Below are 111,333 nucleotides of genomic sequence, written 5' to 3'. Positions count from 1 at the left end.
TTTTGGGGTGCAGATCATATCAACCCTTTTGCTTTTTATTAAATTAGAGTAAACCGCCTTGGCCTAAAGCCGGATCAGTATCACGGGCTTTTAACGCATCTTCTACGGTTAAACCTAATGCTTTCGCCACACCTTCACCGTATGCCGGATCACACCAGTGGCAGTTACGGATATGACGATATTTGATGAAATCAGGCGCATCACCCATTGCACCCGCAGTATTGTTAAATAACGCTTGTTTTTGTTCAGCGCTCATTAAGTTAAACAAGGCACGCGGTTGGCTGAAGTAGTCGTTATCATCTTGACGATAATCCCAGAATGCCGCATCACCGTTAATGCGAAGTGGTGGCTCTGCAAAATCCGGTTGTTGTTGCCATTGATTAAAGCTGTTTGGCTCATAATGCGGTAAGCTACCGTAGTTACCATCGACACGGCCTTGACCATCACGTTGGTTGCTGTGAACCGGGCAACGAGGACGGTTTACCGGAATTTGACGGAAATTCACGCCTAAACGGTAACGTTGTGCATCGGCATAGTTGAATAAACGAGCTTGCAACATTCTATCCGGGCTTGCACCGATTCCCGGTACTAAATTGCTTGGTGCAAAAGCAGATTGCTCAACATCGGCAAAGAAGTTTTCAGAGTTACGGTTAAGCTCAAATTCACCCACTTCAATTAATGGGTAGTCTTTTTTCGGCCATACTTTGGTTAAATCGAAAGGATGATAAGGCACTTTTTCTGCATCGGCTTCCGGCATCACTTGGATAAACATTTTCCATTTCGGGAAATCGCCACGCTCAATGGCTTCATATAAATCACGTTGATGACTTTCACGATCGTTGGCAATAATCGCAGCAGCTTCTGCCTCGGTTAAATTTTTAATGCCTTGTTGTGTATGGAAATGGAATTTCACCCAGAAACGCTCGCCGGCTTCATTCCAGAAGCTATAAGTATGTGAACCGTAACCGTGCATATGACGATAACTTGCCGGAATACCACGATCACTCATTACGATAGTGACTTGGTGTAACGCTTCCGGTAATAATGTCCAGAAATCCCAGTTATTGGTTGCTGAACGCATATTAGTGCGTGGATCACGTTTTACCGCTTTGTTAAGATCAGGGAATTTACGAGGATCACGCAAGAAGAAAACCGGTGTATTGTTACCAACCATATCCCAGTTACCTTCTTCGGTGTAGAATTTTAATGCAAAACCACGAATATCACGCTCTGCATCCGCTGCACCACGTTCACCGGCTACGGTAGTAAAACGTGCGAACATTTCTGTTTTTTTACCCACTTCACTGAAGATTTTAGCACGGGTATATTTGGTGATATCATTGGTCACGGTGAAAGTACCAAATGCACCTGAACCTTTTGCGTGCATACGGCGCTCAGGAATCACTTCACGCACGAAATCTGCTAATTTTTCATTAAGCCATAAATCTTGTGCAAGTAATGGACCACGAGGACCTGCGGTTAAGCTGTTTTGATTGTCAACAACAGGTGCACCATTTCCCATTGTTAAAGGGGTGGTGATATGAGAAAACGGACATTTTGATGTCATAATATTTTCCTTCTTGAGTTTGATTGAAATTCGTGCTGATCATACTAAAAGATTGTAACGATTAAAAACTATCAAATTAATCAAAAAAACCATTCAAAAAGTACATCTATTGGGTTAGCTGATTTAAAGTGCGGTTGTTTTTTTCGGCGTTTTCAAAAGAAAGGATAAAAAAATCCCCTGATTACTCAGGGGAAAATATCAAAAGGAATTTATGAATAAAATCTCTAAAGTTTAGCTTTATCGAAAAGGCTCTCAATAAAACTGCGGTAAGTATATTTACATTTCTTTACAAAAGCAAGAGGAAATTTACGTTTCTTTACAAAAAATTTACATTTTCTTAAATTTTACAATTTCCGTGATGACTTCCACCGCTTTTTCCATGCCTTCTAGAGAGATTAATTCGTGTTTACTATGGAAATTGTACCCGCCGGTAAAAATATTCGGGCAAGGCAGGCCCTTTTCTGATAGAAATGCACCATCAGTTCCCCCACGAATGGGTTTATGGATCACATTGATCCCGCATAAATCCATGGCTTTTTCTGCAATTGAAATAGATTGAGGAGCTTGTTGAACCGCTTCATACATATTTTTATAGCTCTCATGAATGACACACTCAACAGGCATTTTTAAGCCTCTTTCTGCATTAAATTTTGCTGTCCAATCCAAAATAAATTGTTTGCGTTGTTCAAAAGCTGATAAATCAAAATCACGAATTAAATAATGTAATTCGGCTTTTTCAATACTACCCTCAAAATGCTCCAAGTGGAAAAAGCCTTCTTTACCTTCGGTTTTCTCCGGCACTTCATCTTTGGGAAAGCCTTGGTGAAAATCACAGGCAAGCGCAAGGGCGTTAACCATTTTATCTTTCGCATAGCCGGTGTGAATACTTCTTCCCGAGAAATAAATTTTTGCTGTCGCCGCATTGAAGTTTTCGTATTCTAATTCTCCCACTTCCCCACCATCAATGGTGTAAGCCCAATCACAAGGAAAATCAGCCAAAGGGAAATACTGCATCCCTAAACCGATTTCTTCATCCGGTGTAAAGGCAATTCTTATATTGCAATGAGGCAATTTTTCTTGTTGGATGATCTCAAGTGCGGTCATAATTTCAGCAATTCCGGCTTTATTATCTGCCCCCAGTAAAGTATTACCATCGGTCACAATCAAAGTTTTCCCAATAAGTTGATGCATAAAAGGGTAATAAACCGGCGTAATAAATTCTTCGCCAATCCCTAAAGCAATGTCCCCTCCCCGATAGTTTTCAATCACTTCGGGTTTCACATGCTTCCCACTACATTCAGGTGAAGTATCTAAATGGGCGATAAAACCAATGGTATGCGAAAGTGCCTCTCTGTTTGAAGGAAGAAAAGCCGTTACTACTGCATGTTTGCTGACTTCCACCTCTTCTAATCCAAGTTCAATCAGTTCTTTTTGTAGATGCTTTGCAAGTTTCATTTGCCCAATAGAACTGGGTGACGATTTTGCATGGGGTTTGGCTTGTGTATCAAAAGAAACATAATGCAAAAAACGATTTAATAAATTGTTTTTATAATGATTGGTATCCATTTTATTGATGATCCTTTATAACTGACGTGAATAAGTCTACCTCAAATTAAACAAAAGATTATTGATATATAGCAAACATTCAGTCATTCGCCCCAATATCCCCAGAAAAGGGAAAGTGCGGTCATAAAAAACAATGTTTTTGAACCTTGGTTTTACCAAGGAGAGCGTTAGAGATGAATAAACAAGTGGACGAGTTTGTGAATAATTTTAGGGTGTTTTTACGGTCGGAAATTTTTTTGTTTCCTCAAGCATTAAGTCCTTTTCATTATTGAAAATTCACTATATCATAAGCACCTATTTTTATGTCGCCCCTGCATTCTTGCAGGTTCTTGTTTCTACTCAGTACCAGTTTATTGGTGAAATTAGGGAGAAAACCAAAGCTAGTGGAAAATCAGGTTCAAAACAAGCCGATTATTGAGCTTCGTTCAATCAAAAAATCCTACGGTTCTAACACCATTATTAACGACTTTAACCTAACCATTAATAATGGTGAATTTGTCACTATTCTTGGCCCTTCAGGTTGTGGAAAAACAACGATATTACGCTTGTTAGCCGGCCTCGAAGAATTAGACGAGGGTCATATTATTTTGGACGGTGAGGATATCACCGATGTGCCCGCTGAAAAACGCCACATCAACACCGTTTTCCAAAGTTATGCGCTCTTTCCGCATATGACGATTTTTGAGAACGTGGCTTTTGGTTTGCGTATGCAAAAAGTACCTGAGGCTGAAATCAAACCTCGTGTACTCGAAGCCTTACGCATGGTGCAATTAGAAGAAATGGCAGATCGTAAGCCAACCCAATTGTCAGGCGGTCAGCAACAACGTATTGCCATTGCCCGTGCGGTTGTCAACAAACCGAAAGTGTTGTTGCTCGATGAATCCTTATCGGCATTGGACTATAAATTGCGTAAACAAATGCAATACGAACTTAAAGTATTGCAACGTCAGTTAGGCATCACCTTTATTTTCGTCACCCACGATCAAGAAGAAGCCATTACCATGTCTGATCGCATTGTGCTAATGCGTAAAGGTAAAATTGCACAAGATGGTTCACCACGAGAAATTTATGAAGAACCGGCCAACTTGTTTGTGGCACGCTTTATCGGTGAAATCAATGTGTTTGATGCCACTGTTATTGAACGTAAATCCGACAATGTCGTATTAGCCAATGTAGAAGGGCGGGTTTGTGATATTTATACGGATATGCCGGTCAGAAAAGATCAAAAACTTCAAGTCCTTCTCCGCCCTGAAGATATCGTGATTGAAGAGCTTGATGAAAATGAGCAGTCTAATGCCATTATCGGCCACATTATTGACCGTACCTATAAAGGAATGACATTAGAATCTACCGTAGAATTCGACCATAACGGTATGCGTGTGCTTGTCAGCGAATTCTTTAACGAAGACGATCCGCACATGGATCACAGTGTTGGACAACGTGTTGGCATTACATGGCACGAAGGTTGGGAGGTAGTACTCAACGATGAAGATAATCAATAATAAATTTCAAAAAATTGCTGTTGCTATTATCTTCAGTTGGCTTATTTTCTTTGTGCTAATTCCAAACCTGTTGGTATTAGTCGTAAGTTTTTTAACTCGAGATGGTAGCAACTTCTATGCCCTGCCGTTTAACCTAGATAACTACATCAACCTGTTTAATCCGCTTTATGCACAGGTGGTGTGGAATTCTTTGTATATGTCAGGGATTGCCACGATCATTTGCTTACTCATCGGCTACCCTTTTGCCTTTATGATCAGCAAAATTCACCCGAAATATCGACCGCTCTTGTTATTCCTTGTGGTTTTGCCGTTTTGGACAAACTCGCTCATTCGTATCTATGGAATGAAAATCTTCCTTGGAGTGAAAGGCGTGTTAAACACCATGCTTATGGATATGGGCATTTTGAGTGAACCTATCCGTATTTTAAATACAGAAGTGGCGGTGATTATCGGTTTGGTCTATTTATTGTTGCCATTTATGATTTTACCCCTCTACTCTGCTATTGAAAAATTAGACGGACGCTTACTGGAAGCGGCGAAAGATTTAGGCGCTAACGCATTCCAACGCTTTTTCCGTGTTATTTTGCCATTAACCATGCCCGGCATTATTGCAGGTTGCCTATTAGTTTTACTCCCGGCAATGGGTATGTTCTATGTGGCAGATTTACTGGGTGGAGCAAAAGTGCTTCTCGTGGGTAATGTGATTAAGAGCGAATTCTTAATTTCCCGCAACTGGCCGTTTGGTTCAGCAATCAGCATCGGGTTAACCATCCTTATGGCGTTGTTGATTTTCGTCTATTACCGTGCAAATAAACTATTGAATAAAAAAGTGGAGTTAGAATAATGAGCCGTTTACTGCGTAATGTATTTATGTTTGTGGTATACGCTTATTTGTATATCCCAATTATTATCTTAGTCACCAACTCCTTCAATGCCGACCGTTACGGATTGAGCTGGAAAGGTTTTAGTTGGAATTGGTACGAACGTTTATTTAATAACGATACCTTAATTCAGGCTGCCATTCATTCCGTTACCATCGCCTTTTTTGCGGCAACCTTAGCCACCATTATTGGCGGACTCACCGCTATTGCCTTATATCGCTATCGTTTCCGTGGCAAACAAGCGGTGAGCGGAATGTTATTTATCGTGATGATGTCACCAGATATTGTTATGGCCGTTTCCTTATTGGCACTGTTTATGGTTGTTGGTATTTCATTAGGTTTCTGGTCATTGCTTCTAGCCCATGTTACCTTCTGTTTGCCTTATGTGACGGTCACCATTTTCTCACGTTTAAATGGCTTTGATGCCAGAATGTTAGAAGCGGCAAAAGATTTAGGCGCAAGTGAAGTCACTATTTTACGCAAGATTATTGTTCCCCTTGCATTGCCGGCAATCGTATCAGGTTGGTTATTAAGCTTTACCATCTCATTAGATGACGTGGTGGTCTCCTCCTTTGTGAGTGGCGTAAGCTACGAGATCCTGCCACTACGCATCTTCTCTTTGGTGAAAACAGGGGTAACACCGGAAGTGAATGCCTTAGCCACCATTATGATCGTACTTTCCTTGCTGTTAGTGGTTTCAAGCCAATTAATCACGCGTAAAAATAACCACTAAGACACGATAAAAGGTTTCACAAACCCTTTAATATCAAATAGAATACGCCTTGACGCACAATCAAGGCGTTTTTTTATACCTACGGTTTACGGTAGGTGGTTTTTTTACCCCTCTTTTACGGAGAACAAACAAAAATGAAAAAATTTGCAGGTTTAATGACTGCCGGTTTAGTGGCTGCCACCCTAACAGCTTGTAATGACAAAGAAAACAAGCCTGAGAATGCCAATGCACCGGCAACTGCTAATGATACGGTGTACCTCTATACTTGGACTGAATATGTGCCGGATGGTCTTTTAGATGACTTCACCAAAGAAACCGGTATCAAAGTGATTGTTTCAAGTCTTGAGTCCAATGAAACCATGTATGCAAAACTCAAAACCCAAGGTGAAGCCGGCGGTTATGATGTGATTGCCCCTTCGAACTATTTTGTGTCTAAAATGGCACGCGAAGGCATGTTAAAAGAACTTGATCATAGCAAATTGCCTGTCATTAAAGAATTAGACCCTGATTGGCTCAATAAACCTTATGATAAAGGCAACAAATATTCCCTTCCTCAATTACTGGGTGCGCCGGGTATCGCATTTAATACCAATGCCTATAAAGGTTCGGATTTCACCTCTTGGGGCGATTTATGGAAACCTGAGTTTGCCAACAAAGTCCAATTATTAGATGATGCCCGTGAAGTATTTAATATTGCCTTGTTAAAACTCGGTCAAGATCCGAATACTCAAGACCCGGCAATCATCAAACAAGCCTACGAAGAATTATTAAAATTACGTCCAAATGTCCTTTCTTTCAATTCAGACAACCCGGCTAACTCTTTCATTTCCGGTGAAGTTGAAGTGGGTCAATTATGGAACGGTTCCGTACGCATTGCGAAAAAAGAACAAGCGCCTTTAGATATGGTGTTCCCGAAAGAGGGCCCTGTACTTTGGGTGGATACCTTGGCGATTCCTAGCACCTCTAAAAACCCGGATGGTGCACATAAGCTTATCAACTATATGCTTGGTGCCAAAGCTGCTGAGAAACTCACCTTAGCTATTGGTTACCCAACGGCAAACGTTGAAGCGAAAAAAGTATTGCCAAAAGAAATCACTGAAGATCCATCTATCTATCCAACTGCTGAAGTCTTGAAAAACAGCTACTGGCAAGATGATGTGGGTGATGCCATTCAATACTACGAACAATACTACCAAGAATTAAAAGCAGCGAAATAATCTGACTTAATTCCAATACTAAAAGTGCGGTTAAAATCTCTCATGTTTTTAACCGCACTTTTATTTATGTGAAAAACTACTCTGCCAATTCCGTTTGCTCGTGTGCCATTAATTCCTGTCCAATGTCATCAAGTAGGCTTAAGTAACGTTCATATTGTTTTAATATATCGGCAATCAATTCCGCTTGATCCATATATTGCACATCGTAACCTACTCGGCCGTCAAAGAAATAAGTATAGGGTTCGTAAGTGGTGTGGTGCTGAATATGTGGCAGATTTTCATCATTGATGAGTTGTTCAGACACTTCACGCCCCACCGATTTAATGCCATACATAAAATCACGCAGGGACTCTTTTTGTATCACCAACTCCACCGCCGGCTCTTCTTGCTCAAGCAAAGCATGGATTTCCACACTCAGATTATATTTGCCGATAAGTTCTTGACGTAATTCACGCATTGCCGGCAATGCAGTGTGTTTTAAGAAACGTAAAATATCTTTTTCTTGGGTTTGATTCATCATCTGCCCTAAGCGTTCTTTCCATTTTTCGCCTGTCCAGAAAATACTGGTTGGATTGACTTTCGTCGCAAAATATTTTTTATCGGCATTTAACCCTTTCCATAGGCTAAAACACATGATTAACATCAGCACCGCAAAGGGTAAGGCGACCATTAACGTCATTGTCTGCAAATTGGCTAAACCGCCCGATTGCATTAATACTATTGCGACTATCGACATTAATAGCCCCCACATCACCGTCTGCCAGTTCGGTGAGGTAAGACTTTTATCACGAGAGGCGATATTATTTAAAACATAAATTCCCGAATCGGCCGAGGTGATAAAAAATAATGAGATCACAATCAAACTCACCAACCCACTCACAGTAGGTAGGGGTAAATAATCCAGAAATTTAAATAATAAGGTTTCCGGCGATGAAATCATTTGTCCTAGCACGCCGGCCGCTTCCCCTTCATTTAACCAAATCGCCGTGTTACCAAATACGGTGAACCAAAGGATGCCAAATACACTCGGAATAACCAATACACCAAAAATAAATTCACGAATAGTACGACCTTTAGAAATGCGGGCAATAAACAATCCAACAAAGGGCGCCCATGAACACCACCATGCCCAATAAAGCACCGTCCAACCACTAAACCACGCCGTATGTTCTTGCTCATAAACGTAGGTTTTGAAACTCAGTTGCACTAAATTGCTGAGATAATTCCCGATATTGTCGCTAAATGCGGAAAGCAAATAGAGGGTCGGGCCGGTGAGTAAAACAAAAACAAGTAATAAAAATGCTAACGTTAAATTTAATTCACTGAGTATTTTTACCCCTTTACCCACACCTGAAATAGCTGAGAAGACCGCTAAGCTCATCACCACAGCAATGACGATCACTTGTAAACCAAAACTATTTTCACTCACCCAGCCCATTTGGTGCAAACCTGCACCTAACTGAGCCGCACCAAAACCTAAGGTCGTGATGATCCCAAATAAAGTGGCAAGTAATGCCATAATATCGATGAGATCACCCATTTTTCCATTGATGCGATCTTTCAATAGCGGGTAAAAACAAGAGCGTAGGGCTAAAGGGAGCTTATAGCGAAAGCCAAAATAAGCTAAAGCCAAGGCAATGGTGCCATATACTGCCCAAGCATGAATTCCCCAGTGAAATAACGTATGTAATAATGCCTCTTGTTGGCGGTGCTCTGGCGCACCGCTGGTGATTTCGGAAAGATAATGGGTTAAGGGTTCAGCTACCCCAAAGAACATTAACCCCACCCCCATACCGGCGGCAAATAACATAGCAAGCCATGAGAGAAAACTAAATTCAGGCTCTTCTTCATCGCTTCCCAGTTTAATATTTCCTAAACTACTCACAGATAAAGTCAACAAAAAGCCCAAGAAGATCGAAAATGCTAAGATGTAAAACCAACTAAAATTGGCAAAAATCCCTACTTTTGCTTGGTTTAATAATGATTGAGTTTGCTCCGGTGCGATTAAAATCATTGTCACCAGCAACAAAATAAAAAAGAGTGTCAATCCAATCACAAAAGGATTAAATGACGTTCGCTTTTCCATAAATTGAGATAAAGACAAACCTTTCCCCTTAAAATGAAGTCGATAAATTAAAAATTCGATTTATTTAAAACATTGCCATGAGGCAAAAAAGTGTGTAGTGGAACCACTACGATGACAGCACATAGAAGTGCGATTTTGACAGAAACACTCAGTAGACATTGAGAGATTGTTTCTAAAAAACAGAATAATTCTATCAAAAATTGATAATTATTTCAAATTGGTAGATTATTCCCTTAAACCTACGGCAAAAAATAGGCTATTTTTCTTATTCCAACTTTGAGAGATAATTCTCCACTTAACTAATTTGCAAGATTAAGCGTTTAAGGGCTGTATATCCTATCTATACACGATTTCACCGTTCAACCAAATAGCTTCCAAAACGGCACGATATTAATATTTTTTCCCTCTACTATCATCTTATCTTCTTGATCAAAAGTGACTATCGTTCCTTGTTCAAAATGAAAAAAGTTCATTGCATCAATTAATCCGTCACGTTCACGAGGGAGATTTTCCGCAGTCAGTTGCCAACAGACTTGGATAAGTTGTAATGGAGAATTATTTTTACATACAACAAAATCACATTCTTTATTGTTCTCATTGTAATAATACAATTCTGAAAACTCTCTTCTTAATGCCCAAAATACCGCATTTTCTAACTTTCTTCTCCGATCTTGACTAAAAGATGGGCTTATCACTCTCTGTAATCCATTATCTATAAAGTAAACTTTTCTTGGATTAACAAGTTGTATTTTGTAGGAATAGGAAAACTTAGGTAGTAAGCTAATCACATAGGCTTGTTCCAAATGAGAAAGATATTCTTGCACAGTAGCCGTGCTTTTAACATTAAGGATTTGTTTGAGTTTACCTGCAGTAATCAAATTCCCTACATTACCCGCTAAAAAAAGCAACAAACCTTTCATTGACCGCTCATCACGAATACCAAAACGCACAATAATATCTCGATAGATAATATCATTAATGAGCGCATTTAAAATTTCATCTTCATTCAATTGCAAATATTGCGGGAAACCACCCAAATGAAGATAATCTGCCACTGTATCAGCATTCTTTTCTTTTCCAAGAAACTCACAAAACTCTAAAAAAGAAAAAGGGAAAAGTTCACGACTAATATGTCGACCAGTAAGTTTTGTGCCGAGCTCACGGCTTAATAACGAGGCATTTGAGCCGGTTACAACAACTTGATAGCCTTGATCAAGTTTTCCTCGTACATAGAGCTCCCACCCCTCTATAATCTGGATTTCATCAAAATATAATGTCTGGATTTCGGGGCATTCAGCAATAATTTCATCTAATAAAGCAAAATCGCTAAATTCAAAATTAAATAATTGAGGTGTATCAAAATTGAGAAAAAGATAGTGATTTTTATCCTGTTTTTCAATAAGTTGAGACAATAAAGTACTTTTCCCACTACGGCGGATACCTGATACGACCAAAGCAAAATTAGGTAACAGCTTAATATGATTGAGAATTTGACGTGAATATGTTTTTTGTCTTAATAACCTACTCTGCTGAGTATCAATGGTTTGCTTTATTTCTGCTTTTAATAACATTTTATCTCCACGCAAAACTGTTTGATATTAGTGAATAAAACTATTCAATAATAATAAACAAAACTATTTGATAATAATGAACACTATTTTAATCTTAAAAAAGATTTATCTCAAATAGAAAACAGAGGAATGCTATACCTCTATCTAATGGGCGGATGGGGAATACAGCGTCAACGTCATGGGGAGCAATCCCATTGGATGTTAGTTACCTTAGCTTCTATGCTGGGACAAATCGGTTTACCGGGCGGGGGCTTTGGTTTTAGCTATCATTATGCAAACGGTGGTGTGCCAACCGCTACGGGGGGAAGAATTGGTTCAATCAGTGCCACTCCATCAGGCGGAAGCGGTGAAAAAACTTGGTTAGATGACTCGGCAAAATTTTCTTTCCCTGTGGCACGCATTGCTGATGCCTTACTCAATCCGGGCAAAACCATTGATTACAATGGCGAAAAAATTACCTATCCGGACATTAAAGTCGTCTATTGGGCGGGCGGAAATCCTTTCACCCAACACCAAAATACGAATTTATTAGTTAAAGCGTTCCAAAAACCGGAAACCGTTATCGTCAATGAAGTGAACTGGACGCCAACAGCCCGCATGGCCGATATTGTTTTGCCGGCAACCACAAGTTATGAACGCAATGACTTAACCATGGGCGGGGATTATTCTATGTTTGCGGTGTACCCAATGAAACAAGTGGTACCACCACAATTTGAAGCGAAAAACGATTTCGATATTTTTGCTGAACTGGCTAAACGTGCCGGTAAAGAGGAGGAATTTACCGAAGGCAAAACAGAAATGGAATGGCTGGAGGGCTTTTATCAAACCGCTTTCACAAGCGCTCGTCAAAACCGTGTTGCGATGCCTCGCTTTGAACGCTTCTGGGAAGAAAACAAACCTTTCCTATTTGAAGCCAATGAAGCGGCAAAAAAATGGGTACGCTATGCTGAATTCCGTGAAGATCCGTTACTCAACCCGCTTGGCACACCATCAGGCAAAATTGAGATTTACTCCGATGTGGTGGCGAAGATGAATTATGATGATTGCAAAGGCCACCCAACCTGGATGGAGCCGGAAGAATTTGCCGGTAATCGTACGGAAGAACACCCTCTTGCCTTAGTCACACCTCATGCCTACTATCGTTTACACAGCCAATTGGCTCATACGTCATTGCGTCAAAAATATGCGGTGAATGATCGTGAACCGGTCTTAATTCATCCAGAAGATGCCAAAGCCCGAGGTATTGCAGATGGTGATATTGTGCGTATCCATAATGCACGAGGTCAGGTGTTAGCGGGAGCGGTTGTCACGGAAGGGATCATTCAAGGAACCTTAGGGCTTCATGAGGGGGCTTGGTACGATCCTGCCGATCTCGGCGAAAGTGAGAAACCACTGTGTAAAAACGGTAGCCCAAATGTGCTGACCCGTGATGAAGGCACGTCTAAATTAGCCCAAGGTAACTCACCGAATACTTGTCTTGTACAAGTCGAGAAATTCACAGGCGTGGCACCGGAAGTCACCGTGTTTAAACAGCCTAAATATTCGGTATAATCTCCTTTCCTTTTGAGGGCAGATCAAAGTGCGGCCAATTTTGGCCGCACTTTTTATGGAGGAATAAGAAAGAATAAAAAAGATAAAAATGGCAATTAGCCTGATAGCGCCTCTTTTAACACTTGTGCAATACCACTCTCATTATTTGATGTGGTGACTAATTTGGCCTGTGATTTTACTTCTTCTTCCGCATTGCCCATGGCAACGCCTAATCCCACTACCGTTAACATACTGATGTCATTATGATTATCACCAAATGCGATCACCTCTTTCGGATCGATCCCCCAGTTTTTCAATAAAGCCAACAATCTTCCGCCTTTTGTATTCCCGGCATTAGCAATATCAACACGATCCACCCACGACCACTCACAACTAAACTGAGAAACCGGCAGCTCTTTCACTACATCATTCATGATCGCTTTATTCTCTGCACTAATAACACATTTCCAAATAGGATTATGATGATCAATCACCTCTTGGATACACGCCACTTTGCGTACATCAGGGCGAACCTCTGCCGGGCAAGTTTCCACCCATTGAAGAAATTTTTCCATATGGGGATTAAGCTTCGCATAGTTCATTGAATCTCGGGAATACATCAGCAAATGGCAATGATGCTTTTCTGCCACCTCATAAATGAATTGAGCCTGCTGTTTGGAAAGCGGATTAGCAAAAGGTGTGGTATCGGTCAGCACATCATAAACATAAGTACCGTTACAACAGATAATCGGTGTATCTAAACCTAATTCACGATAATAAGGTTTAACGGCAGTATGATGTCTACCTGTCACCAACAACACCTTAATCCCCTGATTGATGGCAGATTGAATGGCCAATTTATTTTCCGGCAAAATCTGCCCTTCGGCATTTAATAACGTTCCATCAAGATCAAATGCGACCACTTTATAATTCATAGTATCCTCTCATTATGAATGAAAAAGGCGGTTAACAACCGCCCCAATATTATATTCATTATTGTCCGTAATAGGCATTTTTGCCATGTTTACGAAGATAATGTTTATCCAACAATTCTTGTTGCATTGAGCCGATATTCGGGCGAATTTGATGGGTTACAAAGTTCATATACGCCACTTCTTCCAGCACCACAGAATTATGCACGGCATCAAAGCCATCTTTTCCCCAAGTGAAAGGGCCATGAGAATGAACTAATACCCCGGGCACGGATTTCGGTTCAATATTGCGTTTACGGAAAGTTTCAACAATCACTTTACCGGTTTCCAATTCATATTCACCGGCAATTTCTTCCGGTGTCATTTTCCGGGTGCAAGGCACTGAGCCATAGAAATAATCACCTTGCGTTGTCCCTAAAGCGAGAATATCTTCACCGGCTTGCGCCCAAGCTGTCGCATGGCGGGAGTGAGTATGAACCACACCGCCAATCTCTTTAAATTGACGATAAAGCTCTAAATGGGTCGGGGTATCGGAAGACGGTTTTTTCTCTCCCCAAACACGATTGCCATTCAGATCCACAATGACAATATCATCAACCGTCATCAAATCATATTCAACACCGGAAGGTTTGATCGCCACCAAACCACTTTCACGATCAATTTCACTCACATTTCCCCAAGTGAAGGTGACTAATTGATATTTAGGTAGCTCAAGGTTTGCTTTTAATACTCTCTCTCTTAATTCTCTTAACATTGGAAACCTCCTTCTTTCATTTTTTGTTCGATCCAACGGCGAGCATTGATAATTTCTGCAATAGGTTCATCGGCTTTTTCCGTCCACATTTCAATTAAAAATGCACCACGATAATTCAATGCCGCAAGGGTTTTAAAACAAGCCACAAAATCAACACAGCCCTCGCCAAATGGTACATCACGGAACTGACCGGCACAGGTTTCGGTAACCTTATAAGTATCTTTTAAATGAATGGCGGAAATTTTATCTATACCCAGTTTAAGCTCTTCGGCAACATTATCATTCCATGCAGAAAGGTTGCCTAAATCGGGATAGACGGTAAACCAAGGGGATTTAATCAGATCGTCCCATTTTTTCCAACGGGAAATGGAACTCATAAATTGGGTATCCATAATCTCGACTGAAAGGGTCACTTGGTTACTGGCGGCAAGTTCTACAGCCCATTCTAAGCCTTGCTGAAAACGTTGAATTGTCCCTTCATCTTGTTCTTCATAATAAACATCATAACCCGCCAATTGGATAGTGCGAATGCCGGTATCAACCGCAAATTGAATCGCTTTTTCCATAATTTCATAGGCTTTTTGGCGGGTGGCTTCATCATGGCTACCAAAAGGAAAACGACGATGCCCAGATAAGCACATAGAGGGAATCGTCACCCCGGTATTAACAATGGCTTTTACTAATTTTAACCGCTCTTTTTTGCTCCAGTCCAAACGAGCCAAACGCTCATCTGTTTCATCAATAGACATTTCAACAAAATCAAAGCCACAGGCTTTCGCAATAGACAAACGATCTTGCCAGCTGATATTTTTAGGCAGCGCTTTTTCATAGATGCCGAGTTTGTGTTTTCTCACTGAATACTCCTTTCAGTAATTGGGATAGATACGATGTTCGATTTTAAAAAACGAACAGGTTGGATAGTTTATTTTAATCGCTTTTTTAACTCACTAAACAAGCATTACCGATAAACCTTTTTCTTTTAGCGCTTGGATAAACGCCGGTTCTGCATTTTTGCCGGTAATTAATAAATCAATATCTTTCAATTGAGTAAATAGCATACCGACTTGTTGTCCTAATTTTGTGCTATCCAGCAAAACCACATATTTCCCCGCCTTGGCAGACAATCTTTGCTCGGAATTAGCAATAATCATATCGGTTTTATACAACCCTTCGGTCGTAAAGCCTTTACCGCTGGTAAACATGATATTAGCGGCATAAGGACTTTCATTTTGATTGAGGGAAAGGGTAATCGCTTTGTTACGATTATACTGCCCCCCCATAATCACAATATCTTCGTGATTGTTTTCGATAAGTTTATGGGCAAGTGGGATAAAGTTAGTAATGATCTGTAATTTTCTTCCACACAAATAATCGCCCAACATTTGCATTGTTGAGCCACAAGTTAAAATGATTGAATCCCCATCTTGGCATAATTGACTTGCCGCTTGCGCGATACGCTGTTTTTCATCAATATTATGAATAACCGAACGAGCTTGATAATCCGAAGAAAACGAGGCAATTGCCTCCGCTCCATTGCGTACTTTTTTTAATCGCCCTTGTTGGGCTAATTTATTAATATCCCGTCTTGCCGTAGCGGGTGAAATGCCGAGTTCTTCAATAATTTCTGAGGTAGAAAGCGCTTCCTTTTCAGCCAACAACTGTAAAAGTCGCCGATGGCGATAATTTTCGTTCATTATACTTTCCTTGCACTGATATTTCTTCGATTATGACGCTAATAATGAACAAAAAATCAGCCACCTTCAAGTGAAAAGGTGGCTTTTTTTGTTATAACATGGATTTAAATTGAATATTTGGTTCATGCTCAAAACAATCATCAAAACCACGAGGGTGATGATATTCAATTAAATCTTTATCGCGTGGGTAAACATACTTCCCGCCCACTTCCCAAATAAATGGATGGAATTGATATTGCAAGCGATCCTTACGCATTTTCCATAATTGGATAATTTCATCAGTGCTTGCCATAAAGTTTGTCCAAATATCATGATGAACCGGAATAATGACTTTACAACGTAAGCTTTCCGCCATGCGTAATAAATCAATAGATGTCATCTTATCGGCAATACCAACCGGGTTTTCACCGTAGTTGTTAAGCGCAACATCAATATCAAATTGTTTACCGTGTTTCGCAAATTGAATAGAGAAATGAGAATCCGCCCCATGATAAATATTGCCACCCGGTGTTTTAAATACATAGTTCACCGCTTTGCGTCCCATTTCTTCATCTGATGGGCAAAGCCCTGCTAGTTCACCACCCTGTTCTTCTGCTCCTTCCACCGGTAAAGTCACCAAACAAGTGCGGTCGAAAGAATCAAGCGCATGGATTTCTACATCTTTTAATTTCACCACATCGCCCGGTTTCACAACAATAATACGCTCCTCTGGCACGCCCCATTTTTTCCATAATTCTGCGCAGTGCCAAGGACCAACAAATTTCACATGATCCAATTTAGGATTATTTACAATCGCTGCCGCCACATTCACATCAATATGATCGCTGTGGTAGTGGGAAGCCAAAATAAAATCCACCTCATTAATAGCAAAGGGGTCTAACACCATTGGGGCTGCCCGTAAATTAGGTTGTAATTTACGCACCCCCGCCATATTGGCCATTTGGTGTCCACGAACCATATCTTTAACTTGCTTTGTGCTTTTTCCACGGCCACACCATAAATCCATACAAAGATTAGCGCCCCCCGGCGTTTTGATCCAAACCCCGACACAACCCAGCCACCACATGGCAAAATTGCCTTCCGGCACGACCTCTTGCTCAATTTCTTCATTTAACCACGTTCCCCATTCAGGAAATGTCGAAAGAATCCAACTTTCACGGGTAATTTCTTGAATTTTGCTCATACTTAACTCCTTTCGGTCATCAAAATAATCAAAAGAAATCATATCAAATCATTTTAAGTTGTAAAATATTTTTTATGAAATTTGTGATCAAGATCCCAATTTATTTTGGAAACTAAAGAAAACACTGATTTCACCGTAAATAACTGCAAATCCAACCCCATCACATTGAAGTCTACAAGACGGATAGGAAGAATAAAAATAAAGTGTGACACCGCTCACAAAAAATCAAATCCACTCTTTTTTATTCAAAAATAATTGTTATTATTTGCAAGATTTCTTTTCCGAGGATGTTCGGAATGAATTCAGAGGCTAAGTATTTTCCATTTTAATCAATGTCAACAGAGGTTCTGTTATGGAAACATTATTAGATTTATTTATTGTCTTTAGGGATCAAGTTCTTAACAAAGCCCCTTTACTCCTCGGTATCGTTGCCTGTATTGGCTATATTCTTCTACGCAAAGACACAACAACCGTGATTAAAGGGACAATTAAAACCATTGTCGGTTTTATGCTCGTTCAAGTCGGAGCCGGCGAATTAGTGAAAGGTTTTAAACCGATCATTGCCAAACTATCGGAATATCATGGCTTAACCGGGGCCGTCATTGACCCCTACACCAGTATGCAAGCCACCATTGAAACCATGGCAGATAATTATGCCTGGGTGGGATATGCGGTTTTACTGGCACTGGCATTAAACATTTTACTTGTGGTATTCAGACGTTTCACCGGTATTCGTACCATCATGCTCACCGGGCATATTATGTTCCAACAAGCCGGTTTGGTCGCGGTATTCTATATGCTCATTGGCGCATCCATGATGGAAACCATTATTTATACGGCGATTATCATGGCATTATACTGGGGAATTTCCTCCAACATTATGTATAAGCCAACTCAAGCCGTAACCGGTGGTGCGGGTTTCTCTATCGGACACCAACAACAAATTGCTTCTTGGATTGCCGTTCAACTTGCACCGAAACTCGGTAATAAAGAAGACAGTGTCGATAATATGAAATTGCCAAAATGGCTTCATATTTTCCACGATAGTATCTCTGCCACCGTATTAGTTATGACCGTATTCTTTGGGATTATCCTCATTTCTTTTGGTTTGGATAATTTACAAACTATGGCAGGCAAAACCCACTGGACAATTTATATTTTTGAAACAGGGCTGAAATTTGCCGTTGCCATTCAAGTGATTGTCATTGGGGTTCGGATGTTTGTTGCCGAGTTATCAGAAGCTTTCAAAGGTATTTCCGAACGTGTCATTCCTAATGCCGTGTTAGCCATTGACTGTGCGGCGATTTATGCTTTCTCACCCAATGCAATGGTCTTTGGTTTTATGTGGGGGGCAATTGGTCAATTCGTTGCAGTCGGTTTATTACTTGGTTTTGATGCTTCCGTGTTAATCATTCCTGGTTTTATCCCAATGTTCTTCTCTAATGCCACCATTGGTGTTTTTGCTAACCACTTCGGTGGCTGGCGTGCCGTGATGAAAATCTGTTTTGTAATGGGGATCATTGAAGTCTTAGGCTCTGCTTGGGTCATTCATTTACTCTCTACCCAAGGTGCAACCTTCAATGGCTGGATGGGAATGGCTGACTGGGCATTATTCTTCCCACCGGTATTGCAAGGGATTGTCAGTATTCCATTCTTCTTCTTTGTGATCTTAGCCGCCTCTTTCACCTACATGGCATTTGCCGCTAAAAAATTGCGTGCGGCTGAAGCGGCCGCTGCTGCTGCCGGTAAAACCCTTGAGCAAATGGATGGCTATAATTTTGATGGCAACGAAGAAGTCACCGTTTCTCAAGAAAACCAAAGTGAAAGTGCGGTCAAAACCGATGAACTTTCTGGCGAAAGCGTAAAACCTGTGCGTATTCTTGCCGTCTGTGGTTCCGGTCAAGGATCTTCGATGATGATGAAAATGAAGATTAAGGGCTATTTAGACAAACGTGGTATTCCAAATATTATGGATTCTTGCGCAGTCACCGATTATAAAGGAAAATTGGACAGCACCGATATTATCGTTTCGTCTAAACATTTATCCGATGAAATCCAAGTGGGTGAAGGTAAATTTGTATTGGGTGTACAAAATATGCTTAACCCGAACTCTTTTGGTGATGAATTAATCGAATTAATTCGTAAATTCCAAAATAACAACTAATTACCTACGAAAGTGCGGTCAATTTTCACGGGGAATTCACCGCACACCTTTTACACCATCGTTGAGGATATCAATATGTTAAAAGAATCACTTATCGCAAACCATTCTATAAAACTCAACCAAACGGCAACGGATTGGAAAAGCGCAATAAAAATCGGTACAGATTTACTAGAAGCCTCCGGTGCCATTGAACCTCGTTATTATGATACGATTATCAGCAATATCGAAAAAATGGGGCCTTATATCATTTTAGCACCGGGTCTTGCCATGCCGCATGCCCGTCCTGAAGAGGGGGTGATTAAAACCGCATTTGCTTTAGTAACCTTAAAAGAACCCATTTACTTTGAAGGCGAAGATGATCCGGTTTATGTTTTGATTACCCTTGCAGGAAGCGATTCCGATCAGCATATGCAAGGCTTAATGGAAATTACACAAGTGCTTGATGATCCAGATAGTGATGATGGCGTAGATTTAAATCGTTTCCGCCACTGCAACAGTGCCGATGAAGTTTATGCGGCAATTGATAAAGCATTAAATGGCTGATCTTATTTAAAAGTGCGGTTAAAATTGACCGCACTTTTCCCGATTTCAATTCAACAGAAGGAATAATCACGATGTCTAAACCCTTATTACAAATTGCACTGGACTCCCTTTCTTTAGAAAAAGCAGTCGCTGATGCTAAACAAGCAGAAGATTTAGTCGAAATCATCGAAGTGGGCACTATTCTCGCTTGTGCAGAAGGAATGAAAGCGGTTAGCACACTGCGGGCTTTACATCCAAACCATATTATTGTGTGCGATTTAAAAACTACTGACGGTGGCGCTATTTTGGCTAAAATGGCATTTGAAGCCGGCGCTGACTGGCTCACGGTTTCTGCTGCTGCACACCCTGCTACAAAAGCAGCCTGTAAAAAAGTGGCAGATGACTTCAATGCGGCTCACCCTGAATTAAAAGTGAAAAAAGAAATTCAAATTGAGATCTACGGTAACTGGACTGTGGAAAAAGATGCCAAAGAATGGGTGGATTTAGGCGTAACACAGGCAATTTATCATCGCTCTCGTGATGCTGAATTAGCGGGTAAAGGTTGGACACCCGAAGATGTCGAGTTAATGAAAAAATTATCAGACATCGGATTAGCCCTTTCCATTACAGGCGGAATTGTGCCTGAAGATATTCATCTGTTCAAAGCGATCAAAAATGCGAAAGCCTTTATTGCCGGTCGTGCATTAGTGGGAGAAAAAGGCAAAGCAACGGCAGAAGCTATCCGTGCTGAAATCGACAAATATTGGGCATAATCGCTTAGCATTGCCTTTTAAATGGCGTTAAATCTGTTAAAAAATCGAATAAATCAATCTTTATTCGATTTTTTATTTGCTCATTTTCCCTCTCCCAATGGATCTTAACGGCTATCCTTTAAGCATTTAAGGTGACAACTAACGAAAACACCAAGCCACACTTTATCCCCCAAAAGTGCGGTCCGTTTTTTAGAAGATTTTAAAAGATAAAAAGCGAACACAGGGTTCGCTTTTTAAAGATAAAATAAGATTAATGTTTAGTTAATAACAGAAACATTTAATGATGAGCCACCAACAATTTGAACACGTTTACCTGCGACAAATTTAGGATCCGCTTTTTGGACAACAACAATTGTCTTACCATCATCTTTTTTAATCACAAGTTCCGCACCGTTAACTTGGCTGGCGTTTTCTTCAATTTTGCTACCAACCACAGCGCCTGCAATAGCCCCCACTGCCGTTGCGATGGCTTTCCCTGTACCGCCGCCTACGGCGCTACCGGCAACACCACCAAGCACACCACCGCCCACTGTACCGATTACACCTTGGTTATCCGCTTGAATTTTTACCGGACGAACGGAAACCAATGTACCGTAACTAATTGAACGTGCTTCTTTTGCTTGATCGGCAGAATAAACATCGCCACTAAAAATATCAGTATTCGCACAACCTGTTACACCGAGGGCAACAATAAGTGCTAATGCTACTGTCATTTTTTTCATCATTAACCAACCTTATCGATTAAATTGGGTTTCTTGGAGACCAAGTTGAAATATTTTTTAAACCATTGCCGTTGTCTGATACTTTCACACAAGCACCCACAACAAGGGTTGAATCATAGGCATGAGTGACAGTTTCAACTTCGCCTTCTTGCTTGTATGAGCAGTTATTTTTACGGATAGTTAATTGAAGGTTTTCACCTTGCATTTGGCTAAAAATAACCTGGCCTTTATATGCGCTTTCATCTTTTTGGTTATTTGATGAACAAGCGGCTAAACCTAAACTCAGTAGAACAGTTAATGCAAGAGTCATCTTTTTCATTATGCTAAACCTCGAGTATTTTTTTAATTGAGTAAGGGTGAACTTTTATGCAGAAAGGGTTAGTGCTTTTATCGCGAAAACTCACTGCAATGGAAGGGTTCGGTAAACGTTCGCCTTCAACTTTAGGTTCACTGACTTTTATTGTTAATTGATTTAAATGTTGCCATAAAAATTGTTGTTGGATTCTTGCTATCCACGCCTCTGTGGATTCATTTGCAAGAAAAGGCATTACAACTTCAATATGTTCCCAACTTTCTTGGGGATATTGTTTATTTTTAGGAAACGGTAATTCAATAACATCAACAAACTGCCCGGCAAAGGCAAGCGGTCTTTCTAACTGAATTAAATAGATAGGCCGCCCATTGACGATATTATCGGACAAAATTCTACCGTACTTTAATAATGCTGTCAGCCAAATTTTTGCATTTTGCTCATGATTTACCCTCAAGGCAATATGGTCAATCTCATAATCGCTTAAATTGAGTGTCATGACAGAAGCAAGTTGTTGAATTTTTTCCTCAAAATGCGTTAATTCATGCCAAAGTACGGTCAAATTTTCATTGAAATTTGTCATATTCTCCCTTTGAGAAATACATAAAGAACGCTATCATAGCCGAATATTTTTACTATTCAAATTTAACGTAGGAAAAACTGTGAATATTCAATCTATTTTATCCGACAAGATTAAACAGGCGATGATCCAAGCCGGGGCCGATGAATCCTCTGATGCCCTAGTGCGTCAATCAACTAAACCTCAATTTGGTGATTATCAGGCCAATGGTATTATGGCGGTCGCCAAAAAATTAGGCTTAAATCCCCGTGAATTTGCCGAAAAAGTACTAGAGAATGCGGATTTATCCGATATTGCAGAAAAATTAGAAATTGCCGGCCCAGGTTTTATCAATATTTTCCTTAATCCGGATTGGCTTGCCAAAGCGATCTCCGCCTCTCTTGCCCAACCTCATTTAGGTGTTCAAGCCAAGGAAAAACAAACTATTGTTATTGATTATTCCTCACCCAACGTGGCAAAAGAAATGCATGTGGGCCATCTTCGCTCTACGATTATCGGCGATGCCGTTGCCCGTACTCTCGAATTTTTAGGGCATCATGTTATTCGGGCAAACCATGTGGGGGATTGGGGAACGCAATTTGGTATGCTCATTGCTTATCTTGAAAAAATGCAAAATGAGCAGGCCAATGAGATGGCATTGCAAGATTTAGAAGCCTTCTATCGTGAAGCCAAAAAATGTTATGACGAGGATGAAGCATTTGCCGAGAAAGCACGTCATTATGTGGTGAAATTACAAGGTGGCGACCCTTACTGTCTTTCCATGTGGAAACGTTTAGTGGATATCACCATGCAGCAAAACCAACATAATTATGATCGCTTAAATGTCACCTTAACAGAAAAAGATGTGATGGGTGAAAGCCTGTACAATCCTATGTTGCCAAGCATTGTTGAAGATTTGAAAAAACAAGGGTTAGCCGTTGAAGATGAGGGAGCCTTTGTGGTGTATTTAGAAGAATTCAAAAATAAAGAAGGCGAACCCATGGGTGTCATTGTGCAGAAAAAAGACGGGGGCTTTCTATACACCACAACCGATATTGCTGCCGCAAAATACCGTTACGAAACCTTAAAAGCCGATCGAGCCCTTGTCTTCTCAGATACCCGTCAAAGCCAACATATGCAACAGGCTTGGCTTATTACCCGTAAGGCAGGCTATGTTCCAGATAGTTTCTCCTTGGAACACAAAAACTTCGGAATGATGCTGGGTAAAGATGGCAAACCCTTTAAAACCCGTACCGGCGGCACGGTAAAATTGGCGGATTTATTAGATGAAGCCATTGAGCGGGCAACCACACTAATCAATGAAAAAAATAGTTCACTCTCTGAAGCTGAAAAAGCAGCCGTGATTGAAGCGGTGGGAATTGGCTCAGTAAAATATGCCGATCTTTCTAAAAATCGTACTACCGATTATGTGTTTGATTGGGACAATATGCTCAGCTTTGAAGGCAATACCGCCCCTTATATGCAATATGCCTACACCCGTATTCGTTCAATTTTCAATAAAACGGATGTAGATATGAGCGCACTTTCTGATGCAGAAATCATTCTCGACAATGAAAAAGAACGGGCGCTTGCCATTAAATTACTGCAATTTGAAGAAGCCGTACAAACCGTCGGTAAAGAAGGCACGCCTCATGTACTCTGTGCCTATTTATATGAATTGGCCGGCGTATTTTCTTCTTTTTATGAACATTGCCCAATTTTAAATGCACAAGAAGAAAAGGTGAAATTAAGCCGTTTGAAATTAGCTCTATTAACCGAAAAAACCTTAAAACAAGGCTTAACATTATTAGGTATTAAAACCGTTGAAAAAATGTAATCCTATCGAAAAAGGCGCTTAATGCGCCTTTATTTTTTACTTTAAAAAAGGATTATCGACTTTTTCTCGTCCAATCGTTGTATAAGGCCCATGACCGGCAATAATGATCATATCATCATTGAGTGTAAATAATTTCTCACGAATTGAAGAAATCAGCTGTTCATAGTTTCCACGGGGAAAATCCGTTCGTCCAATGCCCCCCTGAAATAAGACATCTCCGGTAAATGCCACTTTCTTCTCTTGTTCAATAAAGCCGATATGGCCCGGAGTGTGACCCGGTAAATGCAAAATATCAAATTGAAAATCACCTATATTGATCACTTCCCCTTCGTGTAGCCAACGATCAGGCAAAAAAGCGCTAATGTGGGGCAAGCCAAAACGCTCGGCTTGTTCCGGCAAACTTTCAAACAAAAAGCGATCCTCTTCCTGCGATCCCCAAATTTCTACCTTAAAATAGGCTTTCAATTGTTTTGCTGCACCTACATGATCAAGATGAGCATGAGTGAGCAAAATCACCTTTAAATTCAACCCCAATTCTTCAATTCGCTGGATCAGTTTTTCTGCCTCACCACCGGGATCGATAATGGCTGCATTTTTTTCATCATCCCAAATCAACGAACAATTTTGTTGAAATGCCGTTACCAGAATTATCTCAATATTCATTTTTCTCTCCTTAATAAACAAAAAACCGCACCAAAGTGCGGTTAATTTTTTCAGCGTTTTACACGCCCCGCCAAGTTCTTACCGGGCCGGTATCCACATGAACAAAATTACTACGAGGATAAAACCCTACCCCGCCATTATTCAAAGCTTCTGCCGATTGTTTCACTTTGGCAAGTGGCACACCCTCTATGCGGAAATCAATGGCCTGACCTTTCACATGGTAACTATTGCTTGCCACACCACGACTTTGACGATGACGCATTGCATTGGTTGCTGGAGAACGATAACCACAAATAATTTGGATCTCCGCGGTTTGCAAGCCTAACTGATTTTGAATACGGTAAAATTTTATAAACAAATTCGGATCCATACGATGAACCTGATTCGTTCGTTTATCACGCATGAAATAATCCAATTTCTTCAACATTGATGAGGCAATTCCCCCATTGGGTGAAAATGCTGCACTTAAACGCTCGCCGGTATTGATATTACGAAATGCCAAAATACGGGGTTTAGGCGTAGAGACCATAGCAAAAACCTGATTAGGCACCAGCGTTGCGCCCAGTACAATTCCGCCTAAAGACAGCCACTTTCGGCGGCTTTGGTTAATTTCGCTCATGATTTCTTCTCCTTTTATTTTTGTTTTTTGACTTAAAAATATTCGTATCGTTCTCCAATACCGTCAATATTACAAATATTTTTTCACTGTATGCCAATTGATGTCTTGATGACCAAATGCACCATCATATTTATAAATATCTGGTAACACTTTCACCTGACCATTATCCACCCAGGCTGTCACATAATATAAAAACACCGGATTGTCAGAACGAACATTAGCCGAAGTGGTTTTCTTACTCGCCAACACATTTTTCTTACGCTCATCCGACCAGCCCGCTTCTTTTAACAAAATACCCGCCAGTTGAGAGGACTTTTCCACCCTTACACAACCGGAGCTTAAGGCTCGATCCTTGCGTGAGAAAAGCCCATGATTTGGGGTATCATGCAGATAAATCGCATCTGAACTTGGCATATTAAATTTATAATTCCCTAAAGCGCTGTCTCCCGGTGCTTGACGAATTCGGTAAGGAAAGTGCTTGCCAATCGCATTCCAATTGATGGAATAAGGATCGATCGCATTGCCTTTACTGTCTAAAATGCTATAGCCATGTGCTGCCGCATAACCCGGATCACGTTTCAGTTTCGGTACAATATCTTCATTAACTAAACGCGTTGGTGCATTCCAAGGCGGGTTCACCACAACATTGCTTAATTTACTGTACATCACCGGTGTACGGCGCTCGTTTTTCCCTACAATCACTCGGGATTCCAGCACTAACCTACCATCACGATAATATTGTAGCTGATAGCTAGGAATATTGACGAAAATACCGTTATTAAAATCCGGGATCACACGCAAACGTTGTGCATTCACCGCCAATTTTTTACCCGTTGGCGACATACCTGAAGCAGAAATCATTGATGATAGCGCTTGAACCGTTTGCTGATAATGACTGTTCTGCGTGGATAATCCCTTAACATAACTCAAAAGTTGCTGATTTTTAACCGCACTTAGCCATTGTTGGATTTGTTCATCTGCAGGTTGTTGCGCTTTATAACTATTTGATGAATACAACCAACGCTGTGCTTGCTGGTTAATATTGGTACTGTAATAAAGGTAATCTAAAAAAGCATCACTGAGTAATACATCATAGGTTAAACCGCCTGCCTGCTCTGCTTGGCTTAACTGTTCCAAAGATTGCGCCGAGCGTTTAGAAACACCACTTGCCACCATCGCCGCATATTCACGCAAAAATTGCTTTTGAGCAGCTTTATCCTGCCATAATAAATCATATTTATTTTCCGCATAGAGTTTGGCAAGGGCCGGTTTAAACTGTAAATGTTGTTCACCGATTTCATGAATAAGTGACATTTCAAGCATTGCTTGTTTTTCTGCCGCTAAACGAGCCTGATCCTCTTTGATTTCAGCCTCTAACTTCGCTCGTTCTTCCGGTGAAAGTTTTGACATATCCACCGTTGACACAGGATTTGAGGTTGAGTTTTTTGCCCAATCCGCCAAAGCACAGCCCGATGTCATCATGGATAAAGATAATGCGACTACACCTGATTTTAATGTTCCTTTCAACATAGATGTTCCTTTAAAGATTTTATGCAATAGACCGCACTTTTCAAAAGTGCGGTCAAAATTTAATGATTTTTTACTTCTACTTTTTTATTTCTTACTGCATCTCAGCATTTATTTTTGTTGATTTCCAATTAATTTTACTAAGTCTGCCATCATTTTTTCTGCTTCTTTCAAGAAAAAGTCCGGCGCTTCGTAATCTTTTGGTAAAGCATCAATATCTTTTAACGGTTTCTTACCTTCACGTTTAAAACGTTCATTAATGTCTTTTAAACGTCTGGCATCATCCGCATCATTTTCCGCTTTACGCACTTGATAATTTAATGACATAAATTTGCGGTCACGGCGTTCATCACGAATTTTGAGATCTTCATTTAATGCAATAAATTCAGGATCTTTTGCTATACGCGCCTGATGGTTTTTCTCTAATGCCGAAATATATTGACGAACATTGCCGACTTCAGAATAAGTGGCTGCGGGGATTTTATCCCACGGAAGCGCATTATCTTCTTTTTCCTCACCATGTTCTTTCGCATCAATAATTTCCGGGAAACGGATATCTGCCGCCACGCCTTTTAACTGCGTTGAGCCTCCGTTAATACGATAAAATTTTTGAATTGTATATTGTAAAATGCCCAACGGAGTCTGATCTAAATCATAAACAAAATTCAGTGAACGACTTTGCTGTACCGTGCCTTTACCAAAGGTATTTTGCCCGATCACAATACCTCTATTGTAATCTTGCATGGCGGCGGCAAAAATTTCCGATGCCGATGCACTAAAACGGTTAATCATCACAATTAATGGGCCTTTGTATTGCTCCGCACGATCCACATCGTCATGGATCCGAATACGCTGATAAGCATCACGCACTTGCACAACAGGGCCGTCTGTAATAAATAAGCCACTTAATGCAACGGCCTCTGTCAACGCCCCACCACCGTTTTCACGCAAGTCTACAATTAAACCCTTGACTTGTTTTTTCTCAGCATTGGCTAATAATTTCTTCACATCTTCCGTTAAGCCGATATAGAAACTTGGAATTTTTATCACCCCAATGTTTTCCCCATCCACTTTCTCAACGGTTAATTTAGCCGCTTGATCTTCAATGCGAACTTTATCACGCACTAAGGTCACAATTCGTGATTTCCCACCTTTAACCGGTTCAATTTCCAAACGAACCTTCGTGCCCTTTTTACCTTTTATTTTGTCAACAATATCTTCTAAACGCCAACCAACGACATCTTCAATTTCCCCTTTTTCTTGCCCAACCCCGACAATTTTATCGCCGGCTTGCAATTTTTTACTGCGTTCAGCCGGTGCGCCCGGCACAAGGGATTTAATTGTGGTTTCGTCATCTTCTGCTTGTAGCGTTGCCCCAATGCCCTCCAAAGAGAGGTTCATACTTTCATTAAAACTTTTTGCCGTGCGGGGCGCAAGATAACTGGTATGAGGATCGATTTCACGAGCAAAGGCATTCAAATAAGTTTGAACAATATCATCTGCTTTTGTTTGCGTTAAACGGCGAATGGCTAAATTATAGCGTTTGGTAAGTTTATCTTTAATTTCTGACCATTTTTTATCTTTCAATTTTAAATTGATTACATCATTTTTTACCCGATCTTCCCAAAGACGGTTCGCCTCTTCTTCCGTTTTAGGAAAAGCTGCTTTTTCACGATCAATTTCAATTTGATCTTGGCCATTGAGGTTCGGTTCTTTGTCTAATAATGAAAGCGCATAAGCATAACGTTCATAACGGCGTTTCATCATTAAATCATAAATGGCAAAAGCCGCTGAAAGATCGCCTTGATTGAGCTGATCATCAAGTTGTGCGCCATATTTTTGACGTAATTCATCAATATCTGATTGTAAAAAAGTGTTGCGACTGTAATCTAAATTTTTAATATAGCGATCAAAAATTTTTTCAGAAAAAGCATCATCAAGCTGAAATTTACGATAATGAGATTGTGTTAAACGTGTTGTTGCACGCTTTGTCGCTAATTGATTTTCTTCTGTTGCAGAAGGAATTTGAATATCGCTTAACTTCAATTTAGGCGCAACAGCCAATCCCATACCGGAATGAAAAAGCAATGCACCTAACACTGCACCGGCTAAAATACTTTTGGACATTGTAAATTTCATTTCACCTTTCCCGATAACAAACCTATTACCATTATGCAAATAAATGCTCTGCATTAATGCTCATCACCAAGCCATTTTCAAGCTCAACACGTGCTGCATCTTTCAATACTTCAACCACAATTCCTTTCTTCGCCTGATTTCCCACTTTTACCTTCACTGATGAACCTTTAGAAAGTGAAGAAAAATCAACCGCACTTAATTCAGTTTTAGGTTTGCGTGGCGCTTTTGCCGAATGTTGACGACGTGGCGGGCGTTTTTGCTGGGCTTTTTTAGCGGCAAGTTCTGCTTTGCGTTTTTCTGCAAATTTTGCTTTCGCTTCAGCAAGCTGTGCTGCCGCATGGGCCACATGTTCCGCCTCTAAAATACCGGCAGGGTTGCCATCTAAATCAACACGCTCTGCACCCTCACGGCAACCATGCAAATAACGCCAGTTTGAGGTATATTGACGAAGCGCATGACGCAATTGTGTTTTGCTCACACGTTCATCATCTTTTAATGCTTCCGCTAAATCTTGAAACAAACCAATTTTAAGCGGTTTTGCTTCACCTTCTAAAATAAAGCAACGTGGAAATTTTTCAGCCAAATAGGCAATAATTTCCTTATTGTTTGTCAATTTTTGACTATCTGATGAAGTTTCTTCGATTTGAACTTCTTGTTGAGAATCTGTCATTTTTCTTCCTAGTACTAAAAATAAAAAACCCACATAGTGTATCGCACTTCTATAAGATTTGACAATGGTTCAGCCACCACTCTTTGGGGATTTTAATGAATAAAAAATAAACGCCTTGTAACACCCTATTTTCAACCTTTTCCTCTCCGAATATTCAGCTGATTAGGAAACGATATCATCACCAAAGGCTCATTTGTTCTTGGTTATTCTCTTCGGGTAAAGCAACCTGTAAACCAATTAAACGCACCGATTTTCCTTTACCCCGTTGCCAAACTTGTGTTAACAACTGCTGAAATCCCGCCAAAGAAAGCGGCAAGCCTGTTTTTTCTAAGGTCGTCACTTGAAAATCCTCAAACTTCAATTTCACCCCTATCTTGCGAAAAGCAGATAACGGCATATTGGGTAAGCTTCGCTCAAGACGCCGAATCAGTTCTTCGTAAAGCTTATCCAACAAGGCAATCCCTTGTGCTAAATCATGAATATTTTCCCTTAGTGTACGTTCTACTCCAACAGACTTACGCTCACGATGAGGCTGTACTTCTCGTTTATCAATTCCATGACTAAAATCCCAAATTCGTTTGCCGATTTTGCCAAATTGATTGAGTAATATTGTTTGATCTAATTTTTGCACATCACCACAATGCACCAATCCCATCTCGGATAAACGTTGCGATGTGACCTTTCCTACCCCAGGAATTTTCTTTAAGGGTAAAGCTTTGACAAAGGCTGCCACCTCATCAGGTTTGATAACAAATTGTCCATTGGGTTTATTCATATCGGAAGCCACTTTGGCAAGAAATTTGAGCGGAGCAATGCCCGCCGAAGCGGTGAGTTGCAATTCATCAAAAATCGCTTGGCGTATTGCTTTCGCAATCCAAGTCGCTGATCCCGAACACTTTTCACAATCGGTCACATCTAAATAAGCTTCATCAAGAGAAAGCGGTTCGATAATATCAGTATAGCGGTGAAAAATCTGATGAATTTGCTCGGAAACCTGCTTATACAAAGGCATGTTCACCGGCACAAGAATAAGATTAGGGCATTTTTTTACCGCTTGTGCCGTAGGCATCGCACTATGTAAACCAAATTTTCGAGCCTCATAATTGCATGTAGTTAACACACCACGCTGACGAGAACTTCCCCCTACAGCAACAGGTTTCCCCTGTAGAGAGGGATTATCACGAATCTCGACCGAAGCATAAAAACAATCCATATCAATATGAATAATTTTGCGGCTGAAAGGCATAAGTCAAAGTGCGGTTAAAAAAACGGATATTTAGTATAACGAGAACAAAACCACTGTTCAAGCATACAGATAAAAACCTGCACATTGGCAGGTTTTGTTAAGAGAGGCTATTGACGTTCGTACATGACTTTTTTATCACTAAAACGAACCACCCGATCGATAGAATAAACATCAATTTTAGATTGGGAATCCATAAAAATCGGTCTAAATTTTTCTTCTATCTGAACAAATGGAATTTGTAAATTAATCGACAGGGATTTGCCCGGCATCAGTGGAGAGGTTAACTCAAGGTTCATATCTTGGCTATGCACCACCTCTCGTTGATTTACATAGACATTCAGCCATTGAACGGTTGAAATCGGTTTATTACCGGTATTGGCAATATTATATTTAAATACCGCTAACGCCTGCCCCGTGTTATCCACTGTCAATTGATTGCTCTCAACATCAATCGAAACCACCTGTGAAACGGATTTGACATCAACCGCATTTTCTTTTTTTGAAACCGCTTTTGTCCCCTCTTTTTTGACCGATTCTGCTGAAACATTCATCGCTAACAATAATGCCGACATCGAAACCATAGCAAGAGATTTTAAATTTTTCATTTTATTTTCCTCTGATAAAATTTGCGCAAATTCTAACCTAATCCAATAGGTTTATAAATAGGTTCTTTTACTTCACATTTTTTTTTGCTAAACTTGCGCCCAATTTGGGGCTGATTCTGGATTCGACGGGATTGGCGAAGCCCAAGGTGCACGTCGAGGTGCGGTAGGCCTCGTAAATAAACCGCAAAAAAATAGTCGCAAACGACGAACAATACGCTTTAGCAGCTTAATAACCTGCATTTAGCCTTCGCGCCCCAGCTTCCGCTCGTAAGACGGGGAGTACGCGGAGTCAAACCAAAACGAGATCGTGTGGAAGCCGCCGTTTGAGGATCGAAGCATTAAATAAAATCAAACTAATTTAAGTTTAGCGTGTCCGTCCGCATGCTTAAGTGAAACGAAAGGCTGACTAAACGTGTAGTGCTGAAGGTAGAGTAATTTCGGACGCGGGTTCAACTCCCGCCAGCTCCACCAGATTTAATATAACCGCAATACAACTACAACCATAAAATCAAAGGTTTAGATTGTTTTGCGGTTTTTTAATACCACTCAAATATAACTAGAAATGATCCGTATGTGATCCGCAATCTATCGCTGGATAAATTCTTTATCATGGGTTCAATTACAATTAAATGATTTCTAAAATTATTGCCCTTTCGAGAAGAGAAAATTCATATCTTCCATTCCGAAAATAAAAAATCCACTAAAACTTTTCAGATAATCTTGATATTAAAAAGCCCCGTTATAACAGGGCTAGATTTTAAGTTTTAAGCAAGGGTTAAGTCTTTAACTTCTGTCTGCTCATTGATTGTTTTAATCACGTTGATGGCATGTTGACAACTTTGCTTTGTTGTGTAGCCTTTACCGCTTGTTGCGATAGATTGGTGATTACCTGCTTTCAATCTCCAACGAAATTCACCTTTCGCATCTTTATAAATTTCAAAATACATAGCAACTCCTCGTGCTCCAAATAAAAAATTGACCTTTACTTCTCCATTTTGAGGGGCAAAGCTTAGGCTGTTTATGTCTTTGCCCGCTCCACCTAAACCGATCAAAGAAAAACTAAAGGGGCTTTCCCAAAGCAACCTACGAAAGAGAAATGCTCGATCAAATGAACATCTGAGCAAAAATCTTTGTAATTAGCAAAGGTGATGGAAAGAATAGCACAGCGATTTTCATCTTCAACAACATCATTTTAATTTTGAGGACTATTTCACATTTTTACCTGTGAATTTAATTTAAGAAAATTAAGGGAAGTAGAAAAACAAAAGACTGCACTTGATCATATCAAATACAGTCTTCAAAGCGATTATTGACTTTTTAAGGTCAAATTAAAAATTAGCGACGTAAACCTAAACGAGCGATGGTGCTTTGGTATAACGCAAGATCAGTACGTTTTAAGTAGTCTAAAAGTTTACGACGACGAGAAACCATACGCAATAAACCACGACGACCATGGTGGTCTTTTTTGTGCTCAGCGAAGTGAGCTTGTAAGTGGTTGATTTGTGCAGTTAATAATGCGATTTGCACTTCGGAAGAACCGGTATCTTTCGCATCACGACCAAATTCAGCAACGATTGCCGCTTTTTTTTCAGTACTTAGAGACATGTTTTACTCCTAGAAGGTAGTGTTGTTGATACATCATTCGCCGATCTCTAACCCAGCGATGACAAGGAGCGTGCATTCTATAAGTAGAATAAAGCAAAATCAAGTCATAGATTTTATTTTCCGAAAGATAACTTTAATTTTCCTAAAGATAACTTTAATTTTCCTAAAAGTATATTGAAGTAAAGGTTGGGAAATCCCAACCTTTCATTTTTATTCTTTCAATGCTTTAATTTTCTCAATCACATTGGTGGTGGAACAACCGTTTTCGAAGTTGAGCACTTTCACTTCTCCACCATTTGCCCACACTTCTTGGCTGCCGGCTATCTCTTCTGGTTTATAATCCCCGCCTTTCACCAATAAATCCGGTAGGACTTCAGCAATTAAGCGTTGTGGCGTATCTTCGGTAAAAGGTACGAGCCAATCCACCGAGGATAGCCCAGCTAATACCGCCATTCGGGTATCAAGATGATTGATTGGGCGGGTTTCACCTTTTAAGCGTTTGACGGAATCATCGCTATTTACCGCAACAATTAAACGATCGCCTAATTTGCGGGCGTTTTCAAGATAAGACACATGGCCCGGATGTAAAATATCAAAACAGCCGTTCGTCATCACAATTTTTTCACCACGGGCTTTTGCTTGTTTGACCACCTCTTTGAGTTGCGCTTCGCTCATAATACCAAAACCGGTATCCGGACGGGCATGGATAGCATTTTCAAGCTCAACATTAGAAACCGTTGATGTTCCCAATTTGCCTACTACAATACCTGCAGCGACATTGGCTAAATAACAGGCTTCTTCAAAAGAACGCCCGTCTGCCAGTGCGGTGGCTAATACACTGATCACCGTATCACCTGCACCGGTCACATCAAACACTTCTTTCGCCACCGTTGGCAGATGATAAGGCGTTTGATTTGGACGAAGCAAAGTCATCCCTTTTTCTGAACGGGTCACCAAAAGTGCGGTTAATTCTATGTCAGAAATTAATTTTAAGCCTTTTTCGATGATCTCTTCTTCCGTGTTGCATTTGCCCACCACCGCTTCAAATTCCGCCATATTAGGGGTAAGTAAGGTTGCACCACGATAACGTTCAAAATCCGTGCCTTTTGGATCAATGAGTACCGACACATTGGCTTGGCGTGCAATTTGGATCATTTTTTGCACTTCCTTTAATGTCCCTTTGCCATAATCGGAAAGCACTAAAGCACCGTAATTTTTGACCGCACTTTCGAGTTTAAGTAGCAGATCTTTGCAATCGACATTTTGGAAATCTTCTTCAAAATCAAGACGTAAAAGCTGTTGATGGCGAGAAAGAATACGCAATTTGGTGATTGTCGGGTGGGTATTCAATGCCACAAAATTGCAATCAATATGTTGATCTTTCAGCAGATGAGATAAGGCTGCACCGGTTTCATCTTGCCCAATCAATCCCAGCAGTTGTACCGGTACATTCAATGAAGCAATATTCATCGCCACGTTCGCCGCCCCACCGGCACGCTCTTCATTTTCTTGCACACGCACTACGGGAACCGGTGCCTCAGGGGAAATTCGATTAGTCGCACCAAACCAATAACGATCAAGCATTACATCGCCTAAAACAAGGACTTTTGCCTGTTTAAATTCTGCTAAATACTGAGCCATACTGTTCTCTCTTGGAAAAAATTGGCGTGATTTTACCATAACTCATTTTTACGTTAAACTACCGCGCAATTTCACTCAAGAAGACTAATCGCCAATGAAAAATAGCAAACTCCCCACTTTTCAACGTGCTTTTCTTGCCCCCCAATACTGGGGCTTTTGGCTTGTCTTGGGAATTTGGCGGATGCTACTTTTATTGCCTTACCCCATTTTGCGTCATATTGGAAACGGCTTAGGCTGGCTTTTTGCTCATTTAGGCATCGGTAAACGCCGTGCCGCTATTGCACGCCGAAATCTGGAACTTTGTTTTCCCGACATGCCGGAACATGAACGTGAAATGCTACTACAAGAAAATTTACGTTCGGTGGGTATGGCAATGATTGAAACGGGTATGGCATGGTTTTGGTCTGATGCCCGCATAAAAAAATGGTCGAAAATTGAGGGCTTACATTATCTCAAAGCGAACCAACAAGACGGCATTATTTTTGTTGGTGTGCATTTTCTCACATTAGAACTTGGCGCTCGCATCGTGGGCTTACATCACCCCGGATTAGGTGTCTATCGCCCCAATGATAATCCGCTGATGGACTGGCTGCAAACCCAAGGGCGTTTGCGTTCTAACAAAGATATGCTAGATCGCAAAGATCTTCGCGGTATGATCAAAGCCCTACGCCAAGGTGAAACCATTTGGTATGCGCCCGATCATGATTATGGGCGAAAAAATGCCGTATTTGTGCCGTTTTTTGCCGTACCTGATGCCTGCACCACCACCGGTAGCTACTATTTATTAAAATCCTCGCCGCAAAGCAAAATCATTCCCTTTGCCCCGCTTCGTAATCGAGATGGTTCGGGCTATACGGTGAGTATTTCAGCACCGGTCGATTTCTCAGATTTAGATGATGAGACCCGCATTGCTATACGAATGAACCGGCTTGTCGAAAAAGAAATTCTAAAAGGTGTAGAACAATATATGTGGCTACATCGCCGTTTTAAAACACGTCCGAATGAAAGTGATCCGAGCTTATATCATTAAAAGTGCGGTCGAAAATGACCGCACTTTTTGATACACTCTCTCGCAATTTTTTTCTATTTAATAAATAACCTAAACATGACAACGCAGTATTCAGCCCAAGAAATTACCGTTTTAAAAGATCTTGAACCGGTACAAGTTCGTCCCGGTATGTACACCGACACGACCCGTCCTAACCACTTGGCACAAGAAGTGATTGATAACAGTGTGGACGAGGCGCTTGCGGGGTTCGCCACAAAAATTGAAGTGATTTTACATGCCGATCAATCCCTTGAAGTCATTGATAATGGTCGGGGGATGCCGGTGGATATTCACCCCACTGAAGGCGTATCCGGTGTGGAGGTGATTTTAACCAAGCTTCACGCAGGCGGTAAATTTTCCAATAAAAACTATGAATTTGCCGGTGGCTTACATGGTGTGGGGATTTCTGTGGTAAACGCCCTTTCCGAACGGGTGGATATTCAAGTTAAACGCAATGGTGAGGTGTATAAAATTGCCTTTGAAAATGGGGTGAAAGTCGAAGAATTGGAAGTGATCGGCACCTGTGGCAGACGTACCACCGGCACCACCGTTCATTTCAAACCTAACCCAAAATATTTCGATAGTGCAAAATTTTCCGTCAGCCGTCTACGCCATTTATTGCGCGCCAAAGCCGTGCTTTGCTCAGGGCTGGAAATCAAATTCACGGATAAAGTCAACAATACCCAAGATGTTTGGCTATACGAAGACGGCTTGTCCGACTATCTTATTGAAGCGGTCAATGGCTATGAAACCCTCCCGGAAAAACCTTTCGTGGGCGAATTTAAAGGAAGTAATGAAGCGGTTAGCTGGGCGTTATTATGGCTACCTGAAGGTGGTGAGTTAATCGGTGAGAGCTATGTGAATTTGATCCCAACCATTCAGGGGGGGACACACGTCAACGGTTTACGCCAAGGTTTGCTTGATGCCATTCGAGAATTTTGCGAATTCCGCAATTTGCTTCCCCGTGGGGTCAAACTGACCGCTGATGATATTTGGGATCGCTGCGCTTATATTCTTTCGCTCAAAATGCAAGATGCTCAATTTGCCGGTCAAACCAAAGAGCGCTTATCATCTCGTCAAAGTGCGGTCTTTGTGAGCGGTGTTTTAAAAGATGCCTTTAGCCTATGGCTTAACCAAAATGTGCAAGATGCGGAAAAACTCGCTGAAATGGCAATAAGCTCCGCCCAACGCCGTTTGCGTGCAGCGAAAAAAGTGGTACGGAAAAAATTGGTGAGTGGCCCCGCATTACCGGGTAAATTAGCGGATTGTGGTTCTCAAGATCTGGAGAAAACCGAGCTTTTCTTAGTGGAAGGAGATTCTGCGGGCGGCTCTGCCAAACAAGCCAGAGATCGTGAATATCAGGCCATTTTGCCTTTGCGTGGAAAAATTTTAAATACTTGGGAAGTGTCACCGGAACAAGTGCTTGGTTCGACTGAAATCCACGATATTGCGGTGGCATTGGGTATCGATCCGGACAATGATGATCTCTCCCAACTCCGCTACGGAAAAGTCTGTATTCTTGCCGATGCGGATTCCGACGGCTTACACATCGCCACACTACTTTGTGCGTTATTCTTACGCCATTTCCCAAAATTGGTACAGGAAGGACATGTTTATGTAGCCATGCCGCCACTTTATCGCATTGATTTGAATAAAGAGGTGTTTTATGCCTTAGATGAAGGGGAAAAAGAGGCAATTTTAGATCGCTTGAAAAATAAAAAAGGCAAACCAAACGTTCAGCGTTTCAAAGGTTTGGGCGAAATGAACCCCGCTCAATTACGGGAAACCACGATGGATCCAAATACCCGCCGCCTTGTGCAACTCACCTACCAGTCAGAAGAAGAACAAGGCAAAGAAACCTTAGAACTGATGGATATGCTACTGGCGAAAAAACGTTCCGAAGATCGCAAAAACTGGTTGCAAACCAAGGGTGATCAAGTAGATTTAGCCGTGTAATTGACAATAAAGTAGGTAAAAAATGAACGAACAACGCCGTGATTTTCTTAAGAATACCACATTAAGCATCGCCACCTTGAGTCTCGGAGCAGGTTTAATTCAAATGCCGGCTCAAGCGGAAGGCAAAACCATGGAAAAAACCTTCACAGAACTACCTGAAATTGAGGCAGAAATCACACTTGCACCGCAGGTGCCAAAACCCATTGATCGCAATTATCCGGCAAAAGTAGTGGTAAAACTGACCGCACTTGAAAAAATTATGGAATTGATGGAAGGGGTACAATACAAGTTTTGGACATTTAATGGCAATGTGCCGGCCCCCTTTATTCGGGTACGGGAAGGCGATGTGGTAGAAGTACAACTTTCCAACTCGGCCAGCTCAATGATGTCTCATAGTATTGATTTTCACGCTGCCTCGGCACCGATGGGCGGAGCCATCGCCAGTGAAACCGCACCAACCAGAACCGGTACGTTTCAATTTAAAGCGCTGCGTTCGGGCATTTATTTGTACCATTGCGGTAGTCAACCGGTGGCAGTTCATCTTGCCAAAGGTATGTATGGTTTAATCTTAGTAGAACCAAAGGAAGGCTTACCTAAAGTCGATCGTGAATTTTATATTATGCAAAGCGAATTCTACGTTAAAGGACGATTTGGTGAACCGGGTTTGCAACCCTTTAGTATGAGCAAAGCCATTGATGAGCGCCCTGATTATGTGCTGTTCAACGGCAAAGTGGGATCAATGATGGGGGAAAACGCACTCCAAGCCAAAACTGGTGAAAAAATTCGTTTATTTGTCGGCAACGCCGGCCCTAATTTGATTTCATCATTCCATTTAATCGGTGCGGTGTTTGATAACGTCTATGTGGAAGGCGGGACATTAATTAACCACAATGTACAAACCACGCTGATTCCGTCAGGTGGTGCGACGATTGTCGAAACTCAAATTGATGTTCCCGGCACTTATGTGTTTATGGATCATTCCATTTTTCGTGCTGCTAACAAGGGGACAATGGGACAAATTGTGGTAACAGGAGAAAAAAATCCGTCAATTTATTCCGGTAAATTAAAAGATGAACCGATTAAAAACGATCCTAACCCACAAAAACCGCAACCGGTTCCCTATGAAATCGACAGCCACAAAGGGATGACACAGCACAGCCACGCAGATATGGAAAGTGGCGCGACCAAGAAATAATCTAAAAGAATGAATAAAGTGCAGTCAAATTTTTAATCATTTTTGGGCGAGCAACTAGGAAAATTTTATAAACGAAACAATATATGAGTACAAATATTAACTACGAAGGCATTGAGCAAATGCCACTTCGCACTTTCACTGAAAGTGCCTATCTCAATTATTCAATGTACGTCATTATGGATCGTGCATTGCCTTTTATTGGCGATGGTTTAAAACCGGTACAACGCCGTATTATTTATGCCATGTCGGAGCTGGGCTTAAATGCCTCCGCAAAATACAAAAAATCTGCCCGTACCGTGGGGGATGTGTTAGGTAAATTCCACCCCCATGGCGATTCCGCTTGTTATGAAGCCATGGTATTAATGGCGCAACCCTTTTCTTATCGCTATCCCTTGGTAGACGGTCAAGGTAACTGGGGCGCACCGGATGATCCTAAATCCTTTGCGGCAATGCGTTATACAGAATCACGTCTTTCCAAAATTTCTGAAATTTTACTTTCTGAACTTGGCCAAGGCACAGTAGATTACCAACCCAATTTTGATGGCACACTGGAAGAACCCCAATATTTACCGGCACGTTTACCCCATATCTTGCTCAATGGTACGACAGGGATTGCGGTGGGAATGGCAACGGATATTCCCCCTCATAATATTAATGAAATTGCCGATGCCGCCATTCATTTACTCGATCATCCCAAAGCCAACCTTGATGATCTGTTAAACATTGTGCAAGGCCCGGATTTTCCAACTGAAGCAGAAATTATTTCACCTAAAGCGGAAATTCGTAAAATTTATGAACAGGGTCGGGGCTCGATCAAAATGCGGGCGACCTGGAAAAAAGAAGAGGGGGAAATCATTATTTCTGCCCTTCCCCACCAGTCTTCGCCGTCTAAAATTATTGCCCAAATTGCTGAGCAAATGACAGCCAAAAAATTGCCGATGGTGGAAGATATTCGTGATGAAGCCGATCACGAAAACCCGATTCGGATTGTGATCGTTCCTCGTTCTAATCGAGTAGATACTGATGCCCTGATGGCGCATTTATTTGCCACCACCGATCTGGAAAAAAGCTATCGGGTGAATATGAATATGATTGGGCTTGATCATAAACCGGCAGTGAAAGGGTTAGTACAAATTCTCAATGAATGGCTACATTTCCGCCGTACCACCGTGACACGCCGCTTGCAATATCGCTTGGATAAAGTGCTTTCCCGTCTGCATATTTTAGAAGGCTTAATGATTGCTTTTTTGAATATTGATGAAGTGATCGAGATTATTCGCCATGAGGACGATCCTAAAGCAGAATTAATGGCTCGCTTTAACTTAAGTGATGAACAAACGGATGCCATTTTAAATTTACGGCTACGTCACTTAGCCAAATTAGAAGAGCATCAACTCCGTGCAGAGCAAAATGAATTAGAAAAAGAGCGGTCAAATTTAGAGGCGATTTTAGGTTCTGAACGCCGCCTCAATACCCTCATTAAAAAAGAGATCCAAGAAGATGCCAAAAAATATGCCAGCCCTCGGATGTCGCAATTAGTCGAACGTGAAGAGGCTAAAGCCATTTCAGAAAGCGAAATGATACCGGCAGAACCGGTCACCGTTATTTTATCGCAAATGGGCTGGGCACGCTGTGCGAAAGGACATGATATCGATCCGAAAGCATTAAGTTATAAAGCGGGTGATGGCTATCTTGCCCATGCTTGCGGTAAGAGCAATCAAGCCGCCGTATTCATTGATAGCACAGGACGCAGCTATGCTGTTGATCCGCTCAGTCTGCCTTCCGCCCGCTCACAGGGCGAACCGCTCACCGGTAAATTAAGCCTACCTGCTGGGGCAACCATTGAGCATGTGATGATGGCAGCAGAACAACAAACATTACTCATGTCTTCTGATGCAGGCTATGGTTTTATTTGCAAATTTGACGATTTAATTGCCCGCAATAAAGCAGGAAAAGCCTTGATTTCTTTACCGGAAAATGCCAAAGTGTTGGAACCTAAAATTCTGCCGAATTCAACCGAACTTCTCGTGGCCTTGACCTCAGCCGGCAGAATGCTGATTTTCCCGGTGCAAGATTTACCGGTATTATCAAAAGGTAAAGGCAATAAAATTGTGAGTATTTCTGCAGCCAATGCAAAAGATCGCAGTGAATTATTAGTCAAACTGTTGCTCATTTCAGATCAAGCCAGTCTTGAGTTCCACTCCGGTAAACGAAAAATCACATTAAAACCGGAGGATCTCCAAAAATTCCGAGCGGAACGTGGTAGAAAAGGTTCACCACTCCCCCGTGGTTTACATAGTAATGTGGATATTGTGGTGATCGAACCTGAACACAGCATATAACTTTTCCGAAACCAATTACAGGAGGATATTTCGTGAATATTGTATTTGATACTTATCAAACACTGGCTCTCGCAAGCCTTGTGTTGTTATTGGGCTATTTTTTAGTAAAACGCATCAGCGTACTAAAAAACTTTAACATTCCCGAACCGGTTGTCGGCGGTTTCATTGTGGCTATCGCATTGACAATTTGGTATCAAATAGACGGGACCTCATTTACCTTTGAGAAAAGCTTGCAAACAACCATGATGCTCGTGTTTTTCTCATCTATCGGTTTGAGTGCGAACTTTGCCCGTTTAATGAAAGGCGGTAAACCTCTTATCGTTTTCCTCTTTGTAGCTGCAACATTAATTTTTTTCCAAAATGTTATCGGTGTTGCCGGTAGCCAAATTTTAGGCATTGACCCTGCTTATGGATTATTAGCCGGCTCCGTGACCTTAACCGGTGGTCATGGTACGGGAGCGGCTTGGGCTGAAACCTTCATCAAAGAATTTAACTTACCGGCGGCAACAGAAATCGCCATGGCCTGTGCCACGTTCGGTTTAGTCTTTGGTGGCATCATTGGTGGTCCGGTAGCGCGTTTTTTACTAAATCGTCAAAAACAAGGGGAAAACCCGGAAAATGATGAGGTGGATGATGTGCAAGAAGCCTTTGAACACCCAACCTATCAACGTAAAGTCAATGCACGCTCTATCATTGAAACCATTGCGATGATGTCTTTCTGTTTATTGATCGGTAAATATTTAGATAGCGTAACAAAAGGCACAGCATTACAACTCCCAACGTTCGTTTGGTGTTTGTTCACCGGTGTGATTATCCGTAATGCCTTAGCACATATTTTCAAATTTAAAGTGGCTGATTCTGCCATTGACGTATTAGGTAGTGTGGGCTTATCGATTTTCTTAGCCATTGCCTTAATGTCATTAAAACTTTGGGAATTAGCCGGTCTTGCAGGCGATGTATTAATCATTCTCGCCATCCAAGTCGCCTTTATGGCATTCTTCGCTATTTATGTCACTTATCGTTTTATGGGTAAAGATTACGATGCTATCGTACTCAGTGCCGGACACTGTGGTTTTGGTTTAGGGGCAACCCCAACAGCAGTTGCTAACATGCAGGCCATTACCAGCCGTTTTGGTGCTTCTCACAAAGCGTTCTTAATCGTACCAATGGTGGGCGCATTCTTTATTGATTTAATTAATGCCTCATTATTAAAAGTGTTCTTGGCCTTCGTGACCTACCTTCACTAAATCCAACAAAAAGAGCGATCAATTGATCGCTCTTTCCTTTCTAGATTTGATACTTTGTTTTATCCCCAATATCAAAATGCAATGGCATTCGCCATTTTTGGATAGCCAGTAATAACAGCAACACACCAACAATAATGGATAAGATCCGGGTGAAAATTCCTCCTTCAAAAACCCAAACAAACCAGAGTATTGCCACAAAAATCGGCTGTAAATTCAATAAAGGTACTCGAAAACAAAAATATTCTTTAAAACAAAGTCCACCTAATGTGACCAATGCTCCGCCTAATGCCAGTTCATGCCAACCTAAAATATAACAAAGTAAGCCAATCCAAGTGGCAAATTGAAAGGTTAAACGAAAGTGTTTAAGGTAAATATGCAAAGAGGAAGCACAACAGGTTGCGGCAATCAAAATAGCCACTTTAGCCTCATCAGGAAACCAGCTCAACAGTAAAACACCAAAGGCAGCGACAACAAACCCTGTGCGATAAATCACCACCGTGATCTTATCCCAAGTATCCATTGGGGATTGAATATGCGGATCAGCCATTTTTTCTCCTTTTTAATCAAAAAATAAAAACAAAAAGTGCGGTCAAAAAACACTTTATTTTCTCACCGCACTTTACAAAAAATTATTTTAGTTTATCTAAAATCTTTTGGTGAATACCACCAAAGCTTCCATTTGACATCACTAGAATATGATCGGTAGGCTGAGCTTCTGCCACAATCATTTCCACTAATTTATCAAGATTGGCCGTCCAATAGGCCGGTTGAACGCATTGTGAGGCAATATCAGCCACATCCCAAGAGAGGTTGTCGGGTTGTAACATAAAGACCACATCCGCTCTGCCCAATGCAGGGGCAATTTCATCTTTGTGTACGCCCATTTTCATAGTATTTGAGCGGGGTTCTAATACCGCAAGAATTCGAACGCCACCGCCGACTTTATCACGCAATGCAGTTAAGGTGGCTAAAATCGCTTCAGGATGATGGGCAAAATCATCATAAACGGTGATTCCGTTTACCTCACCTTTCACTTCTAAACGGCGTTTAGCGTTAATAAAAGTACCTAACGCTTCACAGGCTTTTTCCACAGAAACTCCTGCATGGTAAGCGCTGGCAATTGCCATTAAGGCATTATGCATATTATGCACGCCCACCACATTCCATTTTACTTCAGCGACTTTTTCACCATGATGGAATACCGCAAAATGAGAGGCATCTGTTGTGATACGCTCTGCAAACCATTCTTTATCTTCTCCGATAAATTGTTGCTCAGACCAACAGCCCATGGCTAAGGTATCTTTTACGCTTTGTTCATTAGCAAAAGAAAGAATACGCCCACTTGCCGGAATGGTACGAATCATATGATGAAACTGGCGTTGAATGGCTTTCAGATCATCAAAAATATCCGCATGATCAAAACTGATATTATTGATAATTAAGGTTTTAGGATTGTAATGGACAAACTTAGAACGTTTATCGAAAAACGCCGTATCATATTCATCCGCTTCAATGACAAAAAACGGGCTTTCCCCCAAGCGGGCGGACGTGCCAAAATTACCGGCAATACCGCCAATTAAAAAACCCGGTTTCAAGCCATTTTGTTCTAAAATCCAAGTTAGCATTCCGGTTGTAGTGGTTTTACCGTGCGTTCCTGAAACCGCTAAAACCCAACGATTTCTTAATAAATGATCATGTAACCATTGTGGGCCTGATGTGTAGGGTAAACGGTTTTCTAATATATATTCTACGCAAGGGTTACCACGTTTGAGTGCATTGCCAATAATCACCATATCCGGTGCCGGTTGAAGTTGATCCACATTGTAATGAGGAATAATGTCAATATTTTGTTCTTGTAAAAAGATGCTCATCGGGGGGTAAACATTGGTATCTGATCCCGTTACTTTATATCCCATTTGCTTTGCGAGCATCGCAACGCCCCCCATAAATGTGCCACAAATACCTAAAATATGAATATGTTTCATTGTTATCTCTTTTTCTATTAAAAACGGCAGGTATGATAAATCAACTGAAGAAATGAGTAAATAAGGGCTTGTTACCAAGCCCTTTTTATATCAATCACCAATCAATTTATTATGCAATACGTTCAAATCCTGCTTTCAAATCCTCAATTAATTCATCGGGATCTTCAAAACCGATATGTACCCGAATAAGTGATCCCGCAAGCTTTCTTGTAATATTCGGGCGAATTTTAGCTATTTCTTCCGGTTGATTGCATAAAATTAAAGATTCAAAGCCCCCCCATGAATAAGCCATGGTAAAGAGCTTGAAATGATCCATAAATTGCGCCACTTGTTCATCGGTTAAACGTTGAATTAATTCAAAGGAAAATAATCCACTTGCTCCTTGAAAATCACGTTGGAAAAATTCATGCCCCGGACAACTTGGCAACGCCGGATGATAAACCGCTTTCACTTGGGGCTGTTCACTCAACCATTTGGCGATTTTAAGGCTACTTTCATGATGCTGTTTTAAACGCACCATTAACGTGCGAATACCTCTTGCTGTGGTATAAGCGGAATCGGCATCGACCATTTGCCCCATCAAATAGGAATGTTCACGCAGATGATCCCATGTGCGAGCATTGGCCACCGCTGTGCCAATCATCACATCCGAATGTCCCACTAAATATTTCGTGCCTGCCTGAATAGAAATATCAATACCGTATTCCAACGCTTTAAACAGCACCCCCGCACCCCAAGTATTATCAATCATAATCACAATATCAGGGTTAACTGCGCGTGCTGCCTTTACAATGGCCGGAATATCCGGCACTTCCATGGTGAGCGAACTCGGTGCCTCTAAAAAAAGTACGGTGGTATTGGGTTGGATGAGTTGTGCAATGCTCTCCCCCATTAAAGGATCATAATAGGTGGTATCAACCTGCATCTTTTTCAAAACAATATTGCAGAAATCTTGTGTCGGTTCATAAGCCGCACCACTCATTAGAATATGATCACCGCTTTTCACAAAAGACAAAATCGCATTGGTTACCGCCGCCGCACCGCAAGGATAAAGATAGCAACCTGCACCACCTTCCATTTCGCACATCAGATCTTGCAAGGCAAAATGCGTTAGCGTCCCCCGACGCCCATAAAACAATTCGCCTTTATAACGATTTTTCGTGCAGTGTTTTTTTTCTGCAATGGTGTCAAAAACCAGTGAAGATGCTCGTTGGATAACCGGATTGACTGCACCTTGGGCAAACCGTTTATTACGTCCGGCATGAATAAGCGTGGTGGATAATGAATGATTTTTAGCCATAACTGCTACCCTTACTTCGACAAAATTAAATGAATGATACAACACTTGGTAATATTACCTTCAAAAAATAATATATCAATGTGAGGATATCATTCCCAACATTCACTTTTATACTGAGATTGGCTGATTAAATAGAGAAATCAGGTTGAAATAAAATCATATTAAAAATAAATGAAAATCACCGTTCAATAGAGGTAAATCTTTATTAAATCTTTACAATAAAGCCCCTTGATGTGGCTTTTTTTATCACGAGAGATCCTTTAGAATAAAGGCATTTATAACCAAAGTGCGGTTAATTTTCCATGAGATTTAACATTCCGACTTTTCTCACGATTTTTCGCGTAATCCTCATTCCATTTTTTGTGATTACCTTTTATCTGCCTATTGAATCAGCCCCTTTTATTACCACCCTCATTTTTTTCATTGCCGGTGTCACCGATTGGCTTGATGGCTATCTTGCCCGCAAATGGAAACAAACTACCCGTTTTGGTGCATTTCTCGATCCTGTGGCTGATAAAGTGATGGTGGTTGCCGCACTCGTACTTATCGTTGAATATCAGCATACCTTTTGGATCACCATTCCGGCTATTATTATGATTTCCCGTGAAATTATTATTTCTGCTTTGCGTGAATGGATGGCTGAACTGGGAGAACGCAATAAAGTGGCGGTATCTTGGCTGGGAAAAGTGAAAACCACCTCACAAATGCTGGCATTAGGCGGGTTACTGTGGCGTTATAATGTTTATATGGAAATATTAGCGATCGTTTTACTTTACGTTGCTGCCATTTTAACGGTTTGGTCTATGATTCAATATCTAAGAGTAGCAAAAGAAAATGTATTGGACGAGATAGTAGATAAAAATATAGAACAATAAACATCACTTGGGCGGTGATTTCTACCACCACCGCCTATCTTTTTTAAAACTTTCTAAGTACAAACTCAATTGCACATTCTGCATTACCTAACGTTTGATCGATTTCTGGAGCAAGTCCTTCAATGTAAAAATCACGTATTTGCATTACCCGTTCAATGCTTGCCTTATCTGCAAATGCAATTAATAAATCCAGAACATTTACTGATTTTGGCATTGTCGATTTATGTTTATAAATAGTGAAACTACTTTTGTGATCTAAATTTTTAATTGAAGGCCAAATTCCACCTTCATACAAATCTTCATCAGGAATAGTCACAACTAAATATCCACCGGATTTTAATACACGTAACCAATTTTCTAATCCAACATAAGGGTCATGCAAGTGTTCTAAACAATGTGAAGAATAAACAAAATCGTAGCTATTATCCGGAATTGATGCCAAATATTGCCCGTCACCATCTTGAATATCCCAAGTTCTAACACTTCTCATAAAGGGTATATATCCAAGGAACTGAGCAAGTGAATCTTTTCCTCCACCAATATCAATACCGTCACCCACAAAATAGCGATGCAAATAGTGATAGTCCTTAAAACGACGCTGTAATATAGACTTTTTAGTTTCATCGACCATATATTTTCTCCGTAGCCCCTTGATTATCAAAGGGCTTGATTATAAACGTTATTTATACACAATTCAGTATAAATTTTTACGAATTATAGTACTATCTCTATCTGCTCAGTCTTTTATTTACACTTTCGGGCGAATGCCTAACATATGGCAAATAGCATAGGTAAGCTCGCTACGATTAAGGGTGTAGAAATGGAAATCGTTCACCCCTTCACTGGATAAAATTTTCACCATATCCATGGCAACACTTGCCGCCACAAGATTACGGGTTGTCGGGTCATTATCCAATCCCTCGTAGGCTTTGGCAAGCCAAGTAGGAATTTTCACATTGGTGAAAGAAGCCATTTTTTGAAGCTGTTTAAAATTGGTTACCGGCAAAATTCCCGGCACAATTTCTGTATCAATGCCGATAGAGGCACAACGATCACGGAAACGCAGGTAACTTTCAATATCAAAGAAAAATTGGGTAATCACATGGTTTGCACCGGCATCAATTTTACGTTTTAAGTTGATTAAATCCGCTTGTGCCGATTTCGCTTCAGGATGCACTTCAGGGTAAGCCGCAACGGAAATATCAAAATCTGCAACAGATCGCAATAATGCTACAAGATCTGCCGCATAAAAAGGTTTCTTTTCATAACCTTTTGGCTCATCGCCTCGCAATGCGACAATATGGCGAATACCGCTATCCCAATAATCTTTCGCAATTTGCTTTAATTCTTCAGGTGAAGCATCAATCCCCGTTAGGTGAGGTGCTGCTTCTAATCCGGTTTCCTGTTTAATGGCTTTCACAATACTGTGAGTGCGATCCCGCTCACCGGAATTAGCGCCATAAGTCACAGAAACAAATTTAGGCTCTAAGACTTTTAAGCGGTGAATAGACTCCCATAACATATTTTCCATTTTTTCATTTTTAGGCGGGAAAAACTCAAAGGAAATATTTATTTTTTTATTAAAATCCGCAATAGTTTGGTTCAAATTATTGATTTCTTTTGCATAGCTCATGTGACTTTTCCTATCAGAATGTATAACGCTGTTACAATAAAATAAGTTTATCTATGATGTCAATTTTAATAAATTCATAAGAAACATTAATAAAATCCATAGTTTTGGCGAAAAATCTCCCCACTGTCTCACATTAACTTCACAAAATAGAAGAAATCAGGCTAAAATACGCCAATTTTTTTGACCGCACTTTATGACAACATCATTATGACGACGCCTAAAATCACCGATATCCGCTATAAAATCGCCCGCTGTGGCGAATGCGATGAAGTCGTCTCGATAGCCTATCCCTTGCCCAAGGATGAGCAGGCACAATGCCCTCGTTGTCATCATGTTTTAGCCACAACCCAGCGTTGGTCGCTGCATCGCTGTGCGATGATCGCCCTTTCTCTTCTCATCTTAATGCCTTTTGCATTGGGCTTTCCTCTCTTAAGCCTTGATTTACTCGGTGTTAAGGTTGATGCTTCCGTGTGGGAAGGCATTTGGAAAATGGCCACCGCCGGCTATCAATACACCGCTTTTTTAGTGTTTATTTGTGCCATATTGATGCCGATTTCTTTTGCAATTTTGGTACTCATGTTGTGGTTTTCCAAATTACTGGGTATCCGCCCACGCAATGTTTTACTCTTTCTTGGTTACATTAAGCCTTGGGTGATGTTTGATGTTTATCTCGTAGCCCTTGGGGTTTCCATGTTTAAGGTGCGAGAATATGCCGCTTTAGAAATTAACGCTTATTTATTTGCCTTTATCTTTACCGCACTTTTAACGACCCTTTTGTTCATTAAAATTAATGTCAATGAGTTATGGGATGAATTCTATCCTGAACACAACCAACCCCGAGAAATGGATGATGACATCGAACTCTGCACCGCCTGCAATTATTCCTTCCCTCATTCAGAGATCAAGCACAGTCACGGCCATTCAAACTGCCCTCGCTGTGATTCACGCTTAGATATTTCTGAAAGCATTAAATTGCAACGAACATGGGCGCTGCTTATTGCCGGTATTATTATGCTCTTTCCGGCAAATTTACTGCCTATATCCGGTGTCTATTTAACCGGTGCATTATCAGAAGATACCTTAATGTCCGGTGTGATATCATTTATCAACATGAAAAGTTATTTTGTTGCCTTTGTTGTGTTCTTTGCGAGTATTTTTGTGCCCATAAGCAAAATTTTCATTATGCTGTATTTACTCGCTAGTGTTCATTTCAAATGGCAACATTCGATAAAATGGCAAATGCGTCTTTTACATATTGTTCATTTCGTAGGCCGTTGGTCAATGCTGGATTTATTTGTTCTTGCATTAATGATGTCATTGGTTACACGAGGACAAATTATTAATTTCACCGTGGGACCGGCAGCCTTTTATTTTGGTGCTGCCGTTTTTCTCACCATGATGTCAACTTCACAATTTGATAGCCGACTTATTTGGAAAATTTATGAGCGAAAAACAACAAAATAACGAACATTCAACAAACCATCCGCCAAGTATTGCTTCACAGTATAAAGCGGTTCAAGCAGTGTTACGCAAAAACCGAAAAGTTTCGCCTTTTTGGTTATTACCCTTTATTGCCCTGTGTATTGGTGCAATTTTGTTTTTTCAGATCGTTGAAGAACAAGGTAAAAGTATTAAAATTACTTTTACAAACGGTGCGGGCTTAGTCGCCGACAAAACGCCTATTCGCTATCAAGGCTTACAAATCGGGGTGGTGAAAAAGGTGAACTTTGCCGACAATATGCAAAAAGTTGAAGTGATCGCCAATATTTATCCTGAAGCCACCGGCGTGCTGCGTGAAAATACCAAATTTTGGGTCGTGCAGCCCAGTGTTTCTCTTGCGGGGATTTCCGGCTTAGATTCCTTGGTATCAGGCAACTACATTACCCTCCAACCGGGCGATGGCGATAGCCAAGATGAATTTATCGCCCAAGAAAAAGGGCCAATCGCTCAAGTCACTCCCGGCGATTTACTCATTCATTTAGTTTCCGATGATCTTGGCTCGATCTCCATTGGGGCGGCGGTTTATTTCAAAAAATTGCCGGTCGGGAAAATTTATGATTACCGTTTTAATAAGGATAATAAAGTTGAAATTGATGTGGTGATTGATAAAGAGTATGCCCGTTTTGTCAAAAAGGACTCACGCTTTTGGAACATTAGTGGTATCTCCGCCAACATCACACCGGCAGGCTTGAACTTTAATATGGAAAGCGTCAATTCCATCGTTCAAGGGGCGGTTTCTTTTGATTCTCCGGCAAACAGCCCTGAAGCCACAGAAAATACCACTTATACTCTCTACACCAATCTCCAAGCGGCAAAACGGGGCATTAACGTGGATATTACCATCCCAACGGTGGCCGGTTTAGAAGAAGGACGAAATGATGTCTATTACCAAGATGACAAAATCGGTGTCCTTTCTGCGCTCAGTAGCGTTGAAAATAACGAGAACATCTTGCAAGGCACGTTACTTATCGATCCTAATCAAGCCAATTTATTAAAAACCAATACCCGCATTGTACTTCGCAATAAAAAACCGACTTTGGGGGATTTAACCGATCCAAAACGCTTTTTCAGTGGGGATTACTTTGAAATCATCCCAGGGGATGGAGAAGAACGATTACAATTTGATGTGATTAAAGAAAATGAATTACTCTTAAAAACCCCCAATACCCTAGTGATTAAGCTAACCGCACCTGAAAGCTATGGGGTATCAGAAGGTCAATCCATTTACTATAACAATATTGCAATCGGTGAAATCATCAACCAAAAAATTGGGATTGATGGCGTGGAATACGAAGTGGCTATTGCCTCTGCCTATCGTAATTTAATTAATCCTAATACCCTTTTTGTCGCTGCCTCCAATTTTGATGTGAATATTAGTGCTGATGGTGTGCGATTTGGTGCAGCCCATCCTGAAAAATGGCTACAAGGCGGTATTCGTATTATTGCGAAAAAAGGATTAGGTGAGGCACTGAGCCACTATCCGCTTTATAAAGATGTTCAAAATGCCGAATACGGGATTACTGGCAATTTGGTTGAACCAAGCATTACCTTAAAAACCCCGACACTCCCGAGTATAGATAAAGGCTCTATTGTACTTTATCACCAATACGAAGTGGGGAAAATCACCAATATTCAGCCTCATGCCAATCACTTTAATGTGGATGTTTATATTTATCCGCCTCACAAACATTTGCTAACCGATAAAAGTGTCTTCTGGGTAGAAAGTGCGGCACAAGTTGATATTACGCCAAAAGGTATCAGCATTCAGGCCACACCGATTGCCCGTTCATTAAAAGGCGCTATTAGCTTTGATAACACAGGTTCAGGAAAAAATACCACCTTGTATGCCAATGAACTGAGAGCAAAATCGGCAGGGAATGTCATTACCTTGGTGACCGATGATGCCACCAACCTCAGCAAAGGTATGAGCTTACGTTATCTGGGCCTATCTATCGGTGAGGTAGAAAGTGTGGCATTAGAAGCAAAATCACGCAAAATTACCGCCAAAGCTCTTATCAATCCTAACTATATGGGCATTGTTGCGAAAGAAGGTTCTACCTTTAAAGTGATTTCGCCACAAATTTCTGCCGGTGCGATTGAAAATCTCGATAGCCTTTTACAGCCCTATATTGATATCGAAGTAGGAAATGGGAAAAGCAAAACGCAATTTAATCTTGCCAAAACCACTGAAAGTCGAAATAAATACAGCCAAGGTACACCGTTTATTCTTGAAACCAATGATGCGATGAACTTAACTGAAGGCTCCCCTGTGCTTTATCGTGGCGTTGAAGTGGGAACAATTCGTAAATTTGATCTCAATAGCCTTGGTGATCGGGTATTAATTCACATTGCTATTATGCCTAAATATCAACACTTGGTGCGTAAAAACAGCGAGTTTTGGGTGGCTTCCGGCTATGACTTCACACTGGGTTGGAAAGGCGCTAAATTTAATACAGGAAGTGTGCAACAGCTGTTAAAAGGAGGGATTTCATTCTCTACCCCATCAAGTACGGTTGTTCAACCACAAGCACCGGCTAATCAGCGTTTCTTATTACAAATAAAACGCCCGGATGAAGCGCAGAGTTGGAATTCCGGATCACTGCCCGAACAATAAAATTTAAAGCGATTTTTGACCGCACTTTTCTCTCCCGCTAAGCCTTGATGATGAAAGATTTAGCGGGAGATTTTTATCGCCAAAGGAAGGAATGAGGTGAGATTAAATTTAAACTGGTCGGATACTTTCAATATCCAACTGGGCATCAAACTCTTTTTGTAGGAGGTGGAGTTTTTTATCTTGTTGAAGTTCATCACGGGCTTGCTCGCAAAGATCTTGATACACCTGTTTGCGATGATCCATTGGCGTCACAACATCACGATCATCCAATTGAATATCAACATTCAGCTGAGATCCATAAAGTTGGCGAAGTGCTTCCGTTAAAACCTCAATATTTCGGGCTTGGCGTAAATGGGCTTTTTCCGAATGAAGGCCAAGCTGAATATTCTCTTCGGTTTTATGGCGTAAAAAACAATTTAATGCCAATTCTTTGGCAAAACCGGTAACACCGGAACGCTCAATCATATCCGTCCATTCATCTCGCTCTTGTGTAATGCTAATAATGCGTAAACGTAACTCCGGCGTCATATCCTTCAAAATGGCTTGCTTAATATCAGAGGGGCGAATGGCCTCCACTTCTTTAGCAAGCTCAGGATTACGCCACTCCCAACGATAGCTTTGGGCATCCTGCATGTCTTGTTCTTCTTGCTCCAGCTCCTCCGTATCCTCCATGGCATTTTTCATGGTTTGAATATTTTGGGGGAGATGAGAACCCCTTGACTGCGCTTTTGGTTTCTCTGCCGTCTTCTTAGGTGGTGTCATTTCCCGCACAGGAAGTGCGGTCATTTTTCTTTCTGTTTTTTGCTCATCAAGGGTTTGAATATGATGCAGGGTTTCATTCACCACATCATTCATTTCTTTTTGATGAGATTGCCGTTCACTGTCTTCAATTTGATTAAGTTGATTTAGTGCATCTAATGCCGCAAGGCTGGCAAGATTGAGTGTTGAGGTTGAAGAGGGAGCCGATGCCCCATAACACCCTTTAATATTCTGCGACAACACCGGTACATCAATATAATTTCCCTGATTTTCAACCGCACTTTTTTCCGCTAAAGCAGGGTTGACCTCAGATACATGAGGCTTAGGTGTCGCCGCGAGGAACTTTGGGTGGAATGCTAACGCCCGTAATAATGTCATTTCCGTTCCAACACGATAGTTGGGGGCGATACTCAATTCCTTTCGACCGGAAACAACAATCTGATAGAAAAACTGTACATCTTCCGGTGCAATATGTTTAGCGAGAAAAGCAAGATGCTCATTTTCATGGGCTGAATGTTGTGGTAGCAATTGCATTAAGGCAATTTGATGTAACTTTTCTGCGACCTCTGCCAACAAGCTGTCCCAATCGCCTGCCTTTTCTGCCACTTCTTGAATACTTTTCATTAATGCTTCACCGTTACCTTGGTGTAGCGCATAAATAATATCAATGGCTTGGCTTTCATCTAACAGCCCTAACATCATGTTAACCACATTAACCGTAACATGGCGATCACCCATTGCTATGGCTTGATCCGTAAGACTCAGGCTATCTCGGAGACTCCCCTGCGCCGCTTTGGCTAATTTATCTAAAGCCAATGGTTCAAAGGGGATCGCTTCTTGACTTAAAATATGGGCAAGATGTTGCGAAATTTGCGTTTCATCTAAGGCTTTAAGATGAAATTGCATACAACGGGATAAAATGGTTACCGGCAATTTTTGCGGATCTGTTGTTGCCAGTAAAAATTTCACATATTCCGGGGGTTCTTCTAAGGTTTTCAACAAAGCATTGAAAGAATGACGTGAAAGCATATGCACTTCATCAATCAAATACACTTTAAAGCGCCCTACCACCGGTTTGTATTGCACGTTATCCAGTAATTCTCGGGTATCTTCTACCTTCGTTCGAGAAGCAGCATCAATTTCAATTAAATCAATAAATGAGCCTTGTTCAATGGCTTTACAATTTTCACATTCACCACAAGGGTGAGCCGTAATGCCATTTTTAATACAATTTAATCCTTTGGCAAATAGGCGGGCAATAGAGGTTTTCCCTACGCCACGCGTTCCGGAAAAGAGATAGGCGTGATGAAGTCGCTGTTCTTTTAACCCATTAGAAAGTGCGGTGAGAATATGGCTTTGTCCCACCACATCTTCAAAGGTTTGCGGACGCCACTTTCGGGCTAAAACTTGATAGCTCATAAATAATGCAATTAATGACCGTCAAAATTCACTAGGGTATAGCAGCTGACCCCTAAATCATTCAAGCGTTTTTCTCCACCGAGTTCCGGTAAATTAATCACAAACGCCGCATGTTCGACTTTACCGCCAAGTCGTTCCACCAATTTAACAGTGGCTTCAACAGTTCCTCCAGTGGCGAGTAAATCGTCAATGATGAGGACATTATCCTCTGCTGAAATCGCATCAACGTGAATTTCCAGAGTGTCTTCACCATATTCCAATTGATAAGATTGTGAAATGGTTTCACGAGGGAGTTTTTTCGGTTTGCGGACTAATTCAAAAGGTAACCCCAATGCAAGGGCAACCGGCGCACCAAAAATAAACCCACGGGATTCGGTACCCAACACTTTGGTAATGTTTTTGTCACGATACTGCGCAACGATTAAATCAATGCTGGCTTTGAACGCTTCCGGCACTTCTAATAAGGCAGTAATATCACGGAAAATAATGCCTTCTTTTGGATAATTAGGAATGGATTTAATGGAGGATTTGATAAGCTCGAGTTGTGTGTTCATAAATCAGTTTAATTAAAGTGAGATGAAATCAATTATTAGGCTATCATTCTATCATAAAATATTATAGAAAATGGAAATTACTGATCGTACCCTCTCCCTGCCTTAAGAAAAATATTTTCACAAAAAAGCTGAATTGGAAAATCTCCAATTCAGCTTCAATACCTTTCTAAAAATGACCGCACTTACATGATACGGCGAGATTGGGTATAGGTTCTTGCCCAGTAATTTTCATCTAAAGAGCTGATCGTCACCCCTTGGCTGGAACTGGCATGCATAAACTGGTTATTACCAATATAAACGCCAACGTGATTATTACCACGGAAAAAAACAAGATCGCCTTTTTGCAATTCATGTTTGCTGATCTTACGTCCTAAATGGCGTTGTTCAGCCGTTGAACGAGGTAATTCAATACCATAGGCGGATAAAAATGCGGTTTGCATAAATGCCGAACAATCAATTCCACGTTTGGTTGTTCCCCCCATTCGATAGCGGGTGCCCGCCCATTCGTTATAGACCCCGGCAAGGGCTTTATCACCAATCAAACCGGAACGTGGACGATTTGTTCTTAAAGTGTGATGAACACCACGATCGGCTTTCTCTAAATGACGGATTAATCCGGTCAGCTGCGCATCATCACTTTCTGAAATTTTACTGTACTGGGATGAATGTGAGCCACTTGAACAAGCACTGGCCAGTGTTGCCAGCCCTAAAATGATGAAAATTCGTTTTAACATACTAAAAAATTTAAAATAATTAAAAAACATAAAAATAAAATCTCGCAAAGACTATCAAATATAAGCTTAAATAGCCAGTTAAAATTGAATTTTTATGCATTTTTGTGAAATATTCCACAAAAAAAGGCAATCGATTAGGATTGCCTTTTTATCACATGAATGAATTATTTTTTCTTCGCTTTGGCATTTGGAAGGTCGGTAATGGAACCTTCAAATACTTCAGCGGCTAAACCAACGGACTCATGTAAAGTTGGGTGAGCGTGAATAGTTAAGGCAATATCTTCCGCATCACAACCCATTTCAATGGCTAAACCAATTTCACCGAGCAATTCGCCACCATTTGAGCCGACAATCGCACCACCTAATAGACGATGTGTCTCTTTGTCAAAGATAAGTTTTGTCATCCCTTCTGAACATTCAGAGGCAATGGCACGGCCGGAAGCAGCCCAAGGGAATTTCGCTACTTCGTAATTTAAGCCTTCTTGTTTACATTCTTTTTCCGTTTTACCCACCCATGCCACTTCAGGTTCGGTATAAGCGATCGATGGGATCACTTTCGGATCAAAATAATGTTTTTGTCCTGCAATCACTTCAGCGGCAACATGACCTTCATGCACCCCTTTATGCGCAAGCATTGGCTGACCAACAATATCACCGATAGCAAAAATATGCGGTACATTGGTACGCATCTGTTTATCCACATGAATAAATCCACGGTCATCTACTTCAACACCTGCTTTACCCGCATCAATTAATTTACCGTTCGGCACACGACCAATCGCCACTAATACAGCATCATAACGTTTCGTATCGTTACAAGCTTTTCCTTCCATTGAAACATAGATACCGTCATCTTTTGCTTCAACGGCGGTGACCTTGGTTTCTAACATCAGTTTAAATTTTTTCTCGATTTGTTTGGTATAGATTGCCACCACATCTTTATCCGCAGCCGGAATCACTTGGTCGAACATTTCCACCACTTCAATCTCAGAACCCAGTGCGTGATAAACTGTTCCCATTTCTAAACCGATAATGCCACCACCCATGATGAGTAATTTTTTCGGTACTTCTTTTAATTTAAGGGCATCTGTTGAATTCCAAATACGCGGATCTTCGTGTGGAATGAAAGGCAATTCAATTGGACGAGAACCTGCCGCAATAATAGCATTGTCAAATTTAATGGTGGTTGGATTACCATCACGATCACGAGCCACCAATGTGTTGGGATCAGCAAATGTCGCTAAACCTTCAACAACGGTTACTTTACGCTGTTTTGCCATCCCTGCAAGACCGCCCGTTAATTTTGCGACCACTGCATCTTTACCGGCACGAACTTGGTCTAAATCAATTTTTGGCTCACTAAAATAGATCCCATTTTTTTCAGCATGTTTGGCTTCTTCAATGACTTTTGCCACATGCAATAAGGCTTTTGAAGGAATACAGCCTACGTTTAAGCAAACACCACCAAGGGTTGAATAACGCTCAACAAGCACGGTTTCTAATCCTAAATCCGCACAACGGAATGCCGCGGAGTACCCTGCCGGGCCTGCACCAAGTACAACGACTTGGGTTTTAATTTCTTTACTCATTTTTACCTCGTAAAAACGTTGAAATTTTTGACCGCTCTTTTGAGCAATCAAGCATCGTTAAAAAAACGCCCCTCAAACTCGAGAGGCGTGTTGATTACATAATCAAGCGACGTAAATCCGCTAATACAGAACCGATGTAGCTGATGAAACGGGCACCGTCAGCACCATCGATCACACGGTGATCGAATGATAATGACATTGGAAGAATTAAGCGAGGCGCGAATTCTTTGCCATTCCATACCGGTTCCATAGAGGATTTAGACACCCCTAAAATCGCCACTTCCGGTGCATTGACAATTGGTGCAAAATGCGTTGTACCGATACCACCAAGGCTTGAAATTGTGAAACAACCCCCTTGCATATCCGATGCAGAAAGTTTACCTTCACGGGCTTTTTTCGACACTTCCATTAATTCACGAGAAAGTTCGATAATCCCTTTTTTGTTCACATTTTTGAACACCGGTACGACTAAACCGTTTGGTGTATCCACCGCCACACCGATATTGATGTATTTTTTCAAGATCAGGCGTTGTGCATCTTCTGTAATTGAACTGTTAAAACGTGGATAGGCTTCCAAAGCTTTCGCCACCGCTTTCATAATAAACACAACCGGGGTAATTTTCACACCCAATTTTTGTTTTTCCGCCAAGGCATTTTGTTCTTTACGGAAGGCTTCTAAATCGGTGATATCCGCTTTATCAAAGTGAGTAACATGTGGAATCATCACCCAGTTGCGGTGTAAATTTGCGCCTGAAATCTTATTGATACGGCTTAATTCCACTTCCTCAATTTCACCAAATTTGCTGAAATCCACTTTCGGCCATGGTAATAAGCCAAGACCTGCACCATTTGCCACACCATTGCCTGCCGCTGGTGAAGTTGCCCCGCTTTCGTAGGCTTTCACCGCTGTTTTCACGTAGGCTTCAATATCTTCTTTAACGATGCGACCTTTACGTCCAGTGCCTTTAACCTTATCTAAATTAATACCAAACTCACGGGCTAAACGGCGAATCACAGGCGTTGCATGCGCATAACCGGCGCTTGCTACCACTTGTTCTTGGCTTAAACCTGATACATTGCCGCTTTGTGCAGCGGGTGCAGGTTCAGCTGTTGCTGCAACAACCGGTTGTGAAGGTGCGCTAGGTTGGGCCGGTGCAGCGACAGGGGTGCTACCGACCACTTCAAAACGCATAATTAATGAACCGGTTGACACTTTATCGCCCGATTTCACTAAAATCTCTTTGACAACCCCTGCAAATGGCGCAGGTACTTCCATAGAGGCTTTATCACCTTCAACGGTAATCAGAGATTGCTCTTCAGAAACGCTATCTCCAACGGCTACCATAATTTCGGTGACATTGACTTCATCACCGCCGATATCCGGCACATTCACATCTTTAATCGCAGATGCAGTTGCCACCGGAGCAGTCGTTTCTTGAGTTGGTGCTGAAGCTGTCGGCGCACTGCCTGCCACTTCAAATTTCATAATCAATTTACCGGTAGAAACTTTATCACCGACATTGATTAAAATCTCTTTTACCACACCGGCAATCGGGGCCGGCACTTCCATAGAAGCTTTATCGCCCTCTACGTTGATGATGGATTGATCCACTTCAACCGCATCACCGACTTTCACCATAATTTCTGTCACATTGACTTCATCAGAACCAATGTCCGGTACATTCACCTCTACAACACTTGCTGCAGATATGGTTGGTGCTTCAACGGGTTTTACCTCTTGTGCCGGCGCTGATGTTGGAGCTTCAGCGGCGGCATCTAACACAAGCATCGGGGTACCGGTGGTGACTTTATCGCCCACTTTCACTAACACTTCTTTAACGACACCCGCTTCCGGCGCAGGCACTTCCATTGACGCCTTATCACCCTCGACATTAATAATGCTTTGATCCACTTCAATGGTATCGCCCACTTTTACCATCACTTCCGTTACGGTAACTTCATCACTACCAATATCAGGAATTTGAATTTGTTTTGACATATTTTGTTCCTTTGTAAAGTGCGGTCAAATTGAAGGTCATTTTGACCGCCGTTTTCATCAATTACGCATAAAGCGGATTGATACGCTCAACATTCAAACCGAATTTCGCAATCGCCTCTGCAACCACTTGGTTCGTTACTGTCCCTTCTTTTTCTAATTGGGAAAGTGCGGCAACAACGATATAACGCTCATCAACTTCAAAATGTTCACGCAAGTTAGCACGGCTGTCAGAACGACCAAAGCCATCTGTCCCCAAGACGTGATAATGTTTGGTTGGTACAAATGCACGGATTTGATCTGCATAAGCCTTAATATAATCTGTTGAAGCAACCGTTGGTAAATCCGCAAGAACCTGTGCAACATAAGGCACACGTTGTGTTTCGGTTGGATGGAATAAGTTCCAACGGGCTACATCGTGACCATCACGGGCTAACTCGTTAAATGACGGTGCAGAGAAGACATCAGAAGTCACACCATAGTCTTTAGCAAGAATTTGTGCCGCTTCACGAACATGGCGCATAATGGCCCCTGAACCTAAAAGCTGAACATGGCCTTTACCTTTGCCTTCTACCGTTTCAAATTTATATAAACCTTTACGGATACCTTCTTCTGCCCCAGCAGGCATTGCCGGTTGCTCTGTCACTTCATTTAATGTAGTGATGTAATAGAAGACATCTTCTTGTTTTTCACCGTACATACGGCGGATACCATCTTGAACGATGACCGCCACTTCAAAGGCAAAAGACGGATCATAGGTGATACAGTTAGGGATAACGCCCGCTTGAATATGACTGTGTCCGTCTTCATGTTGTAAACCTTCACCGTTTAAGGTTGTACGACCGGATGTTCCACCGATCATAAAACCACGAGCCAATTGGTCGCCGGCTAACCACATCATATCGCCCACACGTTGGAAACCGAACATGGAGTAATAAATGAAGAATGGGATCATTGGACGGTTGCTCACAGAATATGAGGTTGCTGCCGCTACCCAAGAAGCCGTTGCCCCTAATTCGTTGATCCCTTCTTGTAACACCTGGCCATCTTTCGCTTCACGATAGTATGCCACTAAGTCACGATCGGAAGGCACATAGTTTTGACCATGTGGATTGTAAATACCGATTTGACGGAATAAACCTTCCATACCAAAAGTACGGGCTTCATCAGCGATAATTGGTACAATGGTTTTACCGATATTTTTATCTTTTAATAGGGTATTTAATACACGAGAAAACGCCATTGTCGTAGAAATACCACGAGGCTGGGCATCTAATAATGCTTTAAACTCATCTAATGCCGGTACCGGATATTCCACATCAAATTTCGGTTTGCGTGCAGGCACATAACCGTCTAACGCTTTACGTTGGCCATGTAAATAATTGTATTCTTCAGAACCTTCCGGGAATTTGATGTATTCCAATTTTTCCACTTGCTCATCAGTCAGTGGTAATTGGAAGTAATCACGGAAACCTTTAAGGCTCTCATAGGACATTTTTTTCGATTGGTGAGCAGTATTTTTACTTTCCGCTTCAGGAATTTTATAGCCTTTTACTTGTTGCGCTAAAATGACAACCGGTTTTGTCGCATTTTGTGCTTTTGCATAAGCGGCATAAAGTTTTTCAGAATCATGTGCACCACGACGTAACGCCCAGATTTCATCATCTGTCATATCCGCAACTAGTGCAGCGGTTTCCGGATAACGGCCAAAGAAATGCTCACGAACATAAGCGCCATCTTTGGATTTGAAGGTTAAGTAATCACCATCAACCACTTCCATCATTAATTGGGTTAATTTACCGGAGGTATCTTTTTCAAAAAGTCTATCCCAGTTGCTGCCCCATAAAACTTTGATCACTTCCCAACCGGCACCGGTGAATAAACCTTCCAATTCTTGAACGATTTTACCGTTACCGTTTACCGGGCCGTCTAAGCGTTGTAAATTACAGCTTACGGTGAAAATTAAGTTATCTAAGCCTTCACGGGCGGCAAAGGTTAATGCCCCTTTAGACTCAATTTCATCCATTTCACCATCACCTAAGAAGGCATAGACTTTTTGACCTTTCGTATCTTTTAAACCACGATTGTCTAGGTATTTTAAGAAACGGGCTTGATAAATCGCATTGACCGGGCCTAATCCCATAGAAACCGTTGAAAATTGCCAGAATTCAGGCATTAATTTCGGGTGAGGGTATGAAGATAAGCCGTCAACAAAGGCTTCTTGACGGAAATTGTCCATTTGTTCTTCCGTAATACGACCTTCTAAGAAAGCACGGGCATACATTCCCGGTGCGGCATGGCCTTGGAAGAAGATTAAATCACCGCCATTTTTCTCTGTTGCGGCTTTAAAGAAGTGGTTGTAGCACACTTCATACATAGTCGCAGCAGATTGGAAAGTCGAAATATGACCGCCTAAGTCGAGATCTTTTTTCTGACTACGCAAAACCATTGCAATGGCATTCCAACGTACCGCAGAACGAATACGACGTTCAATTTCACGGTTACCCGGATAAGCTGGTTGTTCTGAAACAGGAATCGTATTGACATAATCAGTGGTCACACCTGTCGGCAATGAAACGCCATTGGTGCGGGCTTGACCGATGACTTGCTCAATGATGTATTGCGCACGCTCAACGCCTTCTTCACGAATTAAAGAATCTAATGATTGTAACCAATCTTGTGTTTCGATTGGATCAATGTCATTTTTTAAAATCTCAGACATAGGTTTTCCTTATCTGTTAATTAAGTGAAAGTTAGTTCGGCTTAACGCCAAACCGCATATTAAAAATGTCCGTTTAGGTTCACAAACATTTAACAAATCTTGTAAATTTTAGAAGATTTTTTGAAATAAAGATAGTAAATTTTCGCCAAAAAATGGGAGCTTTCTTTCATAAAGAAATCTGCCCTGTATCATTTCTTATAGAAAATTTAAAAAAGCAATTAAAACAATAATCAAAACCTTGCATCAATACCTACTTTGGTCTAAAGTTTTTTCATATTGAAACATAAAGGAAATTACGATGAAATCAACCACCCGCCCACTTTCTCAACATAAACGTATTGCACTCGTGGCACATGACAGTTGCAAACAAGGACTTATTCAATGGGTGAAAAAACACCAATCTGCCCTCGCCTCACATGCACTTTACGCCACCGGTACGACAGGACACTTATTAGCACGGGAAACCGGTTTAACCATTCAACCGTTATTAAGCGGCCCAATGGGGGGCGATCAACAACTTGGCGGACTGATTGCAGAAAAGAAAATTGATATGCTGATTTTCTTTTGGGACCCGATGAATGCCGCTCCCCACGATCCTGACGTGAAAGCCTTAATGCGAATTGCAACAGTATGGAATATTCCTGTTGCCATCAATCAAGCTTCTGCAGATTTTTTGCTTACCTCTCCGCTTGTTGAACAAAATATTGAGATTGAAATTCCTGATTATGAAGGTTATTTGAAAGAACGGTTAGATTAAACAACGATTATTCACCAATTCGCTTACCGGTTTGTTCACCGCTCACGAGCTGATGAGCCAAAGTTCAAAAACCTTATCTTTTTTGACCGCACTTTAAAAGCAAAAGGAGATAAATAAACTTTATCTCCTTTTCTTTCAAAGCCTGCCGTTAAGTAGCATTAACGTGGCATCATCGCCCCCATTAGCAACATAAAAATCACACCTTGCACTTGTTCTTCCGGCACAACTTGATCATTTAATTTCAATTCACCCTTTTCAAGCACGAGTTTCATTGTGACAGATTTTTCACTATTAACAACGATACCGTTATTCGCGCCTTCTACCGCCATTTCCTCAATTTTAGCCTTAATATGCGCGTTATCTTCTTCCGGGGCGAGTTTCATCATAAGATTTTCAGCCGTTGCCTTATCGAGATGAATATTCACCGCAAAATCAGTAAATTGTTGATACAAATTACCACGCATGAAGTCAAACTTAGGATTTTTGGCTAACGCAATATTCATTTCTAACGCGACTTTTCCTTGATTATCGGAAATAGAGAGAGGATTAAGTTTAACCTGTGGTTGATTGTTAAAAATCGTCATCCCATATTGTTCAAGCCACTTTTCAACCCATTGATTGGCTTCCAGCGTATCGCCCATCTTTCCCTCTTTAAAGGCTTTCACAAGCGCTTCCAACAAGCCATTCATCGCATTCGCTTCAAGGTGATTGAATTCAAAATTGTAGGCGATTTTCCCCAAGTCTTTATTATCAACAAGTAATGTTTCGATATCATTTGTGCCTTTAAGACTTAAAAAATCACCATCTAAGGTGACTTCAGAGCTACCTTTTACGCCTTTTTCCACAAAAGACATCGCCTTGCCTTGCTGATCCAAATAGGTCATTTCCGTACTGTCAATGGAAGATGTGCCTTTTCCTGTGTAGAGATAGCCCCATTTTGTTGGTGCAAAAGTGGTATTCAAGGTAATCCCTTTCCACTGATATGTTGCGGATTGAAGGTTAGCCCCATCATCATTCAGGTTTTTGGTTTCAAATAACACATTGCCAATTGAGGTATCGTACCTGCCCGAAAGATCTTGATTCACATCAAAACCCATCACCACATCCGACCAAAACAATTTATTTTGTTCTGATTTAGGATCAATAAATTCCCCCTCGAGGAGCTTTAATTCCCCTTTTGTGGCTAAACCATAGCTTGTTGAGGCTTGATATTGAATAGGTTTATCCGATTTAACCAGATCAAACAAAAGCTGTGTCGTTTCATTTTTGTCAATGCTCCCCTCTAACGAAAACATTGCCGGCATCAGGTTAAACTTTGCCAATTGATTTACGGGAAGTGGCCCATAATAAAAGGTTGTTGAAAAAGGGATTGACCATTGTTTTTCTTCGTTCGGCAAAGAAATCACCACTTCATCTTTCACTTGAGCGCTGAAAAAGCCCCGTTCAAATTGCTTATTTTTAAACTCAATCTTTAAGGCATCAGACAACCCCAAGGTTTGAAACCGTTGATTGGCCTGCTCAATTTGGCGTAGATATTCTGCTTCTGCTTTTTGACCGGTAAACCAAGTGCCGCCTAGCCAAGCCGCCCCCAGCACAGCCATCATTCCAATCGCAATTTTTGATTTTTTCATTCCTTATCCTTTTGATAATCAACACAAAAAACGTACCAATTCTACCGCACTTTTCTTTTTTCTCCAGTAGTTTATAAAAAAACGTGCTTCTCCCCCTTGAAGTTTGATCCTTTGCACTTATCTTGCAAAACAAGGACGGAAACCACCGCACTTTTTAGAGGAAAATAAAAAATTTTTACTTTTCTCTTGAAATGCGAAGAAGTATCCACATCTTACAATTCGTAATGAATTACACTCAATTTAAAAATTTACTTAGGAGAAAAAAATGGGAAAAATTATTGGTATTGACTTAGGTACGACTAACTCTTGTGTAGCCGTGATGGATGGTGATAAACCACGCGTCATTGAAAATGCAGAAGGCGATCGCACCACACCGTCAATTATTGCTTACACCAATGACAACGAAACATTAGTGGGTCAACCGGCAAAACGCCAAGCAGTGACCAACCCAAAAAATACCTTATTTGCAATCAAACGTTTAATCGGTCGTCGTTTTGAAGATGATGAAGTCAAACGTGATATTGACATTATGCCATTTGAAATCACTCGTGCAGACAATGGCGATGCCTGGGTCAATGTGAAAGGCGATAAACTTGCACCACCACAAATCTCTGCCGAAGTGTTGAAAAAAATGAAGAAAACCGCCGAAGATTTCTTAGGCGAGCCGGTCACCGAAGCGGTTATTACTGTACCGGCGTACTTTAACGATGCACAACGTCAGGCAACCAAAGATGCCGGTCGTATTGCAGGTTTAGAAGTTAAACGTATTATTAACGAACCAACGGCTGCAGCATTAGCCTATGGCTTAGATAAAGGTCAAGGCAACAAAACTATCGCTGTGTATGACTTAGGGGGCGGTACGTTCGACTTATCCATTATCGAAATTGATGAAGTCGGTGGTGAAAAAACCTTTGAAGTATTAGCGACAAACGGTGATACCCACTTAGGGGGTGAAGACTTTGATACACGTGTCATCAACTACTTAGTAGATGAGTTCAAAAAAGAGCAAGGTGTTGATTTACGCAATGATCCACTGGCAATGCAACGTTTAAAAGAAGCGGCAGAAAAAGCGAAAATCGAACTTTCTTCTGCGCAACAAACGGATGTTAATCTTCCTTACATCACAGCAGATGCTACCGGACCGAAACATTTAAACATTAAATTAACCCGTGCGAAATTAGAATCCTTAGTGGAAGACTTAGTAGCGAAATCACTTGAGCCAATTCGCATTGCGTTAAAAGACGCCGGTCTTAGCGCTTCTGAAATTGACGATGTGATTTTAGTGGGCGGTCAAACCCGTATGCCACTTGTACAACAAGAAGTGGAAAAATTCTTCGGCAAAGCACCTCGTAAAGATGTTAACCCGGATGAAGCAGTGGCAATCGGTGCAGCCGTACAAGGCGGTGTATTAGCCGGTGATGTGAAAGATGTATTATTGTTAGACGTGACCCCATTATCATTGGGTATCGAAACCATGGGCGGCGTGATGACCACCTTAATTGAGAAAAACACCACGATTCCAACGAAAAAATCGCAAGTGTTCTCAACAGCGGAAGATAACCAAAGTGCAGTAACCATTCATGTGTTACAAGGTGAACGTAAACAAGCCTCAGCCAATAAATCCTTAGGTCAATTTAACCTTGAAGGCATTAACCCAGCTCCTCGTGGTATGCCACAAATTGAAGTGACCTTTGATATTGACGCAGACGGTATCATTCACGTTTCAGCGAAAGATAAAGGCACCGGTAAAGAACAACAAATCACTATTAAAGCCTCTTCCGGTTTAACTGATGAAGAAATTCAACAAATGGTGCGTGATGCGGAAGCCAATGCGGAATCCGATCGTAAATTTGAAGAATTAGTTCAAGCACGCAACCAAGCGGATCACTTAGTACATAGCACCCGCAAACAATTGGAAGAAGCCGGTGATAAAGTGCCTGCAGCAGATCGTAGCGTAATTGAAAGTGCTTTAAGTGACTTAGAAACGGCAGCAAAAGGTGAAGATAAAGCGGTGATTGAAGCGAAAATCCAAGCTCTTGCCGAAGCGGCTCAGAAACTCGCACAAACCGCCCAACCACAAGGCGAACAAGCTCAAAGCAACAGTAAACCAAATGATGACGTTGTTGATGCTGAGTTTGAAGAAGTGAAAGATAACAAATAATCCATTTGTTAATACTAACAAGGGCGTTGCAAAACGCCCTTTTCGTGTATTTACTTTATAAAAAAGTGTGGTTGATTTTCACTGTATTTTAAATCTCCCCCTACCCCCCTCTTTATAAAAGAGGGGGAACTCGGAGAAAAAATAAAATGGGGTCCCCGTATAAATTGCCTGCCCGACTTACCATTTTTAGGAAAATTTGTACTGTTTGAGCCGAAGGCGAGTTTACAAATTTTCCGTTAAGAAAATGGTAAAAAAGGGCAGAAAAGCGATTTATCCAGGGTGTGTTTCTTTTGCCTACTTTGCTTTGCACAAGCAAAGACAAAATCTGCAAGATTTTGAACGTTGGCTCTGCCAACGGCACAAAGTGCAAGTGTAACGCAGTAAAAGTAGGTCGCCTTCAGGCGAAACCTGATAGAAGGTCGCTTTAGGCGAAATCTAAAATAGAGAAATCAACCTTAAAAAATAAAAAGCTAAATGGAAAAACCTAATGGCAAAACAAGACTACTACGAACTTCTCGGCATCTCAAAAGGTGCAGATGAAAAAGAAATTAAGCGGGCTTATAAAAAGCTGGCGATGAAATATCACCCTGACCGAACTCAGGGCGATAAGGAAAAAGAAGAAAAATTTAAAACCATTCAAGAAGCTTACGAAATTCTCAGCGATAAAGAAAAACGTGCAGCCTACGATCAATATGGCCATGCTGCCTTTGAGCAAGGTGGTTTCGGCGGTGGTGGATTTGGCGGCGGTTTCGGTGGTGCGGATTTTGGTGATATTTTTGGCGATATGTTTGGTGATATTTTTGGTGGTGGCAGCCGTAGTCGCCAACGTGTCGTGCGTGGTGAAGATTTGCGTTACGATCTTGAAATCAGCTTAGAAGAAGCGGTAAAAGGCACCACCAAAGATATTCAAATTAATACCCTTGCCCATTGTGATAGCTGTGACGGCACAGGCGCTGAAAAAGGTTCAAAAGTGGAAACCTGTCCAACCTGTCATGGTGCAGGGCGTGTTCGTCGTCAACAAGGTTTCTTTGTATCCGAAACCCTTTGTCCAACCTGTCACGGTTCCGGTAAGAAAATTGAGAAACCTTGTCATGTTTGCCATGGCGAGGGGCGGGTTCACAAAAAAGAAAACCTTTCCGTTAAAATTCCGGCAGGGGTTGATACCGGTAACCAACTTCGCTTAGCCGGCAAAGGCGCAGCAGGCGAAAATGGTGCACCGGCAGGTGATCTCTATGTGGTTATCCATGTCAAAGAGCATCATATCTTTGAGCGTGATGGCAACAACCTCTATTGTGAAGTCCCGATTAGTTTTGCCACGGCGGCATTAGGGGGGGAAATTGAAGTACCTACTTTAGACGGTCGGGTAAAACTCAAAATTCCTGCTGAAACCCAAACAGGGAAATTATTCCGCATGAGAGGAAAAGGGGTGAACGCCCGTGGCTATGCCGGTGATTTAATTTGTCGCATTGTGGTGGAAACCCCGGTGAATTTAAACAGTAAACAAAAAGAATTACTCAAAGAACTTGAAGAAAGTCTGCAAGGAAAAGGATTAAGCAAACACAGTCCGAAATCCTCCGGCTTTTTAGATGGGGTGAAGAAATTCTTTGATAATCTCGGGAAATCCGATAAATAAATACATCAACATCAAAGCCCGCATTTAGCGGGCTTTTCATTTGGCTGAGAAAAATACGGTCATTTTTGACCGCACTTGATGATTTAAACGGAATGTAAAACCACAAAATAGAAATATCAATGAAATGTAGGGACACACTGCGTGTGTCCGCTATAAAATCAAATCATTTCACTATGCTAAAATTCGGACACACGCAGTGTGTCCCTACACCAGATTAAAAATTATTTATTCTTTTAATTTCAACCATTTACTGCTTAATGTTCCGGCTGTCATTGCGCCGTTGACATTTAAGGCAGTACGTCCCATATCAATAAGGGGTTCGATTGAAATCAATAGACCGACTAATTCTAGTGGTAAGCCTAAGGTTGAAAGTACCACAATCGCCGCAAAGGTTGCCCCACCACCGACACCGGCAATACCGAAAGAAGAAATCGCCACCACAAAAACCAGTGTTGCAATATAACTCACACTAAAAGGATCGATCCCAACCGTAGGGGCAATCATGACCGCTAACATCGCAGGATAAATCCCCGCACAACCATTTTGCCCAATAGTTGCCCCAAAGGTGGCGGAGAAATTCGCAATCGCCGGATGATTACCCAATTTGTCCGTTTGCGTTTCGATATTTAATGGAATGGTGGCTGCACTTGAGCGAGAGCTAAAGGCAAAGGCGAGCGTAGGCATCACTTTTTTGTAATATTGAATTGGGCAGATACCTGATAACAAAAGTAATAAGCCATGCACCATAAACATCAAGAAAATCGCCAAATAAGAAGCAACAATGAAACTCCCTAAATTGAGAATATCCACCCATTTGGAGGTTGCCGCCATTTTTATCATTAAGGCAAAAACACCATAAGGGGTTAAACGAATGACAAAGCGGACTAAGCGTGCCACTAGTTTATTCAGTGTTTCCACACCCTGTGTAATACGATCGCCCAATTCCTGATTTTCTTTACGCAAACTCAATGCCGCTACCCCTAGAAATGCAGAAAAAATCACCACACTAATAATGGAGGTTGGATTTGCTCCTGTTAATTCAGCGAAAGGATTTTTAGGAATGAAAGAAAGCAACATTGCCGGCACACTTAATGCGTTAATTTGATCCGCACGGCCTAATACTCGGGTTTGCGCAGCAAGTTCACGTTCTCCGGCAATCAAGCCTTCTGCCGTTAAGCCGAATACCTGCACCATAATAATGCCGATAAAGGCGGCAATGGCGGTGGTGACAAGCAAGACAGAAAGCACGCTGAGGCTGATTTTACCTAAAGATCGCGCCTCATTTAATCGAGTTATCGCCGATAAAATTGAAACGAAAACTAATGGCATCACGATCATTTGTAATAAACGAACATAGCCACCACCAACCAGATTAATCCAGTCTAATGCGGTTTTAAGAGTTTCCTCATCCGACAAATTTTGGAGCAATGCCCCAACACCTAAGCCCAGCACTAAACCAATAAAAACCGTTTGTCCTAATTTTTGTGTTTTTTTATAAAGATAACCTAAGAGTATACAAATCAGCACAAATAGCGCTAAAGTAAAAAATAACATATTTATATTCCTTTAGAGATTGACATGCTGGTTATTAAATAACCTTCTTTATAAAAGATCTAATCGTTTTTAGTTATAGCTTATACTTTTATGGAATATCATATTAAACAACAGATACCGCTTTTATTTGCACATAAACATTCAGCCCAACACTCAAGCCTAATTCATTTTGCGCCCATTTGCTGATGCTTGCCCAAAGTTGATGTCCCTCCACTAACACGGCAATATCAACACGGGTATCCTGTGTGTCAATTTGTACAATTTGACCCTGTAAAAGATTACGAATACTGGTTTGTTGGGGTTTCTGCAAAGCAATTGAAACATCAGAACTATAAATACAAATACGCACAGGTTCACCGGCTTTCGCCTTCACTTGATGAACCCAAAGTAATTGGTTTCCCAAGGAAAGTGCGGTCATTTTGTAAGAAGGATGATGTAAATGCACGGGTAAGGCGAAAACACTACTCTGTTCATTATCCCCTTTCCAAGGGGCAAAAACCTCGGTGTTCCAAATCCGCTCGACAGCATCATAGGCTTTGACTTTTCCGTTTTCCATTAGTACCACTCTGTCGGCCAATCGCAATAATTCCTCAAGACTGTGTGTGACATACAAAATAGGAATATTAATTTCTTGAGAAAGTCGTTCCAAATAATGCATTAATTCCCGTTTACGAGGTAAATCTAAAGCGGAAAGGGGTTCATCCATCAATAACATGTCCGGATCGGTGAGTAACGCACGCCCAATGGCAACACGTTGCTTTTCTCCCCCTGAAAGAGTGAAAGGATAACGTTTCAATAAATGGCCGATACCAAGTAATGCCACAATATCTTCAAAGGCCGCTTTTGAAACATTTTTCGCTCCATAACATAAGTTACCTTTCACTGTGTAATGAGGAAATAGGCGGGCATCTTGAAACACATAACCGATTTTACGCAAATGAACGGGGATATTTTGCTGGGTTTTGCTATCAACCAACGTGCGGTCATTTAATCGGATAAAGCCCTCATCAGGTTGGGTAAGTCCACTGACTAAATTAATCAATGCGGTTTTGCCTGCACCGGATAAGCCGAAAATAGCGGTGACCCCTTGAACGGGAAGCTGTAAATTTGCTTCCAAGGCCAATTTTCCTAGTTGTTTTTTGATATTAATTTGTAACATTGCCTTGCCCTAATTGTTTCTGCATACGTTTACTCAGCCATTCCGAGGCAAGTAAGGCGATAAATGAAAGGATAACCGCAAAAAAACACAAACGGGCCGTTTGAGCTTCCGCCCCCGGTGTTTGAATAAACGAGTACATCGCCAAGGGAATGGTTTGGGTTTCACCGGCAATATTGGAAACAAACGTAATGGTCGCACCAAATTCCCCTAATGAACGGGCAAAGCCCAGTATTACCCCGGCTAAAACGCCCGGTAGTGAAAGAGGCAAAGTGATAGTAAAAAAGACACGCCACGGAGAGGCCCCCAAAGTTTGAGCCGCCTGTTCAAGACGAATATCAATACTTTCAAGGGAAAGACGAATCGCCCTAACCACTAAAGGAAAAGCCACCACGGCCGAGGCCAATACCGCCCCTTTCCAACTAAACCCAAAAGAGAGACCAAACCATTGATATAAATATTGCCCAATAAATCCATTTCGCCCCATTGCGACCAGTAATAAATAGCCAATGACCACAGGCGGTAACACCAAAGGCAAATGAATTAGGCCACTTACCAAGGACTTACCATAAAAATGTTTACGAGCCAAAAGCCAAGCCACAAAGATAGCCAACGGCAAACTCCAAAGCATAGCATGAAAAGCCACCGTCAAACTCAGGCGAATAGCATCGGTTTCTAAGGGGCTGAGATGAAATAGAGAAAGAAACTGTGTGAGCAAATTACATTTCCTTACTTACATGATATTTTGCTGAAAGAGAGAATCTTAACAAAAGGGCAAACACTTGCCCTTTCTTTCATGCCATTTATTTCACGGAAAACCCGTAACCTTCAAGCACTTGTTTGGCCCGCTCAGAATTAAGATAGTTGAAAAAATCACGGGAATCCGCATTATCGTGATCTTTTAAAATTGCCATAGGGTACATGACCGGTTTATAGCTCCCCACAGGAAATACCCCCACCGTTTTCACCTTTTGGCTCACTTTGGCATCGGTGCCATACACAATTCCATAAGGGGTTTCCGCCCGTTCCACCAAGGCCAATGCGCCACGCACATCTTTGGCTCTGGCTAAACGATCTTTGACTTTATCCCACAAATTCAGTTTAGTTAAGGCTTCTTCTGCATATTGCCCTGCCGGCACATGAGCCGGATCGCCAACGGATAAATAATTATCTTTTAAGGCACCCAACCATTCACCTTTGGAAATCTCCACAGAATCGACCGCACTTTTCAGCGGGGCAATCAACACCAATTCATTTCCCGCTAAGGTTTTTTCCGTTTCTTTTAGCGTAAAATTTTTCTCCGAAAGATATTTCATCCACTTATTGCTGGCTGAAACGAAAATATCCGCCGGTGCCCCCTCCTCCACTTGTTTTGCCAAGGTTGAAGAGGAAGCAAAAGAAAACACCACCTCATTTTTAGGGTTTTGTTTGGCATAGTCTGTGGCGATCTTCTGTAACGCATCGGTCATTGAGGCAGCTGCAAACACGGTAACTTTCGCTGAAGACGCCAAGGAAATACCAAAACCTATCACCAAAAGTGCGGTTGAAATTGAGGTTAATTTTTTCATTTTTTTCTCCTTAGCTTATCGAAACTCGTTATTTATTTTATTATATATCGAAATAAAAAAATAGCGATACGGAAAAATAGGTTTTTATCATAAAATAGCTAATGCCATATTACTCTTAAGGGGTTGTCAGAATGTCTGTGAAAAATACTGAAATTTTACTCACCATAAAACTTCAACAAATGCTTTTTATTGATCCGAAACGGGTTCGGCTGCTCAAAGAAATCGAGCAATGCGGTTCCATTAACCAAGCAGCAAAAAATGCTAAAGTCAGCTACAAAAGTGCTTGGGATCATCTCGAAGCCATGAACAAACTCAGCCCCTCCCCTTTGTTAGAACGCAATACCGGTGGAAAAAATGGAGGCGGGACAGTTTTAACCAATTATGCCAAACGCTTGCTCCAACTTTATGATCTCTTAGAGAAAACCCAAGATCATGCCTTCAATATTTTACAAAATGAAACTATCCCTCTCGACAGCCTACTTGCCGCCACCGCGCGCTTTTCTTTACAAACGAGCGCACGCAATCAATTCTTCGGCAAAGTGGCATACCAGCGAATGGTCAATTCCCGCTGTATTGTCGATGTCAACATCGAAGGATTGAAAGCCCCCTTGCAGGTTTCTATTACCCCCAAAAGTGCCTCACGTTTGAAATTAATGACAGAAAAAGAAGTGATGCTGATGATTAAAGCCCCTTGGGTGAAAATCACTCCTCAACCCTTGGAAGGTCAGACCAATCAGTTTCCCGTCAATATTAAATCCATCAATGAAGAAGAGGCCATTTTAGGTTTTAAGGAGAGCAACATCGAATTTTGTGCCAGCCTGACATCCCCCAACCAATGGCAAATCACTCAACAGGTTTGGTTGCATATCGATCCGGAACAAATTATTTTGGCGACATTAGAATAAATTTGTCATATCCGATGAGCATGATCGCTAAAATCAATTCTATTCTTTCGAATAAAAATCGGGTAATATTCGCACGAATTTCAACCCCACTGTTATGGAGTAAATGAGCTATGGCAATGAATAATATTCTTGGATTATTTGCCCACTCACCGTTAAAACCTTTGCAAAAACATTCCGACAAAGTCACTGAATGTTGTGATCTTTTAATTCCTTTTTTTGAAAAGACCTTCTCAAAGGACTGGGAAAGTGCAGAAAATGTGCGTTTAGAGATTTCCCAACGCGAACGTGAAGCAGATAGTCTTAAACGTGAAATTCGTTTGAAATTGCCACGAGGTTTATTCTTACCTATCGATCGCACCGATTTATTAGAATTGGTGACACAGCAAGACAAACTTGCCAACTTCGCCAAAGATATTGCCGGTCGTATGATTGGCCGTCAGTTTGGAATCCCTGAAGAAATGCAGGAAGATTTTTTAAGCTATGTTCGCCGCAGTTTAGATTCCATTCATCAAGCACATTTAGTCATTGCGGAAATGGATAAACTCTTGGAAACCGGTTTTAAAGGCCGTGAGTTACAGTTAGTGAATAACATGATTCAAGAATTAGACAGTATTGAAGACGATACGGATCAAATGCAAATTAAGTTGCGTAAAATGCTCTACACTATTGAAAGTCGTTATAACCCGATTGATGTGATGTTCTTATATAAAATCATCGAATGGGTGGGGGTCCTAGCAGACCAAGCACAGCGTGTCGGTTCACGCATTGAATTAATGCTAGCACGTTCATAACACGAATAGACAGAGGAAAAAAACGATGGAAATAATTAATCAATATGGTACATGGTTGGTGATTATCACCGCCGTATTTGGTTTTTTTATGGCCTTTGGTATTGGTGCGAATGATGTATCAAATTCAATGGGAACCTCTGTGGGTTCTGGTACTATTACCGTAAAACAGGCGATTATTATCGCATTAATTTTTGAATCTGCCGGTGCTTATCTTGCCGGGGGGGAAGTGACAAAAACCATCAAAAGTGGCGTTATCGATCCCATGCAATTTATTGATAATCCGGAAATTCTCGCTCTTGGCATGATTGCTGCCCTTTTTGCTTCCGGCGTTTGGCTCTTTATCGCCACGAAAATGGGTTGGCCGGTTTCCGGTACACACACCATCATTGGGGCAATTGTCGGCTTTGCTTGTGTCACCATCGGCCCGGGCTCGGTAGATTGGTCAACCATCGGTAGCATTGTGGGAAGCTGGTTTGTCACCCCGGTGATTGCCGGAATTTTGGCTTACGCTATTTTTGCCAGCACACAAAAACTCATCTTTGACACTGATCAACCCCTTAAAAATTCACAAAAATACGGTCCGTACTACATGGGGATCACTATTTTTGTGCTTTGTATCGTCACCATGAAAAAAGGCTTGAAACATGTTGGCTTACACCTTTCAGGAACAGAGACTTTATCTATTTCATTAGCAATCAGCCTTATCGGAATGGTTTTCTTTCACTTTTACTTCCGCAGTAAAACTTTCGCTCAATCCGCTACAAAAGGTACATTTGGTGCAGTGGAAAAAGTATTCAGTATTTTAATGCTTTTAACGGCCTGTGCCATGGCGTTCGCTCATGGTTCTAATGATGTAGCGAATGCGATTGGCCCACTTTCAGCCGTCGTTTCCATTGTTGATGAAGGCGGCAAGATTGTTGCAGAAAGCACGTTAGCTTGGTGGATTTTACCATTAGGTGCATTAGGTATTGCCGTAGGACTGCTTACTATGGGAAAAAAAGTGATGGCAACCGTCGGCTCAGGTATTACCGATTTAACACCAAGCCGTGGCTTTGCTGCTCAATTTGCCACAGCAATGACTGTAGTATTAGCCTCCGGTACCGGTTTACCAATCTCGACCACACAAACCCTTGTGGGAGCAATTTTAGGGATTGGCTTTGCCCGTGGTATTGCAGCATTAAACTTAACGGTCATCCGCAATATTATCAGCTCTTGGATTGTCACCCTACCAGCCGGTGCGTTCTTCTCTATCGTCATTTTTTATCTCTTACGGGCGATTTTTCACTAATTAAATAACTGATTAAAAAAGTGCGGTTAAATTTGACCGCACTTTCTTTCTCAATAAAAGTCTGTATTAATGTGACTTAACATAATTTTAAAGGATAATGATGAAAAAAATCTCTACAATACTCTCAGCGATTTTACTCGGTTCAGCCATCAATTCTGCTTATGCAGAAACCCAATATGTGACAGAAAATCTAAATACTTATCTTCGCCGTGGTGCGGGTGATCAATTTAAAATTGCAGGGGCCATTCAATCAGGAGAGCAGGTTAACGTGTTGGATCGACAAGGTAAATACAGCCTTATTCGTGACAGCAAAAACCGTGAAGCTTGGATTTTAACGTCCGAACTGAGTAACACGCCAAGCAGTAAACTCGAAAATCCAAAGTTAAAAGCCCAAATTCAAGAATTAACCTTAAAACTCAATCATTTAGACAGCGACTGGCAACAACGGACGGTGGAAATGCAACGCCGTACCAAACAATCGGAACAGCAAAGTAGCGAATTATTAGAACAAAATTCTCAGCTTAAACGTGAGTTAGAGATCGTCAAAAACAAAAATCGGGATTTGGAAGCCATGCTTGATGTAGGCAAGCGTGAAATTGCTATTCAATGGTTTATTTATGGCGGTTCTGTACTAGGCGTAGGTTTATTACTTGGTTTAATCATTCCGCATATTTTACCAAGACGTAAACGTCGTAATGGCTGGGCATAATCAGTAACACCGAGCATCCGTTCGGTGTTCTTTTTTAAGGAAAATCCATGGAAATCTATTTAGTGGGGGGAGCCGTTCGGGATCAGCTCCTCGGTTTGCCGGTTAAAGATCGGGATTGGGTGATCGTTGGGGCGACACCGGAACAATTATTAGCACAAGGCTATCAACAGGTAGGTAAAGATTTTCCTGTTTTTCTCAATCCCAAAACCAAAGAAGAATATGCTTTAGCGAGAACAGAACGAAAATCCGGCAAGGGTTATACAGGATTTCTCTGCGATTTTTCAGAACATATCACACTAGAACAAGATCTTATCCGCCGAGATCTCACCATCAATGCCATGGCGCAAGATAAACAAGGTAATCTTTATGATCCCTATCAAGGCAAACAGGATTTAGATAAACGAATTTTACGCCATATTTCCCCAGCCTTTGCAGAAGATCCCTTGCGGGTTCTACGGCTGGCCCGCTTTGCTGCCCGTTTTCATCATTTAGGCTTTCACATCGCACCGGAAACCCTTCAATTAATGGAAAATCTGGTACAAAGTGGTGAACTCTCACATTTAACCGCAGAACGGGTGTGGCTTGAAACAGAAAAAGCACTCAATGAAAAACACCCTGAAATTTATTTTGAGGTATTACGTCAAATTGGTGCCTTAAGCATCCTTTTCCCGGAACTTGATGCCCTGTATGGCGTGCCAAATCCCCCACAACATCACCCGGAAATTGATAGCTTTGTGCATACGATGTTAGTGTTACAGCAAGCGGCGAAACTCACAGAAAACCAAAGTCAGCTCAACAAAAGTGCGGTGCGTTTTGCGGCAATTTGTCATGATCTTGGTAAAGCCCTCACGCCGAAAGAAATCCTGCCTCATCATTATGGGCATGAGCAAGCGGGCATTAAACCGACCCGAACCCTCTCTAAACGGTTAAAAGTGCCAAGTTATTACCAAGAACTGGCTGAGCTGAGTTGTGAATATCATACTCATATTCACAAAGCCTTTGAGCTTCGCCCTGAAACGGTGATGAAACTGTTTAATCGTTTTGATGTGTGGCGAAAACCGCAACGATTCCAAGAATTTCTTTTCCTGTGCCTTGCCGATACACGAGGACGAACCGGTTTTGAAATGCGGGAATATCCACAATGGGATTATATTCATGCTCTACTAAAAGCTGCAAAAAACGTGGACGTACAGCAAGTGATTGCAGATGGTTTTGAAAAAGAAGGTATTCGAGACGAACTCAATCGTCGTAGAACCAAAGCGGTGAGCGAGGCTAAAAATGCCTATAATCCCCAATAAAACGAGCTTTACTAAGTATATTTAACCTCTTAAAATAGCGGCAATTTTCAACTGAGTATAATGCATGAAATCATTAAAATTTTTAACCGCACTTTTTATTGCAACAATCCTGAGTGCCTGTACCTTAGATGCAGAGCGTCCAACCAATGTGCAATATCTTGATAAAACCGATGCCGCTTGGCAACAGCACTTACAAAAAATCGAAAAAATCCGGCAATATCGTGCCAAAGGGCAAATCGGTTACATTAGCCCGACAGAACGTTTTTCCAGCCGTTTTGAATGGCAATATCAACATCCACAATCCTATACCCTTAAACTCTATTCACTTATCAGTAAATCCACTTTATTGATTGAAATGCAACCACAGGGAATGACGATTTCAGACAATAATGGCAATCGACAGTCGGCACGCAATGCCAAATTATTACTGCAAGAAATGATCGGTATGGATATCCCCTTAGAACATCTCGCTTATTGGCTGAAAGGACAACCTGCCGTCAATTCTGATTATAAAGTGGGAATGAATCATTTGCTCGGCACTTTCAGTTATCCTCTTGAGGGATCTACTTGGACAGCGGATTATTTAACTTACCACACAGAAAATGCCATGCCGGAAAATATCTTACTGAAAAACCAAAATACCGCCCAGACCCTAAAAATCCGTGTGGATGAGTGGATGTTTTAATGAAAACGCATCAATTTTCGACCGCACTTTCTTCACCCGATTTACTTGGAAAACCTCGGCGTTTTCCAAGCCCTGCAAAACTCAATTTATTCCTTTATATCAACGGAAAATTGCCCAACGGCTACCACGAATTACAAACCCTCTTTCAATTTCTTGATTTTGGCGATTGGCTCAATATTGAAGTTTGTGAACAAAGTAGCGATATCCTTATCACACCGGAAATTCCTCATTTAAAAACCGAAGATAATTTAATTTACCGAGCGGCAAAACGTTTGCAGGAAAAAGCCCGTATCACCCAAGGGGCAACCATTCATTTAGAGAAAATCCTTCCTATGGGAGGCGGTGTCGGAGGCGGGTCTTCCAATGCGGCCACCACACTCCTTGCCTTAAATGCGCTTTGGGGAGCGAATTTATCCCTTGATGAACTCGCAGAAACAGGATTGGAACTAGGAGCCGATGTACCTATTTTCATCCACGGCCATGCAGCTTTTGCTGAGGGCGTAGGCGAAAAAATCACTTACTGCCATCCACCGGAAAAATGGTTTGTCGTGTTAAAACCGGAAAGTGCGATTTCCACCGCAGTGATTTTCAGTGATCCGGATCTCCCCCGTCACACCCCTAAAAGACCCTTAGATGTGCTACTTTCTTTGCCTTACGAAAACGATTGCCAAAAAATTGTGTTAAATCACTATTCAGACGTTGAAAAAGCCCTGAACTGGTTGCTACAATATGCGCCGGCAAGATTAACCGGAACCGGTGCTTGCGTATTCGCTGAGTTTAATAACGAGGCAGACGCCCAAGCATGCTTTCAACAAAAACCAAAAGAATTATTCGGTTTTGTTGCGAAAGGACTCAATGTTTCGCCGTTACATCAACTGTTGAAACGCCACAATCTCCCTAACTCATCGACAATTTAACCTGAGGTTATAACAAAATGCCAGACATTAAACTCTTCGCGGGTAATGCCACACCTGAACTTGCAAAACGTATTTCAGAACGTTTATATATTTCTCTTGGCGATGCGACTGTTGGTCGTTTCAGCGATGGCGAAATTCAAGTTCAAATCAACGAAAACGTACGGGGAGCGGATGTCTTTATCATCCAGTCAACCTGTGCCCCAACCAACGATAATCTAATGGAATTAATCGTGATGGTGGATGCATTACGCCGTGCTTCCGCTGGCCGTATCACTGCGGTGATTCCTTATTTCGGTTATGCACGTCAAGATCGTCGTGTCCGCTCAGCCCGTGTACCTATCACCGCTAAAGTGGTGGCGGATATGCTTTCCACCGTGGGAATCGACCGTGTCCTCACCTGCGATTTACACGCAGAACAAATCCAAGGTTTCTTTGATGTTCCGGTGGATAACGTGTTTGGTTCTCCGGTACTCATTCACGATATTTTGAAAAAAGCCGATCTTGAAAACCCAATTGTCGTTTCTCCGGATATCGGTGGTGTCGTTCGAGCCCGTGCTGTTGCCAAACTATTAAACGACACGGATATGGCAATTATCGATAAACGCCGTCCACGCGCCAACGTGGCACAAGTGATGCATATTATTGGGGATGTGGCAGGACGTGATTGTATTCTTGTCGATGATATGATCGACACCGGCGGTACTTTATGCAAAGCGGCAGAAGCCTTAAAAGAGCGTGGTGCAAAACGGGTTTTTGCTTATGCGACCCATGCCGTCTTTTCCGGTGCAGCAGCGAAAAACCTAGCCAGCGATGCCATTGATGAAATCGTTGTAACTGACACCATTCCACTTTCTTCTGAAATGAAAGCCCTTGGAAAAGTCCGTGTTCTCACCCTCTCTTCTATGCTCGCTGAGGCAATTCGCCGCATTAGCAACGAAGAATCTATCTCAGCAATGTTTAGCTAACCCCTCTTCTAAAGTGCGGTCAAATTTGGCCGCATTTTCTCTATACTCCCTTATCAATACCCAATAAATCGAATTAATATTTGATAATCATAAAAACAATTCGATACTAAAAAGTTAGCGTTGCTATATTTAGTCTTCTGTTTTGGTACAATTTTTGGTGCAAAAGATGTAAAACAGCTTATTTCAGATGATAAATACTGATTATTTGCCTATATCATCATTGGATTTTGGTACAGTAAATAGAACGTTTTTAATATTCTACCCCATTGAAAATAAAACTTTTAGAAAAGTAAAAACAAAAAAGAAATTACAAAAATATACTAAAATCAAAAGTCACTCACAAAAATAGCTATTCTTTAAATAATTATTAGGGCCATAAAGCGAGAGGCAACCAATAGTGATCAGCTCAATTTAGCAGCTTAAATTTTCCCTTTTTACAGTGCTGGTAAAATCAGCAAGAGCCTATCCTTCGTTTGCGTACTGCCGACAAACCTCCAATCAAAAAGGCTTAATGCACTGCACTAAGCCTTTTCAATCCCTTCTCTACCAAGTCATTTTTAATTTACGCCCTTGTTCAACACAATCTTTTAAATAAAGGTTAATCAATGTTTGATAGGGTAATTTCATTTCTTCTGCCAAGCCTTTGAAATAATCTATGGTTTCGTCTTCAATGCGAATGGTAACCACTTTTTTAGATTTTAGATTATTGGCATAAGGATTTTTCACTCCCTTGCTGAAGTCATATTCTTCTCTCATCATTTCCCCCTGTATTGGTTAATTTCTCGTTTGGTTGCTTTTCTTGCTGAGATAATTCGGATATTGTTATCTCGTTCACAATGCACCACTACAAGCACATTACTTTTTTCACTACACCCTAATAATAAAAAGCGCTCTTCTAAGAATGAGTGATCTGGGTCTGGAATTAATAATGCATCGTCATCATAAAAAATGCTGACCGCTTCAGTGAAATTAATTCCATGCTTTTTCTCGTTAATCTCTGCTTTGTGCTTATCCCACTCAAAGCCATCAATAGAAAACATAGCTACCCTTTATCGGTTAAAGAATAAATACATTATATTTACACAAAAGCAAAAAGCAATACGGATTTAGAAAAGCTTCCTATAGATCAGCCTAAGTCTTTCCACCACCTAAAAAATAAAAAAGTGTATATATACTAGAAAAATAGTAGACACACTGGGAATTCTAGAAAATTTATTTAAAATCAATAACTTAAATTTGATTTAAGAGTTTGATACACTGGGTAAGCAAAGTCTATTTTTGGTCACATGTTAATGATCATACAAATTCAGCAGATTTACTTATGCCTTTCTTACGCACTTGTGCACGCCATTTATTATTTCTTTTGATAAAAGTTGCCATGCTTAGTCTTCTATTTTTGGTGCAATTTTTGGTGCAAAAAGATTGTAAAGCAGATCATTTCAGATCATAAATACTGATCACTCTTACAGAAAACAACTGTATTTTAATACAGTTAAAAGAAAAATAGAAGTAGTTTATAGGTCTGTAATCTATTGAAAAATAAGGTATTTTTTAGAAAAGCAAAAACCCAATGCAAAGCATTGGGTTTTGTCATTTGGTGCTCTGGGCGAGACTTGAACTCGCACGACCTGTGGTCACTACCCCCTCAAGATAGCGTGTCTACCAATTCCACCACCAGAGCGTTAAATTTGTCTATTTTAATTTATTGTGGGATATCACTATTCTTATTATCTACTGCAGGTGCAACCTGTTGCTGTTGTTGAAGTTGTTCGGCTGCTTGGGATAAATCATCAAAAGTACCTTTTTCAACATTACCACGATGAGAGTTTAGGTTACCTAACACAAGTGCGATAACAAAAAATATGGTTGCTAAAATCGCACTGGTGCGTGTTAAAAAGTTACCTGCACCGGCAGAACCAAACATTGTGCCTGATGCACCGCCACCGAAAGAAGCACCTGCACTTGCGCCTTTGCCTTGTTGAACAAGGATAAAGCCGATCAACGCAATAGCTACAACAACATAAATAAATAAAAGAACTTGATACATTTTTTCTACTCTAGATTGCGTATTACGCAAAAAAACTGGGGCGAATAATATAAAGATTTTGTCCTCTTCGCAAGTTTTTTTTCTTTTTTATTATTTAATTGTATCAACTTTAATCAATTGCTTTTTCACGATGAACGGTTTTCGATTTTTTGACCGCACTTTTTTGTGTTTTTTCTGTTTTCTGTACCGTTTGGCTCACTCTGCTTAATTGCCTTAAAGCATTAAAATCAACAAAACGCACTAAATCCGGCAGCATTTGATTCACGCCATGCATAAATTGTTGGTAAGTAGCTTGCTTTTGGCTAATATCCGTGAGCTGGGCTTCCCAATGGGCTGTCATATCCGGTTGGGTGGCAATATCCGGTAAGGCCTGAATCAAAATTCTCCCGGTTTCTGTGCTATGAATATTACGCCCTTTTTTCGTTAAAAATCCCCGTTTAAAAAGCAATTCAATAATACCGGCTCGGGTAGCTTCTGTGCCTAATCCATCAGTTTCCCGCAGAATTTTTTTCAATTCTTTATCTTGCACAAAGCGGGCAATCCCTGTCATCGCAGAAAGCAAGGTGGCATCCGTGAAAGGTTTGGGCGGTTGTGTTTTTTTGCTGATCATTTCCCCACGTTCACAATACAAAATCTGCCCTTTCTTCACAATTGGCAACAAGGGTTCTGGATTTTCCGTATCGTCTTCTTTACCAAGCAGCGCTTTCCAGCCCGCAACCTGCAAATTGCGAGCCTGTGCGATAAAAGTTCCTCCCGCAATATTCAGAGTGATCTTGCTTTTACGATATTCTGCATCAGGGCAAAATTGCATCAAATATTGGCGGGCAATAAGATCATAAATATGGCGTTCTTCTTGGGTTAAATTTACTGCACGATTTTTCACCGTTGGAATGATGGCATGGTGAGCCTCCACTTTTTTATCATTCCAACAACGATTTTTTTGGTTTGTATCCACCACGCTTGGCAAGGTTTGATAGGTTTCACTGTGAACAGCAATGGCCTTTAAGACTTGCTGACGTTCGGCAAAATGCTCCTCCGGCAAATAACGATTATCAGAGCGGGGATAAGTGATTAAGCGGTGGGTTTCATAGAGTCGCTGACAAATGTCCAATACTGCTTGTGCTGACAGACCAAAGCGTTTTGCCGCATCAATTTGTAAGGCAGATAATGAGTAAGGCAGAGGAGCGGTTTCTTTCTCTCTCACATCTTTATAATCCGTCACTTCCGCCGGCTGTGACTTAATACGTTTTACCACATTTTCCGCTAAGGCTTTGGAGAGCACCCGCCCGTCTTCATCTTGATAATTTTCACACGCCTTGCTCGGTTGCCATAAGGCACTGAAAAGTGCGGTCGATTTTTCTGTTGTTTTTTCGACTTGCCCTTCAGGATTGATCCATGCCAGCACTTCATAGAAATCTTTCGGCTGAAAATGCTCGATGTCTAAATCTCGGCGTACAATCAAACCCAACACCGGGGTTTGTACCCTCCCCACAGAAAGCACGCCATTATAACCGGCCTGTCGCCCACGAATGGTGTAAGCCCTTGTCATATTAATGCCATAAAGCCAATCGGCACGAGCCCTTGCCAAGGCTGAAGTGGAAAGCGGAATAAAATTACGGTTCGGCTGTAATTTGTTAACGGCTTTTTCCACCGCACTGGGATTAAGATCACTGATTAAACAGCGTTGGATCTTATCACGCTTTTCTGCACTCAGCTTGGCATAGCTAAACACCTCATCCACCAAAAGCTGCCCTTCTCGATCCGGGTCACCCGCATTGACTAATTCATCTGCCTGATGAATAAGTTTTTCCACCACCGCCAGCTGCTTTTTCGCCTCTTTACGGGGCAAAAGTTGCCATTTTTCGGGAATGATAGGTAAATGTTCTAATCGCCATTGTTTAAATTTGGGATCATAAACATCGGGTTCGGCTTGCTCCAGCAAATGCCCCACACACCAAGTCACCACATCCTTATCGCCACATTTAATAAAGCCGTCACCACGTTGATGTGGTTTAGGCAACACATCGGCAATAGCACGCGCTAAACTGGGTTTTTCGGCGATAAATAAACGCATAAGAAAAGATTAATCGATTTGACGGCGACCAAGGAAAGAATGAGTAAGGGTTGTGCCATCAACGGTTTCAAGCTCGCCGCCCACCGGAATACCATGGGCAATGCGGCTCACTTTAATATTGTGTTGACGGCAAATTTCCGCAATATAATTTGCTGTCGCCTCTCCCTCAACAGTCGGATTGGTGGCGAGGATCACTTCGTGAAAAGATTCCTCGATCAACCGTTTTTGCAATAAATCCAACCCGATTTCACGAGGCCCAATGCCATCGAGTGGCGATAAATGCCCCATTAACACAAAATATCGACCGGAAAATTGCCCGGTTTGCTCAATGGCCTGAATATCCGCCGGCATTTCCACCACACAAAGTAAACCGGAATTTTGACGGCGAGGATTATTACAAATATTACACACCTCTTCTTCCGTGAAATCACGGCAATGGGAACAATGCCCGATTTTAGACATTGCCTCAGTAAGCGCCCGAGCCAAATTCATCCCACCACTACGATTACGTTGCAAAAGGTGATAGGCCATACGCTGTGCTGATTTTGGCCCCACACCCGGTAAACAACGAAGATTTTCAATGAGATGTTCTAAAAGTGGACTACTTTGCATAATGATAAATGAAAGGGAAAGTGGAAAGCGTGCGTGAAATCCGCTTCACGCACCCAATCATTAAAAAGGAAATTTCATTCCCGGCGGTAATGGCATACCGGCTGTGACCGAAGCCATTTTTTCTTTTTGCAATTCTTCCGCACGGCGTACCGCATCGTTGAATGCTGCGGCGATTAAATCTTCTAACATTTCTTTATCGTCTTCCATTAAAGAAGGATCGATATCAATACGGCGACAATTGTGTGCGCCATTAATGGTGATTTTCACCAATCCCGCCCCAGATTCACCGGTCACTTCAAGTTGTGCGATTTCTTCCTGCATTTTCTGCATTTTTTCTTGCATTTGTTGTGCTTGTTTCATCAAGCCGCCTAAACCGCCTTTTCCAAACATAATATTATCCTTTTAAGTCAAAAAATTAGGCGCATTCTAGCGAAAAAATTTGCCTTTGGAAACAGAGAAATTTATCATTCGCCCTTTTAAAACGACTGAGGAAAGCAGCGAACTTTATGGAATTCCGTTACTATATTATTTTTGCCGTAGCCATTATCAGCTTACAGCTCTTTATCGCCATTTTTAACCGCACCTTACATTGGCTTTTTGCCGGGAAACTTTCCCCCAAAGGCAAAAAATATCTCGCCTTCATTACTTTTGGCATCCCCAATGCCATTTTGATTGGGCAAATTCTGCAACTCTTTATGGCGGCACGAGCTATTGCCTTTATCCTCGCCTTATTACTTTTTTCCGCTTTTATCAGCCTCGGTATAGCGAGCATTCATTTTCTTTTCAGAAAAACAAAAATCATTACCAAAATTGACCGCACTTTACGCCTTGCCTATCCTTTTGCCTTGGCAGGATTACTCGGATTAAGCGTTTATAACGCCTATGTTCCACGCCTTGTGCATTATGACATCACATTAGATAAACCAATGAAACCCTTGAAAATTGGCGTGGCAAGTGATTTACATCTCGGATCATTATTTGGTGGAAAAGCCCTAGATAAACTGGCACAAATCATGGACGAACAAAAAGTCGATATCATCTTACTGCCCGGCGATATTATGGATGATAATGTTACCGCCTATTTAGCGGAAAATATGCGCCCTCATTTGGCCAAACTTCGTGCGCCATTAGGGGTTTATGCCACCCTAGGCAACCACGATTTCTTTGGACATCAAGAAGAAATCACCGAAGAAATCCGCCAAGCCGGTATCATTCTATTAAAGGATCAAGTGGCAACCATTAATGACGAGATCGTTTTAATCGGGCGAAATGACGATCTCGAAAAAAACCGTCCAAGCACGGCAACCTTATTAAAGCAAGCCCAAGCGGATTTACCGATTATCGTCCTCGATCACCGCCCTTCCGAAGTGGAAATCCATTCCACCTTGCCTTTTGATTTACAGGTTTCCGGCCATACTCACAAAGGGCAAATTTTTCCGGCAAATCTTATCACCACCCTCACCTACCGCATTGATTACGGCTTAGAAAAAATCGGCAACCCCTATTTTATGGTGACATCAGGCTACGGATTTTGGGGCATCCCAATGCGTTTGGGATCACAATCGGAAATCGTGATTATTGATGTGAAAGGGAAATAAAGAGCGGTCAAAAACGGGGATGTTTTATCCCCGTTTCCATTTCTTAATTTTGTAATTTTCTGAGCAACTCAAGCTCACGTTCCAAACCGTGAATAATTTTGTCTTTTTGTAGTAATAATTCGTCTTTGTGTGTCAGCATTAATTGCAATTGTTGAATGGCTTTTTCTAAATTCTCATTCCCTACGGCAAATAAGAAATTGTTAGAATTTGTCGATTCAACAACTGAATTATTAAAATAAATTTTCTCATTTTCTCCAAAAGCAAATAACTCACAAATATCCATTTCAAACACTTCTGAAATCTGTTCTAAACGTTGCAAGGTTGAACGCACTTCTCCCCGCTCAATTTTGGCATAGCCTGTTACTGACATACCCAATTTATCCGCCATATTTTCTTGAGATAATTGATGTTGTTCACGCAATTGACGAATTTTTTCATTAATTTTCATAATTTACTCTCATCATAAAAAGCTACCTTAATACGGTAACCTACTGTAATTAGTGGTTAATTGTACACAAATTAGTGCGAAATTATAATTCTTTTGGTTTTTTATCACATTATTATATTTAAGGAATCCAAAATGAAACTAAAAAATGTATCAATCGCAGCCGCACTTTTATTGGCCCTAACCGGATGTGGAAGCGGTGGTGGGGGTGGTAATAGTAATAGCACTTCTTCAACACCAAATAACGAGATTCATAATAATCAAACCACACAAGAGCAAGCCAATCAACAAATAGAATTGAATAAAATCAAATCTCAACTTGAGCAAGCTGAACAAAAAGTGGCAGATGCCACCAAACGTTTAGAAGCCGAAACCGCTAAAGCCAACAGAGAAGCCCAAGCAAAACAAGCGGTACAACAAGAACTCAATAACGCTAAAACGCAACTTGCTCAAGCTGAACAAAAAGTGGCAGATACCACCAAACGTTTAGAAGCCGAAACCGCTAAAGCCAACAGAGAAGCCCAAGCAAAACAAGCGGTACAACAAGAACTCAATAATGCTAAAACGCAACTTGCTCAAGCTGAACAAAAAGTGGCAGATGCCACCAAACGTTTAGAAGCCGAAACCGCTAAAGCCAACAGCGAAGCCCAAGCAAAACAAGCGGTGCAACAAGAACTCAGTGATGCTAAAGCAACGCTTGAACAGGCGAAAAAGGACGTGGCAGAAGCGACCAAACGTTTAGAAGCCGAAACCGCTAAAGCCACCAGTGAAGACCAAGCCAAACAAGCGGTGCAAAAAGAACTCAATGATGCCAAAGCAACGCTTGAGCAAGCTCAAACCAATTTAGCAACTGCTTTAGCTAATGCCACTAAGCAAGAACAAAAAATTAATGAATTTAATGAGCTGATAAAAGAAGTTGTTGGAAATCAACAAGGTGACGGTTCAACAATTGGCGGATATGCTAATACCCAGATTGATGATTTGCCAAATGGTCTAAATTCTGCTCCTTACGTTGTGATTTACGCTGAAGATGGGCAAGGGACAGTTTCAGGCGGTTATGCCACAATTTACAAGCAAAATTATTCTGTTGTTTATGGTCGGGATATGCGATTTTTCTCTGATTCTTTGAATGCCCCTAATAATTTTCGTATTGAGGAACGCGGATTTTCTGGTGAAAAAACAACGGCACTACCAAGCGAAGGAAATGCCACCTATAAAGGTAAAGCCTTTACATCCAACCCCGCAGCCATCATTCATAGCGGTGATTTAACCTATAACGTGGATTTTGCTAATCGAACAGGTTCAGGTAAATTGTCAGGTTTCAGTGGGATTGGTGACATCAATTTGGATGAAGGGCGTATCGGTAAAACAAATCATGGGGCAGGTCCGAATTATGGGGTTGCCTCAAGTGCCTCAATGGCGGATGGTACAAGAGGGGAATATGATTTAGTCTTCTATGGTCCAGATGCCGAAGAAATTGCGGGCAACGCCTATATGTATAAGCAATTAGATAACACAATGCGTGTCAATGGTGGCACGGCAAGGGAATACAATCAGAAAGATGAACAGGGTAATTTGATCCGGGGAACACAGCTTGGCTTTGGAGGTGTTCGTGGAGATATTCGATAATAATCTTTAACCTTTAACAAAATACCGTTTAAAGCAATTTAAACGGTATTCTTTTGCGATGTCGCAGTTTACACAAACTTAATTTTTTGATCTGTAGGGACACACTGCGTGTGTCCGCTTATAACATATTGAAATAATTTGATTTTATAACGGACACACGCAGTGTGTCCCTACTATTTATTATGAAAAAATTTGCTTATTTTCTACCGCTTGTTCCCTTTCTAGCTCAGGCTGAAACCGTCCATTTGCCCAAATCTATCTTCTTTGAAGAAACAAATGTGCCAAAATCCGAAGAACCCGAGCTAAAAACACCGAAAAAATCAACCGCACTTTCCACGCCCCAAATCGCATTAAATGAAAAAGATTCAATGCAAACCAAACTGGAGAAATTGATTAACTATGGTGTGGTAAATCAACAATGGGGATTATTAAAACAATTATTACCGCTCTATCAAGAACAAGCCCATTATGATGTCATCCTTTACCGCTACGCTAAAGGGGCAATGTTGCGGGCTGAACGTCAATATAGTGATGCCATTTCCCTTTATCAACAGATCGTGAATGAAAATCCCACACTGGCTTATCCACGTTTCGATTTGGGGGTGATGCTATTTGAAAATAAGCAATATCGCCAAGCCAAAACGGAAATTGAGCGAACAATGCCTGATTTATCCCCACCAATGAAAAGCCTAGCCCAACGTTATTTACAAGAAATGGAAAAACGCCAAAACTGGCAGGTAGACACCGAATTGCAATACACACAAACAGATAATGTGAATAACGCCTCCTCTCAACAAGAGATTATACTTGGCGGACTTCGTTTCAAAAAAGACGAGGAATCGTTACCACAAAAAGCGCACGGTTTCTGTTATAGCATTGGGCTAAATCGTGAAGTGAATCTCGCAGGTAATCATTTTGTGGCTTTCAACAGCTATTTCAACGGTGTGCATTATTGGGATAATCAGGATTATAGTGAAAAATCCTTATATGCGGCGCTAGGTTATCGCTATCGTTCCGCATTGCAATCTTTCGGATTAATGCCCTTTTTTGAGCAAAATTGGTTAGGTTCGCCACGTTATAGTAAAAATACTGGGGTAACTGCCACTTTTCACCAAGAATTGACCACGCTTTGGTCTATTTCCGGTTCACTTTCCCATACACAAAAACGCTATGCAGAAGCCAACGTGGCACGCCGACATAATGGTTATATTAATGGAGCAACCCTTTCATTCAGCTATCAAGCCAAGCCGAATTGGATCATCTTTGGCGGCATTGAAGGGAGCATTGATCAAAGTAAAGATAAAGCGGAATCTTCACTTCGTAGAGGGATCAATATCGGCACAATATGGCAAATCAAGGATTTTGCTATGCGTTTAAGCGGACGCTATGTGAAACGTGATTTTCGGGCAGAAAATTTCTATTTCCCCACTAAAAAACGACAGGATAAAGAATATAGTTTCAATGCCTCTCTCTGGCATTACAAACTACAATGGCAGGGATTTATTCCAAAATTGAATTATCGTTACCGTAAAATTGACAGCAATATTCCCGAATTTTATTCACGCAAAAGTGGGGAAATTTTTGTTTCCATTGAGAAAAACTTCTAAAAAGAGCGGTCAAAAACGGGGATGTTTTATCCCCGTTTTAATTTTTTAATTTTTTAATTTTTTAATTTTTTAATTTTTTAATTTTTTAATTTTTTAATTTTTTAATTTTTTAATTTTCCGAGTAACTCAAGATCACCTTCCAAGCTATGAGTAATTTTGTCTTTCTCTAGCAATAATTTGTCTTTGTGTATCAGCATTAATTTTAATTATTGAATTACTTTTTCTAAATTCTCATTTCCTACGGTAAATAAGAAATTGTTAGAATTTGTCGATCCAACTATTAAAATAAAAGCAATACCTCTCTCTATTTCCACATTCAAGTTAGTAGATTAAATGAAAATTATTTTGGAAGAAACTTCTTATTTTAAAAGTTCTATATCAATATCAGGCTGCCCCTGTCTTGCGTAGTATGATGAAAATCTTGAAACTATATCCTTTAAAAATGGAGCCGCAACTTGTATCACTAATTTCTCAAATGAATCATTAATCTGTTCTTTAGTATGTGTAGAAACTCTCCTAAAATTAATTACACCACCGATGTAAGGGGAAGAAAGGCTAGTTTCAGGTAGCCAATGATAATACAATGATTTCTTATTTCTATAAATCTTTTCCAATTCATTTTTCAATTGCTTTTCAGTAATTCCTTTAGGTAAAATTTCTTCTATAGACTGTATTTCAACTAAAAGAGCACGATCTGTATTACAACCGCCATTACTCCGTTCAGCCAGATCACAAACAGGATTCATTACGATGTAATACTGCTCCGATATCTTATCCTTAAGGATACAACCAGTATTAATTCGATCATTTACTGGAGGAGATATATACATTTCCTCAGGATAGCATGAACTAACGTCATTATCTAAATGATACAGGAGATGATTTAGAGTATATCTTAATAATGCTTTTTCTGTTCTAGTGGGATCAGATTCTGCATATTTAATCCAACTTTTCTTCTCACTATCATTTCCATCAGGAAAACTTTGAGTCAAGATATGGGTGAATATAGTTGTAAGCTTTCTTTCGATTATTCCTCTTCCGCCCATAATCTTGGTTAGTCCAGTACTGTAGATGTGTCCGAATTTTTTTATGATATCAGAATATGTAACATCCCCTCCCTTTTCGTATACTCCAATTAACGGAAAATCGTTCCGTTCAGCAACATTTGGAGTACCAGTCATAATCACAACAGGAATGCGATTAAAATTTTCTTTGATTCTCTTAATAACCTCATTTCCTTCAGCTCCTCCAGTATCAGTTAGTTTCATATCAATGATCGCACCATCAAAATCTGAGCTTTTCAACTTTTCTTCAGCTTCTATAAGACTTCCGCAAATTTTCAGATCAACCTTGACATCATTATCATCATTAAAATCACGTACTGCATCCTGGCAAAGATCTTGATCTTGTTTATGATCTTCAACTAAAAGTAATTTCATATCACTCATTATTTATATCCTTTATCTGTAATCTGAAATATGCCCCAGTATCTGACTGCAATGCTGTGAGTTTCAGACCATTACGCTCAGCCGCTTCTCCGGCAATAGCTAGACCTATACCGGTTCCCGCTGGTTTTGTACTGAATTGCGGCTCAAAAATTACTCCATCTTCAAGCAGAGCCGGTTCAATTCCGGGTCCGGTATCACGAAAATCAATATAGATAAGTTTATTATTTTCCGATTCTATATCTACTGTAATTTTCCGAGGATTCATTGAAGATTTTTCTTTTAGCCAGAACACACTGTTATCAATCAGATTAGTGAAAATAGCTTGGATATCCTGCTGCCAAGTTAAAAAAGTCAAATCATCATCACCTCTTATTTCAACTTGAATCAAGCTATCTTCTGTATCTTGGCGAAACACCTCAAAACATCTTTGAATTTCCTGTTTTATTCTTAATTCGTTAGGAGAAGCTCTTCTGCCTGAAGCTAAAGGGTCCAATCTTTTAAACAGATCAGAAAACGTAGCTGCATTTGATTCAACACCTTTGGCAATAGCAACTATTTCATCAATATTCTTTTTATCTCCTGTTTCTAGCAATTTTTTCTGAAATCTGCTAATACGAGGTACCTCATTACGAAAGTAGTTTAGAGGTCTTCGACCTTCATGCATAACAACCGTGATAATTTTACCTAATGTAGCCTGCCCCTGATAAGTTGCAACCGCTTGACGTATTTCTGCAACAGTTTTCTCCTTGCTTTTTTCTTCTCTGGAGATTAACGCAATGACTTCGTCAGCTGCCTGATCTTTCATGCCTTGATTAATCAGTTTTTTCCGTATTTCTTTTTTCAGGCTATCCATAGAAAAAAGTTTTTCCAACTCTCTTTCTACTTTAAGTGCAGGTTTACTCAAACCTGCTCTTCTTCTGTAGCTAAATCGACGTTCTTCTAATTTTCCAATAACTTTTTTCGTAATTTCCTTCAAATGTTCATAAGCCTGATTCTCACGTAAACCATCTCGGGCGCTTTTCTCAATTAAGCCAGACTGTTCCTCAGACTGAATGAGTACATAACCGATAACCTGATTGCTACCGATACGCTGTGATGGATTCTGGACACGCTGTTCATTCAATCTGAGCCAGTCAAACGCAGGATCTCCAAGAGGGCGGATTCGGAAACCATTACGATAAACACCAATACCATTGGAATCATTGAGTAATTGGCGAGCTTGAAGTTTACTTACATAGTTACCAAATTCATCTTTCAATCCTTTTTGAATTAAAGCATCAATTGATTCCGATTCACGATCATAAACACGTATATCGAAAGTTAAATCACCACAGCCAGTTTCCTGTTCTAGGTCTATAATGATTTCCTCTTTGATAGTATTTCTTGCTTTTTGGAGAGAATACATAAGCTTTCCCTGACCATCAGACGTAATTTTTCCTGTAATTTTATAATCAAAGAGTTCAAAAATAGGATAAGGCTCAATTAATTCATTGACATCGGAAATATCGGAAAAACCGGATATAGCCAATCGAATTTCAAATTTTTTATATTCCTCATTGAGGATACTTTCTGTAGGTGTCGGAGAAATTAATTTTTTCAGCTCAAATCTGAGCTTATCAAACTGTTTCTTGTTCCATTCTTCATAATTTGACTGGTTTCCTTTTATAGTTAATATTGTTCCTGAACATTCCGCTGACGGCTGAGTTTCTACCAGAATTTCAACATCATCCAAATATTCTGAATGCTCAAAGGTATCCCACTCAACAAAAACAGTTGTTTTTTCTCCGAAATTATCAACTGTTTCTAATAAGAGGTCAGTTCCCAGCACGGAGGCAGCATAACGCCCAATCCCCTTTCGCCCTTGCATAGTTCGCCCAGACGGGCTTATTTTACGTTCAAGCTTATCCTTAGTAGACGGAACCATCCATTTATTAATCACTGTATCCTGTGACATGCCATGGCCATGATCTTTTATCGTGATAGTATATCCTTTAGGATTATCTTCAGCTGTGAAACTTATTTCCACATCGGGAGAATCTGCATCATAAGCATTTTTAACAAGCTCCACAACTGCAGCATAATTGTCTTGTATAAGATCTCGACCTATTGTTAGTAAGTGGCGACCCGCAGGTCTTATTTTATACACTCCATTATCACTCATATCCATTTTTCCTTAAGTTTTTCAGCAATCTTTCTCGCCAATAGTACAGGAACAGCATTACCTATTTGCCGAAAAGCTGCTGCTCGACTTGGTTTTTCTGTTACTCCCTCAAAATAATAGTCATCTGGAAAGGTTTGTAATCTAGCGGCCTCCCTAGGAGTTAAGGAGCGATTCTGTCTTATATCAGGATGAATATAATAGTGACCGTCTTTTGATAAATGAGCCAATACTGTATGGGCAGCAGGTAGTTCTGCTGCCACGACTTTAAATCTATCAACAAATGAATTTCGATTATTATGAGTTTTTAAGTATTCAGGAAGATCGTCATATTCTAGTCGTTTTTTTTCTTTCATCCAAAGCTCAACTACTCTTCTATAAATTTCCAAATCTCTCTCATTGTGATTACGTGCCGTATGCCACGTTATAGGAAATCGATCATCTTTAATGCCCGATTCATACAACCATGTTCCTTTATAGTCTAATGTACTACATCCTCTACTGTCCCCTTCTCCAGCATGAAGAGGAGGGAGATCACTAAATACTTCACAAACCGAAACTTCCGGATTCCACAAAACTGGTTCGGGGTAAAAATCAATTTTTTTATTTCTGCTACCAACTAAAATAACTCTTCTTCTTGACTGTAATACGCCATAATCTCTAGCATTAAGCACACGATATTCGATCACATATCCTATTTCTCTAAATAATTGACACATTTCATCAAGATATAAACGACCATTTTGATCTTTTGCTGATAATAGACCTGTTACATTCTCAAATATAAAAAATTTTGGTTTATAACGTTTAAGAAACTCAACATAGAAAATATAAAGATAGTTTCTTTTATCTCCTAGCATACTATTTATATCACATGCTCGTCCCACTAAAGAATATGCTTGGCAGGGAGGCCCTCCAACTATAAGATCTAACTTATTATTTGCAAGTAAGTTATCAATAACTTCAAATAGCTCTGTCAGAGATTCTTCAGAAATTTCCTTATTAACTATCGAATTCATAATTCGATCAGGAACCAATTTATATAAATCATTTCTGCTGATTTTCCCTTTCAGGTACTCTACATAAATATTTTCCTTATTATTAGATTTCAACCAATGATACGCCATTCTCGTACGAAGGGTAAAGCAGGCTGCTTTATCCGACTCTATATGAGCTACAGGCTCAAAACCAGCTTGAATAAAACCTTCTGACAACCCTCCCGCCCCAGCAAATAAATCAAGAAAATAAAGCTTCTTTGACATAAAAACTCCCCTTTTAACTAAACTGGGTAATAAATACTGTTTAGTCACTATGTTAGTGGAGAAATTATACTAGGTTAAAATAAGCAATCAATGAAATTTATCTCTATATCATCTAGACTATAATAGCTATCAATATAGATTGCTATATAAAATCCGAGAGAATAGGTTTGTTTGCGACCTAGTATCTCTAAGCTATTTAATTCCACTGTAAACTGAGTAACGTAGTTTCTTTTTTGATGTATAACTCAAAGAGCGTTTACAAAGATTGTGGTTATCTAGCCCCCGAACACAATACCTTCAACGCTATTGGTTACCCTTGTGCCGGCTTCGCCTTTGACAATGCGTTCAATGTCGTTGAGTGAGCCGATAACGGCATCTTTGCCGGTGGCGTTGACAAAGTTGATCACGGCTTTCACTTTCGGCCCCATAGAGCCTGCGGCGAATTCAGCTGCAAGATTTTCTAACGCCTGTGGGTTGGTTTTGGCTATTTGTTTTTGATCCGGTTTATTGAAGTTCACGCAAGCGGCTGAAACATCGGTGGCGATGATAAATAAATCAGCCTCTAATTCTTGGGAAATGAGGGCGGTGCATAAATCTTTATCCACCACCGCTTCAACGCCCTGTAATTCACCTTGTTCATTATAATAGCTTGGTATGCCGCCACCACCGCCACAAATAACAATATTGCGATTGGCTAATAAGGCTTTCACAGAACCCATGCCTGTCACAGATTGTGGTAAAGGGCTTGGCACTGCACGGCGATAATATTGTCCATCAGCCATCACTGTCCAACCTTTTTCAGCCGCTAATTTTTCCGCCTCTTCTTTGGTATAAACTTGTCCGATGGGTTTACTTGGTTTTTCAAATGCCGGATCATTAGGATCTACAACCACTTGGTTTAATACCGTAATGGTTGGGGTTTGTGGCAATAAATTGGTTAATTCTTGTTGCAACATATAGCCGATCATTCCCACAGTTTGTGACACCAATACATCTAACGGATAGGGTTCAATTTTAGGATCTTGTGCGTAATAAGCCGCGTGTTGTAATGCCAGCAATCCAACCTGTGGCCCATTGCCATGGGAAATCACAAGTTCATTTTCTTGTTTAATTTTTGCCAATTGTTCTGCCGCAATGCGAATATTGGCAGACTGATTTTGAGCCGTCATCGGCTCCCCTCTTTTTAATAGGGCGTTTCCCCCTAGTGCCACGACAATTCTCATTTTCTTTCCTTTCAATTCATTGATAAAAAAATAGCACCGTTCATATTAACGATGCTATAACGCATTATGCCAGACTGGCTACCATTACGGCTTTAATGGTGTGCATTCTGTTTTCCGCTTGTTCAAAAGCCACATTAGCCGGCGATTCAAAGACTTCCTCCGTCACTTCAATGCCATTTGCCAATTGTGGATATTTTGCTGCGATTTCTTGCCCGACTTTGGTTTCGCTATTATGGAATGCCGGTAAGCAATGCATAAATTTCACTTTTGGGTTACCCGTGCGTTTCATTAACTCCGCTGTTACTTGATAAGGCATCAGCATTTCGATACGTTCTCCCCAGGTTTCAAGGGGTTCACCCATAGAAACCCATACATCCGTATGCACAAAATCTACCCCTTTGACCGCCAAATCAATCTCTTCGGTTACGGTAATTCTCGCACCGGATTGTGCGGCAAATTCTTGGCACATTTTCACCAGCCCCTCTTCCGGTAATAAGGCTTTCGGTGCACAAATTCGCACATCCATTCCCAATTTCGCCCCAATTAATAATAACGAATTCCCCATATTATTACGAGCATCGCCAATATACACATAGCTGATTTGGCTGAGTGGTTTCTCGCAGTTTTCTATCATCGTGAGGACATCGGCGAGCATTTGGGTCGGGTGAAACTCATCGGTTAAACCGTTAAATACCGGTACACCGGCATATTGTGCCAGCTCATTGACGACCGATTGTTTAAAGCCACGATATTCAATGGCGTCATACATTCTCCCTAATACACGAGCAGTATCTTTCATGGATTCTTTATGACCGATTTGAGAAGAAACCGGATCAATATAAGTGACATGTGCGCCTTGATCATAAGCCGCTACTTCAAAAGCACATCGGGTTCGGGTTGACGTTTTCTCAAAAATAAGGGCGATATTTTTTCCGATTAAGCGAGGCTGTTCTGTACCGGCATATTTTGCTCTTTTTAAATCTCTCGCTAAATCTAACAAAAATCGAATTTCACGCTCAGTATGGTTCACTAAGCTCAACAGATGTCTATTTTTAAGATTAAACGCCATGCGGCTCTCCTTATTTGTGTATTGCATCAAAATCGGGCTATTCTAACAAAGCAACCGTTTGCCTTCAATGTGAAGATGAGATAAAGGGAAAAGAAGAAGGGGAAAAAGTGCGGTCAAAAAATGGGGAGATTTTCTCTCCCCATTTTCAATGATTAACAAACAATTTTCACCGCTAGCCCGCCTTGTGAGGTTTCACGGTATTTGGCATTCATATCTTTGCCGGTTTCGTACATGGTTTCAATCACTTTATCAAGGGAAACCCGAGGGTTTGTTGTACGGCGTAATGCCATACGGGCCGCATTAATGGCTTTTACCGAAGCGATGGCGTTACGTTCAATACAAGGCACTTGAACTTGTCCTCCCACCGGATCACAGGTTAAGCCTAAATTATGCTCCATGGCAATTTCCGCCGCGATGCACACTTGCATTGGATTTCCACCAAGGATTTCCGTTAATCCGGCGGCGGCCATTGAACAAGCCACCCCCACTTCACCTTGGCAACCGACTTCAGCACCGGAAATGGACGCATTCATTTTATACAGCGAGCCTATCATACCTGCCGCTAATAAATAACGTTCAACGGTTTCTGAGGTTAACGGTGAAATAAATTTATCATAGTAAGCCAATACAGCCGGAATAATACCACAAGCGCCGTTTGTCGGCGCAGTCACCACCCGACCGCCTGCCGCATTTTCCTCGTTTACCGCCAAAGCAAACATATTGACCCAGTCAATCACACGCATTGGATCGTTGGATAAATTCGTGTTGGCTTCTAACATACGATATAAAGAAGCGGCACGGCGAGGTACGCGTAAAGGCCCCGGTAAAACCCCTTCGGTATGCAATCCGTGATCGATACAGGCCTGCATGGTTTTCCACACATTGTCTAAATGGGCGCTCACCGCTTCTTTTCCGTGCAGGGCAATTTCATTTTCAAGCATTACCGTTGAGAACATTAAGCCATTCTCACTGCAATGTTTTAAAATATCTTCTGCATTTTTATACGGATAAGGCACATTGATCGCACTTTTTTCCTCTTGTCCGAAATGAGCTTCATCCACAATAAAGCCACCACCGATCGAATAATAAGTTTGACGGTAAAGTACTTGACCTGCCGCATCCAGTGCGGTGATCGTCATCCCGTTTTCGTGCAATTTCAAAAACGTGCAGTGAAAAATGAGGTTGTTGTCAAAATCAAATTTCACGGTCTTTTTGCCCTGAGCAATAGACAATTGGGCAGTTTTTTTCACGTTGTCGATAAAATGTGGAATAAGATCAATATCCACATCATGAGGGAGATAACCGGCAAGTCCCATAATGATCGCAATGTCGGTGCTATGCCCACGCCCGGTCATGGAAAGAGAGCCATACACATCCACTTGAATTTCAGTGGTTTGTTCAAATTGCCCTCGTTCAATTAAATCATCAACAAATTGTTTACCCGCTTTCATTGGGCCAACAGTGTGGGAACTGGAAGGCCCAATTCCCACTTTAAACATATCAAATACGCTAATCATAAATTTCCTACTAATAAGCGAAATAAAACAGCAGATTATAACAATCCATAGACCACAGCAGAGATAGCAATTAATCCCATTACAGTGACAAAGACATTACTAAAACGACCTTGATAACGTTTCATTGCCGGTACTTTGCGAATAGCATACATTGGCATAATAAATAAGATCATGGCAATAATCGGGCCACCGAGGGACTCAATTAAACCGAGGATGCTTGGGTTGATAATCGCCACACCCCATAAGGTGAGTAAAAAGAAAAGTGCGGTCGCATAATTTAATTTTTTACGATTCACCGCTTCCCCTTTCATTTTGAGGTATAAGCCTTCCAAACCTTCACGAGCACCAAGATAGTGACCGAAGAAAGAACTGGTGATCGCTAAGAATGCCACTAATGGGCCAAAATAAGAAATGTAAGGATTATCAAATTTATTGGCTAAGAAAGACAAAATACTGATGTTCTGTTCTTTTGCAGCCAGTAATTCTTCCGGCGTTAAGGTTAAAACACAGCTAAACACGAAGAACATCACAAAGAAAAGTAAAATGGTAGAAGTGCCTTTTTCAGTGTGTTCAATGTGACGTTCTGCACGGTCAAACTCTTTATATTCACGATATTGTGAACAAGCAAAGGAAGAAATGGCCGGAGAGTGGTTGAAAGAGAACACTAAAACCGGAATAGTTACCCATAGCGTGGTAACAAAACCGCCTACCGTTGGCATTTCACGCAACATTGCCCCGTTCCATTCAGGAATGAGATAAATGGATAGTGCGAATAAAATAAGCACAAGAGGATAAACCAACAATTCTGTAATTTTCAGCATCACTTTTTCATTAAAAAGCATCACTGAAATTAAGATCGCAATTAAGACAAAAGAAAGCAATGCACGATTAGGCGATGCCATGCCTAATTGATTGACAATGAAAGAATCCACGGTGTTGGTGATACCGTTACCGTAAATTAACAAAATAGGGAAAATAGCGAAAAAATAAAGGAGAGTGATTAATTTGCCGGCTGTTTTACCAAAATGCTCTTCCACAACTTCAGTAATATCACTTCCCGGATTTTTAGAAGAAAGGACAAAATAGGCCAATCCCCGATGGGCAAAATAGGTCATCGGCCCCACCAAAATAGCCATGATCACTAACGGCCAAAAGCCACCCATTCCCGCATTGATTGGCAGAAAAAGTACCCCTGCCCCCACAGCTGTTCCAAATAAATTTAACATCCATGATGCATCAAATTTGTTCCATTTGATTTTTTTCATAATAAATACCTTAAAACAAACAAGTAAAAAAATAGTCTCAATTTTTCAGGAAGATACCTGGCAAATTTGGAGCGAATAATAGGCGTTTATTGAATAAAACTCAAAGGTATTTTTTAAGAAATGTGATCAAGATAACTATTTTATAAAAGGCAAATCATTGATGTTTTATCTAGATCAAAGTGCGGTTAAAAAAACATCATTTTCTCACCGCACTTTAGGGAAAAATTAGGCATTTTCAATGGAAAAAGAAATCACCTCTTTGATGCTAGAAGCCTTTAAAGCAATCATAATCAGGCGATCAACACCCAAGGCCACGCCCGATGTATTGGGTATACCTGCTTGCAAGGCACTGAGAAAACGTTCATCAATTGCTCTCGTTGGCAAACCGAGTTTTTCACGCTGACGGTTATCTTGCTCAAAGCGGCGGCGTTGTTCGTTTGCATCGGTTAACTCATGGAAACCGTTCGCTAACTCTAAGCCTTTGTAGTAAAACTCAAAGCGTTCAGCCACTCGCTGATCTTCCATACTTAGTTGTGCCAACGCTGCCTGTGAGGAAGGAAAATGATAAATCGCAACCGGGGCATCTTGTCCAATTTGAGGCTCGACCACCTCGCTAAATAAAAACTGCAACAAGGTATCACGCTCTTCATCTTCCTCTGCCATAAAGTGGTGTTGACGGGCCGCTTCAACTAATTCTTTACGCGTGGCAGAAAGGGGATCAAGCCCCACATATTCCTGAAAAGCAAACTGATAACTCATACTCTCTGCCGGTTTACAATCAAGAATTTGTTGAAGTAAGTCATCCACTTCATTAATCAAACGATACATATCAAAATGCGGTCGATACCATTCCAACATGGTAAATTCCGGATTATGGCGATTACCGGCTTCTTCGTTCCGAAAAACTTTGCTGATTTGGAAAATCGGCCCACTGCCTGCCGCCAATAAACGCTTCATGTGGTATTCAGGACTGGTGGAAAGCCAAAGTGTTTTTGATAATTCATCAAAAGGGGCGGTAAATTCGGTGTTAAAGGTCGAAAGATGAAGATCAGTCACCCCAAATTCACTCAGCACGGGCGTTTCCACCTCAAGCAACCCCCGATCAGTAAAAAAGCGGCGAATATCTGCCATGATTTTGGCTCGTGCCAATAAATTCTCCATGGAGGCGGAAGGTTGCCATTGAGTGGATTCAAGGGAAAGTGCGGTCATTTTTTTCTCTGTTTTTTAATTTTCAATTCGGTGAGTTTGCTCATTTTAAACGAGACAATTCATCAACTCAACTTTGCTGTTTTTTAGGAATAGCCCTCTCCAAATAAAAAACCTTCTCATTTGATTTCCTTAGAAAAATTAACTTTTTTGAGGTAGATCACAAAATGAGTAATTTCTCTGAAATTCCACAGAAAAAAAGGTTATTAATTGATAAAAAAGTGGCACAATGCGTTAATCCCTTTTGGGTGTTTTCTTTTTTATTAAATTGATTGGAGGATATCGTGCAAACAGTTAATGTCGATATTGCGATTGTTGGTGCAGGTGGTGGCGGTTTACGGGCAGCAATTGCAGCAGCAGAAGCAAATCCTAACTTAAAAATTGCATTAGTTTCAAAAGTGTACCCGATGCGTAGCCATACTGTGGCGGCAGAAGGCGGTGCAGCAGCGGTGATCAAAGAAGAAGATTCTTATGATAAGCACTTCCAAGATACCGTAGCCGGCGGTGACTGGCTATGCGAACAAGATGTGGTGGAATACTTCGTTGAGCATTCTCCGGTAGAAATGACCCAGTTAGAACGTTGGGGTTGTCCATGGAGCCGTAAAGCCGATGGTGATGTGAATGTCCGCCGCTTTGGTGGAATGAAAATAGAGCGTACTTGGTTCGCTGCCGATAAAACCGGTTTCCACTTGTTACATACCCTTTTCCAAACTTCAATACAATTCCCTCAAATTCAACGCTTCGATGAACATTTTGTCTTAGATATTTTAGTGGATGATGGGCATGCTCGTGGTATGGTTGCCATGAATATGATGGAAGGCACATTGGTTCAAATTAACGCCAATGCTGTTGTGATTGCCACCGGCGGTGGTTGTCGTGCCTTTAAATTCAACACTAATGGCGGCATTGTGACCGGTGATGGTTTATCAATGGCCTATCGTCACGGTGTACCACTGCGTGATATGGAGTTTGTACAATATCATCCAACCGGCTTACCGAATACCGGTATTTTGATGACGGAAGGATGCCGTGGTGAAGGCGGTATTTTAGTCAACAAAGACGGCTATCGTTATCTTCAAGATTATGGTTTAGGACCAGAAACTCCAATCGGTAAACCGGAAAATAAATACATGGAATTGGGGCCTCGTGATAAGGTTTCTCAAGCGTTCTGGCAAGAATGGAAAAAAGGTAATACGTTAAAAACCGCCAAAGGTGTGGATGTAGTTCATCTTGACTTACGTCACCTTGGTGAAAAATATTTGCTTGAACGTCTTCCATTTATTTGCGAATTATCCAATGCATACGAAGGGGTAAACCCGGTGAATGAACCCATTCCGGTTCGTCCTGTTGTTCACTATACCATGGGCGGTATCGAGGTGGATTTCAACAGTGAAACCCGTATTAAAGGCTTATTTGCTGTGGGTGAATGTGCCTCTTCAGGCTTACATGGCGCAAATCGTTTAGGTTCTAACTCCCTTGCCGAGCTTTTGGTTCTTGGTCGTGTGGCTGGTGAATATGCCGTACAACGTGCCGTTGAAGCCCAACCGGCAAATCAAAGTGCGGTCGATGCTCAAGCGAAAGATGTGGTTGCTCGTTTAGATGCCCTTTGCAAACAAGAAGGCAACGAATCTTGGTCTGAAATCCGTGACGAAATGGGTACAGTGATGGAAGAAGGCTGTGGTATCTACCGTGACCAAGCAAGTATGCAAAAAGCCGTAGATAAAATTGCCGAATTAAAAGAACGTTATAAACGTATTCGTGTTGCAGACAATTCCAGTGTGTTCAATACCGATGTCCTTTACACCGTTGAATTGGGTTATATCCTTGATGTAGCACAATCTATTGCAAATTCTGCGATTGAACGTAAAGAATCTCGTGGGGCACATCAACGCTTGGATTACACCGAACGTGATGATGTGAATTATTTAAAACACACCCTTGCTTTCTACAATGAGAATGGTGCACCACGCATTGAATACAGCCCGGTAAAAATCACCAAATCTCAACCTGCAAAACGTGTTTACGGTGCGGAAGCAGAAGCTCAAGAAGCGGCTGCGAAAGCTAAGGAGCAAGCAAATGGCTAATTCACCAGTAATGAATGTGGAAATCTTGCGCTACAATCCTGAAAGCGACCAAGCACCACACTTAAGCACTTATCAAGTGCCTTATGACAACCAAACCTCTTTACTTGATGCGTTAGGTTATATTAAAGATAAACTTGAACCTTCCCTTTCCTATCGTTGGTCTTGCCGTATGGCGATCTGTGGTTCTTGCGGAATGATGGTTAACAACAAACCAAAACTGGCTTGTAAAACTTTCTTGCGTGATTACAGTGGCCATATGCGTATTGAACCATTATCCAACTTCCCAATTGAACGGGATTTGGTGGTGGATTTAAGCCACTTTATTGAAAGTTTGGAAGCGATCAAACCTTATATTATCGGTAATGAAGCACCACCATTAGATGGCAAACCTCATCCTTCGGCAGAATTGGCGAAAAGCCGTACAAAACAAACACCGGCACAGCTTGAAAAATACCGTACTTTCTCTATGTGTATCAACTGTGGGTTATGTTATGCCGCTTGCCCGCAATTTGGTTTAAATCCAGAATTCTTAGGGCCTGCCGCCATTACCATGGCACATCGTTATAATCTTGATAACCGTGACCACGGAAAAGCACAACGTATGCCATTGTTAAACGGTAAAAATGGGGTGTGGAGCTGCACTTTCGTGGGTTATTGTTCTGAAGTCTGTCCAAAACATGTGGACCCGGCTTCTGCAATTAACCAAGGTAAAGTGGAAAGTGCCAAAGATTATGTTATCTCGATGCTAAAACCAAAAGGCTAAGGGGGAAAAATGTCAGTAACTGTAAGTAAACGCAAAAAATATATTCGCCCAATGACGGCTACTTGGTGGCAAAAATTAGACTTTTACAAAGCCTATATGCTGCGTGAAGCTACCTCAATTTTTGCCGTGTGGTTCTGTATTGTTCTGCTTTATGGCGTACTCTGCCTCGCCAGTCATCCGATTCCAGGACACGGTATTTTGAGTTTTATTGAATTTTTAAGAAACCCAATTGTGGTGATCTTAAATATTCTGACACTGGTCGCCACGCTTTACCATACCGCCACCTATTTCTTGATGACACCAAAAGTGATAAACATCATTGTTAAAAATGAACGTTTACCACATCATGTCATCAGAAATGCACTTTGGGCTGTCACTGCGCTTATCAGTGTGGTTGCATTAATTTTAGTTTATCTCTAAGGGAGAGAAAAAATGGTTGATAAAAATCCAAAACGCTCTGGCGAACCACCGGTGTGGTTACTTTTCGGTGCAGGGGGGACTGTAAGTGCCATTTTCTTTCCTGTGGTGATTTTAATTTTAGGGTTATTACTCCCCTTTGGTTTAATCGATCCGGCAAACTTAGTCACTTTTGCCTATTCTTGGATCGGTAAATTGGTGATTCTCGTGCTCACTATTTTCCCGATGTGGTGCGGTTTACACCGAATTCACCATGGAATGCACGATCTTAAAATCCATGTGCCGGCAGGTGGCTTTATCTTCTATGGTTTAGCAACTATTTATACCATTTGGGTATTATTTGCGGTAATCGGTTTATAAGAAAACCAAAAAGAGAAATAGCGAGTTTTTACACTCGCTATTTTTTTATCTAAAAATTAGACACTGTAAATAAATATAGTATCTAAAAAGAAAGATTGGTAGAATGTTTGCGGTTTAGGTGAAAACTTAAACTAGGTGGGTCTGCTAACAGGCCCACCAGTAGCAGCTAGTGGGCTTGTTGCAGACCTTGTGATTCATCTCATCAAGGAGATAATATGAAACGCTATTTGCGATTGAGTATTATTGTTCTGCTCTGTTTACTACTAGTCGGTAGTACTACTGGTTTATAGCAGATCATTTACCTTAAAGCACCTAGACGGGCATCTAGGTGCTTTTATTATAAGCACTTCACTTATTTTTTCAATGAAATTAATATTCACAAATTTCCGCATCTGCAAAAAAATAAGCGATTTCTCGATTCGCACTTTCTACGCTATCCGAACCATGTACAGAATTTTCAGTTTGGCTTAACGCAAAATCCTTGCGAATCGTGCCTTCTGCCGCATTTTCTGGATTGGTCGCACCAATCAATGTGCGGTAGTCTTTTATGGCATTGTCTTTTTCTAATACGGAAACCACCACCGGTGCTGATATCATATACGCCACTAATGGTTCAAAAAATGCTTTGCCTTGATGTTCGGCATAAAACCCTTCAGCTTGTTCTCTTGTTAAATGCACCATTTTGGTGGCAGCAATTTTAAAACCTTTTTGCTCAAAGCGAGCCAAAATCGCCCCGATAAGATGACGTTTCACCGCATCGGGTTTAATAATTGAAAGTGTTCTTTCTGTCATATTCATCCTCACTGTTCTGATTTTGACAATAATAAATTTGCTAATGTTTGCACGCCAATACCTGTTGCCCCCACGGCCCATAAATCACTGGCCGATTTACGATAAGTGGCGGAACAATCAATGTGTAACCAATTTTGTTGGTAATTTTTCACAAAATAGGAAAGAAATGCGGTAGCCGTACTTGCCCCCGCCCCCACCGGCACTGTCCCAATATTGGCAATATCCGCAAAAGAAGAGCTAATTTGTGAGCGATGGAACGCCTCAAAAGGCAAACGCCAAAAGGCTTCATTTTCAACCTTGGCCGATTGGAAAAGCGCTTTGGCAAGTTCATCATCCATCGTTAGTACCGAGTGGTAATCATTGCCTACCGCCACCTTCGCCGCACCGGTTAATGTGGCACAATCAATTATCAACTCTGGGTGTTGATTATCCGCTTCAATTAACCCATCTGCCAGCACTAAACGCCCTTCAGCATCGGTATTTAAAATCTCTGCGGTCACGCCGTTTTTATAGGTAATGATATCGCCTAATTTGAAAGCATTACTACTCACTAAGTTTTCAGCACAGCATAAATAGAGCTTCACTCGTTGCGTTAATCCACGTGCAATCGCCAAGCCTAAAGCGCCTGTTAATAACGCTGCACCGCCCATATCCGTACGCATCGTGCTCATCCCCTCACTGGGTTTAATACTATATCCACCACTATCAAAAGTGATGCCTTTACCCACCAAGCAAGCCAGCACCGGGGCATTCGGATCTTGTGTCGGATTAAAATCTAACTGCAACATAGCAGGAACATTCGCCGAACCTTTGCCCACTGTCCAAATGCCTTGATAACCTTGAGCTTCCAATGCTTTCCCAGAAATAATCTGAAAATTGACCGCACTTTTCTCGGAATAATGCTCTGCTTGAGCAGTAATAAAAGCGGCTGCCCGTTCTGCCAATTTCATTGGCGTAAGTGTTTGTGCCGGTTCATTAATTACTTCTCGAACAAAATCACTACATTCAATACGGGCTAATAATTCATCTTGTAAATCATGCTCCAAATGCGGAAACTCAATGGCATAATCCTGTTTTGCCGTATAAAACCCTTGATAAAAGGCCCAACAAAAATCTAAATTCCATTCCTCACCGACTAATTCCACCTCTTTGATCCCCTGCCCTCGCAACTTGCGTGCAGCACGTTGTACCAAAGTGCGGTCATTTTTTTCATGATTTTTTAAGTGAATAATCGCTTCTTCACCATTAAAACTGAGTATCGCCCCTTTCCCCCAACTCTCCGATGCCGGACGATGAGAAAGAATAATCTCCATTTTTACCTCCCTTTATAAAATAAAAAAACCGGTTAGCGAACTATACCAGTTTTTATGCGGGAAGATAATCTTAAATGTATTTATTTTATCAGCTAAACACCTAGCTATTTTCTATTGTGGTATTTCCCTAATTGAAATTGTTGCATATACCATTCTAGTGTTTTCCTTAATCCTGATTCAAAAGTTTCTTGTGGTTTCCATCCCAATTCACGACCAATTTTTGTAGCATCAATGGCATAACGCACATCGTGTCCCGGGCGATCTTTTACATAAGTAATTAAGTCTTCGTATTTGTTCACAGTTTTCGGTTTGTTTGGTGCTAATTCCTCCAACAAAGTACAAATAGCATGAACTACCTCAATATTCGTTTTCTCATTATGTCCGCCAACATTATAAATTTCACCAATTTTTCCTTGCGTCATAGTTTTATAAAGTGCCTTAACATTATCCTCTACAAACAACCAATCTCTAATTTGCAGACCATTACCATACACAGGAAGAGCCTTTCCCTCCAAGGCGTTTAATATCATTAGCGGAATGAGTTTTTCAGGATATTGATATGGTCCGTAATTATTAGAACTATGTGTGATAACAACAGGCAAACCGTAAGTTCTATACCATGCACTAACTAAATGATCGCTTGCTGCTTTTGATGCAGAATAAGGGCTGCTTGGTTTATAAGGAGAATTTTCAGTAAATAGTGTTTCTTTATTTGCTAAATCACCATAAACCTCATCAGTGGAAACATAAAGAAAACGAAATACAGATTTTTTCTCATTGCTTAAACCATTCCAATAAGCACGAGCGGCTTCCAACAAAGTATAAGTGCCGACAATATTGGTTTCGATAAAGGCAGCCGGGCCATCAATAGAACGGTCAACATGACTTTCTGCTGCCAAGTGCATAACTGCATCAGGCTCATGTTGTTCAAATACTCGGGCAAGCGCTTTTGCATCGCAAATATCGACTTGCTCAAAAGCATAACGTGGATTATTTTCCACCGAATCAAGTGATTCTAAATTGCCCGCATAAGTCAATTTATCTACGTTGATTACACTATCTTGCGTATTTCCAATAATATGACGAATAACTGCAGAGCCGATAAAGCCTGCTCCGCCTGTGATTAAGATTTTTTTCATCTATCGTTAGTAAGCCCCATCCCTTTTCAGCACAACATTCACCGTTTTAAACAAAATTGCAATATCATTCCAAAGAGACCAATTTTTTACATACCAAGAATCAAAATAAACCCGAGTTTCATAGTCGACATCATTTCGTCCACTTACTTGCCATAAACCTGTCATCCCTGGTTTTGCCATCAAGTAGTAGTCAACATCTTCTTCGTAGCGATCTAATTCATCTTTGATAATTGGGCGAGGACCAACTAAACTCATTTCTCCCTTTAACACATTAAATAGTTGTGGTAATTCATCCAAACTGGTTTTACGAATGAAAGCCCCAATTCTTGTAATACGTGGATCATTTTTGAGCTTGAAGTCCCTATCCCATTCTGCTTTTGCTTCAGGATCTGTCGCTAATAAATGTTCTAAGACTTCTTTGGAATTAACCACCATTGATCTAAATTTTAAACATTTAAATACTTTACCATTTTGACCGATTCTTGGGTGCCCATAGATAGCGTTGCCTCCATCTTTTTTAACTGCATAATAGAGATAAATAAGAACAGGAGAAAGAAAAATAATAATAGCTAAAGATCCCAAAATATCCATTGTTCTCTTTAAAATACGAGAAGATAACTTAGCCAAGTTATTATTCATTCGTAATAACATTATTTCATAACTAAACATAAAAGACATATCAGTACTATATAAAGGTAATCCTCTTAATGTAGGTATTACTGAAACCGATCTATACCCATTTGTAGAAAAATAACGAATCCAATCATTTCTCTCTATTTCTTCATTATCTTCTAATGAAATAATAAACTGATCATTTTTTGAAATTATAGATTCCTCAAATATTTTTTCTCCTGAGAAAATTGGAATATTAAGCTTTTTTACATCATCACTTATACAAGTAATTGAAATAAAATGAGAAATATCCAATCCTAGATAAGATTCATCTTTTAAGGCTAGATAAGTATCAAATGCATTATTATTTGCTCCTACTATGATAGTATTTCGAACAAACCACCCTATCTTAATAAGAAATTTTTTAATAAAAACATGAGAAAAAGGAAAAAGGAAAAGTGTTACACTCCAAGTTATTAACCATAGATAACGAGAAAAATACAATTTAGAAAATCCGATAATTGCTAATTCAAAAATAGCAAAAATAGCAAGTGTTCTGAGAATTTCTTTTAATTCAAACCAAAATGGTTTTCTATAAGTATAATGTCTTAATCTTATCGCAAACCATCCAATACAAAGGAATCCTAAAAAAACATGAATATACATTCTTTCATATATTTCATAAGATGGCAAATATTGCTCATACCCATTATAGAAAAAAGATAATATACATAATGATAATAAGAACGAAACATTAAATATAATAAAATCAAATAATAACAATATAATTTTTGATAGTAATATTTTATTCATACTCTATGTTCCCAAATCTTGCTAATAGCTTAGGATGAATTTTAGTTCCGTAAAAATCAACATTTTCTTTAGAATAAGAAAAGACTGCAGTAGAAAAAAGTGTTACCGCTTTATCAAAATTTACCCCAAGCACATCTAATATTTCAGAAGGATAAGTTTCATTAAATACTGTAATCTCAGGGAAGTATTTTGAATAGTCTGTTTTTTCTCTAGGATGCGGCTTAATAACTAATTTCGATGGTTCATACTTAGAGATAATATCTTTATATAAAGATATTTTTTCACTTTCACTTAATATATTATCTTCAGATAAAGGTTGAGTAAACAATACTGTTGACTTACCATTCAACTGATTCAGTTTATACTTATCTACATTCAATAGATGAAAAATTTTATTTTTCTCATCTTCTGTTTTTTTATTCCATAATTCTTTTATGTTAATAAACTCTACTTTATCCTTAATACAATCTGGAACATTTTCTTTTTTAGTTAAATAAATTTTAACTACGTTTTTATGCATTCCAAATTTTGGCAATGAACATAATTTATTTTTCCAACTTCTTTCATAATTCTTAAGCTGATAATTTTCAGTACCATCTTCAATAAGATAGAATTTGTAGCGTTTTAGAAAAAAAGCGGATCCTAGAATATGATCAGCACCATAACAAATAACTTCTTCCTTATTTAACTTATTTTTATATAATATGTATAGCATAGAAAACTTAGATATTATTTTCTTTAGTACAAGCTCTAGAATACTCTTTGGAGTAGATAATGTATAAAATCTATTTTTTTCGAGTTTAATATTTTTATCAGATAAAAAAAATAAATCACGATCAGATACTCTATTTATTAATAGAAACAAAAAAAGCATCCTTAAATTACTAATAAAAATAACTCTAATCATAATAGAAATCCATAAGTCAATTAAAAAAAGGATAAACCTGATATGGTAAATAAGTAAATCTATCATATATTGGATGTCTCTTTTGAACATCCTTTACAACCATAGAAAATGAGAAAATAACAACATACAATAAAACAATAATAGAATTATTTCTTATCTTAAAATTATATATTAGTTTTGGGAAAAACATTACATACGATACCAAAAACATACCTGATACCCTACTCGCCATGACACCAACATTTGAAAAAATAAAATAAGAACAAATGTATAATATTAATATATTTGCACAAATAGGATCTAGCTTTTTATAAAACAAAAGTAACACTACTAATACAATAACTCTTTGAAAATAAGCTATGAAAGATATTTTTAAATTTGGATCATGAGCATTAAAATAGTAATGATAAACTCTTCTGATTGCTCCTATATCAGGAAACCTATCAAATAAATACTTTATAGCAATCCCTATGAAGTCAAAGTATGAAATTGCCAACGATAAAAAAACTATAGTTAATAAGAATAACACACTATAATTTTTCTTAACAAGAAAATATACTGGAAGAAGTATAACTGCAATTTTATGAAAAGCTGTAGACAAAATCACTAATATAAAATATCTAAATAATTTATTATCATAAATATAAGAAAATGCATAATAAGCTATAC

The 111,333-nt window shown here is 40.7% G+C and carries 93 protein-coding genes, 1 tRNA gene, 1 other RNA gene and 1 pseudogene; 36 read left to right on the top strand and 60 right to left on the bottom strand.

All coding sequences use genetic code 11. The features are described from left to right. Positions 1-43: 43 nt before the first annotated feature. Together BKK48_RS05980 and pepT are read right to left on the bottom strand one after the other, a co-directional pair. Complete coding sequence (locus BKK48_RS05980; protein WP_077427234.1) at positions 44-1,567, bottom strand: catalase; 1,524 nt, start codon at positions 1,565-1,567, stop codon at positions 44-46. 327 nt (positions 1,568-1,894) lie between these two features. Beyond that, entirely contained in the window at positions 1,895-3,133 is a 1,239-nt protein-coding gene (pepT, locus tag BKK48_RS05975) for a peptidase T (protein WP_077427233.1), read from the bottom strand. A 383-nt stretch (positions 3,134-3,516) separates the two neighbouring features. Here pepT and potA point away from each other — a divergent pair, with 383 nt between their 5' ends. The 4 genes from potA to BKK48_RS05955 all read left to right on the top strand — a co-directional run bounded on the left by potA (position 3,517) and on the right by BKK48_RS05955 (position 7,466). Then, positions 3,517-4,635 (top strand): spermidine/putrescine ABC transporter ATP-binding protein PotA, encoded by a 1,119-nt coding sequence (gene potA / locus BKK48_RS05970; RefSeq protein WP_077427232.1) that lies wholly within the window; start codon positions 3,517-3,519, stop codon positions 4,633-4,635. Next, positions 4,619-5,479, top strand: a complete 861-nt coding sequence (potB, locus tag BKK48_RS05965; protein ID WP_077427231.1) for a spermidine/putrescine ABC transporter permease PotB — start codon at positions 4,619-4,621, stop codon at positions 5,477-5,479. The genes potA and potB overlap by 17 nt, the downstream gene beginning before the upstream one ends. Then, complete coding sequence (potC, locus tag BKK48_RS05960; RefSeq protein ID WP_077427230.1) at positions 5,479-6,249, top strand: spermidine/putrescine ABC transporter permease PotC; 771 nt, start codon at positions 5,479-5,481, stop codon at positions 6,247-6,249. Before potB ends, potC begins: the two co-directional genes overlap by 1 nt. Positions 6,250-6,383: 134 nt before the next feature. After that, complete coding sequence (locus tag BKK48_RS05955; protein WP_077427229.1) at positions 6,384-7,466, top strand: extracellular solute-binding protein; 1,083 nt, start codon at positions 6,384-6,386, stop codon at positions 7,464-7,466. Positions 7,467-7,542: 76 nt separating this feature from the next. Here BKK48_RS05955 and BKK48_RS05950 read toward each other — a convergent pair whose 3' ends face one another. Further along, complete coding sequence (locus BKK48_RS05950; RefSeq protein WP_077427228.1) at positions 7,543-9,570, bottom strand: BCCT family transporter; 2,028 nt, start codon at positions 9,568-9,570, stop codon at positions 7,543-7,545. A 341-nt stretch (positions 9,571-9,911) separates the two neighbouring features. Continuing rightward, positions 9,912-11,123, bottom strand: coding sequence for an ATP-binding protein (locus BKK48_RS05945; protein WP_077427227.1), 1,212 nt, complete (start codon positions 11,121-11,123; stop codon positions 9,912-9,914). A gap of 144 nt (positions 11,124-11,267) precedes the next feature. Here BKK48_RS05945 and BKK48_RS05940 point away from each other — a divergent pair. Continuing rightward, positions 11,268-12,674 (top strand): annotated as a pseudogene (locus BKK48_RS05940) (molybdopterin-dependent oxidoreductase); the annotation flags it as partial. A gap of 95 nt (positions 12,675-12,769) precedes the next feature. Here BKK48_RS05940 and BKK48_RS05935 read toward each other — a convergent pair. From BKK48_RS05935 to ulaG, 5 genes are all read right to left on the bottom strand, one after another. Continuing rightward, positions 12,770-13,588 (bottom strand): pyridoxal phosphatase, encoded by an 819-nt coding sequence (locus BKK48_RS05935; protein WP_077427226.1) that lies wholly within the window; start codon positions 13,586-13,588, stop codon positions 12,770-12,772. A 58-nt stretch (positions 13,589-13,646) separates the two neighbouring features. Then, on the bottom strand, positions 13,647-14,339 hold the full coding sequence (araD, locus tag BKK48_RS05930) for an L-ribulose-5-phosphate 4-epimerase (protein WP_077427225.1): 693 nt from the start codon (positions 14,337-14,339) through the stop codon (positions 13,647-13,649). Then, positions 14,333-15,193: an L-ribulose-5-phosphate 3-epimerase gene (locus tag BKK48_RS05925; protein ID WP_077427224.1), complete on the bottom strand. Its 861-nt coding sequence runs from the start codon at positions 15,191-15,193 to the stop codon at positions 14,333-14,335. Before BKK48_RS05925 ends, araD begins: the two co-directional genes overlap by 7 nt. A gap of 93 nt (positions 15,194-15,286) precedes the next feature. Then, a complete protein-coding gene (ulaR, locus tag BKK48_RS05920; protein ID WP_077427223.1) occupies positions 15,287-16,033 on the bottom strand; it encodes an HTH-type transcriptional regulator UlaR in 747 nt (248 codons plus the stop codon). A gap of 91 nt (positions 16,034-16,124) precedes the next feature. Continuing rightward, positions 16,125-17,216 (bottom strand): L-ascorbate 6-phosphate lactonase, encoded by a 1,092-nt coding sequence (ulaG, locus tag BKK48_RS05915; protein WP_077427222.1) that lies wholly within the window; start codon positions 17,214-17,216, stop codon positions 16,125-16,127. A gap of 352 nt (positions 17,217-17,568) precedes the next feature. On the opposite strand from ulaG, the gene BKK48_RS05910 reads away from it, so the two are divergent. From BKK48_RS05910 to BKK48_RS05900, 3 genes are all read left to right on the top strand, one after another. Then, the gene (locus BKK48_RS05910) at positions 17,569-19,380 is read left to right on the top strand and encodes a PTS ascorbate-specific subunit IIBC (RefSeq protein WP_077427221.1); all 1,812 of its coding nucleotides are present in this window, start codon (positions 17,569-17,571) and stop codon (positions 19,378-19,380) included. Between the two features lie 75 nt (positions 19,381-19,455). Continuing rightward, positions 19,456-19,923, top strand: a complete 468-nt coding sequence (locus BKK48_RS05905) for a PTS sugar transporter subunit IIA (RefSeq protein ID WP_077427220.1) — start codon at positions 19,456-19,458, stop codon at positions 19,921-19,923. A 71-nt stretch (positions 19,924-19,994) separates the two neighbouring features. Further along, positions 19,995-20,675, top strand: a complete 681-nt coding sequence (locus BKK48_RS05900; protein ID WP_077427219.1) for a 3-keto-L-gulonate-6-phosphate decarboxylase UlaD — start codon at positions 19,995-19,997, stop codon at positions 20,673-20,675. 257 nt (positions 20,676-20,932) lie between these two features. On the opposite strand, the gene BKK48_RS05895 is transcribed toward BKK48_RS05900, so the two are convergent. From BKK48_RS05895 to BKK48_RS05885, 3 genes are read right to left on the bottom strand one after another with little or no spacing between them, the layout of a single operon-like run. Next, a complete protein-coding gene (locus BKK48_RS05895) occupies positions 20,933-21,397 on the bottom strand; it encodes an outer membrane lipoprotein (RefSeq protein ID WP_077427240.1) in 465 nt (154 codons plus the stop codon). Positions 21,398-21,416: 19 nt separating this feature from the next. Continuing rightward, the gene (locus BKK48_RS05890) at positions 21,417-21,716 is read right to left on the bottom strand and encodes a hypothetical protein (RefSeq protein WP_077427218.1); all 300 of its coding nucleotides are present in this window, start codon (positions 21,714-21,716) and stop codon (positions 21,417-21,419) included. Between the two features lie 4 nt (positions 21,717-21,720). Next, positions 21,721-22,290 (bottom strand): VOC family protein, encoded by a 570-nt coding sequence (locus BKK48_RS05885; protein ID WP_077427217.1) that lies wholly within the window; start codon positions 22,288-22,290, stop codon positions 21,721-21,723. Positions 22,291-22,369: 79 nt separating this feature from the next. Between BKK48_RS05885 and argS the strand changes: the two genes are divergently transcribed. Beyond that, positions 22,370-24,103 (top strand): arginine--tRNA ligase, encoded by a 1,734-nt coding sequence (gene argS / locus BKK48_RS05880; RefSeq protein WP_077427216.1) that lies wholly within the window; start codon positions 22,370-22,372, stop codon positions 24,101-24,103. A gap of 36 nt (positions 24,104-24,139) precedes the next feature. Here the strand turns inward: argS and BKK48_RS05875 are convergent, their stop codons facing one another. The 7 genes from BKK48_RS05875 to BKK48_RS05845 all read right to left on the bottom strand — a co-directional run bounded on the left by BKK48_RS05875 (position 24,140) and on the right by BKK48_RS05845 (position 31,572). After that, a complete protein-coding gene (locus BKK48_RS05875) occupies positions 24,140-24,766 on the bottom strand; it encodes an MBL fold metallo-hydrolase (protein ID WP_077427215.1) in 627 nt (208 codons plus the stop codon). Positions 24,767-24,824: 58 nt separating this feature from the next. Beyond that, positions 24,825-25,385, bottom strand: a complete 561-nt coding sequence (gene mepK, locus BKK48_RS05870) for a peptidoglycan L,D-endopeptidase MepK (RefSeq protein ID WP_077427214.1) — start codon at positions 25,383-25,385, stop codon at positions 24,825-24,827. Positions 25,386-25,454: 69 nt separating this feature from the next. Next, positions 25,455-26,915 (bottom strand): L,D-transpeptidase family protein, encoded by a 1,461-nt coding sequence (locus tag BKK48_RS05865; RefSeq protein ID WP_077427213.1) that lies wholly within the window; start codon positions 26,913-26,915, stop codon positions 25,455-25,457. A gap of 108 nt (positions 26,916-27,023) precedes the next feature. Continuing rightward, a complete protein-coding gene (prc, locus tag BKK48_RS05860; RefSeq protein WP_077427239.1) occupies positions 27,024-29,051 on the bottom strand; it encodes a carboxy terminal-processing peptidase in 2,028 nt (675 codons plus the stop codon). A 31-nt stretch (positions 29,052-29,082) separates the two neighbouring features. After that, positions 29,083-29,721 (bottom strand): RNA chaperone ProQ, encoded by a 639-nt coding sequence (proQ, locus tag BKK48_RS05855; protein WP_077427212.1) that lies wholly within the window; start codon positions 29,719-29,721, stop codon positions 29,083-29,085. Positions 29,722-29,899: 178 nt separating this feature from the next. Then, positions 29,900-30,967 carry a DNA polymerase IV gene (dinB, locus tag BKK48_RS05850; protein ID WP_077427211.1) on the bottom strand — a complete coding sequence of 356 codons (1,068 nt, stop codon included), beginning with the start codon at positions 30,965-30,967 and terminating at the stop codon, positions 29,900-29,902. A gap of 107 nt (positions 30,968-31,074) precedes the next feature. Further along, positions 31,075-31,572 carry a hypothetical protein gene (locus BKK48_RS05845; protein ID WP_077427210.1) on the bottom strand — a complete coding sequence of 166 codons (498 nt, stop codon included), beginning with the start codon at positions 31,570-31,572 and terminating at the stop codon, positions 31,075-31,077. Between the two features lie 106 nt (positions 31,573-31,678). On the opposite strand from BKK48_RS05845, the gene ssrA reads away from it, so the two are divergent. Then, positions 31,679-32,043, top strand: a transfer-messenger RNA (tmRNA) gene (gene ssrA / locus BKK48_RS05840). Between the two features lie 293 nt (positions 32,044-32,336). Here ssrA and BKK48_RS05835 read toward each other — a convergent pair. The 3 genes from BKK48_RS05835 to hldE all read right to left on the bottom strand — a co-directional run bounded on the left by BKK48_RS05835 (position 32,337) and on the right by hldE (position 34,818). Beyond that, a complete protein-coding gene (locus BKK48_RS05835; protein WP_077427209.1) occupies positions 32,337-32,519 on the bottom strand; it encodes a YegP family protein in 183 nt (60 codons plus the stop codon). Between the two features lie 388 nt (positions 32,520-32,907). Further along, positions 32,908-33,177 carry a 30S ribosomal protein S15 gene (gene rpsO / locus BKK48_RS05830; protein WP_005628925.1) on the bottom strand — a complete coding sequence of 90 codons (270 nt, stop codon included), beginning with the start codon at positions 33,175-33,177 and terminating at the stop codon, positions 32,908-32,910. A gap of 210 nt (positions 33,178-33,387) precedes the next feature. Then, positions 33,388-34,818, bottom strand: coding sequence for a bifunctional D-glycero-beta-D-manno-heptose-7-phosphate kinase/D-glycero-beta-D-manno-heptose 1-phosphate adenylyltransferase HldE (hldE, locus tag BKK48_RS05825; protein WP_077427208.1), 1,431 nt, complete (start codon positions 34,816-34,818; stop codon positions 33,388-33,390). 94 nt (positions 34,819-34,912) lie between these two features. On the opposite strand from hldE, the gene BKK48_RS05820 reads away from it, so the two are divergent. From BKK48_RS05820 to gltS, 5 genes are all read left to right on the top strand, one after another. Beyond that, positions 34,913-35,848 (top strand): Kdo(2)-lipid IV(A) acyltransferase, encoded by a 936-nt coding sequence (locus BKK48_RS05820; RefSeq protein WP_077427207.1) that lies wholly within the window; start codon positions 34,913-34,915, stop codon positions 35,846-35,848. Positions 35,849-35,923: 75 nt separating this feature from the next. After that, positions 35,924-37,822 (top strand): DNA topoisomerase IV subunit B, encoded by a 1,899-nt coding sequence (parE, locus tag BKK48_RS05815; RefSeq protein ID WP_077427206.1) that lies wholly within the window; start codon positions 35,924-35,926, stop codon positions 37,820-37,822. A gap of 22 nt (positions 37,823-37,844) precedes the next feature. After that, complete coding sequence (nirK, locus tag BKK48_RS05810) at positions 37,845-39,017, top strand: copper-containing nitrite reductase (RefSeq protein WP_077427205.1); 1,173 nt, start codon at positions 37,845-37,847, stop codon at positions 39,015-39,017. 83 nt (positions 39,018-39,100) lie between these two features. Then, complete coding sequence (parC, locus tag BKK48_RS05805) at positions 39,101-41,359, top strand: DNA topoisomerase IV subunit A (protein WP_077427204.1); 2,259 nt, start codon at positions 39,101-39,103, stop codon at positions 41,357-41,359. A 32-nt stretch (positions 41,360-41,391) separates the two neighbouring features. Next, positions 41,392-42,606, top strand: coding sequence for a sodium/glutamate symporter (gene gltS / locus BKK48_RS05800; RefSeq protein WP_077427203.1), 1,215 nt, complete (start codon positions 41,392-41,394; stop codon positions 42,604-42,606). A gap of 40 nt (positions 42,607-42,646) precedes the next feature. Here gltS and BKK48_RS05795 read toward each other — a convergent pair whose 3' ends face one another. From BKK48_RS05795 to metC, 3 genes are all read right to left on the bottom strand, one after another. Beyond that, on the bottom strand, positions 42,647-43,153 hold the full coding sequence (locus BKK48_RS05795; protein ID WP_077427202.1) for a DUF2301 domain-containing membrane protein: 507 nt from the start codon (positions 43,151-43,153) through the stop codon (positions 42,647-42,649). A gap of 82 nt (positions 43,154-43,235) precedes the next feature. Then, the gene (gene mpl / locus BKK48_RS05790; RefSeq protein ID WP_077427201.1) at positions 43,236-44,591 is read right to left on the bottom strand and encodes a UDP-N-acetylmuramate:L-alanyl-gamma-D-glutamyl-meso-diaminopimelate ligase; all 1,356 of its coding nucleotides are present in this window, start codon (positions 44,589-44,591) and stop codon (positions 43,236-43,238) included. A 109-nt stretch (positions 44,592-44,700) separates the two neighbouring features. Then, positions 44,701-45,891, bottom strand: coding sequence for a cystathionine beta-lyase (gene metC / locus BKK48_RS05785; protein ID WP_077427200.1), 1,191 nt, complete (start codon positions 45,889-45,891; stop codon positions 44,701-44,703). Positions 45,892-46,193: 302 nt separating this feature from the next. On the opposite strand from metC, the gene pgsA reads away from it, so the two are divergent. Beyond that, on the top strand, positions 46,194-46,766 hold the full coding sequence (pgsA, locus tag BKK48_RS05780; RefSeq protein ID WP_077427199.1) for a CDP-diacylglycerol--glycerol-3-phosphate 3-phosphatidyltransferase: 573 nt from the start codon (positions 46,194-46,196) through the stop codon (positions 46,764-46,766). 43 nt (positions 46,767-46,809) lie between these two features. Here the strand turns inward: pgsA and BKK48_RS05775 are convergent, their stop codons facing one another. Together BKK48_RS05775 and metF are read right to left on the bottom strand one after the other, a co-directional pair. Next, the gene (locus BKK48_RS05775; protein WP_077427198.1) at positions 46,810-47,397 is read right to left on the bottom strand and encodes a class I SAM-dependent methyltransferase; all 588 of its coding nucleotides are present in this window, start codon (positions 47,395-47,397) and stop codon (positions 46,810-46,812) included. 117 nt (positions 47,398-47,514) lie between these two features. Beyond that, positions 47,515-48,399 (bottom strand): methylenetetrahydrofolate reductase, encoded by an 885-nt coding sequence (metF, locus tag BKK48_RS05770; RefSeq protein WP_077427197.1) that lies wholly within the window; start codon positions 48,397-48,399, stop codon positions 47,515-47,517. Positions 48,400-48,606: 207 nt separating this feature from the next. Here metF and BKK48_RS05765 point away from each other — a divergent pair, with 207 nt between their 5' ends. Together BKK48_RS05765 and BKK48_RS05760 are read left to right on the top strand one after the other, a co-directional pair. Beyond that, complete coding sequence (locus BKK48_RS05765; protein ID WP_077427196.1) at positions 48,607-49,863, top strand: paraquat-inducible protein A; 1,257 nt, start codon at positions 48,607-48,609, stop codon at positions 49,861-49,863. Next, positions 49,841-52,513, top strand: a complete 2,673-nt coding sequence (locus BKK48_RS05760) for a PqiB family protein (RefSeq protein WP_077427195.1) — start codon at positions 49,841-49,843, stop codon at positions 52,511-52,513. The genes BKK48_RS05765 and BKK48_RS05760 overlap by 23 nt, the downstream gene beginning before the upstream one ends. 108 nt (positions 52,514-52,621) lie before the next feature. Here the strand turns inward: BKK48_RS05760 and dnaX are convergent, their stop codons facing one another. The 6 genes from dnaX to aceE form a co-directional block, all read right to left on the bottom strand. Next, positions 52,622-54,691: a DNA polymerase III subunit gamma/tau gene (gene dnaX, locus BKK48_RS05755; RefSeq protein ID WP_077427194.1), complete on the bottom strand. Its 2,070-nt coding sequence runs from the start codon at positions 54,689-54,691 to the stop codon at positions 52,622-52,624. Positions 54,692-54,702: 11 nt separating this feature from the next. Beyond that, positions 54,703-55,245 (bottom strand): adenine phosphoribosyltransferase, encoded by a 543-nt coding sequence (gene apt / locus BKK48_RS05750; RefSeq protein ID WP_077427193.1) that lies wholly within the window; start codon positions 55,243-55,245, stop codon positions 54,703-54,705. Between the two features lie 182 nt (positions 55,246-55,427). After that, a complete protein-coding gene (locus tag BKK48_RS05745; RefSeq protein WP_077427238.1) occupies positions 55,428-55,979 on the bottom strand; it encodes an NlpC/P60 family protein in 552 nt (183 codons plus the stop codon). 164 nt (positions 55,980-56,143) lie between these two features. Continuing rightward, on the bottom strand, positions 56,144-57,568 hold the full coding sequence (lpdA, locus tag BKK48_RS05740; RefSeq protein ID WP_077427192.1) for a dihydrolipoyl dehydrogenase: 1,425 nt from the start codon (positions 57,566-57,568) through the stop codon (positions 56,144-56,146). Positions 57,569-57,662: 94 nt separating this feature from the next. Continuing rightward, positions 57,663-59,567 carry a pyruvate dehydrogenase complex dihydrolipoyllysine-residue acetyltransferase gene (gene aceF, locus BKK48_RS05735; protein WP_077427191.1) on the bottom strand — a complete coding sequence of 635 codons (1,905 nt, stop codon included), beginning with the start codon at positions 59,565-59,567 and terminating at the stop codon, positions 57,663-57,665. Positions 59,568-59,628: 61 nt separating this feature from the next. Beyond that, entirely contained in the window at positions 59,629-62,286 is a 2,658-nt protein-coding gene (aceE, locus tag BKK48_RS05730) for a pyruvate dehydrogenase (acetyl-transferring), homodimeric type (RefSeq protein WP_077427190.1), read from the bottom strand. 298 nt (positions 62,287-62,584) lie between these two features. On the opposite strand from aceE, the gene mgsA reads away from it, so the two are divergent. After that, complete coding sequence (gene mgsA / locus BKK48_RS05725; RefSeq protein WP_077427189.1) at positions 62,585-63,043, top strand: methylglyoxal synthase; 459 nt, start codon at positions 62,585-62,587, stop codon at positions 63,041-63,043. A gap of 158 nt (positions 63,044-63,201) precedes the next feature. On the opposite strand, the gene BKK48_RS05720 is transcribed toward mgsA, so the two are convergent. Further along, complete coding sequence (locus BKK48_RS05720) at positions 63,202-64,674, bottom strand: YdgA family protein (protein ID WP_077427188.1); 1,473 nt, start codon at positions 64,672-64,674, stop codon at positions 63,202-63,204. Positions 64,675-64,939: 265 nt separating this feature from the next. On the opposite strand from BKK48_RS05720, the gene dnaK reads away from it, so the two are divergent. Together dnaK and dnaJ are read left to right on the top strand one after the other, a co-directional pair. Next, on the top strand, positions 64,940-66,835 hold the full coding sequence (gene dnaK, locus BKK48_RS05715) for a molecular chaperone DnaK (RefSeq protein WP_077416313.1): 1,896 nt from the start codon (positions 64,940-64,942) through the stop codon (positions 66,833-66,835). Positions 66,836-67,322: 487 nt separating this feature from the next. Next, complete coding sequence (dnaJ, locus tag BKK48_RS05710) at positions 67,323-68,468, top strand: molecular chaperone DnaJ (protein ID WP_077427187.1); 1,146 nt, start codon at positions 67,323-67,325, stop codon at positions 68,466-68,468. Positions 68,469-68,693: 225 nt separating this feature from the next. Here the strand turns inward: dnaJ and BKK48_RS05705 are convergent, their stop codons facing one another. The 4 genes from BKK48_RS05705 to modA all read right to left on the bottom strand — a co-directional run bounded on the left by BKK48_RS05705 (position 68,694) and on the right by modA (position 72,746). Then, the gene (locus BKK48_RS05705) at positions 68,694-70,022 is read right to left on the bottom strand and encodes an L-cystine transporter (RefSeq protein WP_077427186.1); all 1,329 of its coding nucleotides are present in this window, start codon (positions 70,020-70,022) and stop codon (positions 68,694-68,696) included. Between the two features lie 103 nt (positions 70,023-70,125). Continuing rightward, the gene (modC, locus tag BKK48_RS05700) at positions 70,126-71,181 is read right to left on the bottom strand and encodes a molybdenum ABC transporter ATP-binding protein ModC (protein WP_077427185.1); all 1,056 of its coding nucleotides are present in this window, start codon (positions 71,179-71,181) and stop codon (positions 70,126-70,128) included. After that, a complete protein-coding gene (gene modB, locus BKK48_RS05695; protein ID WP_077427184.1) occupies positions 71,168-71,896 on the bottom strand; it encodes a molybdate ABC transporter permease subunit in 729 nt (242 codons plus the stop codon). Before modB ends, modC begins: the two co-directional genes overlap by 14 nt. 85 nt (positions 71,897-71,981) lie before the next feature. Continuing rightward, positions 71,982-72,746: a molybdate ABC transporter substrate-binding protein gene (gene modA, locus BKK48_RS05690; protein ID WP_077427183.1), complete on the bottom strand. Its 765-nt coding sequence runs from the start codon at positions 72,744-72,746 to the stop codon at positions 71,982-71,984. Between the two features lie 137 nt (positions 72,747-72,883). Here modA and BKK48_RS05685 point away from each other — a divergent pair, with 137 nt between their 5' ends. From BKK48_RS05685 to BKK48_RS05650, 8 genes are all read left to right on the top strand, one after another. Continuing rightward, entirely contained in the window at positions 72,884-73,651 is a 768-nt protein-coding gene (locus BKK48_RS05685; RefSeq protein WP_077427237.1) for a TOBE domain-containing protein, read from the top strand. Positions 73,652-73,761: 110 nt separating this feature from the next. Next, positions 73,762-74,442, top strand: coding sequence for a TIGR00153 family protein (locus BKK48_RS05680; RefSeq protein WP_077427182.1), 681 nt, complete (start codon positions 73,762-73,764; stop codon positions 74,440-74,442). Positions 74,443-74,467: 25 nt separating this feature from the next. Continuing rightward, positions 74,468-75,730 (top strand): inorganic phosphate transporter, encoded by a 1,263-nt coding sequence (locus BKK48_RS05675; protein ID WP_077427181.1) that lies wholly within the window; start codon positions 74,468-74,470, stop codon positions 75,728-75,730. Positions 75,731-75,830: 100 nt separating this feature from the next. Continuing rightward, the gene (locus BKK48_RS05670; protein WP_077427180.1) at positions 75,831-76,439 is read left to right on the top strand and encodes a TIGR04211 family SH3 domain-containing protein; all 609 of its coding nucleotides are present in this window, start codon (positions 75,831-75,833) and stop codon (positions 76,437-76,439) included. Between the two features lie 47 nt (positions 76,440-76,486). Continuing rightward, the gene (locus BKK48_RS05665; RefSeq protein ID WP_077427179.1) at positions 76,487-77,737 is read left to right on the top strand and encodes a multifunctional CCA addition/repair protein; all 1,251 of its coding nucleotides are present in this window, start codon (positions 76,487-76,489) and stop codon (positions 77,735-77,737) included. A 64-nt stretch (positions 77,738-77,801) separates the two neighbouring features. Further along, positions 77,802-78,422: a lipoprotein insertase outer membrane protein LolB gene (gene lolB / locus BKK48_RS05660; RefSeq protein WP_077427178.1), complete on the top strand. Its 621-nt coding sequence runs from the start codon at positions 77,802-77,804 to the stop codon at positions 78,420-78,422. Next, complete coding sequence (ispE, locus tag BKK48_RS05655; RefSeq protein WP_077427177.1) at positions 78,422-79,339, top strand: 4-(cytidine 5'-diphospho)-2-C-methyl-D-erythritol kinase; 918 nt, start codon at positions 78,422-78,424, stop codon at positions 79,337-79,339. The genes lolB and ispE overlap by 1 nt, the downstream gene beginning before the upstream one ends. Before the next feature lie 17 nt (positions 79,340-79,356). After that, positions 79,357-80,304: a ribose-phosphate pyrophosphokinase gene (locus BKK48_RS05650; RefSeq protein WP_077427176.1), complete on the top strand. Its 948-nt coding sequence runs from the start codon at positions 79,357-79,359 to the stop codon at positions 80,302-80,304. Positions 80,305-80,847: 543 nt separating this feature from the next. On the opposite strand, the gene BKK48_RS05645 is transcribed toward BKK48_RS05650, so the two are convergent. From BKK48_RS05645 to BKK48_RS05610, 7 genes are all read right to left on the bottom strand, one after another. After that, positions 80,848-81,063, bottom strand: a complete 216-nt coding sequence (locus BKK48_RS05645) for a BrnA antitoxin family protein (protein ID WP_244154871.1) — start codon at positions 81,061-81,063, stop codon at positions 80,848-80,850. Beyond that, positions 81,060-81,344 carry a BrnT family toxin gene (locus tag BKK48_RS05640; protein ID WP_077427174.1) on the bottom strand — a complete coding sequence of 95 codons (285 nt, stop codon included), beginning with the start codon at positions 81,342-81,344 and terminating at the stop codon, positions 81,060-81,062. Before BKK48_RS05640 ends, BKK48_RS05645 begins: the two co-directional genes overlap by 4 nt. A gap of 555 nt (positions 81,345-81,899) precedes the next feature. Next, a tRNA-Leu gene (locus BKK48_RS05630) sits at positions 81,900-81,985 on the bottom strand. 21 nt (positions 81,986-82,006) lie between these two features. Then, a complete protein-coding gene (secG, locus tag BKK48_RS05625; RefSeq protein WP_077427173.1) occupies positions 82,007-82,351 on the bottom strand; it encodes a preprotein translocase subunit SecG in 345 nt (114 codons plus the stop codon). A gap of 109 nt (positions 82,352-82,460) precedes the next feature. Then, entirely contained in the window at positions 82,461-84,425 is a 1,965-nt protein-coding gene (locus BKK48_RS05620) for a DNA topoisomerase III (RefSeq protein ID WP_077427172.1), read from the bottom strand. Between the two features lie 9 nt (positions 84,426-84,434). Continuing rightward, entirely contained in the window at positions 84,435-85,037 is a 603-nt protein-coding gene (gene recR, locus BKK48_RS05615; protein ID WP_077427171.1) for a recombination mediator RecR, read from the bottom strand. A gap of 60 nt (positions 85,038-85,097) precedes the next feature. Continuing rightward, positions 85,098-85,427 (bottom strand): YbaB/EbfC family nucleoid-associated protein, encoded by a 330-nt coding sequence (locus BKK48_RS05610; RefSeq protein ID WP_005629464.1) that lies wholly within the window; start codon positions 85,425-85,427, stop codon positions 85,098-85,100. A 116-nt stretch (positions 85,428-85,543) separates the two neighbouring features. Between BKK48_RS05610 and BKK48_RS05605 the strand changes: the two genes are divergently transcribed. Next, entirely contained in the window at positions 85,544-86,635 is a 1,092-nt protein-coding gene (locus BKK48_RS05605) for a metallophosphoesterase (protein WP_077427170.1), read from the top strand. A 43-nt stretch (positions 86,636-86,678) separates the two neighbouring features. Here BKK48_RS05605 and BKK48_RS05600 read toward each other — a convergent pair whose 3' ends face one another. Beyond that, positions 86,679-87,083: a helix-turn-helix domain-containing protein gene (locus BKK48_RS05600; protein WP_077417968.1), complete on the bottom strand. Its 405-nt coding sequence runs from the start codon at positions 87,081-87,083 to the stop codon at positions 86,679-86,681. 132 nt (positions 87,084-87,215) lie between these two features. On the opposite strand from BKK48_RS05600, the gene BKK48_RS05595 reads away from it, so the two are divergent. Together BKK48_RS05595 and BKK48_RS05590 are read left to right on the top strand one after the other, a co-directional pair. Further along, positions 87,216-88,709: a factor H binding protein domain-containing protein gene (locus BKK48_RS05595; RefSeq protein ID WP_077427169.1), complete on the top strand. Its 1,494-nt coding sequence runs from the start codon at positions 87,216-87,218 to the stop codon at positions 88,707-88,709. 182 nt (positions 88,710-88,891) lie between these two features. Continuing rightward, positions 88,892-90,316, top strand: a complete 1,425-nt coding sequence (locus BKK48_RS05590; RefSeq protein ID WP_077427168.1) for a surface lipoprotein assembly modifier — start codon at positions 88,892-88,894, stop codon at positions 90,314-90,316. 359 nt (positions 90,317-90,675) lie between these two features. Here BKK48_RS05590 and BKK48_RS05585 read toward each other — a convergent pair whose 3' ends face one another. The 8 genes from BKK48_RS05585 to epmA form a co-directional block, all read right to left on the bottom strand. After that, positions 90,676-91,764, bottom strand: coding sequence for a DNA-binding transcriptional response regulator (locus BKK48_RS05585; RefSeq protein ID WP_244154870.1), 1,089 nt, complete (start codon positions 91,762-91,764; stop codon positions 90,676-90,678). Beyond that, positions 91,757-93,931, bottom strand: coding sequence for a sensor histidine kinase (locus tag BKK48_RS05580; protein WP_244154868.1), 2,175 nt, complete (start codon positions 93,929-93,931; stop codon positions 91,757-91,759). Before BKK48_RS05580 ends, BKK48_RS05585 begins: the two co-directional genes overlap by 8 nt. Then, a complete protein-coding gene (locus BKK48_RS05575; RefSeq protein ID WP_077427166.1) occupies positions 93,922-95,184 on the bottom strand; it encodes a DNA cytosine methyltransferase in 1,263 nt (420 codons plus the stop codon). Before BKK48_RS05575 ends, BKK48_RS05580 begins: the two co-directional genes overlap by 10 nt. Before the next feature lie 275 nt (positions 95,185-95,459). Beyond that, positions 95,460-96,407, bottom strand: a complete 948-nt coding sequence (gene arcC / locus BKK48_RS05570) for a carbamate kinase (RefSeq protein WP_077427165.1) — start codon at positions 96,405-96,407, stop codon at positions 95,460-95,462. A gap of 64 nt (positions 96,408-96,471) precedes the next feature. After that, on the bottom strand, positions 96,472-97,476 hold the full coding sequence (locus BKK48_RS05565) for an ornithine carbamoyltransferase (RefSeq protein WP_077427164.1): 1,005 nt from the start codon (positions 97,474-97,476) through the stop codon (positions 96,472-96,474). A gap of 152 nt (positions 97,477-97,628) precedes the next feature. Then, complete coding sequence (locus tag BKK48_RS05560; RefSeq protein ID WP_077427163.1) at positions 97,629-98,993, bottom strand: L-serine ammonia-lyase; 1,365 nt, start codon at positions 98,991-98,993, stop codon at positions 97,629-97,631. A 35-nt stretch (positions 98,994-99,028) separates the two neighbouring features. Then, on the bottom strand, positions 99,029-100,258 hold the full coding sequence (locus BKK48_RS05555) for an HAAAP family serine/threonine permease (RefSeq protein WP_077427162.1): 1,230 nt from the start codon (positions 100,256-100,258) through the stop codon (positions 99,029-99,031). 225 nt (positions 100,259-100,483) lie between these two features. Further along, positions 100,484-101,467 (bottom strand): elongation factor P--(R)-beta-lysine ligase, encoded by a 984-nt coding sequence (gene epmA / locus BKK48_RS05550; RefSeq protein ID WP_077427161.1) that lies wholly within the window; start codon positions 101,465-101,467, stop codon positions 100,484-100,486. Positions 101,468-101,748: 281 nt separating this feature from the next. Between epmA and frdA the strand changes: the two genes are divergently transcribed. The 4 genes from frdA to frdD are packed head-to-tail and all read left to right on the top strand — an operon-like array spanning position 101,749 to position 105,088. Next, positions 101,749-103,548 carry a fumarate reductase (quinol) flavoprotein subunit gene (frdA, locus tag BKK48_RS05545; RefSeq protein ID WP_077427160.1) on the top strand — a complete coding sequence of 600 codons (1,800 nt, stop codon included), beginning with the start codon at positions 101,749-101,751 and terminating at the stop codon, positions 103,546-103,548. Next, entirely contained in the window at positions 103,541-104,311 is a 771-nt protein-coding gene (locus BKK48_RS05540) for a succinate dehydrogenase/fumarate reductase iron-sulfur subunit (RefSeq protein ID WP_077427159.1), read from the top strand. The genes frdA and BKK48_RS05540 overlap by 8 nt, the downstream gene beginning before the upstream one ends. Positions 104,312-104,320: 9 nt before the next feature. Then, on the top strand, positions 104,321-104,731 hold the full coding sequence (frdC, locus tag BKK48_RS05535; RefSeq protein WP_077427158.1) for a fumarate reductase subunit FrdC: 411 nt from the start codon (positions 104,321-104,323) through the stop codon (positions 104,729-104,731). A gap of 12 nt (positions 104,732-104,743) precedes the next feature. After that, on the top strand, positions 104,744-105,088 hold the full coding sequence (gene frdD, locus BKK48_RS05530; RefSeq protein WP_077427157.1) for a fumarate reductase subunit FrdD: 345 nt from the start codon (positions 104,744-104,746) through the stop codon (positions 105,086-105,088). 369 nt (positions 105,089-105,457) lie between these two features. Here the strand turns inward: frdD and ndk are convergent, their stop codons facing one another. The 6 genes from ndk to BKK48_RS05500 all read right to left on the bottom strand — a co-directional run. Further along, on the bottom strand, positions 105,458-105,880 hold the full coding sequence (gene ndk / locus BKK48_RS05525) for a nucleoside-diphosphate kinase (protein ID WP_077427156.1): 423 nt from the start codon (positions 105,878-105,880) through the stop codon (positions 105,458-105,460). A gap of 8 nt (positions 105,881-105,888) precedes the next feature. Further along, the gene (gene pepB, locus BKK48_RS05520) at positions 105,889-107,193 is read right to left on the bottom strand and encodes an aminopeptidase PepB (RefSeq protein WP_077427155.1); all 1,305 of its coding nucleotides are present in this window, start codon (positions 107,191-107,193) and stop codon (positions 105,889-105,891) included. Positions 107,194-107,297: 104 nt separating this feature from the next. Next, entirely contained in the window at positions 107,298-108,332 is a 1,035-nt protein-coding gene (rfbB, locus tag BKK48_RS05515; protein ID WP_077427154.1) for a dTDP-glucose 4,6-dehydratase, read from the bottom strand. 6 nt (positions 108,333-108,338) lie between these two features. Further along, on the bottom strand, positions 108,339-109,757 hold the full coding sequence (wbaP, locus tag BKK48_RS05510; protein ID WP_077427153.1) for an undecaprenyl-phosphate galactose phosphotransferase WbaP: 1,419 nt from the start codon (positions 109,755-109,757) through the stop codon (positions 108,339-108,341). Further along, positions 109,750-110,664, bottom strand: a complete 915-nt coding sequence (locus BKK48_RS05505; RefSeq protein ID WP_143538808.1) for a glycosyltransferase family 52 — start codon at positions 110,662-110,664, stop codon at positions 109,750-109,752. Before BKK48_RS05505 ends, wbaP begins: the two co-directional genes overlap by 8 nt. Positions 110,665-110,680: 16 nt before the next feature. Further along, positions 110,681-111,333 (bottom strand): EpsG family protein (locus BKK48_RS05500; protein ID WP_244154866.1); only part of this gene is annotated, 653 nt, incomplete at its 5' end.

This window comes from Rodentibacter heidelbergensis (assembly GCF_002000125.1).
Taxonomy (GTDB): Bacteria; Pseudomonadota; Gammaproteobacteria; order Enterobacterales; family Pasteurellaceae; genus Rodentibacter; species Rodentibacter heidelbergensis.
Note: the sequence above shows the minus strand (reverse complement) of the source record. Positions and strands in the feature narration are given on the sequence as shown.

Coding starts and splice junctions, on each gene's coding strand:
- BKK48_RS05980 (WP_077427234.1), bottom strand. CDS start 1,567: ATGACATCAAAATGTCCGTTTTCTCATATCACCACCCCTTTAACAATG.
- pepT (WP_077427233.1), bottom strand. CDS start 3,133: ATGGATACCAATCATTATAAAAACAATTTATTAAATCGTTTTTTGCAT.
- potB (WP_077427231.1), top strand. CDS start 4,619: ATGAAGATAATCAATAATAAATTTCAAAAAATTGCTGTTGCTATTATC.
- potC (WP_077427230.1), top strand. CDS start 5,479: ATGAGCCGTTTACTGCGTAATGTATTTATGTTTGTGGTATACGCTTAT.
- BKK48_RS05955 (WP_077427229.1), top strand. CDS start 6,384: ATGAAAAAATTTGCAGGTTTAATGACTGCCGGTTTAGTGGCTGCCACC.
- BKK48_RS05945 (WP_077427227.1), bottom strand. CDS start 11,123: ATGTTATTAAAAGCAGAAATAAAGCAAACCATTGATACTCAGCAGAGT.
- BKK48_RS05935 (WP_077427226.1), bottom strand. CDS start 13,588: ATGAATTATAAAGTGGTCGCATTTGATCTTGATGGAACGTTATTAAAT.
- araD (WP_077427225.1), bottom strand. CDS start 14,339: ATGTTAAGAGAATTAAGAGAGAGAGTATTAAAAGCAAACCTTGAGCTA.
- ulaR (WP_077427223.1), bottom strand. CDS start 16,033: ATGAACGAAAATTATCGCCATCGGCGACTTTTACAGTTGTTGGCTGAA.
- ulaG (WP_077427222.1), bottom strand. CDS start 17,216: ATGAGCAAAATTCAAGAAATTACCCGTGAAAGTTGGATTCTTTCGACA.
- BKK48_RS05910 (WP_077427221.1), top strand. CDS start 17,569: ATGGAAACATTATTAGATTTATTTATTGTCTTTAGGGATCAAGTTCTT.
- BKK48_RS05905 (WP_077427220.1), top strand. CDS start 19,456: ATGTTAAAAGAATCACTTATCGCAAACCATTCTATAAAACTCAACCAA.
- BKK48_RS05900 (WP_077427219.1), top strand. CDS start 19,995: ATGTCTAAACCCTTATTACAAATTGCACTGGACTCCCTTTCTTTAGAA.
- BKK48_RS05895 (WP_077427240.1), bottom strand. CDS start 21,397: ATGAAAAAAATGACAGTAGCATTAGCACTTATTGTTGCCCTCGGTGTA.
- BKK48_RS05890 (WP_077427218.1), bottom strand. CDS start 21,716: ATGAAAAAGATGACTCTTGCATTAACTGTTCTACTGAGTTTAGGTTTA.
- BKK48_RS05885 (WP_077427217.1), bottom strand. CDS start 22,290: ATGACAAATTTCAATGAAAATTTGACCGTACTTTGGCATGAATTAACG.
- BKK48_RS05875 (WP_077427215.1), bottom strand. CDS start 24,766: ATGAATATTGAGATAATTCTGGTAACGGCATTTCAACAAAATTGTTCG.
- mepK (WP_077427214.1), bottom strand. CDS start 25,385: ATGAGCGAAATTAACCAAAGCCGCCGAAAGTGGCTGTCTTTAGGCGGA.
- BKK48_RS05865 (WP_077427213.1), bottom strand. CDS start 26,915: ATGTTGAAAGGAACATTAAAATCAGGTGTAGTCGCATTATCTTTATCC.
- prc (WP_077427239.1), bottom strand. CDS start 29,051: ATGAAATTTACAATGTCCAAAAGTATTTTAGCCGGTGCAGTGTTAGGT.
- proQ (WP_077427212.1), bottom strand. CDS start 29,721: ATGACAGATTCTCAACAAGAAGTTCAAATCGAAGAAACTTCATCAGAT.
- dinB (WP_077427211.1), bottom strand. CDS start 30,967: ATGCCTTTCAGCCGCAAAATTATTCATATTGATATGGATTGTTTTTAT.
- BKK48_RS05845 (WP_077427210.1), bottom strand. CDS start 31,572: ATGAAAAATTTAAAATCTCTTGCTATGGTTTCGATGTCGGCATTATTG.
- BKK48_RS05835 (WP_077427209.1), bottom strand. CDS start 32,519: ATGTATTTTGAAATTTATAAAGATGCGAAAGGTGAATTTCGTTGGAGA.
- rpsO (WP_005628925.1), bottom strand. CDS start 33,177: ATGTCTCTAAGTACTGAAAAAAAAGCGGCAATCGTTGCTGAATTTGGT.
- hldE (WP_077427208.1), bottom strand. CDS start 34,818: ATGGCTCAGTATTTAGCAGAATTTAAACAGGCAAAAGTCCTTGTTTTA.
- BKK48_RS05820 (WP_077427207.1), top strand. CDS start 34,913: ATGAAAAATAGCAAACTCCCCACTTTTCAACGTGCTTTTCTTGCCCCC.
- parE (WP_077427206.1), top strand. CDS start 35,924: ATGACAACGCAGTATTCAGCCCAAGAAATTACCGTTTTAAAAGATCTT.
- nirK (WP_077427205.1), top strand. CDS start 37,845: ATGAACGAACAACGCCGTGATTTTCTTAAGAATACCACATTAAGCATC.
- parC (WP_077427204.1), top strand. CDS start 39,101: ATGAGTACAAATATTAACTACGAAGGCATTGAGCAAATGCCACTTCGC.
- BKK48_RS05795 (WP_077427202.1), bottom strand. CDS start 43,153: ATGGCTGATCCGCATATTCAATCCCCAATGGATACTTGGGATAAGATC.
- mpl (WP_077427201.1), bottom strand. CDS start 44,591: ATGAAACATATTCATATTTTAGGTATTTGTGGCACATTTATGGGGGGC.
- metC (WP_077427200.1), bottom strand. CDS start 45,891: ATGGCTAAAAATCATTCATTATCCACCACGCTTATTCATGCCGGACGT.
- pgsA (WP_077427199.1), top strand. CDS start 46,194: ATGAGATTTAACATTCCGACTTTTCTCACGATTTTTCGCGTAATCCTC.
- BKK48_RS05775 (WP_077427198.1), bottom strand. CDS start 47,397: ATGGTCGATGAAACTAAAAAGTCTATATTACAGCGTCGTTTTAAGGAC.
- metF (WP_077427197.1), bottom strand. CDS start 48,399: ATGAGCTATGCAAAAGAAATCAATAATTTGAACCAAACTATTGCGGAT.
- BKK48_RS05765 (WP_077427196.1), top strand. CDS start 48,607: ATGACGACGCCTAAAATCACCGATATCCGCTATAAAATCGCCCGCTGT.
- BKK48_RS05760 (WP_077427195.1), top strand. CDS start 49,841: ATGAGCGAAAAACAACAAAATAACGAACATTCAACAAACCATCCGCCA.
- dnaX (WP_077427194.1), bottom strand. CDS start 54,691: ATGAGCTATCAAGTTTTAGCCCGAAAGTGGCGTCCGCAAACCTTTGAA.
- apt (WP_077427193.1), bottom strand. CDS start 55,245: ATGAACACACAACTCGAGCTTATCAAATCCTCCATTAAATCCATTCCT.
- BKK48_RS05745 (WP_077427238.1), bottom strand. CDS start 55,979: ATGTTAAAACGAATTTTCATCATTTTAGGGCTGGCAACACTGGCCAGT.
- lpdA (WP_077427192.1), bottom strand. CDS start 57,568: ATGAGTAAAGAAATTAAAACCCAAGTCGTTGTACTTGGTGCAGGCCCG.
- aceF (WP_077427191.1), bottom strand. CDS start 59,567: ATGTCAAAACAAATTCAAATTCCTGATATTGGTAGTGATGAAGTTACC.
- aceE (WP_077427190.1), bottom strand. CDS start 62,286: ATGTCTGAGATTTTAAAAAATGACATTGATCCAATCGAAACACAAGAT.
- mgsA (WP_077427189.1), top strand. CDS start 62,585: ATGAAATCAACCACCCGCCCACTTTCTCAACATAAACGTATTGCACTC.
- BKK48_RS05720 (WP_077427188.1), bottom strand. CDS start 64,674: ATGAAAAAATCAAAAATTGCGATTGGAATGATGGCTGTGCTGGGGGCG.
- dnaK (WP_077416313.1), top strand. CDS start 64,940: ATGGGAAAAATTATTGGTATTGACTTAGGTACGACTAACTCTTGTGTA.
- dnaJ (WP_077427187.1), top strand. CDS start 67,323: ATGGCAAAACAAGACTACTACGAACTTCTCGGCATCTCAAAAGGTGCA.
- BKK48_RS05705 (WP_077427186.1), bottom strand. CDS start 70,022: ATGTTATTTTTTACTTTAGCGCTATTTGTGCTGATTTGTATACTCTTA.
- modC (WP_077427185.1), bottom strand. CDS start 71,181: ATGTTACAAATTAATATCAAAAAACAACTAGGAAAATTGGCCTTGGAA.
- modA (WP_077427183.1), bottom strand. CDS start 72,746: ATGAAAAAATTAACCTCAATTTCAACCGCACTTTTGGTGATAGGTTTT.
- BKK48_RS05680 (WP_077427182.1), top strand. CDS start 73,762: ATGGCAATGAATAATATTCTTGGATTATTTGCCCACTCACCGTTAAAA.
- BKK48_RS05675 (WP_077427181.1), top strand. CDS start 74,468: ATGGAAATAATTAATCAATATGGTACATGGTTGGTGATTATCACCGCC.
- BKK48_RS05670 (WP_077427180.1), top strand. CDS start 75,831: ATGAAAAAAATCTCTACAATACTCTCAGCGATTTTACTCGGTTCAGCC.
- BKK48_RS05665 (WP_077427179.1), top strand. CDS start 76,487: ATGGAAATCTATTTAGTGGGGGGAGCCGTTCGGGATCAGCTCCTCGGT.
- lolB (WP_077427178.1), top strand. CDS start 77,802: ATGAAATCATTAAAATTTTTAACCGCACTTTTTATTGCAACAATCCTG.
- ispE (WP_077427177.1), top strand. CDS start 78,422: ATGAAAACGCATCAATTTTCGACCGCACTTTCTTCACCCGATTTACTT.
- BKK48_RS05650 (WP_077427176.1), top strand. CDS start 79,357: ATGCCAGACATTAAACTCTTCGCGGGTAATGCCACACCTGAACTTGCA.
- BKK48_RS05645 (WP_244154871.1), bottom strand. CDS start 81,063: ATGATGAGAGAAGAATATGACTTCAGCAAGGGAGTGAAAAATCCTTAT.
- BKK48_RS05640 (WP_077427174.1), bottom strand. CDS start 81,344: ATGTTTTCTATTGATGGCTTTGAGTGGGATAAGCACAAAGCAGAGATT.
- secG (WP_077427173.1), bottom strand. CDS start 82,351: ATGTATCAAGTTCTTTTATTTATTTATGTTGTTGTAGCTATTGCGTTG.
- BKK48_RS05620 (WP_077427172.1), bottom strand. CDS start 84,425: ATGCGTTTATTTATCGCCGAAAAACCCAGTTTAGCGCGTGCTATTGCC.
- recR (WP_077427171.1), bottom strand. CDS start 85,037: ATGCAAAGTAGTCCACTTTTAGAACATCTCATTGAAAATCTTCGTTGT.
- BKK48_RS05610 (WP_005629464.1), bottom strand. CDS start 85,427: ATGTTTGGAAAAGGCGGTTTAGGCGGCTTGATGAAACAAGCACAACAA.
- BKK48_RS05605 (WP_077427170.1), top strand. CDS start 85,544: ATGGAATTCCGTTACTATATTATTTTTGCCGTAGCCATTATCAGCTTA.
- BKK48_RS05600 (WP_077417968.1), bottom strand. CDS start 87,083: ATGAAAATTAATGAAAAAATTCGTCAATTGCGTGAACAACATCAATTA.
- BKK48_RS05595 (WP_077427169.1), top strand. CDS start 87,216: ATGAAACTAAAAAATGTATCAATCGCAGCCGCACTTTTATTGGCCCTA.
- BKK48_RS05590 (WP_077427168.1), top strand. CDS start 88,892: ATGAAAAAATTTGCTTATTTTCTACCGCTTGTTCCCTTTCTAGCTCAG.
- BKK48_RS05585 (WP_244154870.1), bottom strand. CDS start 91,764: ATGAGTGATATGAAATTACTTTTAGTTGAAGATCATAAACAAGATCAA.
- BKK48_RS05580 (WP_244154868.1), bottom strand. CDS start 93,931: ATGGATATGAGTGATAATGGAGTGTATAAAATAAGACCTGCGGGTCGC.
- BKK48_RS05575 (WP_077427166.1), bottom strand. CDS start 95,184: ATGTCAAAGAAGCTTTATTTTCTTGATTTATTTGCTGGGGCGGGAGGG.
- arcC (WP_077427165.1), bottom strand. CDS start 96,407: ATGAGAATTGTCGTGGCACTAGGGGGAAACGCCCTATTAAAAAGAGGG.
- BKK48_RS05565 (WP_077427164.1), bottom strand. CDS start 97,476: ATGGCGTTTAATCTTAAAAATAGACATCTGTTGAGCTTAGTGAACCAT.
- BKK48_RS05560 (WP_077427163.1), bottom strand. CDS start 98,993: ATGATTAGCGTATTTGATATGTTTAAAGTGGGAATTGGGCCTTCCAGT.
- BKK48_RS05555 (WP_077427162.1), bottom strand. CDS start 100,258: ATGAAAAAAATCAAATGGAACAAATTTGATGCATCATGGATGTTAAAT.
- epmA (WP_077427161.1), bottom strand. CDS start 101,467: ATGACCGCACTTTCCCTTGAATCCACTCAATGGCAACCTTCCGCCTCC.
- BKK48_RS05540 (WP_077427159.1), top strand. CDS start 103,541: ATGGCTAATTCACCAGTAATGAATGTGGAAATCTTGCGCTACAATCCT.
- frdC (WP_077427158.1), top strand. CDS start 104,321: ATGTCAGTAACTGTAAGTAAACGCAAAAAATATATTCGCCCAATGACG.
- frdD (WP_077427157.1), top strand. CDS start 104,744: ATGGTTGATAAAAATCCAAAACGCTCTGGCGAACCACCGGTGTGGTTA.
- ndk (WP_077427156.1), bottom strand. CDS start 105,880: ATGACAGAAAGAACACTTTCAATTATTAAACCCGATGCGGTGAAACGT.
- pepB (WP_077427155.1), bottom strand. CDS start 107,193: ATGGAGATTATTCTTTCTCATCGTCCGGCATCGGAGAGTTGGGGGAAA.
- rfbB (WP_077427154.1), bottom strand. CDS start 108,332: ATGAAAAAAATCTTAATCACAGGCGGAGCAGGCTTTATCGGCTCTGCA.
- wbaP (WP_077427153.1), bottom strand. CDS start 109,757: ATGAATAAAATATTACTATCAAAAATTATATTGTTATTATTTGATTTT.
- BKK48_RS05505 (WP_143538808.1), bottom strand. CDS start 110,664: ATGATTAGAGTTATTTTTATTAGTAATTTAAGGATGCTTTTTTTGTTT.